Here is a 115,343-nt window from a genome sequence, read left to right as displayed (position 1 = left end):
AGTGTCGACGCTGCGGGCCGGCGAGGTGGCGGTGCTGGCGCTTCCCAACGCGGGCCGCGATGTGGACGAGGCGGCCGAGCGCCCGACCTTCACATGGAAGGGATGCTCGACGCGGGTGGTGGCACTGTCACACGGCGGCCTCGTGCTGTCGGACGAGACCACTGCTCCCGGCGGTGGCAGCCTGACGATCCCGCGCGGCACCGAGCGACTGGTCGTCGCGGCGCTGGGCGAGCACGTCCCACTCCCGTCGATGACCGGTTGGCACGCCGGAATGACGTTGTCCTACACGGGATTCGGCGTTGGCCTCGGAATTGGCGCGATCGTACAAGTCGAGGCGGCACCGCTGGTGCGCAAGCCTCAGCTGTTCCGCGCCGGCTACGTCGAGGCGGCTGAGCTCGTCGACGGCACGGCCACCGTCTCGACCCGGTTCGCCGCACCCGTCGACGTCGTGATCGTGGTGCTCGACGACCCGGCGGCCGACGCGGGCCGGCGGCTCATCGTCGGACTCGACGGCGCCCGGCAGGCTACCTCCGGCGGTGCAGCCGTCCCGCCAGTGACGCTGGCACTCGGAAACCGGGCCATGATGGCGTACCGCGTCGTGTCCGATGGCGGGGGGCGGGCCGAACCTCGGCCTATCACGGTGACAATCGCCAGCGGCGTGGGCTGGGCGTTGGCCGGGGTGGTCGGTGCGAACGGCGACGCGGCGGATGCGCTGTCGGACTTGGCGACTCGTGGCTTCGACGCAGTTCTTGGCGCCGCCTCGGGCGGTCGCGGCGAGGTGGAGCTGGGGTGGACCCCGGTGCCGGACGCGAGGCCCGTGCGCCGTATCAGGCGGGCAAGGAAGGCACAGCCATGATCCAGCGCGGGACGTTTGTGCTGCACAGCTTCGTGGCACCGCCGGTGACCGCGGGCCGCTACCAGCTGCACGGTGCAATCCCCATACCTGAACTGCCCGTTGAGGAACACGTCGCCGAACTCGTCGTCAGCTCGCCGCGTTACACCATGCCGCCCGACCAGATTCTGTCGACGTTCCCACCCGCGATGGCCGAGGGCGACTTCGGCAGCCGTCTGCCCCAGATCGTCCTCAAGCGACGCACGCTGCCATGGGAGCGCGACCCCGGCGGGCCGGCGCGGCAGGCCAATGATCCGCCGCGGCCGTGGCTCGCGCTCGTCGTGCTGGCCCAGGGCGAGGGCACGCTGTCAACCGACCCGTTGCCGTTCGGCCAGTGCGTCACACCGGGCACGACGCTGCCCGATCCGCAAGACGCCGACACTCCGACGGCGATGTGCCTCACGGTGACCGAGACCGTCGTCAACAAGGTGTTCCCGACGGTCGAGGACCTCCCGCTGTTGGTGCACGTGCGCGAGGTCGACATCCGCGACACCGAACTGGCAAGCGGTGACGACGACGGCTGGCTGGCCGTCGTACTGGCCAACCGGCTGCCGCTGGCCACCCCGCGCACCGATCCCGACACCGGCGAAACATATTCTGCCCCAGTCAGATACATCGCCTGCGTGGTAAACCTCGAGGGTCAGATCGATGTGCTGCCAACCGACGCCGAACTCGCCACCCAGGACCGCATCGACAACTTCGGTGCGGTTCAGGATGTCCGGTTCGCGGCCGCTGCCGCGCAGAGCACCGACCACGTCGTGATGGGCACCGGCCATCTCGTCGACGCAACAGCCGACGACGACCCCCCGCCGCTCGCGCTGCCGATCGCCGAGCAGGCCAAGCCCCCGCTCGGTACCGCGGCCCAGTGGGCCAACTTCAAGGCCGAGACGGCTTCGCCATCAGCGGTCAACCAGGACGCGGCCGCCACCGTGCGCCGCGACATGGCAGCTCCATGGACAGTGCCGTTCCACGAGTTCTTCCTCGAACCGGTCTACCGATTCCCCGTGCTTGCCCACTGGAGCTTCACCGCCACCAACGACGGCGACTTCCGCTCGCTGGCCCAGGCGCTCGATGTCGGGCTGCTCGGCACCCAGTACGGGTCGGTGTACGGCGTGGATCCCGACGGCGACCCGGACCGCAAGGTGGAACACCCGAACGCGCCCCGCCCAGACGACCCGCCACGTCCCGCGCCTCCGGAGGTGACCGAGACGGGCCACGTCGCGCTGCCGCAAACCACCCGGCGGGGCGACACCACGACGGCGTGGTACCGAGGGCCCTTCGGCCCGCTTCCGACCGACCGTGACCCCGCCGACAGCCCGCTGCCCGCGGTCAGTGACCAACTTCGGGTATTGACGCCCGACGGCCGCGAGGACGTCAGCCTGGCCGCCGCTTTCGAGATCGGCCGACTCCTCGGGCTGTCGCAACCCGCGCTTGTGCGCGCCCTACTGGCATGGCGGTCCGAGCAATTCGGGGCGGCGCGGCTGAACAAGTTGGCCGACGATGTGACCGGCCCGACCGGCAGCCCGGTCGGTGGCGACCGGCTGGATCAGCGCTTTGGGCGCCTCGTCGGACTTGCGCTGTTGAGCCAGACCGCCGAAGACACCCGCGCGGTCGTCGGGCCTAGGCGCCCGCTGGCCGACGCGGGGCGGCCCATCGGAATCGACGGCCCCCTCGAACGAGTTGTGGCCGCGGGCCTGAACCTCAACCTCACCGAGCTGAGGAAGTCCGCGAGGCAGATCGGCATGGCCGCGGCGCTGGCTCAGACCGATGTGCCCTTGGCCCGGCCCGACGGTCCGCTCGACCCGGCCACCACCGCCGGGCTGCGCGCCGCCCTCGACGCCGAGATCGAGCGCGTGGCGCAGGCCGCCGCGCCGACACCCGTCGTCGGGCTCGCAGGGGGCGCAAGACGGGCCGGGCGTGACGCGCTCGACGAATTGCTCGACCGACTCGACACCGGAGGCAACAGATGAAGCTCACGGCCATCAGCGCCGCCGAGGCGGTGCAGCTGCAGTTCTCCGCTGCCATCGCCGGTGCGATCGCCGGACTCACCGAAGACGACCCGGACGACGGCGCCCACGTGGTGCCCGGCGCCATTCGCCGGGCACTGGCCGAGCTTCGGCTGCTGCACAGCGTGCCGTTCAACTACCTCGTCGCCGACGCGTCGCTGCTACCGCGCGAGTCGGTCCGCTTCTTCTACATCGACCGCAACTGGACCGACGCCCTGATCGCAGGCGTGTTGAGCATCGGCACCTTCACCACCGCCGAACGTGCCCAACTGGAAGCCCTTCGTGAGGTGATCCGTGATGAGGTCGACGAGGCCGAGCGCACCATCCGCATGCCCAAGGACGAGGCGCGGCTGTCCGCAGCCGGCGGCGCGGTCAGCGGCTTCCTGCTGCGCTCCAAGCTGGTGTCGGGCTGGCCGGGACTGCACGTGCGCGGCTACGCCGTCGACCGCCAGGCCGACGACGACATCCTCCCCGAGTCGGACCCCGACCGGCTCAAGGTCCTCCGCATGGAGCGGCTCGCGCCTGCTGTGCTGCTTGTCCTCTTCGACGGTGTCCCCGCCGTTGTGCACGTCGAAGAACCAAGGCAGGGAATACAATTCGGCGCGCTGCGCCCACCGGCCGAACCGCTGTCGACTCGGCGCACGGTGCCGCTGCGCGATGCGGCCACCGGCGACGACCTGCCCAATCAGTCCGTCGATGTGCCGTTCCGCAGGGGAAGCGCAGGCGTGATCCATCTGCGCAAGCTGCGCAACCGCATCGCCGCCAAACCGGCCACGCACGTCGGTGGCAACACCGGAATGTCTGTGGACGCCAACGAATTCGCGCTGGAGATGCTTCGCTTCCCGTACCGGCAGGTGTTCGGTGATCCGGCCAACGAGCCCGGGCATGCGCTGGCCGACGTGTTCCGTCCGCGGCTGGCCTTCGGTGAGCTCGAGGACCGCTTCAGGGACGTGATCCAATGAGCCCGATCGACGCCAAGCTTGTCTTCGACTCGCGCTGGACAGCCGTCACGATGCTCGACGTCGACGCGGCCACCGTCGCAACATGGGACGACCGTCTGGTCCGCGACGTCCGCCTTCTCGTGCCTGTCGACGTGCAGGCGCTCGTCGTCACCCAAGACAGCGAACCGATGGTCACGCTGCCGTCGGCACTCAACGATCCCAGCGGAGAAGGGCCCGGCTTCCCGCCGCCGTTCGACGCGGGAGCACGCAGGGCGCCCGGCGTCCACCTGCACTGGGCGATGCCCGACGCGCTGCTGCGCGGACGACTCGCCGAGGGCACCGACCGCAACCGCCTGGCACTGCCCGCGCTGCCCGACCGCTGGGTGGTGCTGCGTCTGCTGGCGCTGCCGGACTCCGAGACCGTCCATGTGCGGGGCTGGGTGCTCGAAGCCGACCGGGCGGCGCGCGTCGACCTGGCGACGTGGCCGGACAGCTCGCCCGGCGCGCCGGTGGCAGGCGCCGCCGTGCCCGCCGACCAGCTCACCGGGACGGCCGGCGGCGCCGCGACATGGTCGGCTACCTACGACTCGGTGCTCAACCGATTCGGCTTCCACGACCCGCTCGACGACCTCGCGCAGGTGGCCCCCCAGGGTCTGGCGGGCGACGGCGCCACCTACCTCGTCGCGGGGTGGTGGTCGCAGACTGTGCTCGACCCGCTCGACACCGCCCGCGACGCGGGCAGCCTCGATGCGCTGCTGCACGGGCTCGGCTGGAGTGCGGTGGCGCCGTGGGTGTTTGCGCCATCCGATCAGCGCATCCGCGACACGAGGGCCAAGCTGCGCCTGTCGGTCAACCTGCCATCGGCCACCATATTCGCGACCAACCGAATGCCCACACCGATACCGCGCGTCGCCGAGCACGCCGTCAGCCCGCTGGCCGAGGCCGTCCAGACGGAGCTGGTCCGGGCGGGCGATTCGGTGCTGACCGCCAAGCCGTGGTGGCCGCACGCCACCCTGCTGCACGGCAGCGTCTACGGAGTCCCCGTGGAGACGGGCCCCGACGATGGCCCTGACAACCGGCCTGCCCCCGATGACGTGCGCATGGCGCTCGGCTTCTCCGATGACGACGTGCTCGCCGCCCTGACCGGGCCTGCGCTCGGCCCCGCCGACGACGACGGCCGTCGCGCCACCGAACGGTTGCTGGCCGCATTCACCAGCCACACCCTCCGCGATCTCACCCAGCCCAACGGGGTGGCAGCCGCCGAAGACCACGAACATTCCATCGCGTTCGGGTCGTATCCCGGCGGCAATCGCGGCGACGACAGGCTTGTCACCGGGCGCAGCGGCGCCGCGCTCAAGCTCGGCCGCGGTGCACGCCAGGCCGCCCGTCGGGCCGCGACCGGATCCGTCTTCACCGTCCCGTCGGTCCGGCTCTCCCAACTCTTCGTCGACCGGCACGCGCTCATCACGTCGGTCGGCGTGCGAGACGCGGTGAGCGACGCCGACGGCGCAAGCGACCCGCCGGTCGACACCGAACCGCGGACCGTTCCGCGGCCGGCGCCGGTATTCCACTTCCCCCTCGATCCGCTCGTCGCCGTGCAGGGCGGCGGGCGCAGTCTGCGCCACGGCGGCGACGGCAGGTTCTCCCCCGACGGGCTCTTGTGGTGCCGCTGGCCACACCAGATGATCCGGCAACTGAAAGGCGTGGTGCGGGGCAGCGACGTGCTCCCGACGCTGGGGAACGGCTCGCTGCCGCCCGAAGTGCTCGGCCTCGCACAAGAGGCTGTCCTGCATTCGCCCTACACACGGCGCTGGCTCGCCGACCGCGGTTCCAAGCGGACCGGCTTGCGCGCCAACGCCGTTGCGGCCCGGTTGGACGCGGAAGCGGTGTTGCGCTTCGGAAGTACCGCCACCTACGACGCGGCCACGTCGGTATTCGTCGAAGAGGCCGATGCGATCGTCGATCGCCACGACATCGCCGATCAACTGTGGCGGCACTCCCTGTTCATCGGCGTCGACCCATCGCCCGTCGGGGTCACGGCATGGTCGCAGCCGTGGACACCGACGTGGCTGGAGTGGGAAGCCACCGCCGAGGTCGCCGTCACCCTCGACGATTGGCAACTCGACGCCGCCGACTACGAACCCGTCGACGGGGCGGCGCCAGCGACGAGGACCCGTACGTTCGTCGGCCGGACGCTGCTGACCGCTGGCGCCGCGGACACTCTGGCGTCGGCGGTGCGCGACTTCCTTGCCGCCGAGGACGCCATGGAGAAATCGACCGGCGGGATGGGCGAAGTCCCCGACGATGTCGAAAGCGGACTGGCCGCGGTGGCCGCCGCCGTCGAGAACCTCGACGTGCTGACGGCGGCGCTCGACGGCATCCGGATGCAACTCCTCGGTGTCGGCCCGCAAGTAAGCGCCGACGGCCTGATGCGTGAGCGCGACGGCGGCGGCTCCCTGGTGCCGCCTGCGCCCATCGGGGCGCCACTTCCGCTCGCCTCAGGAACCATCCGGGTGGAGAAGGCCAGGCTGCTCGACATCTACGGTCGCACCCTCGACGTGCCCGCCGCGCCGACCGCCGAGACGGCCACCCGCGTCGGCGCAGGGGAGCCCGGTTTGATGCGGATTCGGCCGCGCCTGCCCCGGCCGGCGCGCTGGATGTTCCGCCTGGTCGAAGCGGGCGGCGCCGATGATCCGCTGGAAGCCCGCGTCGATCAGGTCGACCCGTCGGGGACCGTCAACCCGGTGGCCGGCTTCGTCTTGCCCGACCATCTCGACGAGTCGCTCGAGGTGTTCGACGCCGCGGGCGCACCGGTGGGCGAACTGTTCCACGAAGCCGTCGGCAACCGCGTCGTGTGGGAGATGGCCCCCGGCCGGCCTGGACCGCCCGACTCAGGCCCGCTGTTCGGCCTCACGGGCGGGGCGCTGCGAATGGGCCGGTTCGCCACCGGCCTACTGGCCGCCGACGTGGCCGCGCGTGCGGCGGGCCAGCCGGCCGAGTCGGCGCTGACCGCCGCGCTGCGGGCCATCGATACCACGCTGTGGACCGTCGACACGTTCGCGGCGTTGGGCAGTGAGCACATCGCCGGATTGGTCGGCAGGCCGTTGGCCCTGGTGCGTGCTCGGCTGTGGCTGGACCTGCGGCCGGAAACCGACCTCGACCTCTCGGATCCGCAGCGGGCGGCCGAACGGACCGCGGCCGAGCGCGCCTTGGCGGCTGAAGCGTTCGCCGTCCGTCTCGGCGAACTGACCCGCACCGACGACGGTCTGATCGGTTTCTTCGTCGGCGACGACTTCACCCGCCTGCACGTCGTCGACAAGGTGGTCGCCGCGCTGGCCGCGCCTGCAGGCCCGGAGCCCTATGCCGGTGATGCGCCGGTGCCCATCGACCACGACTATGTCCTCGCCGAGGACACGTTGCGCCTGCACTACGGCCAGCGACTCGATCTGATGCTGCTGATGCATCCGGGTGGCCAGGTCAATCTGACGTCCGGTGTGCTTCCCCGCAAGGCGCTTGCACTCGCGCGCGAGTGGGTGGCGCCGGGGCTGGCCCGGCTGTCGCCGTCGCTGCGGACCGGCCCGGTCCTGCTCGACACCGATCAGGTCCGGCTGCCGAAACCGTCGGCGTTCGGCACCGACCAGGTGTTTACCCGGCGCAGCAGTCCGGGCACCTGGCAGGACGACCCGATACTGGCCGCGACGCAGGCGGCGTTGCTGCCCGACGAGCCCGCCCATGTGCAGGACGGCTACATCCGGGTGGGGCCGGGGCAGGCGCCGACATCGGAGCCGGGGCAATGACATCCACCTACGGCTGGCCAGGGCGCAACGCCGGCGGCAGGCGCGATGGCCGCGGTGCGCGGCGCAGATGGAATGCCGCTCGCGGCCTCGGCCAACCCGCGATGCTGTTCCGCGCCGCAGCGGCCGCACCGGGCGGAGCGGGTGGAGCCGCCGACATATGGTTTCCCGTCGGCCCCCACACCGTCCTGTCAAGCGACGAATTCGGCACGCCGCGTGTGACAGGCCGGGTCCGAGACGTCCAGGTGGAGCCGAAAGCTGGGCAACGCGCGTACGCCGCTTCGGCAACCGGTGGCATCTGGTACACCGACGATCGCGGCGCGACCTGGCGGCCGCTCGGCGGCTTCCGGTCAGCCGACCCCGCAGCGAGGGACACGTTCGCCAGCCCCAACGCGTTGGGATGCTTGTTGGTGCGGTGGGGCGTCACGGCAGGGGCGGACGACCCCACCAAGGATGAGGTCTGGGTGGGCACCGGCGAGGGCGGTGGCTTCACCGACGGGATGCCGGGCGACCAGCTCGTGGGCATTGGTGTGCTGCACGGCACCGACCCCACCAGCAAGCCCGTCGCGGATCCGGCGTTCGTCGTCGAGGCGACGAACCTGTTGGGAGCGACCGTCTCTCGGGTGGTAGCGCAGCCGGGCGCCGCCGGTCTGGTGGCGGCGACCAGCAAGGGATTGTTCGCTCGGCCGGCAGGCGCAGGACCACACGTCTCGTGGGATGCCGTCGCCGGCTTCCCGAAGAACGGCAAGAGCGCGGCGCCGTGCGTCGATGCCGTGTGGACACAGCCCGCGGGCGGGCAGCCCGGCCGCTTGTGGGTGGCCATCCGCAGGACGAACAACGACATAGAACTGCATGTTCGAATCGACGGGACCAACGTGTTCACCCAGGTGCCGCTTCCGAACGGTGCAGGCAACCCGAACCCGCATACGACCATGGCGTTGACGGCGTCGCCCACGGGCGACGTGGTGTGGGCGCTCGGGTCCGCCGCCGCGGGAGTGGGCGCCCTGCCGCCGTCGTCGAGGCTGTGGCGCATCGACACCACCACTGCGCCCGTAACGCTGGCCTTGGTGCGCAACGGCCCCACCCTGTGGAACACAGCCGACATCAGTTCCTCGAAAATCGCTGTGGCCGTTGACCCTTCCGCACCGAACCGCATTGCGCTCGCTGGTACGACCTTCCCCAACACCGCCGCCGCCTCGCTGTACCTTGACGCCGTCACGGCCTTGCCTGCCGGGAACTTCGCCTACCCCGCGGCCGCCGCCTACGTCGGCCGGGAGGTGCACGCCGATGTGTTGGCGATCCGGTTCACCGACGACGGGCAGTCGGTGTGGGTGGCTTGTGACGGTGGGGTATTCGTGTCTACCGCCGCAGGTGCGGCGGGAAGCTTCACCCCACGCAACACCGGATTGGTGGTGACCGAAGCCGGATTCGTGGCCGGCCATCCCAGCAACGACGTGGCCCTCGTACTCGGCGCCCAGGACAACGCGACCCAGCGCAGGATCGGCGAGACCGTATGGGGCTGGGAGCAGGGCGGCGACGGCGGAGGTGTTGCTTTCGACCAGGTTCAGACCGAGCGCTACATCGCCCAGTACTCGGACGCCGACTGGAGCAACGGTAAGACCCCGCCGGGCCAGCCGGTGCCGGCGGCAGCCAGGGCGACAGAGGACAGTTCCGCCTCGTTCTACTCGTTGCCCGCGACCATCGTGAACGGCGCAGTCAACCAGTTGGCCGTAGGCACCGACCGCGTCTGGTACAGCGAGAACTGGGGAACCGGCTGGGTCACGCTGCCGACGAATACCGACCCGCTGGCCGGGCAGCGGCCGACCCCGCCGACGGGTGCGGGTAATTTCGCGCAGGACGTTGTCCCCGGCGGTAGCGGGGCCATCCGGATTCTTCGCTGGGCCACGCCGAATCGCCTCTGGGTGCTGTGCTCCCGCGGCCTGCATCGGTTGGACCGCGTTGCAGGCGCCTGGCAGCCCCGCGTCGACATATCGCTGAAGGACGTGTTCCACCCGAGCAAGTCGACCGATGTCAGCTCCAGCGACAAATGCAACGACCTCGCGGTGCACGACCCGGCGCGCGGTGCGCACGGCTCGGTATACCTCGCGCTGACCGGTGACCTGTCCGCCGAGGGCGACGAACAGCTGTGGTGGTTCGACGGCGCAGGGAAATGGCACCGCACCGGACTGCGCAGATCCACGACCGCGGCCGCTGTCGCCGTCGCCGTCGAGCCCGCGCACCCCGAAACGGTGTACGTGGGCACCACGATCGGCGTGTTCCGCTCGACGCTGACCTTCAACGGCAACGACCCCGTGTGGACGCCGTTCACCCGCCTCGACAATGGCCTGCCCGACGTCGCGGTGCAGGACCTCGCCATCTACTCCAACGGTCCGGTCCGGCTGTTGCGGGCGGCCACCCAGGCGCGGGGCGTGTGGGAGCTCGACCTCACCGGCCCAGTGGCCGACCGCACATACCTGCGCGTGCACCCTTACGACAGCCGACGCACGCTGCCGACGTCGCTGGTCGCACCGTTCGAACCCCGCATTCCCGATCCTGCGCATCCGCCGGCGACCGTGCCGACCACCTATCCATGGCATGCCAGCCCCGATGTGCGGGTGCATCCGAAATTGGGTGCGATGGCCGCGCCCGGCACCTTGCCGTGGACCCGTGCGACCAATCTCTCACCCGCGGGCGACCCCGTGCGGTTCTGGCGGTTGTGGCGTTTCCAAGTGGCGCTTCGCAATGTCGACCGGCGATCGCGGCCGACCGGCACGTGGGACCGCTACTTCGACACCGTTGTTCAGGCGAACGGAGGACCCGTCGTCGGCGGCAACCCCAGGCTCACCGCAGGCGTCTGGACCACCATTGTCACCGGCGCCAACCTCGCCCGCCAGCCGTGGGACACCGCGGCGCCGACCGAGGCTGACCTCCTCGAGTATGTGCCGCCGGCGCCGACCGTGGCGGGCGACAATCAGCCGAGCGTCGATGTCCTTCGTGGGCAGGTCACCGTGCATGTTCTGTTGCACAACAGGGGATTTCCCGATCAGGCCGGCGGTGACGTACAGGCCACCCTGCTGTGGCGGCGGGTGACCGGTTGGCTGGGCAAGCCGTCGACGACATGGCTGCCTGCCAACGTCGGCTGGGCGGCAGGCATTACCAACCTGCTGACGAACGGAGCGGCCCCAGCGCTCGCCGGCGGGTGGCGACTGGCGGATCAGGCCACCCCACGACGGTCACTCACTGGCGACCTCAGCGCAGGCGCCCCCCGGTCGGTCAGTTTCGATGTCAACCTCGGCGGCGCTGGCGTCCCCGCCGGCTCACTCATCATGTTGGTGGCCGTAGTGCACACTCCGCGTGACCCCGCCGCGCTGGCCGAGGCACCACTGCGGCAGCTCACTCTCGGCGATCACCACGTCGCCGTCCGCAGCGTGCGGGTGCGGTGACCCGACACATAACGCTGCACTTATTCGCACCGGGCCCCGTCGACCCAGCGCTCCGCTGGCCACGCTCTCGTCCACTCGTGGCGGCAGCTTGCTTGACGGTGACGTAAGCCGGTCCAAGAACGGGTATGCCGTCGAGCATGACGGTCATCGGCTTCCATTGTTCGCACGAGCAGATCAGCCCGGCCCAGCTGTTGAAGGACGTTCAACACGCGGAGGACGCCGGCTTCACGGCCGGGATGTCCTCGGATCATTTCAGCCCATGGAGCGAACGCCAGGGCGAATCGGGCTTCGCCTGGTCCTTCCTCGGCGCCGCTCTCGCGACGACAAGCATTCCGTTCGGCGTTGTCAATGCGCCGGGGCAGCGCTATCACCCGGCGATCATCGCTCAGGCCATCGCGACGCTGGCGCAGATGTTCCCTGGCCGGTTCTGGGCGGCGCTCGGATCAGGCGAGGCGTCCAACGAGCGGGTGACCGGAGACGTCTGGCCGCGCAAGGAGATTCGCGATCAACGCCTAGTCGAATGCGTTGACGTCATCCGGCGGCTGCTTGCCGGTGAGGAGGTCAGTCACGAGGGCCTCGTGCACGTCAACCGGGCTCGGTTGTGGACGCTGCCCGACACCGTCCCAGACCTCGTCGGCCCGGCCGTCACCCCGCAGACGGCGGCGCGTCACGCCGCATGGGCGGACGCGCTTGTCACCGTGAACCAGTCCAAGGAGACGCTGCAGGAGGTCCTTGATTCGTATCGAGGGGCCGGTGGTCGCGGGCCGGCCCGACTGCAGATCCACCTCAGCTGGGCGCCCACCGATGACGAAGCGCTGGCGATCGCCCACGACCAGTGGCGAAGCAACGTCTTCGCCCCACCCGCGTGCTGGGACGTCGAGACGGTGGAGACGTTCGACGTCATCAGCGAGGACGTCTCACCTGAACAAGTCAGGAAATCGGTGAACGTGTCGAGCGACCTGGGCCGACACGCCGCCTCGCTACACGAGTACGTCGACCAGGGCTGGGACGAGCTGTATCTGCACTTCGTCGGTCAGGAGCAGGCGGCCTTCATCGACGCCTTCGGCGAGCACGTGCTCCCCCAGCTGTCGCCGGCGGCCCCGCAGCGACAAGCGACGATGGCATGAGGCCGGCCGACACCGGCGACCTGTGGTGGAAGAACGCGGTCTTCTATTGCGCGGACATCGAGACGTTTTACGACTGGAACGGCGATGGCACGGGCGACATCCGCGGAATGACAGAACGCATCGAATACCTCTACGACCTCGGCGTGACCTGCCTGTGGCTGATGCCGTTCTATCCGACCGCCCGCAAGGACGACGGCTACGACATCACCGATTTCCTCGGCGTCGACCCGAGCCTCGGAACCCTTGGCGACTTCGTCGAACTTGTCCGCACGGCTCGGGCAAGTGGCATACGGGTGATCATCGACTTCGTCATGAACCACACGTCGGACCGGCACCCGTGGTTCAAGTCCGCGCGGCGCAGCAAGGAGGACCCGTACCGGGACTATTACGTGTGGAGCGCGACCAAGCCGAAGTCGAGCGCGAAGGACGTCGTCTTCCCCGACCAGGAGAACAGCATCTGGGAGCGTGACGCCAAGACGAACGAGTGGTACCTGCACCACTTCTACAAACATCAACCCGATCTCAACATCGAGAATCCCAAAGTGCAGGAAGAGATTTCACGCACACTCGGGTTCTGGCTGGAGCTCGGGGTGTCCGGTTTCAGGGTCGACGCCGTCCCTTTCCTTTTCGCCAAGGATGCGGTGCCGGGAAGCCCGGACATGTTCGACCCGAAGCAGTACCTCGGCGACGTCCGCAATTTCGTCACCCGCCGCGTCGGCGACGCCGTGCTGCTCGGCGAGGTGAATGTGCCCTACAAGGACCAGCTGGCGTTCTTCGGCGGCCCTGACGGCGACGGGCTCAACATGCAATTCGACTTCATCGGGATGCAGAACATCTACCTGTCGTTGGCCCGCGGCGACGCCCGCCCGATCGCCAAAGCCCTCAAGCAGCGACCGCGCCTCGACATGACGAGCCAGTGGGCCAACTTCGTGCGCAACCACGACGAACTGACTCTGGACAAGCTCACCGACGATGAGCGCCAAGAGGTTTTCGACGCGTTCGGTCCCGACAAGGACATGCAGCTCTACGGTCGTGGGCTGCGCCGACGACTGCCGTCCATGGTCGGTGGCGACGAACACCGGATGAAGATGGCCTACTCGCTGGCATTCTCGCTGCCGGGATCCCCGGTCCTCTTCTACGGCGAAGAGATCGGGATGGCCGAAAATCTCGACATCCCGGGCAGGTTGGCGGTGCGCTCGCCGATGCAGTGGACAGCCGGCCCCAACGGGGGTTTCTCGAAGGCGTCGAAGCGACAGCTCTGCCGTCCCGTGCCCGACGGCCTGTACGGACCGCAGCGGGTCAACGCGGCCGACCAGCGACGCGACCACGACTCCTTCTGGTGGTTCATGCGCGACCTCATCTACACCTACCGGTCGCAGCCCGAGATCGGATGGTCGACCGCCGAGGTGCTGAAGCAGTCCAACCGCGCGGTGCTGGCGCACGTGTGCCGGGAGGAGTCCGGCTGGGCCATGGTCGCACTGCACAATTTCGGTTCCGACGGTTGCATAGTGCCGATCGAGCTGGCGGACGCACCGCCTGGGTCCAAGCTTGTCGATCTGCTCGACGGCCTCTCAGAGCACGAGCTGGACGCAAACGGCGGGATCGAGCTGGACCTCGAGCCCTACGGCTACCGCTGGCTCCGACTACTGCGACCGCAGGACGACCCGATCATCTGACCCGATAAACTCAGAGCCCGCAGGCCTCCTTAGCTCAGTGGTAGAGCGTTCGCCTTGTAAGCGGAATGTCATCGGTTCAATCCCGATAGGAGGCTCCACTCCGTCGGCGGGCACTTGTCGGTGGCCGATCGTAGCGTCGGCTCATGAGACAGTGCCGCGGCTGCGGAACCGTACTTTCCAAACGCAGCCAGAAGCTATACTGCAGCAATGCCTGTCAGGCATCGGCTCGACGCAAGTCGAGTACGGATCGGTGGCTCGAATCCGGCTCAGCGTGTATCGCCACTTACCGCGGCCACTACGTTCGGCAATACCTCCTCGACGCTCAATCCGGCTGCTGCGCGATCTGCGGCGGAACCAGCGTCTGGTTGGACCTGCCCCTCGCGCTTGTCTTGGACCACATCGACGGGGACCCGACGAACAACCGGCGGGAGAACCTGCGGCTGGTTTGTCCCAACTGTGACTCGCAGCTTGCTACGTACAAGAGTCGGAACCGTGGGAAGGGGCGCCATTTCCGTCGACAGCGATACGCGAACGGCCAGTCGTACTGACGACGGTTCCTGGATCACTGAATCCCGCCGACGTCAGCGGGACGATACCGCATGCCACCACCAGAGCTGCGACGTCGCCGAGTTCACAAGGTAATTACCCACGTCCCGGTGCCGATTGGATCTGCGGCGGAGTCTTCGTGGTGGGCAGGCAATACCGTTCTGCTCACCAGTCGGATAGGAAACCCTTCCCTTTCACGACCGGAATCTACCTTCCCAGTAATTACGGAACCACGACTTGATCACGACTATTACCTGATGGCTACGTACTGGGAAGAACCGCAACCCAATTGACGGGCCGACGACTCGGTAGGAGCGACATTACGCATGAAAGGAATTGAGCAATGACACACTGTCGGTATTGCAACCGATTCCGTTTAGTGCGCGTATCTGGCTCTGGCCCATGGCTTTTGGATTGCGGCCACATATATCTGCCTCTGCACGGCGAGGCACAGCGGCGGACTGCCTACACCGCAGACGGCGATGTTGGGCGGGCAGTACGGGTCGACCTCGTTGACCCGAGCTGGATGGAAAAGGAGTAGCCGAAATGAACGTGGATCTGATGCAACAGTGCCGGAGGCGCCGGCATCGGAGCGCCCGCGGGAGCGCATGGCGCCCCGGGCCCTACCTGGACCCCCACCGCGAGGGGCGTGATCATCATCGAACCGCGGATGGGGCCGACGGCATCCGGCTGGAATCTGAGCAGCCTGCTGGCGAAAGGACGACCCAGCGACACTGGAAAGAAGGAATGACCTCATGATGCCACTCACAGCGGGCGCACAAATCGATGAACTGCGCCATCTTTTGCGCGAGTCGGAGCAGCGCCGCCATGTCGCCGAACTCAAACTCGCCGACCGCGAACGCCAACTCGGCACCGCACGCAAGACGATTGCTACCCAAGATCACCGTATTGGCAAAATGACTGCCGAACTCGCAGGGCTGCGGGGCAGGGCGACAGCGACCGTGCTCAACGCGTACGCGCTCGACTTCCCGCACTTATTCAAGAGCAACATCGAGCGCTGACGCGGCCGCTGGTTGTGCTCTGGTCCCGGGTTTGACTGTGCCGGGGGGATATCACGCTGCGCTTCGGTGCGTAGCGCTGTTCGTCGTTGCCCGACGGCAATTCGAATCGTTGGCTTCGCAGCTCAGCGAATCCCAATTGCTTACCAGACGGATAGAAAATCCTTCCCCTTCCGAAGCGGACTCTGGCTTCCCGGCGATTACAGAAGCACTCCCCGATCACGAAAATTTGCTCATGACTACGTACTGGGAAGAGACGACGCGCCTTCACTCTGACCTGAGCCGAGACACAGGCGCCGTCGGCGCCATGCCGGTCGCGCAGAAACCCCGCACGTTCCATAGCCACATACCGGGGCGCGACGACCTGAACCGGTCCGACCCGCGCCGCCACGTGCACCGTCCGGACCCGCGCCATGACTCTCATCGACCCGACCCGCGTCGGCACGACCAGCGCCTCGACCACCGTCGCACCAGCGCGATGTGGACCGGCGGCACCAGGGTTGCGCTCGAGCCGCTCACGGAACGGATAGCGCTGCTCGAGCCTGTCACGGAGCGGATGGCGCACAACGAGCGGCTCACGGAACGGATAGTCCGCAGCGATCAGCTCGCCGAACAGTCCGCCGAAGAGCATGCAGAAGGTCTGGTCGCCCCGCCGGCTGACAGCGAGGTCTACTCCTACTTCGGAGCGCAGATGCGATGGGTGCAGGTCCTGTTGATGGCCGCCTACGTGCTCGCGGGGTGGAGCCTGCTGCATTTCGCACTCGCGTCGATCACCGTTCTGTGGCCCATGCTGATCGTGCTTGGGCTCAACGTGATTGGCACCATACTGTCGTCGCTGACCAGCTTCAACACCAGGCGGGTGTCAGCGAAGACACACCGAGCGCTTGTCGAGGGCTGGGTTCCGTCAGGCCCTGTGCCGAGCATCGATGTCTTTCTGCCCACGTACGGAGAGGACGTGGCGGTTCTGCGCAACACCTACACGCATGTCAAGGCGATGGAGTGGGCGGGCAGGGTCGAGGTTCACGTTCTCGACGACGGCGATCGCGGCGAGGTCCGGGACCTGGCCGCACAATTCGGGTTCGACTACGTCGTGCGTCCGAATCGCGGGCACCTGAAGAAAGCCGGCAACCTTCAGTACGCGTTCGCTCGCACGTCGGGAGATCACATCGTGATTCTGGACGCTGACTTCTGCCCGCGGCCCGATTTCCTGCGGCACTTGGTGCCGTACATGGATGACCCGGCCGTCGGCATCGTGCAAAGCCCGCAGTGCTTCGACAGCGGCGAGAACCTGAACTGGATTCAGCGCACGGCGGGCTCGACCCAGGAGTTGTTCTACCGCTGGATCCTGCCGTCGAGGGACCGATTCAACGCTGCGATCTGCGTCGGCACCTGCGCGCTGTACCGACGCAAGGCCCTCGAAGCCACCGGCGGATTCGCGCAGATCGAGCACAGCGAAGACATTCACACCGGGCTGCATTTGATGCAGGCCGGCTTCCAGACCCGCTACGTACCCATCGTGGTCTCCCGCGGCTTGTGCCCAGGGGACATGGCGGGCTTCCTCAACCAGCAGTACCGGTGGTGCAACGGGTCGCTGGTCAAGCTGCACAACGCGAAGCTTGACGGATCCCGGGTGAAAATGACCCTGCGGCAACGGCTCTGCTTCTGGTCGGGCTTGTTCTATTACATCACCACCGCGGTCAACGTCCTCGCGCTCTACCTTCCCGGCTTGATCATGGCCGCGTTTTTCCCGAGCCAAGTCCAGCCCGCACAGTTTGTGCCCTTCCTCGCCGGACTGTGGGTGTATCTGGTGGTGATCCCGGTGGTGTCCAAGAGCCGCTGGCGGTTTGAGGTCCTGCGCCTGCAGATGGCCTATAGCTACGCCCATTTGATCGCGATCGTGCACAAACTGCGGGGCCGCTCAGCGGGATGGGTTCCCACCGGCGCGATGGATCGCCCCAATCCCCTTGCCCGCAGCATCAGCCGCTTGGGCGCCGTTGCGATCATGCTGTCGCTCGTGCCGTTCTGGGGCGTGGTCATCTACGACATCCACGCCTATGGGGTGCGCCAGTACTGGCTGATGGCGATGTTCGTGGGTCTCTACACGTATCTGGCCCTGCCGTTGCTTTTCGAGTTCGTCAAGATCCTCTGGCCATCCCTCGGTAAGTTCCTCGGGTCCCGGACAGACGGCGCTGCTGCACCGTCCAACAAAGCCGAGCCCGCACCAAGGCGGCGCAATCCACATCGGATCTCCGCCTACGAGGCGGTCTGCTACACACTGGCGCTGGTGCTGGCCGCAGCCGTGGCGTCTGGGTGGTTCGACCTGATGATCCCCTGGAGCTCCTGAGGTCTACGACCATGGCGTCCGCCGAACCGGACCCGCTGTGACAGAACAGGTTCAGTCGAAACTCTCGACCAACGGTGCTTGACGTCACCATGGCGGTCGAGCACTCGCTGCGGGCGGACCGCTTACCAGCGAGATAGAAAACTCTTCCCTTCGAGCAGTGGAATCTGACTTGCCGGCGATTACGGCCCGTACTACGAAACGCGACCATTTCCTCATGACTACGTACTGGGAAGAACCGACCGTGAGGTATCGGGAAGAACCGACCGTGAGGTATGGCCCGAAGCTGACGAGCGCGACGGCCCAGACCGAGAGGATGGCGCTGGCGCGGATGTCCCGGACCGCCGCTACCCCAGTACCAGCGCACCGCCCCGTAGACCAGCCTCCAACCACTGTCGTCGTCCCGACACCGCCGTCCAAAACCCGGGCCAAGGCCGAGACGAAGAAACCGGAAAATCATTTCTTCAACGATGTCGAAGGCCTGCGAGGCATCGCCGTCGCGCTGGTCGTGCTGTTTCACGCGGGTGTGCCGCACATGGCAGGCGGGTTTGTGGGCGTCGACGTGTTCTTCGTGATCTCGGGCTTCCTGATCACCGGCCTGCTGCTGCGTGAGTACGAGCGCAACGGGCGGGTCTCGTTCAGGGGCTTTTACGCGCGTCGCGCGCGCCGCATCATTCCCCCTGCGGCCGTGGCGATCGTGGCGACGTCGATCGCCGTTTGGTTCCTGATGCCGATGCTCTCGGTCTTCCGCCAGGCACTCGACCTGCTGGCCGCGGCGATGAACATCGCCAACTGGCGCTTCATCGCCGCGGGCAAGGACTACCTCGCCGGGGCGTCAGACGACAGCGTTGCCACGCACTTCTGGTCGCTTTCCATCGAGGAACAGTTCTACTTCGTCTGGCCCCTTCTTCTGGTCGCGTTGGCGGTGCTGGCCAGGCGTATGCGGTGGTCCATGCGCATGGTCGTCGGCTGGGGAATCGCCGTGGTCACCGCCGCTTCCTTATTCGCGTCGCTGCACTTTACGGCCAGCGACCCCACCCTGTCTTATATGGCGACCCACACGCGCGCATGGCAATTCGGCGTCGGCGCACTCGTCGCGGTGGTGGGGCCGCTGCTGACGGGCCTGATGATGAAGTTGCGCGTGCAGATAGCGATGTGGGTGCTCGGTTGGGCTGGACTGTCGGCGGTGCTGGTGACGACGGCGGCCTACGACCACACCACGCCGTATCCGGGCGTGGCCGCGTTGGTACCGACGCTCGGTGCCGCCGCGATCATTGTGGCCGGGCAGGTGGCCGCAAGCAGCAGGCCCGCGGTCGGATGGTTTCTCTCGGCGCGCCCGTTGCGGTGGCTCGGAAAGGTCTCCTACGGCTGGTATTTGTGGCACTGGCCCGCTCTGGTGCTGTTCAAGAGCTACACCCAGAACAACAGTTGGCCGACGCTGGTGGGCGTGACCATGGGGGCATTGGTGCTGGCGTGGATCTCCACCTCGCTGCTGGAACGCCCGATCATGTCCTCGAAGGAATTGAAGCGCAACCTGCAGGCCTCGCTGTCGGTCGGTTTCACGGGCACCATTGCGGCCGCCGCGGTGACGATGACCCTCGGAGTCCTGGCGGTCAACATGGCCAGCGGGGCGGCTTCGTCCAATCCGTCGGTGAGCTTCGAATCCGTTTTCGGCGCCGACACCGGCGCGACGTCGGGTCCGGTCACACCCAACCCGTTCAAGGCCTTCGATGACCGGCCCGACCGCGACGAGTGCCTGGTTCCGCTTGGCGAGCGCGCACAACCGGACACCTGCGTGGATGGCCCATCAGACGGCGTGCCAGCGGTGCTGTTCGGCGACAGCCACGCACAGCAGTGGCTGCCGGTGGTTGCGGCCATCGCGAAGGAAAACAACTGGCGGCTCAACCAATTCACCAAGGCGGCATGCCCGGTCGCCGCCCTACAACCCAGGGACGGCCGCACAGACCCATTCACCAAATCGGACTGCCTCGGCTGGCGCGAGGACAGCGTCAACGCGATCATCGCGCTGAAACCCAAGTACATCGTGATCAGCTCGCTGTCCACGTACGTGCCCGACTACCAGGAGTTCAAGACCGCCTGGGATCAAACGCTGAGCCGACTGCGGACGACCGGCGCGAAGATCATCTACTTGCGGGATACGCCGTACCCGAACAAGAACATGCCCGAATGCATCTCCGGCGCCACCGACGACTGGTCCGCGTGCGACTTCGACCTGAACAACACCCCCCGGACCGAACCCATTGTCACCGACCAGGTTCGGGGCCAGAACCTCGACATCCCGGTGCTCGACCTCAACGCATACCTGTGCGAGGACAACAAGTGCCGCGCGGTGCGCAACGGCACGTTGCTCTACCGCGACGACTCCCACCTGACAGCAACCGCGGTCAAGGCGTTGCTGCCGGCTGTCCAAGCGCAGATTCGTGAGAAGGCAATCGACCTGAGCGGCCGCTGACGTCGGCGAGGCGACACCTCGGCCGTCCCGTAGGGTGTCTTTGCCGGACACATCACGGCCAGGAGGTGTCGTTGCCCAGCGGACAGGCGGCGAGGGTGTCGCGTCGCAGCCTGCTCGCAACAATCCCCCTGGCGGCATTCAGCATGATGGCCGCAGGCGGATGCCAAAGGACCGAACCAAGCCAACCGAGCCAACCGAGCCAACCTCGCCCATCACGCCAATTCGGGCTGGCGGCAACCGGTCTCGACGATGCAACGGTGCAGCGGTCACAGGCAGCCGCGCAGCAATTGGGCAAGCGACTTGACGTGTTGACCGTCTACGAGGCTTTCGTCTGGGAGAATTCGCTGCCCACCATGTTTCTGGAGGCCGCTGCGGCAACCGGCTGTACCCCGGAGTTGACGTGGGAACCGTGGGATCCCCGCGCGGGCAAGCACCAGGCGGCTTACACCGCCGGACAGATCGCGGGTGGTCGATACGACACCTATGTGCGCGCCTGGGCCGAGCAGGCGGCCTCCTACGACAAGCCGTTCCGGCTTCGGTTCGCACACGAAATGAACGGCGACTGGTACCCATGGGCGGTGGGATCACCTGGCGGTTCGGCGCAGGATTACGTCGCGGCCTACCGCAGAGTACGCGGCATTTTCGACGACGCGGGTGCCAAGCGCGTTGAGTGGGTGTGGTGCCCGAACGTCATCGTCAACGGCGATGCCGAGGCGATCTCACGGTGCTACCCCGGCGACAATTTCGTCGACATCGTCGGCGTCGACGGCTACAACTTCGGCGACCGGCCAGGCCATCAATGGACCCAGCCGGCTGAGCTTTTCGGCACCACGTTGCCCCTTGTCACCCAACTCGCGCCGGGAAAACCGGTGTGGATCAACGAGGTCGGCTGCGGCGACCAAGGCGGCGACAAGTCCCGCTGGATCTCCGATTTCATCAGCTGGCTTGCCAGCACCGACGTCCGCGGCCTGATCTGGTTCGAGGTCGACGGCAACCCGGATGCGCCCGACTGGCGGCTCACGACTTCGGCCGCAACCACGGCTGCGGCCACGGCCGCACTGGCGTCCTGGTAGCGCGGCTGTTCGGCGGTCAGCAGTTGCCGACGGCGGGGACGCCGGCGAAGCGATCGGCGATCCATTGGCCCAACAGCGCGCCGGGATCCAGCCTGTGCCCTTGCCCTTCCATGCGGATCCGCAAAATGCTGTCGCCGTGGGCACAGGCCCGGCCCATGGCGACCTCGGTCCATTCCGGGGGAACGGTCTGGTCGGATCCGCCGTAGATCGCCAGCAGTGGGATTTTGGTCGGCTGTTGTGGCAGCGCATAGGAGGTGAGCCGCTCTCGCAGCCGGTCGGCCGCCTCCGCCGATGACGGCTTGGCGTCGGAGCCAGTGAACTTACTCGCCAAGGCCTCCTTGCCCGCCGAAGCCGGCGGCAGGCAGGCAAGCAACGTCTTTTCGTCGTCGCGTAGAACGCCGTGCAGGTAATCGTTCGGATCGATGGACTTGTCGACCGCGGCGAGACCCTCGATCACATTCGGGTACAAATACGTCTGGTCGGCGGTCAATGTCGAGGATTCGGCCCGCTGCACCAGTCCAGACATGTCGAGCGTGGGGACCAACGCCGCGGCGCCGAGCAGATCGGTGCCCTGCCCGTAGGCCGCAAAATATTCGGCGGCCGCCCAGGCGGTCTCGCCGCCCTGCGACGATCCCAAGGCCACCCAGCGCGACGACAGCTGCGGCACCACCGTGCGGGCGGCTCGCACCGCGTCGATGAGGTTGAACGCGGCCGACTTTGGCTCCAGGTAGGCATGTGATGTCGCCGCGTCCTGGCTTGACCCGGCGGGCTTGCCCAGTCCCGCGTAGTCGGTGTATGCCACCGCGTAGCCGAGCTTGAGCTGTATCGCCACCGAAGTGATGTCGCCGAGCAGGCGGGAATCCGCGGTTGGCCCACAGTCGGGGGTCACCCCAACGGTTCCATGGGCGTAGCCGATGACAGGCCATCCTCCGGGCGGTGGGTCGCCCGGCGGCGTGAATACCGCGCCGGACACCACGGCGGGCGAACCAGTGATGCCGGATATCGATCGGTACACCATCGTGTGTGCCGTTGAGCCGGCAGGCAGCTCGCTGAAATCGAACGGCGTCTGGTCCGATGAGCTCGTCACGGTGCCACGGGCGGCCAAGTCACCGGTGGCGATGGTCGGCATCTGTCGGGAGTAGTTCAGTTCCTCCGGCCCTGTGTTGGAGGGGGTGGCGGGTTGCGACGCGCCGCACGCGGCGAGCAGCATGCACGCAAGTGCGCCGCTCAGCCGCCGCATGAACCTCGAGACCATGTATGTGCCCCCTTATTCCTTGAGCACGAGGATGGCATAGGCGAAGGTCATTAGAGGGTTTTCCAAGCGCTTGCATTCTGCCCACGCCGGGTTGCTTACCCGGCGGATAGGAAACCCTTCTCTTTCAGAAGTGGAATCTGGCTTCGCAACGATTACCGAACCGCCATTTGATCACGACCATTGCTCTCATGACTACGTACTGGGAAGAACCACAATCCATCTGGTACGCATCGGGGCTCGCCGAGGTGCTGGCTGGCCCGGCAGCGCAGGAGGCGGCCGGGGATTCGATCGTTCAATTCAATCGCAGTGGCCGGGCCCACCCGGCCGGCTCCGTGCCGGCTTCACCCAACGCACTAAGCCATGCGAACCAACGGCGATTGGACCGATGGGGCTACGTCGTCGTCCCAGACGTCGGCAACCTGGCGGCCGCAGAGGAACTCGTCCGCTCCGTGGGTGACCTGATCCCGCAATACAACGGCCACCTCGTTCACGAGGTGACCTACCGGCCGGGAAATGACCACAAGGCGTATTCGCAAAGCGCGAACACGATCTTGGCCCATACCGAGGCGCCTGGATGGCATCCCAGCCCCGCCTACCTAGCGCTGTTCTGTCACCGCCAGGCTCGCTGCGGCGGAGGCCACACCGATCTGCTGGACGTGCGGAAATTGGTCGGGGCGCTCGACGCCGACGAGATCGGCCTGATGACCGATGCCGAGTTGGATTTCCCGGGACCGAACGGAGGCGTCCGTAGCACGATGCTGAGCACCGACGCCGCCGGCGATACGGTCGCCCGCTTCAGCTACAACCTGCTGACCACCTCCGACTACGACCCCGCCCTCGACGCCGATGTCGAACACTCTGGGTTGCCGCTCGGCGAGCCCGGCCGCCGGCTGGCACGCCGTGTCAGCGACCTCTTTCGAGACCTGCGCACCAGCGTCCTGATCCCCGACGGCGCGCTACTGATCTGGGACAACCAGCGGATGCTGCACGCGCGGTCGGAATACGCCGATCGCTCTCGTCACCTGACCCGGTTCTTTTGCAGCGACTGGAGGCGGGCATGACCAACAACGACATTTCACTGCGGACGGACGCCGACGGTCTGGTGCACCTACCGGGACTGCCGTCCTTCGACCCGACCGACATTGCCGAGAACGCGGTCATCAGCCGCCTTGCCGGCAACTGGCGACGGCGCGCCACGGTCAAGCGCGACGAGCCCGACCTTGACGCGCTCTTCGATGCCGACCGAGCCGACTATCCCGAGCGGATCATTCCGTTCCGTGACCACCCCACCTGGCAGGCGTTGCCGGACGAGCTGCGCTCCCGTCTGCTCAGCTGGGCCTGGATCGCCTACAACCGGCATACGGTGCTCGCCGAGCAGCGCGTCGCCAACCCGGCGTTCGCGCTCGTGATGGAGGGCGAATTTCCCGGCCTCGGTGAACATGACATGGAGATCGCACTTGCTCAGGCGATGGTCGACGAGCAGTACCACAGCCTGATGCACATCAGTGCGAGCGCGTTGACGAGGCGGAAGCGCAAGCATGCCTTCCCCGACAGAGTCTTACCCGATTCACACACGGCCAGAACGCATCAGCTACTGCGCGCGCAATGGACCGAACGCTGGCAGCGCAGCCTGACCACGTTGGCCTTCGCGACGGTCTCTGAGATCTCGATCAACGCGTATCTCGACCTGCTTGCCGATGATCCCGACATCCAGGTCGTGAATTCCACGACCGCCAGGCTGCACAACCGGGACGAGTATTGCCACGCGTCGATCTCCGACGAGATGGCGAAGCTCGTCTACGACGTGCTTGACGCCGACAAGCGCCGCTTCTTCCTTGACATGCTCGTCGCGGGCCTCGATGCGTTCGTCGCGACCGACTACGCGTCGTGGACTGCCATCCTTGCGGCCGAACAAGTCCCCGGCGCCGACCGGATGATCGCTGACGTCCAGGCCGACAAGTCCAGCTCGCGTCTGGTCCGCGACTACACCGGCCTGCATTCACTGATGTCCGAAATGGACGTCCTCGGTGAGGTCGACTTCGACTGGGGACTTGCGGAGGTGAAGAAATGACCTTGCCTGCCAACGGCGACCGTGCGGCCCTTGCTCCGAAGTCGGTGAGTGGCGACCGGCTCTGCCGTCTCGTCGGCGAGCGCACCGGCGACACCGATCTCGCCCACGATGCGCGCGTGGTGTCTCAGGTGCTGCCCTTCAAGGTCAGCAGCTATGTGGTCGACGAGCTGATCGACTGGGACCTGGCGCCCAACGACCCGATCTACCGGCTGACCTTCCCACACCGCGACATGCTCGATATCGAGCACTTCGAATTGGTCGAGGAGGCCGTGCTGGCCGGCGACAAGGAGGGCATCCGGCAGGCCGTCACCAAGGTGCAATACGCGCTGAATCCCCACCCCAGTAACCAGCTGAGCATGAACGTTCCTCAGGACGAGGAGCTCGACGCCTGGGGCTTGCAGCATAAATATCCGGAGACGCTTCTTGTGTTCCCGCGTCAGGGGCAGACCTGCCACAGCTACTGCGGCTACTGCTTCCGCTGGGCGCAATTCGTGGAGCGGCCGGAGCTGAAGCAGGCGGTGCCCGCGCCGGAGACGATGACCAACTACATCAGCCGTCACCCGGAGATCACCGACGTCCTCCTGACCGGCGGCGACCCCCTGGTCATGCGCACCGATCTGCTGGCCAGTTACCTTGAGCCGCTGCTCGAGCCAGGCCGGGAGCACGTCGAGACGATCCGGATCGGAACGAAGGCCCTCTCGTTCTGGCCGTACCGGCTGCTGGCCGGACCGGAGGCGGACAGCCTGCTTCGGTTGCTCGAGCGGCTAACCGCAGCAGGCAAGCACGTCGCGATGATGCTGCACCTGTCGCACCCGACGGAGTTGAAGACCGACGCGGTCAAGGCGGCGCTGTCGCGGCTCGCGTCGACCGGTGCCGTGTTACGGGCTCAGGCCCCGGTGGTGCGGCATGTCAACGACGACCCGCACACGTGGGCGGAGCTATGGCAGGCCGAAGTCCGCAATGGCGTCGTGCCCTACTACATGTTCGTCGAACGCGACACCGGTGCGCGGCGGTACTACGGCATGCCGCTCGCCACAGCGACGGAAATCTATCGCGGTGCCCTGCAACGGGTTTCCGGTCTCGGGCGGACCGCCAGGGGTCCGGTGATGTCCGCGACGCCCGGCAAGGTTGCCATCGACGGCGTGGTCGAACTGGACCGTGGGCCCGCATTCGCGTTGCGCATGCTGCAGGCGCGCCGACCCGAAATGGTCGGCAGGCCGTTCTTCGCCGCCTATGACCCGCACGCCCAGTGGTGGGACGAGCTTCGCCCATATGGCACCCGTGACCGCGAATTCTTCGGCGCGGACGTCGAAGTGGATGCCCGGTGAAGGTCATCGCGCATGAGATCAGCTTGACTCAGCGTCATCTCTGGCGGTCAACCAGAGAGGCAATCCCGGTCCAGCACGCGCTGATCGTCGAACTGGACCAAGACGGCGTGAGCGGGTTCGGCGAAGCGTCTGCGTTCATGACCGACCACTACAACTCCGACCTGGAACAGCTGCACAGCGATCTTCGTCGGGTAGCTCCACTGTTGGCAAAACTACGCCCGGACAACCCGTTTGACGTGTGGGAGGTGCTCGCGGCCCAACTGCCCGGCTCGCCGTTCGCGCTCGCCGCCATCGATGCTGCCGTGCATGATCTGCGAGCACGACTGCTCGGCGTGCCGATGTGGCGGGCCCTCGGACTCGACGCGCCGGAGGGCCTTCGATCGAGCTTCAGCATCGGCCTCGACGAGCCGTCGGTGATGGTGGGCAAGCTGTGTGAGCGACTGGGGTGGTCGGCGTACAAGGTCAAGCTCGCCGATCCCGGCGACCTCACTGTGCTGCGGCAGCTCCGTCGTCATACCGACGCGCCGTTCTACGTTGACGGCAACTGCGGCTGGGAACTGTCCAAGGTGCTTGCAGCGCTGGCCGAGATGCAGGCGCTCGGGGTGTCGCTGATCGAGCAGCCCTTTCCGCGATCAGCCTGGGAGCACGCCCGAATCCTGAAGCACCGCAGTCTCATCCCGGTAATCGCCGACGAGAGCATCACCTCGGCGGCCGACCTGAACGCCTGCACCGAGGCGTTCAACGGCATCAACGTCAAACCCATGAAGGCCGGAGGAATCACGCCTTCCCTTGCACTGCTGCGCGCGGCTCGTCAGCGCGGTCTGATCACGATGCTCGGCTGCATGCCCGAGTCCGCAGCGGGTGTCTCCGCCACCGCTCACCTCGGTGCCCTAGCCGACCACCTGGACGTCGATGTTGTTGACCTGCTGGCGGTGAACACCGGAGATGGGTTGACGCTCGACAGCCGGGGCGGGATCACCGTGCCCGACCGGCCGGGCTCAGGTTACGTCCCGGACCCAGCCGCGCTGGGCTGGCGGGTGCGACCAGTAGACGCCGCCGACGTGTGGCCCATTCGCCACCAGGTGTTGCGCCCAGATCAGCCCGCCGAGCTGTGCTCGTACCCAGAGGATGTTCGACCCGGCTCCCGGCATTTTGCCGCGCTGCACAAGGGTCGTCGGGTCGGCGCGGCCTCGGTGTACCACGAGGATCCGCCTGCCGAATTCGCCGTCCCAGGCCTGAAACAGGGCCGCGGCTGGCGGCTCCGTGGCATGGCCACCGTCGACGAGGTACGTGGCACCGGTGCTGGCAGTGCCCTGCTGCGCACTGCGCTCACCCACGCCGTTGTCGCCGGCGCCCAAGGGGTCTGGTGCAACGCGCGCACCTCCGCTGCGGGCTTCTACCACAGACACGGGTTCCACACCGTTGGTGGGCAATTCGAGATGCCCGGCATTGGACCGCATTGCTTCATGTACCGGAGTGCACGCTGACCATGGGCCCGCGCTGCGCGTAGGCGATCGCTTCCTCGATCGGGCGTCATCTTCAGATTCGTGACCTGTAGTTCCCCCGTCGCGCCAACGGCAACCGCTGCAACTCCGGGGCACGGGCAACCGTCATGTGCCGGCCCAATCGGATTGGGCTTACCACGCGGATAGGAAACCCTTTCCCTTTCAGTAGTGGAATCTGGCTTCCCGACGATTACGGATCCACCCATTTATCGCGACTATTCCTTTCATGACTTCGTACTTTCCACTGCAGCAAGAGGTTCCGGTCGTCGGAGAACACGAGGCTCGATCGCTGTCCCGGGTCGCGCTCACCAAGGCTGGATTGCCCGCGGCTGACGCCAAGTTGGTGGCCGACGCGCTCGTGGACACCTCGTTGCGCGGTATCGACACCCATGGCTTGCGGTTGCTGCCGCAGTATCTGGACGAGCTCGCGACCGGCGTCGCCAATGCGAAAGCCCGTATCCGCGTGATCCAAGACCGCGGCGCGGGACTGCTGATAGACGCCGACGGCGCGCTCGGCGTTCTCGCGGGGTTGGCTGCCGCCCGGACCGCCGCGGAACGCGCCCGGCAGTTCGGGGTCGCAGCCGTGGGTGTCCGCAACTCCAACCACTTCGGTGCGGCCTCGGTCTACACCCGGCGGCTCGCCCGCGACGGTCTGGTCGGCTTAGCGGTCACTTCGGCAGCATCGCGGGTAGCCCCGTACGGCGGCGTCGAGCCATTGTTCGGCACCAACCCGATCAGCGTGGCTGCGGGCGGCGAGGGCGACGAGTTCGCCCTCGACATGGCCACCAGCCAGGTCTGCTTCGGTGAGATCAAGCACCGCCGGGCCCAGCGGCAACCGCTGGACAGCGGCTGGGTGACCGACGCCGACGGGCGACCGACGGCGGAACCCGACGAGGCGTACGCGCTGTCGCCACTCGGTGGATACAAGGGACAGGGCCTGGCCATGGCGGTCACCCTGCTCGCAGGCGTACTGACCGGGGCGCCGCTGGACTGGCAGCTTTCTCAGGTCGGTGAGGGCACGCCCGGGCAGGGACGCGGGGTTGGTCATCTTCTGCTCGCCCTGGATCCGCACGCCTTCACCGGCCAGCAGAATTTCAGCGCCGGGCTGGCTGATTTGTTGGGCACCGTGCGCGCGGCCACGCCGGCGAATCGCAGTCAACCGGTACTGGCTCCCGGCGACCCGCAACGCGCACACGAACACGAGCGGTGGCAGCGGGGTATCCCGCTGGACGCCAAGACAGCTGACGTCCTCACCGCACTGGCCGCAAGTCTCCGCGTGGCTGGTCCAACGGCTGCGGTCGTCCCGGATGAGGAGATCGCGTCGTGATTCTCGTGCTAATCAGTCCCCGGAACGCCGGTTTGCCCTTCGCGCAATGGCTTTCGGAGGAGAGCGGTCGGCTGGTGGCGGTCACTGCGGCTGGTGTCGGGGTCGGCGACGGGTTCGCCGAGGTCGTCACTGTCGCCGACTACACCGACGACGACGCGGTGCTCGACGCCGCAAGGGCGGCCGCCAAGCGGCACCGGCCCCGGGCGATCCTGGCTCTTGCCGAAATCGACGTCGCCCGAGCCGCTGTGCTCCGTGGCGAGCTCAACCTGCCCGGACTTGGCACCGTCGCCGCGACCGTTTACCGCGACAAGGTGCCGATGAAGCTGTTCGCACGGGCGGCCGGGATTCGGGTGCCCGACTTCGCGCCGGCGACGAACGCCGACGAGATCGCGGACTTCATGGCCTCCCATCCCGGGCGGGTCGTGGTCAAGCCACGCGGTGGTTCCGGTTCCACCGGCGTATATGTTCTCGATGCCCCGGAACAGGCTGCCGACCTCGCCGGCGTCGTATCGACCGAGCCGTACGAAGTCGAGGAGTTCGTCGAAGGTGTTCTTCATCATGTCGACGCGTTCCGAGTCGACGGGGTCCCGGTTGCGGCGGTCGCGTCGCGGTACACCGGCCAGGGATGCCTCGAACATTGGACCGACGCCCCCTTCGGCTCCCGCACCCTTGATACCGCTGACCCGCTGACCGATCGCCTAGTGCAGGAGACCTGGCGACTCGTGGACGCGCTGCCCTCGCCGCCCACCGTCTGCGTGCACGCCGAGTTTTTCGTCACCGCCAACGGCGAGATCGTGCTGTGCGAGGTCGCCGCCCGCATCGCCGGTGGCCCGATACCGAAGATGCTCCGTCAGGTTCTGGGAATCGACCCGCGAGAGCTGTGGTCGCGGGTGGAGTGCGGGTTGCCGACCGACCTCGACACGGTGCGCCGGCGAGTACGGACCGCCCCCCATGCGGCCTTCTACGGGGTTCCCCCCAGACGAGGCCGGGTATTGCGCCTTCCCGAAAAGCCGCCCGGGGTAACCGATTTCACCCTGCACACGCATGTCGGCGACGAATGGGGCGACGAGCGCTATGAGCGTCGCAAGTCCGCGGACTTCCTGGCCAGCTGGGTGATCACCGACACCGACGGTGTCGCGCTGGGTGAGAAGCTGCATCTGTCCGCCGCGTTGGTGAGCACCGGCTTCGGCTGGGAGCTCGTTGAGCATGGCGGTGGCGTGCGATGACCTACTCCAGTCATCTGTTGCCGCCCAACGCACGTCCATCATCGCAAGACTTCGGCGGCCTGGCCGATCCGGACATCATCTGGGAGGACGAGCGTTGGTGCAGGTTCACCGAACGGACGAACCTGCACGAGGTGCGTTACCTCGAAGTGCGCGAAGACGACAAGGCCGTTGCGCTCGCACCGCTGCTGATAACTGCGAAGCCTGGCGGCCTGCTCTTCTACGATCCGCCCAGACTGGCCGGAACCGCGGGCGCATTGGCGGAGCCCGAGCTGCTCGACCCATCCGACCAACAGCGCTGGGCCGAGCTGACGGCGACCCTGCCAGATCCGGACCAGTATCCGTCGCTGGCGCTCGCCACTTTCGGTAACCACCACGGCGTGGCGCACGCTCATGATCGAACCGGCGACCAGCGCCGCGCGCTCATGGCCGCGCTCCCTGAACTGCTGCTGCAGGCCGCCGCTGAGCTGAGTTGCCGCAGCGTCGCAATGCTGTATGTCGGCGAACCGGAGGCCGCGGACATCGACCAGTCCGCAGCTCGCGTCGGATACGCGGCCACTCTGCTTGGCGCCGAGGGCGTGCTCGAATTACCCGACACGACTTGGGAGGGCTACCTGGCCGGCCTCAGCAAGCGTCGCCGGTACCAAGTGAAAAAGGAGCTGCGAAGTTATGCGGCGGCGGGGTGGAGCACCGTGGTTCGTACCGGTCCCGATGCGATCAACGACGACTTGGTAGAGCTGCAGGTCGCCCACCGGGCCAAGTATGGGCTGCCGGGCGGCGAGGACCGCGTTCGCAGCGACTTGAACGCCGTACGCGACGAATTGGGCGAGAGCTGCGTCGTGTTGAGCGCCGAGCGGGACGGCCGCATCGATAGCTTCGTCCTGTACCTGCGCACCCGCGACGCGCTGTTTGCCCGGACGGGCGGCACTGCTCCAGACGCGAGGGGCTGCTACTTCGCGGTCGATTATCACGAGACGGCTCGATGGGCGGTGGAACACCGAATACGACGAATCCACTACGGACTCGCCGCCTACGAGGCCAAGGTCACGCGAGGCTGCGAGCTGCGGCCTCGTTGGGGCTGGTTCGCGTTCCACGGCGCGCAGGCCGACACCTATCGCGAGGTGCTCGCGCTTCAGTCGCAAAGCATCGAGCGCCAGCTGGGCCTCGTGGGAGCCACCGCCACGCCCGTGCCGTCCCGAATCCCCTCAGTTACCAACACAATTGGAGCGCAGCAGTGAAACTGACACCAACCGACACCGTCTGGATGGACGGAGAGTTCGTCCCGTGGGATCAAGCACAGGTCCACGTGCTGACTCCCAGCCTGCACTACGGGTGGGGTGTCTACGAAGGCATCCGGGCTTATCCGACCGCAGATGGTCCGGCCGTCTTCCGACTGCGAGACCATCTGAAGCGGCTGCACGACTCGGCGAGGGTCTACCTCATGGATCCCGGCTGGACGGTCGACGAGCTCACCGAGGCTTCGCTCGAACTGATGCACCGCACCGGTCTGGAGTCGGGCTATCTGCGTCCCATCGTCTATCTCGGCTATGGCGCGATGGGCGTCGCCCCCGCGCTGGACAGTGCGCGGGTGGCCATCGCGGCCTGGCCCTGGGGGTCATATCTCGGCGAGAAGGCGGACCAGGAGGGGTGCCGACTCGTCGTAAGTAGCTGGCAACGCAACGGGATTCACTCGGTCCCCCCGCTCGCCAAGGCGACCGGCGCATACGTCAACTCGGCGCTCGCCAAGCTCGCTGCTACCCGCGCCGGCTACGACGACGCCCTGATGCTCACCCCGACCGGGCACGTGTCCGAAGCCTCCGCCGCCAACATCTTCGCGGTCCGCGATGGGAAGTTGATCACACCGCCGATCAGCGACAACATCCTGGCGGGTGTCACCAGGGACACCGTCATCACGCTGGCCCGAGACCTGGGCTACGCGGTCCACGAGCAGAGCCTGACCCGCAGCGAGCTGTACGTCGCCGACGAGGCGTTCCTCACCGGAACCGCGGCCGAGATCATCCCGGTTGCCTCAGTTGACGACCGTCCAACGGCAGCGGCCGGCTGCGGACCGATCACCGCACACCTGCGCGATGCATTCAACGATGTAGTCCGCGGGCGCAACCCCGCCTACCGACATTGGCTCGAATACGTTGGGCATTCAGGCATCAACTCAGCCACTCCCCTGTCGCCCGCCCCGGCCGCGGCGGCGCCGGCCGCCGACGGCATGGCGATCCTGGAGGACGTTGTCGCACAGCTGGCCGATGCCGCCGTAGCGTTGTTCGACGACAACCGTCCCGCTGCCGTCGCCCGGCGCGAGGAGGCCGCCGACCGGGCTGTGGACCTGATCGCTGCGCGGGCCTGGCAGGCCCTCCCGGGCCCTTCGCACGGCCCCGCCTTGAGGGCGGCCGCACGGTCTGCCGCCTACGTGGTCGCCGCGGACGCCGTCCTGGCGGGCGGGCAGGACGGCACCGGGCTGGACACGTTCGCCCTTACCGAGGACGCGCTCGTAATGCTCACCCTTCCTGAGCATTTCGACGCCGTTGTCGATCGAGCCAAGGAGCTGCTCGGCGCGACGCCAGAAGGGCGGCTCTCAGCCGCCTGGCGGATCGTGAACGACGGGCTGCAGACGCTGGACACCACGCGTCACGAGTGGGTCGGAGCCGACCCCGCGACCGTGGCCGCCGCGGGATGGGTGCTGGTCGACCGGATAGGCCGGCTGCTCATTGCGGCCGCGCTGGTGGCGCAGGCCGCAAAGGGCGGACCGGCAGCCACCACGGAGCTGTTGGTCAATGCCGCACGTCGCTACGCGTGGAACCACCTTCGCCGCCCCGCACCCGAGGCAGCAACCGCTATCCACGTGCGACGGTCCGCCGACTTGATACGAGCGATAGGGCATGCGCCCCAGGAGGTTCCACAGTGAACGGCGTGATCAGGCGGCTGGGTGTGATGCTGCTCCCCAGCAGCCACGCCGGCCGCACACTCGCGATCGGTGCAGGCATCGACTCGTTGGGCACGGGAATGTTCTTCGCCTCCTTCGCCCTCTATTTCGTTGGTGTCGTCGGCATCGCCGCGGCGCAGGTCGCCCTGGCGACCGCTCTTGCCGGAGCTGTCGCCCTGCTCGCGCCGGTACCGCTCGGCCGGTTGGCTGACCGGCTGGGGACGGGACGTTTCTACGTCGCCCTCCTGCTGCTGCGCGGTCTCGGTTACGGCTGCTTCGCGTTCGTCTCCGACTTCAAGGGCTTCCTCGTGCTCACCGTATTGCTCACCGCCGCCGACCGGTCGAGCTCACCGATCCAGCAGGCCGTTGTGACGGCGTTGATCGGAGGCCAAGACCGCACCAAGACGATGGCCTCCATCCGGGCCATCCGGAACGTGGGCCTGACGGTCGGCTTCCTCCTCGCCGCCGCCGCCTTCGCCACGGCTGAGCCATCCGTGTTCACGGTGGTCTTCGTGGGTAACGGACTCTCCTTCGTCGTGGTCGCAGCCACGGTGCGGCACGTGCTGTCAAAGGCGGGCCCGGTCGGCGAGCGCACCACACCCGTACCGGCGGCGCCAGCCACTGCGGGAGTCCGATCCCCATTCCGCGATCGGTGGTTCATGGTCTTCACCGTCGGCAATGGCGTCCTGTCTCTCTACGACACCGTGCTGATCGTTCTGCTGCCGATTTGGGTCATCGAGCACACCGCGGTACCGGTTGCGTTGGTGCCGGTCTTGATGGCGGTCAACACGGTGCTGACCGTGCTGCTTCAGGTCTACGTCGCCAGGTTCGCCGCCGGGCCGCGCGCGGCGATCCGGCTGCTGGTGCTTTCCGGCGCGTTGATGGCGATCTGCTGTGGATTCTTCGCGGTGGGCCAGGCGGCGTCGGCCACCGTTGCGGTCTTCGCGATACTGGTTGCGGTCGTGGCGCTTTCGGTCGCCGAGAACCTCCAAGAGGTGGCGGCCTGGGAGCTGTCCGCGGAACTGTCGCCTGAGGGCGCCCGCGCCCGCTATCTCGGTGCGTTCAGCCTGGGTTTCAGCGGGCAGAAGGTCATCGGCCCTGGCCTGCTGGTCGTGGTGCTGATGCCCACCGGCATGATCGCCTGGCCGATACTGGCCGGAGCCTTCGGGACCGCCGCCCTGGTGTCGCGAACAGCGGCGCGCCGCTGTCTGACCGAGCGGCAGAGCACCGCCGTTACCCGTTGTCCTCCCAACCCCCAACCAACCGAGGTGAATTCATGACCGAGCATGTTCTCGTCGTCGGCAGTGGCCGCGACCTTCCCGCCCGCGTCCGGCGGGCAATTCCCGGCACCAAGACATCGGTGATCTGCCGTCTGGAATTCGTCGCCAAGCTCCGAGAGCTGACCGAGCACACCCGGGTCATCGCGGTGCGACACGACGCCCCCGACGAGGAGTGGATTGCACTGGCCAGGGCCGCACACGAGCTAGATCCGTTCACCCGGATCGCCACCTTCGGCGAGACCGACCAGGACCGCTGTGCCGTGATCGGGGAGGCGCTCGGCACCACCACCCACTCGCCGCAGACCGTAGAGCTGGTGCACGACAAGCATGCGATGCGGGCCAGACTTCGCGAAACCGGTGTCGACACAACGGCTTCGGCGGTAGTGGCTGACCTGGCCGCCTTGAAGGCCTTCGTCTGTGATCACGGATTCCCGTGTGTGGTCAAGCCGGTAGCCGGCTCAGGAAGTGCCGGCGTTGCGGTGGTCAGGCGTGACAGCGAGTTGGCTTCGGCGTTCGAGCGGGCCAGCGGTCGGTACGACGGCGTGCCGCATGCCGGGGTGCTGATCGAGCAGTTCCACGAAGGCCCTCAGTTCAGTGTCGAAGCGTTCTCTGAGCTCGGCGAGCACCAGGTCGTCTCCATCACCCGAAAGTTCTCCGATCCGACCACCTTCGTCGAGCTCGGGCACGTGGCCTCAGCAGACCTCACCTCGAATCAGCAGGAGGACGTCGGCGCCTACGTGGAACGGGTGCTCGAGGCCCTTGATGTGGAATTCGGCGCCACTCACACCGAAATCGTCATGACCGCCGCTGGTCCGCGGGTGATCGAAACCCATGTACGGATGGGCGGTGACGAGATTCCGGCCCTGACCTTTGAAGCCACCGGTGTCGACCTCGCCGAGTTCGTCGTGAGGCAGACGGTGGGCGAGAAGGTACTCCCCGACCTCCGCGCGGTGCTGGCGGAGGACCGGCCCTCCCGCCGCTCGGCTATCTGGTTTGTCGCCGCGCCGGCCGCCGGTGTGGTCGCAGATGTCAGCGGCCTCGACGAGGCCCGTAACGCCGCGGGAGTCACCGAGGTCGAACTGCTGATCCGACCGGGCAGCACGATCGGCGCCCTTGAGTCCTCGGACTCGCGCATCGCATATGTACGTGCCGTAGGTGATACGGCCGATGAGGCCGTAGCCGCCGCTCGGAAAGCCGCGGCGCAGCTCGAGTTCCAGTTGCGGGTGCGCGCGGTGAGCGAGCAGACGGTGTGACCCGCACCGAGATCGGGTGAGATTGCAGTAGCGCGCTACTGCGGCCGTCGCAGCCCACGCGAATCACCATCAATAGCGTGACACCGGTACTGCAGCTCGAAGGCGTCGGCAAGACGTATCAGCGGGGCGACGAGCAGTTACGCGTGCTCGTCGACTTCGACTTCACGTTGGATGCAGGCGAATTCGTCGTGGTGACCGGGCCGTCTGGGGCGGGCAAATCGACCCTGCTGCATGTCGCGGGCGGGTTGGACGCGCCGGACAGCGGCACCGTGGCGGTGACCGGCCAGGACGTGTGGTCGATGAGTGCGGGTGCGCGTGCGGCGTTCCGGCGGCGAAACCTCGGATTCGTCTTCCAGTTCTTCAATCTGGTGCCGACGCTGACCGCGGTGCAGAACGTGTCATTGCCGCTGGTGCTCGACGGTGTGTCTGCCCGGTACGCCGATGCGCGCGCCGAGGAGCTACTGCAACGCGTCGGGCTCGGCGACCGAGCGGCCCACCTGCCCGCCGAACTGTCGGGCGGCCAGATGCAGCGGGTGGCGGTGGCGCGCGCGCTGGTGGCCCGGCCGTCCATCGTTCTCGCCGACGAACCGACCGGAAACCTGGACAGCCATTCGTCGGCCGAGGTCCTGCGTCTGCTGCGGTCGCTGTCAGACGAAGACGGTGCGGCGGTCGTCATGGTGACCCACGATGCGGTCGCGGCGCGGTACGGGTCTCGCGAGCTCCACCTTGTCGACGGGCGGGCGAGCGCTGTCGACGACGCCGCCCCAATCGGCGACCGGTGATGCACACGTTGCGCGCTGGATTGGTGTCGTTCCGACGCATCCACCTCGCCGCGTTGATCGCCGACTGGCGCCGGACGCTGCTCAGCGTGATCGGCGTCGCGATCGGGGTGACGGTGGTCCTCGGCACATTGATACTCAAAGCCGAGCTGTCCCGGCCGTTCGACGCATTCGGCCCATCGCTGACCCATGCCGCCGACGCCGGTGTGGTGGAGGTGAAGCCCAACGTGAGCGGCCGACTGCCGATCGAGACGGTCACCCGACTACGCGAGAAAGTGACGGGGGCGCAGGCGGTCATCCCGATCGTCGCCAGATTGACACCGGTCGATGTCGCAGGCGGCACTGGACCATCGCCCACCCAGCTCCGCCCGCCCGCAGGCTTCTTTCTGCTCGGCGGCTCGTGCCAGATCGAGCTTCTGGTCGGTTCGTTCGACTGCGAACAGCGCGCCCGCGACGTCAAGCCCGCAAACGGTCCCGGCGTGCCGCTGCTGATGCCCGCGCCCATCGCCCAGCGACATGGCGTATCGCTCGGCGACGAACTGCGGCTCCCCGGCCTGCCGCCAGGTTCGATGCACCTCGGATGGACGTTCCCGGAGTTCGACCGCGTCGAGGGGATCAACGACGGCTACGTGCTGATAGCACCGTCGACGGACGTCGCCGCGTCGCTGCTCTCGTCCCCCGGTTACGTCAGCGCCGCGTTTGTTCTTCCGAGAAAGGGCGCCGACGTCACAGCCGACGTCGATCGCGTCGTCGCAGGCATCGCAACAGCCGGCCCGCCAAAGCCGAACCTTCCTGTCGTATTCGCCAACAGCACACAGAGTCTCAACCTCGTCGCGCTGGCCGGCATCATCGTCGGCATCCTGATCGCCGTGAACACCGTGCTGCTGGCCGTCGAGGACCGGCGTGCGGTGATGGGAACCATCGGCGCCATCGGCGCCAAACCGGTCGGCCTGTTCGGCGGAATGCTCGGCGAAGGCGCGGTGGTGGGCTTGCTCGGTGGATTGCTTGGCGTGCCAAGCGGATTCCTGCTCGGCGAGTATCTGGTGGACAAGTTCGGACGATCCATGTTGGCCGGGTCGGGTGGCACCATCGCGGCGCACTTCACACTCGGCTTGATCCCGATAGGGGCCGCCGCGGGCATCGTCTGCGGAATCCTCGCGATGTTCGGGCCTGCCGCAAGGTTGGTCCGGGACGGGCCGTTGGCATCGATGGCCAGCATCGGCGGGGTGCAGCGCGCCAGGACGATCCCGACGTGGCCGCTGATCGTGGGGGCAGCGTTGCTGGTCGCTGCCGTCGTGCTGCTGTCGATTTTCGAGCACGGGTCGCTGCCGCTGAGCACGGGCATCAACGGCTTGACGGTGGCGCTGTTCGGCGTGGTGCTGGTGACGGCATGGATCGCCCCGCGTGCCGCCGGGCTGTCGAGCGGGCTGCTGACAAGAGTGCGGCCGGCCGTCGGGCGGCTGCTGGGTGCCGATATTCGGCGCTACACGCTGCTGTTCGCTCTGTCCGCCGCGCTACTCGCAGAGAGCACCAGCCTCGCCATCGGCTCCAACAGCATGCAACTTCTCGGCACCGAACAAGTCGCCGCGCAAAAGGCCGAGCGACTGCCCGCCGCGTTGCTGATCACCCCGCAGGCAGTGCTGGATCAACGAGACGGCCGGATTTCCGAGGCCGCTTACGAGTTGGTCGCCACCGCCGCAGGCGGGCGGAGCATGTCGTCGCGATGGCAGTCGACGATCTCGTCGGGCACATCGTCGCGACAAGTCGTCGGCGTCACGCCGGGCGACTGGTACAGCCAGGCTCTCTACGAGCCGACCGACGTCGGTAACAGGTTCTGGCAGGGTCTGCGCGACGGCGAAGTCGGCCTGACCGAGATCGCGGCCAGTCGGCTCGGCGTCGCGCCCGGCGATACCGTCGAGCTGCCGACGGTCGCAGGCCCGAAGCGGTACCGGGTGGCTGGGATCTTCCGTCCGCAGATGATCAACGACGCCGCACTGGGTGACATCGTGCTGGTCTCGGAACGATTGGCACGCATCGACTGGGCGGCCGTGCGCGATCAGGTCGCGGTGGCCTATCCGTCCCCTGCCGACGCGACCGCCCACCGCAGCGATTTCCTTAACCTCGGCGCCGGACTGTTCTCCTACGACAACGAGCAGTGGCGTTCGGTGGCCAGCACCGGGATCACCCGGTTCTTGCAGCCGATCACGTTCGCGGGGTACGTAGTGATGGCGGCGGCAGGTCTGAGCGTGCTGAACGTCTTCCTGCTTGGACTTGTGCAACGCAGGCGGGAACGAGCGGCGTTACGGGCGATCGGGGTGACTTCCCGGCAGGAGCAGGCCGTCATCATCGCCAACGCCGGCCTGCTCGGCCTGCTCGTCGCCGGTCTCGCTGCGCTCGGAGGCGTGGGGCTGACGTATCTCTGGTCACTGGGCTCACCGGTGTTCTACGGCACCAAGATCGAATGGGGTGTGCAGCCGCAGGCGCTACGAACCGGGGTGGCGGGCGTGTTCATACTGGTGCTTGCCGCCGCGGTGTACCCGGTGATCCATTCGCGACGGCTCGAGACTGTCGAGATACTCCGAACCAGCTGACGCCATCAGGCGTGAATCTCACGGTGCAACCGCGGAATGTCGTCGCCCTGGTTCCGAAACCGGTGCAGGTGTTCTTGAACCGCGGCGCTGGACATAGCCTGGATTTCCCTGGGCGGCAATGCCATCTGGAAGACCAGCCCGTGACCGTCTGCCCCGTCCATCAGCACGCCAAGGCCCGCAACGGGCAACTTCATCAATAGCGTGCAGTAGGACGTGAAGGTGTCTTCGAACCGGATGCGGTAGACCCCGAAACCGCCGACATTCGTAATGAGCGGGTTCCACCGGGCGGGATCGAAAGCGGTGGATACACACCACGCCGCCCGCCACGCACCGGCATCATCCAGGAACTGTTGGTTGATGCGCATGTCGCAGTGTTCGTCGGCGAAGTGGTCCACGGTGTGCCGGATGCGCTCGGCAATCGTGCCTGCCGCCTCCCCGCGTCGCAGGTAGATGTTCAGTGTCGTGATGATATTGCCGACGAGCATCGGGTCGAGGCCACAGCGACCGCGCACATTCACGGCGATCGCGAGGGTACGACCGTCGACCGCGGGGTCGGCGTTCATCAGCGCTTCGGAAAGATGCGCGCACACAACGTCGTTCGCGGACAACCACATCCGACTTCCGTAGGCGTCGCGCATACGGGCGATCTCGTCATCGGCGAAGTAGAGGCTCAGTGTTCGCTGCTTGCGCGCGCCCCTTGCCAGGTACAGCGCGCTGCGTGCGAGTTCTGCGGCGCCGAGGCAACGCACCCCCGGCTCCCGCGCACCATCGGCAGGGAGGCGCTCGTCGAGGTAGGCGACGCGGTCCTCGACGAGCAACGGTGCACCGATCGGCAGGCCCGCGGCGGCGGCGGCCCACGCGTTCATGAAGATCATCAACGTCTGCATATCGCCGATCACGTGGTGCCACGAGAACCCGATTGCGGTCGCATCGTGACCAAGATGCGTGACACGTACCTTGCACAGCGGGCCGAGCCCCCAACGAGCCGCGGCGCCGTTCACCGCGTCGACGAGCCAGCCACCACTGTCTTGCGTCGTCGATCGGATCGCGTCGTCGAGCGTGCGGTCGGACGAAACACACGTGAACGGCACGCCTTGACCCTCACAGCGAATTCGCATCCTGCCGTGGTGGTCGGTGACCATTCGCCCCGCGAAGATCGGAAGACTCGTGAGAGCGTGCGCAAATGCGCGGGCGAGCGCCGCCGTTTCGAGACGGCGCTCGAAGAAGAAGACGAAATGGATCGCCAGGTTGGCGACAATGGCATCGCCCGCATTGCAACGGATTTCGAGTTTCGATGCGCCTAAGGGCTTGATCAGCTGGGTCGACACAATGGACTATCTTCTGCGGTTCACTACTAGGCGGCCGCCGAGTTTCGGGGTGTGGGAGATTCCCCGGAAGTGCGATTTCTCGTCGGCGGCGGCATCGGTCTGGATGTGGAAGTTCTGCAGCACCGTCCGTAGCACGATATCGATCTCCGCGATCGCGAACTCGGCACCGATGCACCGCCGTGCCCCGCCGCCGAACGGCAGCCATGCTGCGGGCGGCCTGGTGCCGCGAAAGCGATGCGGATCGAACCGTTCGGGGTGGGGAAAGATCTCCGGATTCTCGTGAAGATCGGCGATGCGGACGAGCACGGCGCGATCCTGCGGAATCCGCCACCCGCCGAGGTCGAATTCCGGCGCGCAGACCCGACGGCCCGCCACGTCGATGACGGTGCGTACTCGCAGCAACTCCACAACGGTGGCCCGACGGAAGTCGCTGCCCCCCTCGTCGACCTCCCTGACGAGTTCGGCCAGCACGTCGGGGTGGCGCCGCAACCGCTCGAAGGCCCAGCCCAGTGCAGACGCCGTGGTCTCGTGGCCCGCGCCGATCAGGGTCAGCAGTTCGTCGCAGATATCCAGCGGAGCCATCCCGGTGCGGACCAACAAGGCCAGAATGTCGGTCCGCTCGCCGAGAGCCGAATCGGCACCGGCGCGAGCGATCAGCGCGCATACGATTCCGTCGAATGCCTTGCGGAACTCGTCCAGCCTGCCCCACGGGCTGCGGCGGCGAAGCCTGGACGGCGGCGCAGGCACGAACGCCACGAGCTGTCCGAGCCTCATATAGGGCGGGACGATCGCGCGTAGTTCCTCGAGTTCGGCTCCATCGGCGCCGAAGATGGTCAGCAGGATCACGTTCAAAGTGATCCTGTTCATCGGTTCGAGAATCCGGAATTCTTCACCCTCAGGCCAATTCGCGCTTTCCCGCATCGTCTCGGCCACGATGACCTTCTCGTAGCTCTCGAGGCGCTGACCATGAAATGCCGGCGCCAGCAGCCGACGCCGCGCTCGATGCCGACTGCCGTCAAGCCCGAACATCGACCCGGGCCCGAACCAGTTGCTCAGATTCGGCGCCACATTGTGCAGCTGTTCGGCGCTCGCGGTGCACACCGCCCTCACCAGGATCGGGTCGGAAACCACAACGCATCGACCGAAGAACGGGACGTTGATGTCGAAGATGCGACCGTGCCGCTTGATCCAATTCCGCATTGCCCTACGGCGGCATGCGGCGAATTCGACGCCCTGAACGAGCTTGGGTGCGCGCACACGCGGTGGGCTCGACCAGTCGCGCGTCGGTGTTGCGCACGGATTGGCCACGGCGGTAATCGTCACCCGCGTGCGGGGCGACCGTCTCGGTAGTCGACTACTGCAATCTCGACCGGTGTCGGTCCGGCAGTACCTAAGACGGCGCTCGGCCCGCCACCGGTGAGGGTGGCGGGCCGAGGAAACCAGTGTCGGCTAGTTCTTGAATGCGTCCTTGATCTTCTCGCCTGCATCCTTCAAGCTCGACTTCGCCTGGTCGACCTTGCCCTCGTTCTCGGTGCTCTTGTCGCCGGTCGCCTTGCCGGTGGCCTCTTTGGCCTTGCCGCCAAGGTCGTCGATCTTGTTGCTGGCCTTGTCTCCTAAGCCCATGATGCGTTCCCTTCGTAGTCCGGGTACGACTCGTGAGTCGAGCCTTCACGGGGGATACCTCGAGCAGGCCATCCCAAACTCGGGCATGGCTGTGAAATGGCCCATCCGCCCCGTTTGGGGGCCTTGGCCATGGCCAGGAGCGAGCCGGCTACGGGCTGGAGCTGATGGTCGACCGAGGAACCGGCTGCGGCCCTTCTGCCTGCTGCTCCTCGGCCAACCCGATGCAGGCACCGCTGTCGTGGCCGGTGCACGGGACGCCGTCGATCTCAGGGATGTCGGGATTGGCGGCGTTCGTGGTGAACCCGTCGTTGTCGGGCGAGTTGGGCACGAGCATCGGGACGCAGGACGTGGTGTAGACGTCCTCCTCCTCGCCGCCGGTGCACGCCGCCAGCGGGGACACCACCGCACCCGGCATTGCCGTCACAGCCACCAATGGAGCGCCGACAACCGCCAGCGCCAGCACCGCGGCAGGGAAAAGCCGTCGAGCCGGGACCGAATAGTTCACCATGGGCACGAGTCCTCATTTCTGTGTCGCCAAGCACTTGGTACTTGCTGTGAGCATTCTGCCTTGTCGGGGCCCGCTGGGCGGCGATGTGCTCAAGAGGCCGAATAGTCGACATAGCGGTTGCGAGCCCGCCCGGTTCTGGGTGAGGATGAAGATGGCTGGTGTGGGGTTGGCAAGCCGTGGTACGCAGTGGTTTTGAATCAGGCGGTGCTGGGTAGGCACCGTTGCGCGGTGCGCGATGTGGCCCCGCCAGACGTCAGGAAAGCACTAAAGAGGCGGTGGACCGAGTTGATCGTCATCAATCGTTTGTTCGCAGCAACGGGACTCATCGCGGCCGCGCTGCTGAGCCCGCTGATCTCAACTCCAATTGCGTCGGCGGCGCCGTGCCCCGACGTCGAGCTGGTGTTCGCACGCGGCACCTTCGAGCCACCCGGTGTCGGTGGCACCGGGGAGGCGTTCGTCGATTCCCTGCGCTCGAAGCTGGGGAGTAAATCTCTTGAGGTCTATCCGGTGGAGTACCCAGCGTCGCTGGATTTCCAGACGGCGGCTGACGGTGTCATCGACGCGAGCAACCGGGTCCAGGCGGTGGCCGCGGAATGCCCGAAAACCAAGATCGTGCTCGGCGGCTTCTCCCAGGGAGCGGCGGTAGCCGGATATCTCACCGCGGACTCCGTCCCCGTCGGCTTCGCGATGCCCGCCGGCCTCACCGGGCCGATGCCTCCCGAAGTGGCCGACCACGTCGCTGCGGTGGCGCTGTTCGGAAAGCCGTCGAGCGGGTTCCTGCAGATGATCGCCAACACCGCGCCGCCGATCACGGTCGGACATCTCTACGCGGCCAAGACGGCGGACCTGTGCATTCCCGAGGACCCGATCTGCTCACCGGGCGGCGGCGACACCAATGCGCACAACCTCTATCCGGCCGACGGCCTGACAGACCAGGCCGCAGAGTTCGTCGTGCAGAAGATCTCGTCGAGCACACCGGCAACCACAGAGAACGCTAGGTAGGGCTGCCGACGGGCAATCGCTCCAGGCGAATGTCTACAGGAAGTGGCGGGTCGATCTGCCGACCAGGTAGCCCTGCGGGAACGACTTCTCGATCACCTGGCACTGGTTGTTCTGCAAACACTCCAGTTCCATGACCACGCCGCCGCCGGGGATCGGCCTGGCTTCAAGGACCTTGTAATGCTGACATCCGCCATCTGCGTCGTAGATCGGATCACCGCAACGGACGCTTTCGATCGGCACTCGGTGCGCGTCATCGGGAGATAAAGACATATCGACGAGGGTAGGCCCCTGGCCCGGCGTGATGGCAGATTTCGCGCGCAATGATCCACCCAAGCCTGCCGCCATGGCCGCCATCGTCGGCGATGCGTCCGACGCGGCCCGCGGCCTGCAGACCGTTGTCGAGGCGAAAACTGCTCAGCCCCTGTGGATTTGACTCGACACGGTTTCGACACGCGCCCGACAGGCGCATACTCGGCTGATGGCCAAGCACAAACTGTTTTGCATACCAGGGACGTGGGAAGCGGTGGCGGCGGCGAATGGCAATCCCGGCGGAATCACTCCCGGCGCCGAGATCGGGATGCTTCGCGGCATCACCGACTTTTTGAACCGCAGCGTGTTCGACGTCGTCTACGTGAACTACCCGGCGAGCTTCGGTCCCATCCCCGGTGGCGGAGAGGATCTGCTGGCGGCTCTGGGCAATCCGTCCTACCTGAAGTCACGCGATATGGGCATCGCCGAGGTGAAACGGCTGATCGGCGAACATCAGGGCTCGTTCGGGCTGCTGGGCTACAGCCAGGGCGGCGCGGTGGCCTCTCTTGTCGGCCGTGAGCTGGTGTCTGGATCGTTGACGCCGCGACAACGCGACTGCCGGTGGATTCATGCGATCGCCTCACCGCATCGCGGCAGAGGCCGCACCTTCCATCTCGGCAACCAGTTGGCCTACGAGGGGATCTCCGGCGACAACATCGTCAACACCGGCACCATCGACTGGTTCGACTACTGCCTGCCCGGCGACATCTACGGCAATGCCGATATCCGCGGCACCTACCTGAAGCAGGGCTACGACCTGGTGACACCGTTGTCGCTGATGGACCCATTCGCGATGATCGCCCAGATCGCGGAGAACCTCGCACACTGGCTGGAGTCCGGCGAGCTGGGGCCATTGAGCATCTTCCGGGCTGTGAAGACCGGCTTCGACCTCGGCTTCTTCCTGCGTGACAACCCGCACGACAAGTACGGCGTCTGGGACATCATCCCGGGATGGACGGCACTGCGGCACTCCACCAACCACCTGAACTTCTGGGGGCCGCGCATTCCGGCCACGATCGATGTCTAGGCGGCCGCGATGATGCGGATCGGGTTCATCGGCCTTGGCAAGATGGGGTCGGCCATGGCCGCGAACCTCATCAAGGCGGGCCACGATGTCACCGTCTACAACCGGACGCGGGTCAAGGTCGACGCGCTGGCCGCCGAGGGCGCGACGCCCGCCGGCTCGGTCGCCGAGGCCTGCGGCGGGGACGTCGTGGTGTCGATGCTGGCCAACGACGACGCCGTCGCCGGGGTGACCTTCGGTGAGGGCGGCATCGTGGCCTCGCTCGCCAAGGGTGCCACCCACGTGTCCTCCTCGACCATCAGCGTGTCGCTGTCGGAACGGATGACCGCCGCGCACGCCGATGCGGGCCAGCAGTTCGTCGCTGCACCGGTGTTCGGCAGGCCGCAAGCAGCTCAGGCGGCCAAGCTGTTCGTCGTTGCCGCGGGTGAACCCGCGACCCTTGAATCGATGTCGGCGGCGTTCGACGCCATCGGCCAACGCACGTTCGTGGTGTCCGAAGAGCCGAAAACCGCCAACCTGGTCAAGCTGAGCGGCAACTTCCTGATCACATCGGTGATCGAGTCGCTGGGCGAGGCGATGGCGCTGGTCGGCAAGGCCGGGGTCGATAAGCACCAATACCTCGACATCCTCACCTCGACGCTGTTCGGCGCCCCGATCTACAAGACGTACGGCGCGCTGATCGCAGGTGAGCAGTTCGAGCCTGCCGGATTCGCCGCGTCACTCGGACAGAAGGACATCCGCCTCGTATTGGCCGCCGCCGAGGAACTGCGGGTGCCGATGCCGGTAGCGAGCCTGATCCGTGACCGCTTCCTGACGCTGCTGGCCCGCGGCGGCGCCGACCTCGACTGGTCGGCGATCGGCGCGTTGGCCGCTTGGGAGGCCGGTGCCGCCGATCCGACCGGCAGCTAGCTCGATACGACACCGCGCAGGCCGTCTGCCCCGAATAAGGGCTCGAGCATCGATGAGTAATCCGGCCCGCGACGCACCAGCAGGCCGCCATCGACGTTGATGATTTGACCCGTGACGTAGCTGGACGCCTCGCTGAGCAGGAAGACCGCCGCGTTGGCGATGTCGGTGACCTCACCTGGGCGGGGCAGCGGCGTGCAGGCTGCGTAGTCGGCGCGCAGTTCCGGCGAATCCAGCACCGGCGCAACGAGTTCGGTCCTGATGAGGCCGGGCCGGATGCAATTGACCCGCACCCAGGACGGCCCTAGCTCGTCGGCGGCGAGCTGCATCAGGTGGTCGATGCCCGCCTTGGACACCCCGTAGGCGCCGAACCACCGGTGCGTGTTGCTCGCCGCGATCGACGAGATCCCGATGAAGGATCCGCCACCGCCACGGACCATCTCGCGCGCCGCGTGCTTGAGGACGTACATGGTGCCGTTGATGTTCAGGTCGACGGTGCGCCGCCACGCCTCGGAGTCGATCTGCGTGACGGGGCCGATCGTCTCGCTGCCACCTGCGCAGTGCACGACCCCGTGCAGCGTGCCAGTCCACGCGGTGGCCGCCTCGACGATCCGGCTCACTTCGTCTTCGTTGGTGACGTCGGCGGGTTCGTAGCGCACCTCGCCGCCACCGGCGGCCACGGCCTTGATTTCCTCGGCGGCGGCCGCCAGCCTGTCGGCGTTGCGGCCGACGATCATCACCTTCGCACCCGCCGCGGCGGCCGACGCGGCGACTCCCTTGCCGATTCCGCTGCCACCGCCGGTGACCAGGACCGTCTTCTCCACCAACGAGAGCTGCACCGTTACCCCTTCGACAAACTGAAACAGGTTCTAGTTATAGAACCACGCACGTCAAGGGGTGTCGCGACGCGACGGCGTCGGCGCGCCGAGCGTGCGCCAATCCGGGACGTCGGGCGGCAGGCCGATGGGATACCTGTTCTCGTTGGCCGCCGCCCAATGGGCGTGACCGAGCTCGTGAATGTGAAACGCGTGCCGAAGTGCCTCGGTGAATCCCATCGCATCGGCTGCTGCGTTGACCGAATCCTTCACAAGGAGGGCCGCCATCGTGGGCCTCTCGGCGATGCGACGCGCGAACTCGACGGTCTTGTCCTCCAGCTCTGCGCGCGGAAAGACCTTCGACACCATGCCGAGGCGGTAAGCCTCGTCGGCGTCGATCGAATCTCCGGTCAGCAGAAGCTCTTTGGCCTTGCGCGCACCGAATTCCCATGGGTGCGCGTAGTACTCGACGCCCGGCATACCCATCCGCACCGCGACGACATCGCTGAACTTCGCGTCGTCGGCGGCGACGATCAAGTCGCACGCCCAGATCAGCATCAGGCCCGCCGAGATGGTGTTGCCCTGCACCTGCGCGATGGTGATCTTGCGCAGGTCCCGCCACCTGCGGGTGTTCTCGAAGAAGTAATGCCATTCCTGCAGATACGTTCTCTCCGCGACGCCGCTCTTGGTCGACCCGTGCGAGCGGAACGTCGGGTGCTGATCGGGGCCTGGCTTGCGCTCCAGCAGCGCCGCCTCCGAACCCAGGTCGTGGCCCGCGGAGAAGTTCTTCCCGCGCCCGGCCAGGATCACCACCCGCACGGTGTCATCGGCCTCGGCCTGGCCGAACGCCTCATCCAGTTGGACGAGCAGTGTGCGCGATTGCGCATTCTGGGCCTCAGGCCGGTTCAGCCAAATGCGCGCGATGCGCCCCTCGTCCAAGGTTTCGTACGTGACCTGCATGGCCGGCTCCTGCGGAACCGATTCGGCGTTGGTCAGGTCCGGACTGGCCACGTGCACACCTCGTTACGTTCAATGCGTCAGATGTAATGCACATTACTTCCACGGCCGACGGGCCCGACCGCCGGGATCTCGGCCGCGTCGAGCCGCAGGCACCGATATCCGTCCAGCCGTGCCACAGCAACCTGACAGACACCTCACAGAGATGGCAGGGGCGGCGGGCATTTACTGGATATCAGCAGGTGCTTTCCATTGAGCGAGGGTACGCTTGCGCTAGCAGATGCCCACTCCTGCTACAACTTCGGATGAGGCATAGGCAGGGAACCGGACGACTGCGGTCAGCTGGCTGACAGCGAGTCCCCGCTCCCTAGAAGACACAGCCAGCAAACTAGAGAAAGCGTGACGATGGCGACCTTCCAGCTTCCAACTCGACGACTGCTCCTTGCGGGGGGATTCGCTGTCGCGATCGCTGCCGCTCCAGCAGTCGCAATGTTCGCCGTTCCGACGAGCGGCAGCTCGGCGCCGTCGGTCTCGGCATGTTCGGGCGGCGAGACAGAAGACCAGTTCACCAATATCTGCGTGCCCGATATCGTGCCCAATTCGCCCGCCTTCTCCAGCACCGCACCTGTCGGCGGCCTTCCCGAGATCAATGGCATCCCGTGCACCGGACACAATTCCGGTGAGTGCATCGGGCTTGGCGAGGAAGAGAACGCTGCGGGTCCCATCGCGGTCCCGCATTCGGAGGTCAGCTCCAGCCCGTAGCGGGCGCATCGATGGGCGCAGCCGCCTGACCGGCGGCGCAACCACCCAACCGGAAGGGCCGGACACGGTTTTCGTGTCCGGCCCTTCCGCGTTGACGCCTATAGTTTGTCCGCTTGGCCTGCGCAAATCGATTGGCAATATTGACAGGAAACTTTGCGAACGCATGCAGATTGCGCCCAGTTTCCATACAATCGCCCCGACGAGAATTGTCAGGAGATCTACAGAAAGCGTGACGATGGCGACCATGAAGTTCCCAGCACGACGACTGATCATTGCCGGTGGATTCGCCGTCGCAGTAGCGGCAGCGCCTGCGATCGCCTTCGTCGCGATGCCCACACCCGCTGCCAGCCCGCTCGCCCAGTGCCCGGGTGGCGAGGAGCACGACCTCTACACCTCCCTGTGCGTTCCGCATCTGGTGCCCAACGCCGGACAGCCGTATTCGGCAATCGCAGGCAACCCTGATCTGGCGGCGGTGAACATTCCCGGCGGTGGCGGGTCCATTCCCTGCACCGGCCACAACTCCGGGCAGTGCATCGGCCTGGCAGAGGAGCAGCAGGTGCCCGTGGTGACACCGGAGTCGTCGGTGGGCAGCAGCCCGACGGTCACCGGATCCACCGGAACCATCGGCTAGGACAGGGCGGGACACCCGCAATCCCCCGGCCCACCTATATGGTGGTGTGATGGCTACAAAATCTGATCCCGCCGAGCTCGGCGACGTCGAACCGCTAGCCGACAGCACCGCCAGCCAGGCCCGGCGCGTTGTCGCGGCTTATGCGACCGATGCTGACGAATGCCGGGTCTTCCTGTCGATGCTCGGCATCGGACCGGCGAAACTCGAGGCGTAGGTGAGTCCGGGGAGCGGCCACGAAGGCGGCCCCGGCAACTCTGACTTCGTCGTCGTCGCCAATCGGCTGCCGATCGACATGGAACGGTTGCCCGACGGCACGACGCAGTGGAAGCGCAGTCCCGGCGGGCTGGTGACTGCCCTCGAGCCGTTGCTGCGCCGCCGCAAGGGTGCGTGGATCGGCTGGCCGGGCGTTCCGGACAGTGACGAAGATCCGATCGACGAGGAGGATCTTCGGCTCTGGCCGGTGCGGTTGTCGGCAGAAGACGTCGCGCTGTACTACGAGGGCTTCTCCAACGCCACGCTGTGGCCGCTCTACCACGACGTCATCGTCAAGCCGATCTACCACCGCGAGTGGTGGGACCGATACGTGGAGGTGAACCGACGGTTCGCCGAAGCCACCTCGCGCGCCGCCGCCGAAGGCGCGACGATTTGGGTTCAGGACTACCAACTCCAGCTGGTTCCCAAGATGCTCCGGATGCTGCGTCCCGATCTCACCATCGGGTTCTTCCTTCACATTCCGTTTCCACCGGTGGAGCTGTACATGCAGATGCCGTGGCGGACGGAGATCATCGAAGGACTCCTCGGCGCGGACCTGGTCGGCTTCCACCTGCCTGGCGGCGCACAGAACTTCCTGATTCTGTCCCGACGCCTGGTGGGCGCCAACACCTCACGCGCGTCGATCGGAGTGCGGTCACGTTTCGGTGAGGTCCATGTCGGCTTCCGCACAGTCAAGGTCGGCGCGTTTCCCATCTCGATCGACTCGGGTGCACTCGACGCCAAGGCCAAGGAGAGAGGTGTCCGCCAGCGTGCCCGTGAGATCCGCAGCGAGCTCGGCAACCCGCGGAAAATTCTGCTCGGCGTCGACCGGCTCGACTACACCAAGGGGATCGACGTTCGGCTCAAGGCGTTTTCGGAGTTGCTGAAGGAAGACCGAATCAAACGCGACGACACCGTGCTCGTGCAGCTCGCGACGCCGAGCCGCGAGCGCGTCGAAAGCTATATCGAGATGCGCGAGGACATCGAACGCCAGGTCGGCCATATCAACGGCGAATTCGGTGAGGTCGGCCATCCGCTCGTGCACTACATCCACCGGCCAGTCCCCCGCGACGAATTGATCGCCTTCTTCAAGGCGGCCGACGTCATGCTGGTCACACCGCTGCGGGACGGCATGAACCTGGTGGCCAAGGAGTACGTCGCATGCCGCAGCGATCTCGGCGGCGCCCTCGTGCTCAGCGAATTCACCGGAGCCGCAGCGGAACTGCGCCAGGCATACCTGACAAACCCGCACCACCTCGACGGCGTCAAGGACGCGATCGAGGAAGCGCTGAATCAGGAACCCGAAGAGGGCAGACGCCGGATGCGCGCCCTGCGCAGGCAGGTCCTCGCCCACGACGTCGACCGTTGGGCGCGATCGTTCCTCGACGCGCTGGCGTCGACACGGACGGGCGAGGACGTCAGATCGGGGTGATGTAGTTGATCAGCCACTGGCCGTCGACCTTGACGTAGTCCACCTTAAGTCGACTGCCGTCGTAAACGGGCTGTTTGGACTTGTCGGTCACCGTGCGGTTCAGGTACACCATCACCGAGCCAGAATTCCGCTGTGCGGCAAGCACTCCCACGCCGACGGTATTGGCCTGGCTGACCAATTGGCGCTCCCGCGCCTGCGGGATGATGTCCTTGTTCGCGCGGTCCTTGAACTCCTGGCGATAGCTCGGTGTCAGCAACGGATAGATGTCGTTGAGGCTCCGCTCGACCGTCTGATAGTCGTAGCCGAACACCTTGGGGATCTGCTCGGAGGCTTTGTCGGCGAGAATGGCGCGCGCATCGTTCTCACCCTGGATCTCGACCCCGGTCCAGTAGTACCGACCACCGATAGCGGCCAGCGCGACGAAGCCGCACGCCAGCAGAACGGACAGCGCGCCAACCAATTTCGCGACCCGCGACGACATCAGTTGCCCCCGTCGGGGTACTTGAGGTCATAGAAGGACATGTGTCCATTGTCGTCCTCCGCCACGGTGACCCGTAGGCGATATGGCTTGGACGGCGCGTTGTTTCCGTCCAGGTCGGTGACCGTGACCCGAACCGCCACCAGGACGTCGGCCCGGTCGGCGACCTTGTCGAGCTTCTCCAGTGCAGCGCCGTTGACGACGGCCTCCGCGCTGGCGTTGGTGTCACGGAACAACAGCTTGAGGTTCTCGGTGTTCTGACCCTGGCTCATCATGTCGCGCAGAGGTCCGCTGGTGTTGTTGACGAACCGGTCGACGTCCTCGTCGATCGTCTGCTGGGTGTAGCTGAACATGTTCACCACGAACTGCGACGCGGTGTCGACGAAGAGCTGGTTCCGCGCTAACTCGGCTTCCTCGCCGCGTTGGTGCTTGGCCGTCAGAAAGACGGCCACCCCAACAGCGACCAGCAACACCAGCGTCGTCGCCAAGGACACAAGGGCCGCCAACGCCCGGTGGGGTTGCCTGCGCGGCGGCGGCCCCTCCGGCCTGGACAGCCGAACCTTGACCGGCTTGGGCGCCTCGACAGGAGCGCCCGTCGAGTGGGGGTCCCTCCCTCCCGAAGGGGAGGGGGAGGTCGCCGCACCGCCGGAAGGGCCGGCCGCCCGCGACGCACGGCGCCGTCCCGGCGGCTTCGGCGATGGTTGCGTCGAAGCCGTCTCTTCGCTCATCTACGCCTGCCTCGGAGCCAACATCAGATCAACCCAGTTTTCCGCGGGGGCCAGTTTGTCAGCTCCACCCGCGAATACGCCAGTTCCCCCGGCTGGGTCGACGAACTTCCCGTTCTGGTCATAGCTAGCGCTCGCCACCGGCGCCGCCTCGGCGGGCAGCGGTGGCACGTCGGAGGGTGGTGGCGCGTCCGCGGGCGGTTGCCCTGGCAGCGGCAACGGCTCACCCGCGGGCGCGGGGGGTGGCGGGCGTCCGTATGGCGGCACCGCCTGGTCCGGCGGTGCGTAGAACGGGAACGGCGAAGGGAGCGGACCGGGCTCGTTGGGCGGCACAGGCAGCGGGTACGGCCCGTGCGGTGCAGGACCTGGTCCTGGCGCAACACCCGGCGGCAGCTGCACCGCCGGTGGGCCGGGATCCGGGTCAACCTGCGGCGGGATGAACGGAAACTTGTTCTGCGGCAGAATCATCCGTGGATCGGTGATCGGCTCGCCGTATGGAACCGGCGGCCCACGCCATGGATTGCTGCCAAGCGGCACATAGCCCTTCGGGTCCCGGCAGAGCTGGATGGTGGGCGCCCTCTTGCCGGGGAACTCCTGGCATGGATAGTTGCGTGCGCCGCGGACCACCGACGGGTCGTTCTGCGCGGTCTTGCAGTACAGGTCGGGCGGAATGTCGCGCAGCGTGGTGTCGGCGGGCGAACGGATCAGCGACGGCGGGATGAATCCCGTCGTGCAGGGCGGCGGATCCTGCAGGTGGATCTTGAAGTCCAGCTTGCCGCCCTCGTCGGCGGGCACACCGCCTGCGACGGTTCCCAACGCGGCCATCAGCGCGGGGAAGATCACCAGCGCCTGTTCCAGCGACTTGCTGTAGATCACGCCGATCCGGCCGAAGTTGGCCAGGTTGGCGGCCAGCACGGGGAAGGACGGCCGGATACCGCTGAAGGTCTCGTTCGCCGCCTGGGTTGCGCCAGGAACTGTCTGCAGCGTCGACCGCAACTGCGGGTCGGCGTTTGCGACCTGCTCGGTGAGCCGGGCCAGCCCCTCTGACAACGACTTTATGTCGTCGCCGCCACGGATCTGTGCGTCGAGGAAGGGACCGGCCTGATCGATCAGCGAAGAGACCTGCCCGTAGTTGGCGTTCGCCTCGTCGACCAGCAGCCGCGAAGACTCGATCAGCCGCGCCAATTCGGGGCCGGATCCATTGAATGCCTTGAACGTTTCCCGCAACAGATCCTTGATTCGGGTGTCGCCGACGCTGGCAATCAGCCTGTCAGATTCCTCGAGCAGGCCGGCGATGTCCTGACCGATGGCCGTGCGGTCCTGACCGATGCTCGCGCCGTTGCGCAGCTGCGCCGAGGACGGGTTCTCCGGCGGCACCAGGTCGATGTACTGCTCACCGACAGCGGAAACGCTCTTCACGGTCGCGGTGACGTTGTCGGGCACCGGGGTTCCACTGTTGAGCCGCATGTGGGCGACGATGCCGTCGTTGGTCAACCCGACCGATTCCACCCGGCCGACCGTCACGCCGCGGTATGTAACGTTCGCGTTCTGGTAGATGCCGCCACCCGCAACGAAATTCGCGTCCACCTTGTAGGCGCCGATGCCAACCGCGGCGGGCAGGTGCAGATAGAAGATCGCTATCGCGCCCACGGTGAGCACCGTGACGATCGCGAAGATCGACAGCTGTAGCTTGGTCAGCCGGTCCAGCATCAGGGCCCCTCGTCGTGCTGGGTCGCGCTACCAGGGGGGATCTTGAACGGATCGGCCGCCTGGCCCGACAAGTTGGCAAGCGCACCGGTGAGGAAGTCGGGCGGATTGATGATCTCGCTCATGTGGGCCATGTTGGTGTCCAGCCCCCACGAGGTGGTGAACACCGACTCGCCGAGGCGGCGCAACGTCAGGTCGAACGTGGTGTACACGTTCAAGTAGTCGCCGCGCACCGCTCGCCGCAGGTACTTGTAGTGGAATGGGAAGGTCGGCAGGAACTCCAGGTCCTTGATCAGGTAGTCGACGTTGTCGTTCAGCGACTTGATGACCGGGAACAGGTCCTTGAAGTCGGCGGCGAAATCGTCCTTGGTCTTCTGCAGGATGTTGCTGGCGATTCCGGCGAAACGCTGAAGCGCTGCGAATGCGTCGACGATGTTGCCGCGGTTCTTGTTCAGCACGTCCAGCGCGGCGGGCAGCGTGTCAAGGGTGCGCCCGAGGCTGTCCTTGCTGCGCGCCAGGATCCCGGAGAACCGGTTCAGCCCTTCTGCCGCTGCGATGATGTCACCCGTCTGCCGATCGAGCGACGCCGTCAGCTCCGCCAGCCGCGGCACCAGATCGGTGAAACTGCCCTGCCGGCCCGCGACGGCGTTATAGGCCTCGTCGGTGATGTCCTGCAGCGCACCGAGATTGCCCTTGTTCACCACGACGCCCAGCGATGAAAGCACTTCCTCTGTTGTCGGGTAACGCCCGGTACGGTCAAGCGGAATCTGTGAGCCTTCTTTGAGCTGACCGACTCCCTTCCCGTCCACCGGCGGGGCGAGGTCGATGTGCTGGGAGCCCAGCAGCGAGGTCTGCGCAACCTTGGCTATCGCGTTCTCCGGCAGGTTGACGTTCTCGTCCAACGACAGCTGCACAGCCGCATAGAAGGTGCCGTCCTGACGCTGGATCGCTTCGATGCCCGACACACTTCCGACGGTGACGTCGTCGACCATCACCGGCGAGTTCTGTGGCAGCGTCGCGACGTCGGGAAGCGCAACCGTGATCTTGTACGAACCCGAACCATGCCCGGCCGTACCCGGCATGTTGATCGAGTTCAGCCCGCCGAACGAACAACCCGCGAGCAGCGTGGCGCCGGCCGAGATCGCCACCGTCTGCTTGGCGGCACGGGATGTCAAGGCGTGCAACAGGTTGCGCATCACCCACCTCCCTCGGCCGGAAGCGGGCCTGCGGCCGGCGGCGCAGCCGGTGCATTCGGGTCGGCAGGTCCAGGCGCGGGCGCCGGAGCCGCCTCTGGCCCACCAGCGTGTGACGTCGACTGTTCCGGCGGCACCATCAGTGAACTCAGGTCGGTTGCGGCCGAGGGGCTCGGCACCGTCACTCCTGGCGCGGGCTGCCACTGCAGATAAGGCACCGGCGTCTCGGCCTTCGCCTCGGTTTGCGGTGTGTCGTAGATGATCTGGCCCTTGTAGGCGGTGATGCTGTTGATCGGGTGGAACAGCAGCGGCGGGAAATTCATAGTGATGCGGCGTAGCACCGGACCCATGCGTTGCCGACAGAGTTCGGCGCGCTTGTAGTTGTCGGTCGACGTACCGGCGTCGAAAACACCACCGCAGATGAACTGGACCGGGTTGCCGAAGTTCGGCAGCGTCAACAGGCCGCCGACGGTGCCCTGCGCCGGGTTGTAGATGTTGTAGAAGTTCGCAAGGCCGTTCGGCGTGATATGCAGGATCTGTTCGATGTCGTCGCTGTGCTCGGTGAGGATGCTGGTGAAATCGGTCAGCTTGTTCACCTGGCCGATCAATGCGTCGTTGCTCTCGTTGAGGAAGCCCTTCACATCGCCGAGAGCCTGGTTCAGGGTGCCGAGCGTGTTGTCGAGATCCGTTGTGCTGTCGGCCAGCACCTGTGAGACGGATGCGACGTGGCCGGTGAACTGGACGATCTGTTCATTGCTGTTGGACAGGGCGTTGATCAACACCTGCAGATTGCGGATGGTGCCGAACAGATCGGTTCGTGAGTCACCCAGCCTGCCCGCTGTCTGCGAAAGCTCCCGCAGCGCCTCCCGGAACGAGTCGCCGTTTCCGTCGAAGGTGTCGGCGGCCTGGTTGACGAACGAACTCAGCGGACCCTGCATGCCTCCCTGCTGCGGGCCGAGCTCCCGGCTCAGCGCCGACAATTGCTCCTTGACCTCGTCCCATTCGACCGGCACCGCGGTGCGGTCAAGCCCGATGCTGGCGCCGTCGGACAGTACAGGCCCGCCGGTATAGGCCGGAGCCAGCTGAACGAAGCGGGCGGACACCAGGTTCGGCGAGATGACGAGCGCCTTCGCATCGGCGGGCACCTTCACCCCGTCGTGCAGGGTCATGGTGACTTTGACGTCGCTCGCGCGCGGTTCGATCGAGTCGATCTTTCCCACCGGCACACCGACGATGCGGACATCGTCGCCCGGATAAAGGCCAACCGTTGACGTGAAGTAGCCGACGACCTTGGGCCCGGTTCGCGACGGCCACACCAGGTAGACGCCGACTGCCAGCACAGCGACCAGCACGGCGGCCAGCGCAATCCGCAGCCAACGGCTGCGGTCCGGGGACGAATTCGCGTAGGTCATGGTGACTTCGGCCTGATGATCAGTCGCTCGGAGATGTAACCCTTGAGCATGTCGGAGAGGCTGTCGGGCAGCTTGCCCGGCTGGAAATACGTGTCGAACAAGACTTCTGCGATCGGCGCGGGCGGCAGACCGTACAGGTTGATCTGGAAGCCGGGTCCCGAGCCGACGACCTCACCGAGCGCCGTCGCATACGGTGGCAGCCGCTTGAGCGCCTCGCCGATGTGCTCGCGGCGTTCGAGAAGGTTGTCCAGTACCAGGTTCAGCTTCTCCAGCGCGGGCTTGAACTCCTTGCGATTATCGGCGACAAAGCCCGAAAGCTGTTGGGACACATCGTCGATTCCCGCGATGAGGTTGCTCAGCGCCTGGCGGCGCTCGTCAAGTGCGGCGAACAGCAGGTTGCCGTCGAGAACCAACTGGTTCACCTGGCCCGCACGCTGAGCCAGCGTGTCCGAAACCTTCTTGGCGTGCACCAGAAGCTGTTCCAGCGCCTCGTCGCGCTTGTTGATGCTGCGCGACAGCGCCGTGACGCCGTCGAGCGCATTGCGCAGCTGTGGCGTCGAGTCGCGAAGAGAGTCGGTAAGCGTCTGCAGCGCCTGTTCGAAGCGCGGCTTGTCCAACTCGCTGGCGTTCTGGCCGAGGTCCTGCAGCGCGGTGTTGAGCGTGTAGGGAGTCGTGGTGCGGCCCACCGGGATAACGGTGGAATGCCCGCCGCCGCGGGGCGTTACCGCCAGCGACTTCTCCCCGAGCACGGTGTCGGTCTTGATGGCGACCAGAGACTGGTCGCCGACCTTGACGTCACGGTTCACGGTGAAGGTCACCTTCGCCGTATCGCCTGCGAGCGCCACTCCCGTCACCTTGCCCACGTTGATGCCCGACACGTTGACATCGCTGCCCGGCGTGATGCCGCCCGCGTCGGTGAAATACGCCTCAAACGGCTTTCCCTGCGGCCAGAATGGCAGGCTGGTGTAGCCGAACGACACCAGCACAAGGCATGCCACCAGGATGATCCCGAATATGCCTGTGCGCAACGGGTTTCCGTCGTCGGGCCTAGCCATCCTCCGAGCACCTCCCCTTTGACGGATCCGGTGGCCCACCGAATGGAACGAGAATGTCGCTGCCCGCGGGTCCGTTGATCTTCAACCGCGTCGAGCAGTAGAAGATATTGAAGAACGATCCGTATGCACCAAGTGCGTTGAGCCGCAGATAGTTTTCGGCAAGCGGCTCGATCACCTTGTTGATGTCCGCCTTGCGCACGTCCATCCGGTCTGCCATCGGCCGGACGTTCTCGATCACACCCTGGATCGGTCGACGTGACTGCACCAGCATGTCGGTCAGGTCGTTTTCGGCGGACGCCAGCGGCGGGATGGCACCGGCGATGGGATCGCGATTCTGGGCCAGGCCGGTGAGCAGCTTCTGGAGCTGGTCCACGCTGGCGTCGAACTGTGCGCCCTTCTCGTCGACGGTGCCGAGCACGGTGTTGAGGTTGGTGATCACGTCGCCGATGAGCTGGTCGCGCGCCGCGAGGTTCTGGGTGAAGGCGCCGGTGGTCGACAGGAGGTTGGACAGCGCGCCGCCCTGGCCCTGCAACAACTCCATGACGGCGCTGCTGACCTCGTTGATCTTGGCGCCGTCGAGGCCCTTGAGGACCGGCTTCAGCCCGCCGAGCAGGGCGTCCAGATCGAGGGCGGGCTGCGTGTTCTCCCTCGGGATGGTGCTTCCCGGCGGGATCTTGCGCAATTCGCCCGGCCCTGCGGTGATCTCGAGATAGCGGTCACCGACGAGGTTCTCGTAACGGACGGCCGCGCGGGTGGATGTGTAGAGCTGATAGCGCTTGTCGACCTCGAAGGCGACATCGACGGTGTTGTCCGGGTTCAGCTTCACGGCGCCGACCGACCCCACCGGGACACCCGCGATGCGCACGTCCTGTCCGGCCTTGAGCCGGGCTGCGTCGGTGAACGTCGCGTGGTACTTGCTCTCCGACGCGAACCGGAATTCACCGAACACCACCACCAACATCGCCGCGACCAGAAGCATCGCGACGGTGAAGAGGCCGACGTTGAGTGGGACCCGATCACGCCTCATCAGTACTCGTCCCTTTCCGCGAAGGCGCCGTTGAAAAGGAACTGTGCGGTCGACGGTGCATCGAACTGCAATTCGGTGTTCGGCTGGTACGGGACATATGCGTTATCGGTGACCAGGAATGGCGACTTATACCAGCTTCCGCCCAGCTGCTTGGTCGGAATATTGGGCAGTCCACGGCAATTGGGGCCGCCGGAGGCGTTCACGATCGGCAGGCTCTCCGGGTAGGTGTACGCGGGCGAGCCGGGCAGGAAGTTGGAGGACACGAACAGGCCTGGCCGGGTGCCGCCGATGATCGGGGCGAAGAAGTCCACGGCCTGGCCCGTGCCCACCAGGATGCAGCCGAACTCGGGCGAGTAGTCGCCTGCCACCTTCAACGGCGCCCGCAGCCGGTTGACGGCGGCAATGTAGTCGTTCTCCGCCGGTTCGAGGGTGGCCGTGCCGTTGTTGGCAAGGCCGGTTGCCGCCAGCAGTGTCGCGTTCAGGTTGTCCTGCTCGTCGACGATGGTGTCGCTGATGGCAGGCACGTTGTCGAGGATACGAGCCAGGTCCGGGCCCGCGTCGCCGTAGATGTTGGCAACTTCGGCGGTCTTCTGGAAATCCTGCTGAAGCGTCGGAAGCTTCGGATTCAATTGCTGCAGATAGTAGTTCAGCCCGGCGACGAGGGCGCCGAGATCGTCTCCGTGACCACGAAGGCCTTCCGCGAGTGCGCTGAGCGTTCCGTTCAGGTGCACCGGGTCGATCTTTTGCAGCACGTCGGTCAACGTCTGGAAGAGGGTGTTGACCTCGAGCTGCACGGCGGCGGCCTGCACCTGGGCGCCGGGCCGCAGCGATGTGCCCGAAGGCTTCTCGGGCGGAACGAACTCAACCGACTTGGCGCCGAAAACCGTTGTGCTGGCGATGCGAACCACCGCGTTGGACGGGATGAACCGCAACTCGTTGCTGTCGATCGCGAGCGTCAACTTCGCCTGATCTCCCGCATACTCGATCGAGTTGACCTCGCCGATCTGGATTCCGCGGTACTTCACCTTGGCGTCGCGGTCCATGACAAGCCCGGCTCTCGGCGAGGTGACGGTGACCGTGTCCGTCGACGTGAATGCCGCCGTGTAGGCAAGGTAGGTAAACACGACGGCGGCGACGAGCAGAGCCCCGAGGATCGCGGCAGCGATCCGCACGTGGCTGCGCTTGGCGTCTCCGTCCGACATCATCCCCACCTATCCGGAGAGGTTGAAGTTACCGGACGCGCCGTAGACGGCGAGTGAGATGAACAGGGTAATGGTGACCACCACGATCAGCGACGTGCGGACGGCCTGACCGACCGCGATGCCGACGCCGACCGGGCCGCCGGACGCGTTGTAGCCGTAATAGGTGTGCACCAGCATCACCGCTATCGACATGACGATGGCCTGCAGAAACGACCACAAGAGGTCGGTGGGCACCAGGAAAGTGTTGAAGTAATGGTCGTAAAGGCCTGCCGACTGGTCGTTGATGAAGACGGTGGTGAACCGCGCAGCGAAGAACGCCGCCAAAACCGACAGCGAGTACAGCGGAATGATCGCGACCATGCCTGCCATCAACCGGGTGGAAACGAGGTACGACACCGAGTGCACGGCCATGGCTTCCACGGCGTCGATTTCCTCGGCAACCCGCATCGCGCCAAGCTGTGCGGTGGTGCCTGCGCCGATGGTGGCCGCCAGCGCGATGCCCGCGATGACCGGCGCGACGATGCGCACATTCAAGAAGGCCGACAGGAAACCGGTCAGCGCCTCGATGCCGATGTTTCCCAGCGACGAGTAGCCCTGTACGGCGATGACGCCGCCGGATGCCAGCGTCAGGAACGCGGCAACGCCGACCGTGCCGCCGATCATCACCAGCGCACCGGTGCCCATCGTCATTTCGGCGATGTTCCGGATCGTCTCCTTGCGGTAGCGGGTCAGCGCGTTGGGGATGTAACGGAAGGTCTCGCCGTAGAACAGCGCCTGCTCGCCGACGGTGTCGACAGCCCGCGAAAACCCGCCGAGGAATCGGCGGAACCGCACAGTGACGTCGTAACTCACCGCACCAGCACTCTCACGCCGATCGCGGTCATGATGACGTTGATGACGAACAGACAGATGAAGGCGTAGACGACGGTTTCGTTGACGGCGGTGCCGACGCCCTTTGGCCCGCCCTGCACGGTCAGCCCGCGGTAGCAGCCGACCAGCCCGGCGACCACGCCGAACAGCAAAGCCTTCACCTCCGCGAGCACGAGCTCGCCGAGGCCGGTGAGCACTGTCAATCCGTTGATGAACGCGCCCGGGTTGACGCCCTGCAGGAACACCGAGAAGACATAGCCGCCGGAAAGGCCGATTGCGCAGACAAGCCCGTTCAGCAGGAGTGCGACGACCGTGGAGGCCAGCACGCGCGGTACGACCAGCCGCTGGATCGGGTCGATGCCAAGCACCCGCATCGCGTCGATCTCCTCGCGGATGGTGCGGGCGCCGAGGTCGGCGCAGATCGCGGTGGCACCGGCGCCGGCCACCACCAACACCGTCACCACCGGCCCGAGCTGGGTGATGGTGCCGAACGCCGTGCCCGCGCCGGACAGGTCGGCCGCGCCGATCTCACGCAGAAGGATGTTGAGCGTGAAGGCCACAAGAACGGTGAACGGAATGGCGACGAGCAGGGTCGGGATCAGCGAGACCCGCGCGATCATCCACGTCTGTTCGAGGAACTCACGGAATTGAAAGGGCCTGCGGAAGATCTTGACGAACGTGTCGATGGACATTTCGACGAACCCGCCCACGGCCCGCGCCGGGACCGCAAGCTGTTCGATCAACCTCGGCTCCGTTCTCGGGGGCGGGGGCTTTCACGAATTGTCCACCATGGCGAAGCTTCCAAAACTGCATGCCGTGGCGACTCTTCCACCCCTGCGTCGCGCGCAACTCTTAGTGAGCCGGATCATACTAACTAGAACGTGTTCGCAGTGTCAAAGGCCCCGGATTGAGACAATAATGCAGCTTATGTCCAGGTCAGGCAGTGTGTGACCCAGGTCATTCTAGAACCTGTTCTAGCTATTTTTCGACCGTGGCGCTCAGTGACCTCTTAGGAATTTCCCATCAGGTTCATGGCGGAGAATCCCCGCTCGAGCTCCCGGCCAGCAAAGAACTCGCGCAGCGTCGAACTCAGCTTCTCAGGCGCCCACGCGGAGCTGTCCGCGGTGAATTGCTGCTCGACGGTCGGTGCCGCGACCAGCGTCACCGTCGGCCCGTACACGATGAACACCTGGCCGCTGACGCCGTCTGACGCGGGCGATGCCAGGAACCGAACCAGCGAGACGACGTGCTCGGGCGAAAGGCTGTCGATCTCGCCTGCCGGGAGTTCTGGTGCATCACCGAACACGTCTGCCGTCATTGCGGTTCGTGCCCGCGGGGCGATCGCATTCGCCCGGACGCCGTAGCGCTCGAGCGCCCTCGCGGCCGTCAGCGTCAGTTGGATGATGCCGGCCTTCGCCGCGCCGTAGTTGGCCTGTCCGACGGGGCCGGTGAGGCCCGCCTCAGAAGACGTGTTGATGATCCGGCCGTAAACCGAACCGTCGCCCTCCTTGGCCTTGGCGCGCCAGTAGGTCGCGGCGTTGCGGGTCAGCAGAAAATGCCCGCGCAGGTGCACGGCGATGACGGAGTCCCAGTCCTCGTCGGACATGTTGAACAGCATCTTGTCGCGGGTGATGCCCGCGTTGTTGACGACGATGTGGAGCCCACCGAGACCTTCGGCAGTGGCGACGAGCTCGTCGGCGGTGGCGCGCTGACTGATGTCACCCTCGACCGCGATGGCCTTCGAGCCTGCCGCGGCGATCTCGTCGAAGACGTCTGAGGAGTCAAGGGCCGCGGCCATGTCGTTGACGACAATCGTGGCGCCCGAGCGGGCCAGACCGATCGCCTCGGCCCGGCCAAGGCCGGCCGCTGCGCCGGTCACCACCGCAACTCGGCCGGACAGATCGGTCAGGTCGTCCTGTTGTGCGCTCACTTAATGAATACCTCTAGTCCTTGCGAAGCAACGCGGCGCGCGGGCATTCTGCGATCGACTGCTCGGCCAGGTCCTCCTGGTCGGCGGCCACCGGGTCCTGCTTCACCACCGCGTAATCCTCGTCGTCGAGATCGAATAGGTCAGGCGCGATTCCCACGCAGACGGCGTTACCTTCACACCGATCGCGGTCGACTTCAACTCGCACGACAACCTCCTAGCATTGCGCTCCGACGGGCTGTTCCCGGGCAGCAACCACAATACGACCAGGTCGGCAGGCTACCGGCGGGAACCGTCGCTGGACCCTCAGACTAGAACGTGTTACAACCGGGGTGGCAGATTGGGTCTGCTTCTACCGTTGTTTGCGACGTTAAGGACGAGGCGATGCGGATCGGCTATACCCCCGAGCAAGAGGAGTTGCGCCGCGAACTGCGTGCCTACTTCACCAAGCTGATGACCCCCGAGCGCGCCGAGGCGCTCAGTTCCAGCGACGGGGAAATGGGACGCGGCACCGTCTACCGCGACACCGTCGCGCAAATGGGCCGCGACGGCTGGCTGACGCTGTCGTGGCCCAAGGAGTTCGGCGGTCAGGAGCGGCCACCGATGGACGGGCTGATCTTCAACGACGAGGCCTCGATCGCCAACGTGCCGGTCCCGTTCCTGACGATCAACAGCGTGGCGCCGACGATCATGGCGTTCGGCACCGACGAGCAGAAGAAGTTCTTCCTGCCCAAGATCGCCGCGGGCGAACTGCACTTCTCGATCGGCTATTCGGAGCCGGGAGCGGGCACTGACCTGGCCGCGCTACGCACCACCGCGGTGCGCGACGGCGACGATTACGTCATCAACGGCCAGAAGATGTGGACCAGCCTGATCGCCTACGCCGACTACGTCTGGCTGGCGGTGCGCACCAACCCGGAAGCCAAGAAGCACCGCGGCATCTCCATGCTGATCGTGCCGACAACCGCCGATGGCTTCTCGTGGACGCCGGTGCACACCATGTCGGGCGTCGACACCAGCGCGACCTACTACCAGGACGTCCGCGTGCCCGCGACCAGCCTGGTCGGTGAGGAGAACGCGGGCTGGAAGCTGGTCACCAACCAGCTCAATCATGAACGGGTAGCGCTGGTTTCGGCACAGCCAATCTTCTCGGCACTCGACGGGGTCCGCGACTGGGCGCAGAACACCAAGGACGCCCACGGCAGGCGGCTGATCGATTCAGAGTGGGTGCAGCTCAACCTCGCCCGCGTGCACGCCAAGGCCGAGGTGCTCAAGCTGATCAACTGGGAACTGGCCTCCACCGAGGACGCTCCGTCGCCCGCCGATGCGTCGGCGGCGAAGGTGTACGGAACCGAGTTGGCCACCGAGGCCTACCGTCTGCTGATGGAGGTGCTCGGCACCGCAGCGACGCTGCGCACCGACTCCCCCGGCGCGCTGCTGCGCGGCCGGATCGAGCGGATGCACCGGTCGTGCCTGATCCTCACGTTCGGCGGCGGCACCAATGAGATTCAGCGCGACATCATCGGCATGGTCGCGCTCGGCCTGCCCCGGGTGAACCGGTAGAGACGGAGAATTCAGCCATGGATTTCACGACCACGGAAGCGGCCGACGACCTCGGCGGTCTGACACACACCATCACCGAATCTGTGTGCACGCCCGATCGCCAGCGTGAGCTGGACAAGCTGGCCGAACGCTTCGACGACACCCTGTGGGCCAAGCTCAAGGACGCCGATATCCTGTCCACCACGGCACCGGAGTCGTTGGGCGGCGGGGGTTTCGGCGTGCTGGAGCAGGTCGCGGTGCTCGTCGCACTCGGCAGGCAGATGGCCGCGGTGCCCTACCTCGAGTCGGCGGTACTCGCCGCGGGTGCGCTGGCGAAGTTCGGCAGCGACGAGCTCCAAAACGCGTGGGCGGTGCCCGCGGTCAACGGCGACAAGATCGTCGCCATCGCTGTCGAGGGCGACATGGGTGAGGGTCCTGTCCAGGGAGCTGCCAACGGCGACGGCCATCGGCTCACCGGCACCCGCACCCAGGTGTTCTATGGACCGGTGGCCGACGCGTTCCTGGTACCCGCCGAAACCGACTCGGGCACAAAGGTTTTCCTGGTGGCGAAGGACGATGCAGGCGTTACGGTCACGTCGCTGGACACCACCGGCCACGGCAGTGTGGGCCACCTGGAGCTGCGGGGCGTCGAGCTCGGGGCCGACAGGGTCGTCGGGGGCAACGACGTCGTTTCGTGGCTGACCACGCACGCCACGTTGGGCCGCAGTGCATTTCAGCTCGGTGTTGTCGAGCGGGCGTTGGAGCTGACCGCGCAGTACGCGCGCGAACGCGAGCAGTTCGACCGGCCGATCGGCAGCTTCCAGGCGGTTTCGTCCCGGTTGGCCGACGGCTACATCGATATCAAGGCGCTGCGCCTGACCGTGACGCAGGCGGCGTGGCGCTTGTCGGAGGATCTACCCGCAGAGGTAGAGGTGAGCACCGCGGCGTTCTGGGCGGCCGAAGCGGGACATCGCGTGGCGCACACCGCGGTGCACGTGCACGGAGGCGTCGGCATCGACACCGACCATCCCGTCCATCGTTACTTCCTGGCGGCCAAGGAGACCGAGTTCGCGGTCGGCGGCGCCACCGGGCAGCTGCTGCGCATCGGTCGGGAACTGGCTGACACACCGGCTTGAACCCAGCAACAGGAAGCGAGCTTCCCACCGTAACGTCGCTGATCACACCGCTGATCGACGTCGACGATCGCGGTGTGCACTTCGAGGAGTCGTTCACCTCGTGGCGCGACCACATTCGGCAGGGTGCAGCGGTGGCCGCGGCCCTACGCGCGCGGATGGACCCCGGATTGCCGCCGCATGTCGGCGTGTTGTTGCAGAACACCCCGTTCTTCTCGTCGTTGCTCGTCGCTGCCGGCCTTACCGGGATCGTTCCGGTGGGCCTCAACCCCATCCGCCGCGGCGCCGCATTGGAGCGCGATGTCCAGCACGCGGATTGCCAAGTCGTTCTTGCCGATTCGGCGTCAGCGGCTGTAGTCGGTGATATCGAGCACATCGACGTGGACTCGCAGGAGTGGGCGGCCGAGGTCGCGGCGCACCACGATGTCCCGGTGACGGTACGCGCCGCCGAGCCGGCCGATACGTTCATGCTGATCTACACCTCGGGCACCAGCGGTGACCCCAAGGCGGTCATCTGCAGCCACGGCAAGGTCGCGATCGCGGGCGTGATGATGACCGAACGCTTCGGTCTCGGAGCCGACGACGTCTGCTATGTGTCGATGCCGCTCTTCCACTCGAACGCGGTGCTGGTCGGCTGGGCGGTGTCGCTGGCCTGTCAGGGCTCGATGGTGTTGCGGCGCAAGTTCTCTGCATCGCAGTTCCTGCCCGACGTCAGGCGCTACGGCGCGACCTACGCCAACTACGTCGGCAAGCCGCTGTCCTACGTGCTCGCGACGCCGGAGCGCCCCGACGACGGCGACAACCCGCTACGCGCGGTGTACGGGAACGAGGGGGCGGCCGCCGACGTCGACCGGTTCGCGCACAGGTTCAACACCCTTGTCGTCGACGGATTCGGCTCGACAGAGGGCGGAGTCGCGATCGGCAGGACGCCGGACACCCCGCCGGGCGCGTTGGGCCCGCTGCCGGAGGGCACCGAGATCGTCGACGTGGAAACCGGTGGGCCGTGTCCGCCAGGTGTCACGGGTGAGATCGTGAACACCGCGGGCGCCGGACGTTTCGAGGGCTACTATAACGACCCCGATGCCGATGCCGAACGCATGCGTGGTGGGGTCTACCACAGCGGCGACCTCGGATACCGCGACGAGAACGGCTACGTGTACTTCGCGGGCAGGCTGGGCGACTGGATGCGCGTCGACGGCGAGAACCTCGGCGCTGCGCCGATCGAGCGGGTGCTGCTGAGGCACCCAGACGTGATCGAGGTGGCCGTGTACGGGATACCGGCGCCCGATGTGGGCGATCAGGTGATGGCTGCCCTGCTGCTGGCGGATGGCGCCACCTTCGACGTCGAATCATTCCGCGAGTTCCTGACCGAGCAGCCCGACCTGGGGCCCAAACAATGGCCGGCACTCGTGCGGATCGCCACCGAACTGCCTCGGACCGAATCGTTCAAGGTCATCAAGCGCCAGCTGGCCGCACAGGGCACCGCCTGCGAAGACGCGGTCTGGCTCGTTCGGCGGTAACGTCGATTGAGTGGGTTACCGTGACTTCCCACCTCCGCCGCACCTGCGCGAGCTTGTCGAATGCGCGTGGGTGGTGGACGGACCCCCTGAGCCGGTCCGCGTTCTTCCCGATGGCTGCATGGATCTCATCAGGATGTCGGGCCGCATCGTCGTCGCCGGTCCTGACACCACCGCCTTCGTCAGCCCCCGCGGTCGAGAAGCGTTCGTCGGCTTGCGGTTTCGGCCGGGAGCCCTGCCTCGGCTGCTCGGCGTCCCGGCAGCTGAGCTGCGCAACGACCGCGTCCCACTTACCGACCTCGGCGTGAGGTGTGCGCGGGACAGCTCGCTGACCGAGCTGACCACCGCACTCGCCTCCGACGAGCCGGTGAAGGAGACGGCGCCCTGGTCACTTGGCCAACTGCGGCACATCACCGAGAGTCTCGAAAGCGGTACCGCCGTAGCCGAAGTGGCACAGCGAGCCGGTTGGTCGAGCCGCACGCTGCAGCGTCACTGCACCGCGGTGTACGGCTACGGGCCGGCGACCCTGCGCCGCATCTTGCGGTTCCGCCGTGCGGTTCGGCTGCTCGACGATGACATCCCGACGGCGGACGTGGCGGTCACGGCCGGCTATGCCGACCAGCCTCACCTGCACCGCGAAGTCCGTGGCCTCACCGGGATGTCGCTTGCGGCTCTGCGTCAGGGCAGCGGGCAGAACAGGTCGACCGATGTGCCGTCGGGATCGGTGACCGTCGCGTAGCGCTGACCCCATGGGGCATCGAAGGGCTTCAGCGCGCCGGAATGCCCTGCGGCCGTGAGCTTCTCGAAAAGCGCGTCGACGTCCGCCGGTTCGCTCACCTCGAACGCGATCGCCACCCGGCCCTGCTGCGTCGGCGGAGTCCACCCGGGGTGCATGCCCGCGATGATTTCTTCGTCGTCGAATGCCAGCCTGTTGCCACCAGGGAGCTCCGCCTCAACGTGCGGGCCTTCCGGTTCGGGAATGTCCAAACCCAGTAGCCGATAGAAGTCGAGCGCGCGCTGCAGGTCCTTGGTCGCGATCTCCACCACCGTCGATGTGACTCGAATGTCCATACCTGCAGGTTATGGCGGACGGCCAGGCGGCGTCGTGAACAAATCGGACACAATGCCAGCCTGCATGGCAAACTTATCCGAAATACGAATTTCGCTTGCGGAGATGACCCCCGGTGGCATTGAGTACATCTACTCACCCTGCCCAAGGGCAGTTTTCGACTACAGTCCCGTGAGAACCGGTGCCGAACAGTGTTTGCCATCGGTCTCAATGCCGATCATCTGACCGACAGGAGTTAACACAATGAAGATGTCGCCCCATGTCGCCGCCATCGCGGCTCCAAAAGCCATCGTCGGCGTTGCCGCCGTCGCCGCCGCCATCAGCCTGGTTCTCTCCGGCTGCGGCTCGGACACCAAGACCGAGGCCACGTCGTCGTCGAAGACCACCAGCAAGACGACGTCCAGCGCGACCGCCGCGCCGTCGAAGCAGAAGGTGGCCGAGCGTGACGAGGATGCCGCGGGACCGAACCCGACCATCATGAGCTACGTCCAAGAGAACAACATTCAAGAAACACAGGTCAACCGCGGTGATCCCGGTTCGCCGACCATCGACCTTCCGATCCCCGAGGGCTGGGAGCCCGCCGGTGAGGACACCCCGGAGTGGGCGTACGGCGCGATCACGTACACAGGCCCGGAGGCCGCGGAGTACAGCCCCAGCATCGTGGCGTTGCTTTCCAAGCTGACCGGAAATGTCGACCCCCAGAAGATCATCGACCTGGCTCCCGGCGAAATGAACAACCTGCCCGAATTCGAGGCGTGGAACGAGGGCGCCACCAGCACCCTCGGTGAATACCCCGCCTTCCAACTCGGCGGCACGTGGCAGAGCGAGGGCATGACCAAGATCACCGCGCAGAAGACGGTGGTGATCCCCGGCCAGGATGGCCTTTATGTCCTTCAGCTGAACGCCGACGGACTGGAAGACCAGGCCGATATCATCAGCGCGGCAACAGATGTGATCGACAACGAGACGACCATCTCGTTCTGAGACGACGACCCGACGCGGACATGTGAGCGGACCGCATACGGGCAATTCATAGGGGATCACCCGATATCTCTGCGGACTCATCGGGCGTAGCGTCCGGCAGATATCAACCACAGATGTGAGAGGTGGTCCACACATGGCAACGAGGAAATCGGCGGCGACGTGTGCGCTGGCAGCGATTTCGCTGATCTCCGCGGCGGTGACAGTCGCGCCGACGGCGTCGGCCCGCGAGTGCGTATGGCGGTTGGGCCCAGACCTCGTCCTGATCCAGGACAACGGCCTGAGGGTCGAGGGCAGCACTGACAACAACCATGTCGTCGGCACCGTCAGGTATGCCCATACGGGGGGCGACGACTGGACGACCGGAACGCTCGACGGTCCTGGCGGCTTGACCGGTGACGGAAGCACGTTCTCCATGAAAGTCAACTGGACGCAGGGGCCCGGCGCGGGCACATCCAGCAGCTATACGGGCCACATCGGAAACGACAAACGGATACTCGGCTCCACAACGAACAACCCGGGCGGTGTCCAAACCGGCTGGACGTCGCAGTACAGCGCGTTCTGCGACGAACCGCCGATCAAGGATCTCGAGGTGACTCCCGGCGAGCCACTTGGTACGCCCGCCGGCCCCGCTGACAACAAGCCTGCGACACCCAAGGCGCCAACTGAGGCGACCGTCATCGCGGATACGGACATCTACGACAAGCCCGACGGTAAGGGGCAGAGGATCGGCACCCTGTTCGTCGGCGAAACGCATCCGTTGATGGAGCCATGCAGGGACGACTGGTGCCGGGTCGGCCAAATCGAGCTCGGCGGCTTCGAGGGACTGCCCAACGGGACGGCCTGGGTCTACGCGAAAGGCTTTCTCACCTTCTCCTGACCGTCCTCAGTTCCCCCGAATGTCGTCGATGCGCCTGGTCGTCTCGGAAGTTCAGAGCCCGCTCATGAACTCCGCGAGCTCCTTCGGTCGCGAGAGAAACGGCGAGTGGCCGCCGGGGAATTCGATGACATCCGTCCTGAGGCGTTCACCGGCGATGATTCGAGACCACGGGGGGATTCACCATTTTGTCCTCGGCACAAACGATGTAGGACGTGCGGACTTCGGGAAACGCGGACGAAGGCGCTCGAAAGCTGACGCCGCCGTGTCGTCGTCGCAGTCGCCGAACATGTGAAATTTGGCCAACCGCTTGTCAATCCACGCCCGGCGACCTTCGGAGTCTCTACGTCCAAGGCCCGGGTGCTCGTCGCCTGGAATGTCGGCAATCGCGGTCGCCCCATGCACCAACGCGAATGTCGACATCGCCTAGCTCCGTCGGATGTCGTCCAGTCTGCGAGTGGCCTCTTCGAAACCCGTCACCAATTCGGCGATGATGTCGGCGACCGGCCGGATCTCGTTCATCCTGCCGACGATCTGGCCGACCGGCATGGCGACGGCCGTCGGATCCGACGACTCGCTCATGCGCTGATGCGCCTCGCTGACAAGGATGTTCTGCAGCGGCATCGGCAACGGCTCGGGCGCATCCGGCGCATCCCAGGCATCCGTCCACCGACTCTTGAGCAGCCGGGCGGGCTTACCGGTGTAGATGCGCCGACGCACGGTGTCCGCCGACGTCGCGCCGAGCAGCGCCTGCTGGATCACCGACGTGCCCGCATCGGTGCGCACGCCCAGGTCGTATTCGGCCGACGTCAAAAACGCCGACCCCATCCACACGCCCTGAGCGCCGAGCGCGAGCGCGGCCGCGACCTGCCGCCCGGTTCCGATGCCGCCCGCGGCGAGCACAGGGGCCCGACCATCAAGGGCGTCAACGATTTCCGGCCACAGCACCATCGAACCGATCTCACCGGTGTGGCCACCTGCCTCGTGGCCCTGCGCGACGACGATGTCGACACCGTTGTCGACGTGACGCAGCGCGTGTTTGGCACTGCCCGCCAGCGCCGCGACCGGAACACCGGCACCGTGGACCTGGTCGATGACATCCTTGGGCGGGGAACCGAGCGCGTTGGCGATCAACTTGATCGGATGCCGCAGCGCCACCTCGACGTGTGACCGGGCCACCGAATGCAGCCAGCCGAGCACGCCCGCGGAGCGCTCCTCGTCGTCTGGCAGCGGCGGCACCCCAAGATCGGCGAGCGTCTTGTCGACGAACTCGCGGTGCGCCTGCGGGATCAGCTTGCTGATGTCGGCGGACGTGCCTTCGGTGGGAATCTTGGCGGGCATGACGACGTCGACACCGTAGGGCATGCCGTCGGTGTTCGCGTCCATCCAGTTCAGTACGCGCTCGAGGTCGTCGGCATCGTTGAACCGGACGCAGCCGAGTACGCCAAGCCCACCGGCCTTGCTGACCGCGGCAGCCACCTTCTCCGATGGGGTGAAGACGAAGATCGGGTAGGTGATGCCGAAGCGGTCACACAAATCGGTGTGCATCAGGACGGCGCCCCGGCGTGTTTGGCGTGCGCGTCGTCGGCCGGACGCTCCTCGGTGGTGTCCTTGGCCCAGCGGTAGTCGGGCTTGCCTGCCGGAGTGCGGTGGATCTCGTCGACCCACCAAACCTTGCGCGGCACTTTGTAACCCGCGATCTCCTGCCGCACGAACGTGTCGAGCTCGGCCAGCGTCGGGTTGGTCCCGGGGCGGCGGTGCACCACCGCGGCGACACAGTTGCCGTAGCGCTCGTCCGGCACGCCGACCACAAGCGCATCGAAAACGTCGGGGTGGCCCTTGAGCGCGGCCTCGACTTCCTCGGGGTAGATCTTCTCGCCACCGCTGTTGATGGACTGCGACCCGCGGCCGAGCATCGTGACGCTGCCATCGGCGTCGACCTCTGCGTAATCGCCGGGGATCGCGTAGCGGACGCCGTTGAAGGTCTTGAAGGTCTCGGCGGTCTTCTTTTCGTCCTTGTAATAGCCGACCGGGATGTTGCCCTTCTTCGCGATCAGCCCGCGTACCCCGGAGCCGGGTTTGACCTCGTTGCCATCCTCGTCGAGAACGACCGTGCGATGGTCGATCGTCACGCGCGGCCCGCCGGTGTGCGACTGACCTTTTGCCACGATGCTGGTGCCCCCGAAGCCGGTTTCGGATGAGCCGATGGAATCGGTGATGATCCGGTCGGGCAGCAGTTCGAGGAACTTCTCCTTGATGCTCGTGGAGAACAACGCGGCGGTGCTCGCCAGCAGGAACAAGCTCGACAGGTCTGGTTGGTGGCCGGCGCCGTGAAGTTTGGTCAACGCGTCGAGCAACGGGCGGGCCATCGCATCTCCGGTGAAGAACAGCAGGTTCACCTTGTGCTTTTCGATCGTTCGCCACACGTCGTCGGCGTCGAATTCCGGTGCAAGCACGGTGGTTTGGCCGGAGAAGACCGACATCCAGGTGGCCGACTGGGTGGCACCGTGGATCATCGGCGGTATCGGGTAGCGGATCATCGGCGCATTCTCTGCGGCGGCCTTGGCCAGGTCGTGCTCGTCGGAGACGAATTCACCCGTGGCGAAGTCGGTGCCACCGAACAGCACCCGGTAGATGTCCTCGTGACGCCACATCACGCCCTTGGGGAAGCCGGTGGTGCCGCCGGTGTAGAGCAGGTAGATGTCGTCGGCGCTGCGCTCGCCGAAATCGCGTTCGGGCGACCCTTCCTCGAGCGCCGCATAGAACTCGACACCGCCGTAGCGTTGGTAGTCGTCGTCGCTGCCGTCTTCGACCGACAGGATTGTTCTGACGTTCGGCGTCTCGGGCAGCACGTTGGCGACCCGGTCGGCATACCGCCGTTCGTGCACCAACGCGACCATGTCGGAGTTCTCGAAAAGATATTTCAGTTCGCCCTCGACATAGCGGAAGTTGACGTTGACAAGGATGGCGCCCGCCTTGACGATGCCGAGCATCGCGATGACGATCTCGATGCGGTTGCGGCAGTACAGGCCGACCTTGTCGTCCTTCTTCACACCCTGGTCGATCAGGTAGTGCGCAAGGCGGTTGGCCTTCTCCTCCAGCTGCGCGTAGGTCAGCTGGTCGTCGCCGCAGATCAGGGCGACACGGTCTGGCACGGCGTCGATGGCGTGCTCGGCGAGGTCTGCGATGTTCAGGGCCACGGACACCAAACTAGAACGTGTTACATTTTTCTTCAAGCAGCACAGTGTGACAAGGTCTTTTTGTGGCATCGATGCAGGAAGGCGGACTTATCCGTGAGCGACGGAGAAAACCCGGAAAAAGGGCCCGACGCGCTCATTGAGCAGCGCGGACACACCCTGATCTTGACGCTCAACCGCCCGGAGGCGCGCAACGCGCTCTCCACCGAGATGCTCTCGATCATGGTCGAGGCCTGGGACCGCGTCGACAACGATCCCGAGATCAGGACCGCCATCCTGACCGGGGCTGGCGGCTACTTCTGCGCAGGAATGGACCTCAAGGCGGCGACGGCAAAGCCGCCTGGCGACTCGTTCAAGGACGGCAGCTACGACCCGTCACGCATCGACGCCCTTCTGAAGGGCCGGCGGCTGACCAAACCATTGATCGCGGCGGTTGAGGGACCCGCGATCGCCGGCGGCACCGAGATCCTGCAGGGCACCGATATCCGCATCGCGGGCGAGAGCGCCAAGTTCGGCATCTCCGAGGCCAAATGGAGCCTGTACCCGATGGGCGGCTCCGCGGTGCGGTTGGTCCGCCAGATTCCCTACACCGTGGCATGCGATCTGCTGCTGACCGGACGGCACATCACCGCTACCGAGGCCAAGGAGATGGGTCTGGTCGGATACGTCGTCCCCGACGGCTCGGCTCTGGCGAAGGCCCTCGAGATCGCCGAGGTGATCAACAACAACGGCCCGCTCGCCGTGCAGGCGATCCTGAAAACCATCCACGAGACCGAAGGCATGCACGAGAACGACGCGTTCAAGATCGACACCAAGATCGGCATCGAGGTGTTCCTTTCCGACGACGCCAAGGAAGGCCCGTTGGCGTTCAAGGAGAAGCGCGCGCCAAACTTCACGATGAAGTAGACGAAGTAGATGAAGTAGGCGCCGAGCGCGCTCTACCTCCTGAGCAATCCGGCCTCGTGATACCGACGATCCGTATTCACCTGCCACGGATCGGCGTCCTCGCCGAAGTATCGGGCGACGCTGTACATGGCACTCAACATCGCGTGGTCCTGGTTGTCGTAGCGGTGCATGCCGTTGCGCCCCATCGGGTGAAGGGAGGGGTAGGTTCGGCGCAGGAAATCACGAATTCGGGCAACGCCTCTTTCACTGGCGGGGTCCGAGATCGGATATGCGAATCGCGAGCGCACGACCATGACCCGCTCGACTGCGGAGCTGTCGATGCCGAGCGCGCGAAGGTCTTGTTCGACAACGCTTTTCAAGCGCTCGTCGTCGGCCGACCATAGTTCTCCGTCCTGGCCGACAAAGTACTCGAATCCCAGGTACGTGCCGTCCCAGCCGGCCGGCGAAAGTCCCGTCGACCACAGGCCGTAATTCTGAATTCGACCCACTTGAAGGCCTTTACCGGGCGTGTAGACCCAGTTGTAGGGAATGTCGTAGTGCTTCCGAAGGGCGACGGCCACCGTTATCAGCGAGCGGTGCCGCAGGGCCGCGGCCATTGCCCGAATGTGTTTCGGTGGCTCGGGCTCCAGGACGCCGACAAGCGACCGCAGCGGAATGCTGGAAAACACGGCATCTCCGGGCACGGTTTGGCCGCTCTGCAGCTCGACGGTCCAGGTTCCGCCGTCGAGCCGGGCCTTGACCACCGGCGAGTTGAGGGCGGGGACGACTCCGTCGTGCGCCAGCTTCGCCGCGGCGGCTTCCCAGAGTTGGCCGGGCCCGCGCACGGGGTATTGAAAGACGTCCTGGTCGGTTGAACCGTGCTCTGGTGGCACGCGCCAACTGATCGGCCTTATTCGCTGGTTCGCCCAATCACTCGTGATGTCGTCTGGGTCGGCCAGCCATGTCTTGCGGACATATCCGTCGAAAAACATGGTGTACCAATAGCGACCGAATTCGTTGGTGCCCCATTCGCGGAAGCTGGCCGAAGCGTCAACGGGGCGCATTCCGCGCCCAGCTCTGGCGCACAACAGGCTGCCGAGACCGTGCATTCCGCGCCGAAAACCCATTTGGGTCAATAGGTCGCGGCCGACGAGCGGGTACCGCACATATTGGTCTGAAACGAGCATGGCGGAGCGCCGACGGACGGAGATCCATTGGTCGGGCGGAAGCAGGGATTTCCAGAGGTCCAAAACCTCTTCATTTCTGGTGAAAAACCGGTGACCGCCGGGATCGACCCGCCAGTCACCGTTGCTCGGTGTGCGGGCCAGGCCGCCGACGTTGGCAGACGCCTCGAAGATGCGGGGCGTCACACCCCTTTTCGCCAGCCGGAGCGCGGCGGTCAGCCCCGCGGGACCGGCGCCGATGATCAACGGGTTTCTCTTCGACTCCATCACAAGCTACTGACCGCGTCGCTGCGGGAAGCGTCGATAGTCACCGACGAGTTCGTCTATGTGCCCCCCGGTGAGCTCGTTGAGCGGCGTCGTCAGAAAAACCAGCTGGGCGTACTGACTTTGCAGCGGCAAGAATCCACTGAGCAACGGCTCGGGCGACGTTCGGATCACCAGGTCGACGTCTCCGATATCGAATGCGGCGTTGATATCGCAGCCTTCTCGCTGCGCTTTCGAGAAGGCAGTACGTAGTTCGTCGCGCGCGTCGTACGCGGCGAGAATGTTGATTCGGAAATCGTCACCGCTCATTGCGGTTTCCGCACCGTGCGCAGCAGCGCGGTATCTCTCCGGGAGCAAGTTCCGATCGCCGTGCACGCGCACGCTGCACGTGGCGGGATCGAAATGAGCAGGAACCAACGTGGTGAGAAAATGGACCGAGGCCGTGTACACCGCGTTCAGCTCGGTGTCGTTCCGCGCCAGATTCGCGCGGCTCAGGTTGTACACCGAAACGGTCTGCACACTGTTGCGTTGCAGCGCAACGAGAATTTCAGCGACCTTCTCCGCGCCGCGCAGGTACGCGTCGGTCAGGGTGGTGCCATGCGCGTCGGCCCAACGCCGCATCCCGTCAGGAATCAAACCGACATGCGCTGGTTCATCGCTCACCCGGCAACCGACGATCAATCTTCCGCGCTCTTCAGCACCGCCAACACGGTCAGCGCCAAAATCTTCAGATCGAGGATCAACGACCAGTTCTCGATGTAGTAATTGTCGAACTCGGCCCGATCGGCGATCGAGGTCTGCCCTCGAAGTCCGTGCACTTGAGCCCAGCCGGTGATGCCCGCCTTCACCCTGTGCCTCTCGCCATAGCGCCGCACTCGCATTTCGAACAGGTCGACGAACTCGGGCCGCTCCGGCCGCGGACCGACCAGGGCCATGTCTCCGCGCAGCACGTTGAGCAGCTGAGGCAATTCGTCCAACGACGTCTTACGCATGAACTTGCCGACCCCAGTCCGCCGATCGTCTCCTTCCACGCCGCCGGGCGCCGCCCCCGCCTGCAATTCGAAGCCCGCCTTCGCACTGTCCAGAGGCCGCATGCTGCGGAACTTCAAGCAGTCGAAGACCACGCCGTCGCGCCCGATCCGCTGCTGCCGGAAGAAGACGGGGCCGGGGGAGCTGATCTTGACCAGGAGCGCGAGGCCTAGGAACAGGGGTGAGATGAGCAATAGCCCCAACCCGGCAATCGTCCGACCCAAGGCATGCTTGACCGCAAACTGCCAACCCTTGGGATCGACGTGGCAGAGCTCCATCAGAGGGATGCCGCCCAAGTGCTCGACCCTGGCGTGGGCGCCGACCGCGTCCATCAGCCGAGGCACCACCCGAACCCGCAGCCCGAGCTGCCGCGCCAGCTGGGCGGTATGCGCCAACTGCTCGTCAGGCAACGGCGTCGACGCGATGATGAGCTCCTCGGCGCGGGTGGCGCGCGCGGCGCTTTCAAGATCGTCGACGGATCCCAGGTAGGGCAGGTCGAGCAATTCCGCGTCTTGTGGCCGCACGTGATCCAGCACGCCTGCGGGCCACAGGCCGTAGTCGGGCACCTGACGCATCCGCGAGATGAGCTGATTCACGACAGGACCGGAGCCGACGATAAGCACAGGCGATCCGACATGGAACCGCCGCCGCAGGTAGCGGTTGATCATCGATCTGATCAGGCGGACCGCGGGTATCAGAATTGCCGCGCCGACCCATATGTGCAAGACCAACTCGCCGGGGCGGAGGTACGACTCGACCGTTTCGCCAGGGTCAGGGGGAGGCACGACCAGCAAAAGGACCATCAACGTCGCCAGAGCCGACAGGGCAATCGACGTCTCCACCGGCTCGAAGTCGTCGAGAAATCGGTGGTTCAGCCGTTCTCGGTACATCGTCCGGGTGGCCAGTATGGCGACGACGATCGGCACGAAAATCCACGACCACATGGCGAGCTCTCCGACCGCGTCCGAAAACCACTGCGCCAGCGCTACCGCGGCAGATGCGTACAGCACGTCGACCGCCACGGTGATCAGCGAATACACCGGGTCGGTGCGCACGCGCTCGACCCAGCGGGGTGGTGCTTCTCGAACGGGCTGCGTCGCGGCATTCGGTCCCGGCACGGCCGGGCGGGCACTGGGCGGGTGAACCGCCACGCCTGTGTGTAACTGCATGCGGCACGCCCCCGGACCCCTGTTACGGACTAACTCTCAGTATCGCTGGGGCGCCCGTTTAAATCGAAATGAGTCGGGTGTGAAAATTTGCCCAGCTTTCACGAAAATAACTATTTGCGATGATAGCTGAAGTTGCCGCGTTCTAGGTTGGATCGGGCTCAGGACCGAAAATCCGGTCAGCGGCGAGCGCCGCGAGATCGCTGAGCAATTGAACGTGTCCTGGGCCCCACAGTCGTGGCTTGGTGTCGAATACGCACAGCGTACCGATGGCGTTTTGGTTGTGATCGGTCAGAGGTATACCGAGGTAGGTGGCCACGATACCGCCGCGGACCAGCGGATGGTTCTTGAATACCGGGTCATTTCGCGCGTCTTCGAGAACAAGCGGCTTGCCGTTTGCCACGGCATATTGGCAGAAGGAATGCTCCAGCGGCATCTGTCTTTCCTGCACAGATAAATCGCCCAGCCCGACCACGCTCTTCAAGAATTGCCGGTCGACATCCACCAAGCACATCGCTGCGATCGGTGCATCCAGGGCGTCGGCGGCTGCCCGAGTGTTCCGATCGTAGATTTCCTCCGGAGGGGAATCCAGCAGCCCGGTGGCATACAGAGAACGCAGCCGGTCGGCGTCCGCCAACACCCCCGATACGCTGGGCATCGAAGTCTGGGCAAATACGCCGGATTCGGCGAGGTGGATCAGAATTTCCTTGACCAACGGGCCGTCGGCCTGCCTCTGGTCGGCCACCATCTGTGCTGCCACCGCGCGGGCCACGTAAATATCGACGTCCTCGCCGGCTTCGCTCGCTCGCTCCACGAGCCGGTGGTTGAGCCAATCGTCGAACGCTGGCAGCCCGCTGGTCATTCACCTACGGTATCCGAATTTCGCTGGAGCGAGCATAACCCGTGCACAAATACGGGTGGGCGATTAGCGACGTAGCCTGGAGTCACACCACGCAATCGGGGGCGGACATGACAGACGCGCGGACAAGAGCCCACCCAGTCGATCTACTGTTCGATGCTCGACATATCCGACGAAGCGGCATCGGTACCTACATCCGCACCCAACTTCCCCTTCTCGAGGAGGCGGCGGCTCGCCACGGTGTCTCACTGGCCGTGCTGGGAGACGCAGATACCCTCGCCGGGCTTCGGCCGAGCACTGGGGTGGTGCACGCATCTCCACCGTCGGCGCCGATGTACTCTCCCGCCGAACAGCTGGTCTGGCACCGTGCGTTCGCCGAGGCGCTACCCCGTGCGGTATGGCTGCCCCACTACACCAACCCGTTGGCCCGGTTGTTGCCCGGTAATCGCCGGATGCTCGTCTATGTCACCGTGCACGACGCCATCCATCTCCTGCCCCGCTGCGTCAGCGGACAGAATTGGGCAGGCCGCTCGTATGCGCGCGTGATGCTGGGTGCAGATGCCCGGGCATGTCGCCGAATCTTCACACCGTCGGAAGCGACCGCGGCGGCGTTGAAAGAGATCACGCGATCGGCACAGGTGATGGTGACGCCGATACCTGTGGATGAGATCTGGTATGAGCCTGCCGATCCGAGTCTGTCGCCGGTCAGCGGCCCCTTCCTGCTGTACATCGGAAACACCAAGCGCTACAAGAACTTACCGCTTCTGTTGGAAGCGTTCTCCGACATCTCCCACACCATCCCGCACAAGCTGGTGATCGCCGGAGGGGGCGCCTCGCTGCGGACGCTGGACGAACGGGTCCGCGGCCTCGCCGAGGACAACCGGCACCGGGTTCTGCTGATCGGGCAACTCGACTTCGCGGCCCTGCGTGCGCTTGTCGCGTCCGCGGACCTGCTGATCATGCCGTCCCTGCATGAAGGTGCCGGTTTGCCGCCGTTGGAGGCCATGGCATCGGGCACGGCGGTCTTGTCGTCAGACATCCCCGTCCTTCGGGAGACGTGCGGCGACGGTGCAGACTATTTCGACCCCCACGACCGTGCGGGATTGGCGAATGCGATGCGCGCGTACTGCGTTGACGACGCGGCGAGAACCGAGTTGGCGGCGCGAGGCCACGCTCATGTTGTCAGGCGTCAGCACGGGATTTGCGCGACCGCCGCAGCCGACGCGATATGTGCCGATCTCGATCTGGTCGGCAGCCGAACGAGATGATGTCGAGGCGCACGCTTGTGGCCCTCGCGCCTGTCGCGGTGGCCGCGGCCGTCTTGCTTGGCCGGCAGCGCGACGGGCGCATCGTCGTCGACGTCTCGAAGTTCGGCGCCAGGGGTGACGGGGTCACAGACGATTCGCAGGCGATTCAGGCCGCGGTCGGATTCCTGCGATCGAAGGACACGCTGTATTTTCCGCCAGGGATATATCGATTCGCGCAGCGGCACCCGACCGGAGCGGCGGCCATCGCGATCACCGGTGTCTCCGACGTCGAGATCGAGTTCGCCTCCGGTGCCGAGCTTTTCATGGACAACCTTGATCCGACCGCACACACCGGCACCAGTCACGGTCTTCTGGTTCGTGGACCGGCATCGCGAATCTCGTTGCGCAACGTGAGCATCCGGTGGGCGGCCGGTGCGAAGCGGTCGCTCGGCGACGGTATCAGGGTGGTCGGCTGTCCCGACGACGGCGACTCCCCGCCGGTCGGCTGGTCAGGGCCGCGGGCGCCCGTTGCCGGGATAAACCTGGCGGACTGTGTCGTTCGCGGCAGTCCGCAAGCCGGGGTGGTCATGTTTGGCGTGTCCGGCATCGACGTCGCTGGATTGCGGGTGGCCAACAGCCAGGCAGACGGACTACATTTCAACGCCTGCCGCAGAGCCAGGATCGACGACTACAGTGCCGTCGACACCGGCGACGACGGGATGGCGCTCGTGACATATTTCGCTCGCCGGTTCTCGTTCGACGATGCCGCGCATACGTTTTCGTTTCCCGTTCTCACCGACTGGTCCAACGCCGACTTCGCCATCAGCAACGTCAGCATCGTCGGCGGCAAGGCGAACGGCGTCCGTATCGCGGGAGCACATCGGGTCACCCTCACCGACCTCAGAGTCGCCGGGGTGCAATCCGGCTCGGCGGTGATGGTCGACTCCGCCGAACCGGGCTCGGACGTGGGCTGGAACTATGTGGCCAGCCGCGCCGTGCGCGCCGAAGGTGTCACTGCGGCCGACTGCGACACGGGTGTGCACCTCCTGGCCAGACCGGGAGCGTCCGGTGACGTGCGGTTCAGCGACTTCGACGTCAGCCTCGACGACACGAAGTTCGACGGTTGCCACAATTGGTCGGTCCGGGCGGAGTCACTGACCGATCACAAGGTGAGTGGCCTTCGGATACGAAACTGCGCCATCTCATCCGCGTCGACCGCAGGCGGCAACGGCGGGGTCGGGATCGCCAACGCAAACGGGATCTCTCTGCGCAACGTCTCGATTCGTCACGCGGAGCGGGTCGTCGCCCTCAGCGCCGTGAACACCGGCCAGCTCGCGGTCGAGCGCCTGAGCGTGACGATCGGCAAATCGGATCAGCAGGCGGTCAGCGCCCCACCGTGCCTGTCGCTCAACGGATCCGATCGCGTCATCACCGACGTCACCTTCCTGGAGATCACCCCGGCGCTCGGCGACGCCGCGATCAACTGTCGGTAGCCGGCGGACGTCTGGTGGCCAGGAAAGCACTTGCCGCCGTGAGCAGCAACAGGAACAAGACAATCCCGTAGATCAGGATCTGCACACGCCATACCTCCAGGAAGCAGTACGCCAATACGCCTGAGGACGCGGCGATGACTGGGCTGAAACTGAGCATGCGCGCGAAGGCGTAACCGGCGAACCCGTAGGCCAGGATGGTGTAAAGCCAGCCCCATGTCCCGTACACGGAGTAGGTGTCGGCGAACACGGAGTTGGTGAAGAAGTTACCTGCGAACGTCACCGAGTAGCCATACGTCGATGCCTGTTTCCAACTGTCGTCCTTGGCGACCTTGTTGAACTGCAGAAAGGTGGGCTGCACGGCGCTCAGCGATGTCGATGCGCCGCCTCGGTTCTCCCAGGCGCCACGGGCCACCGCATCCGACACTCCGAGGGAGATTTGCGCAGGGACGGCCAGGTACGCCCCTGTCTGGTACATGTTCATCGCAACCGGATTCGACACACCGGCTTCTCGGTAATAGTTCGCGTTGCGCACGTAGTTCAGTGCGGTGAGCACAGCGAACCCACTGAGCGCGATCAGCGTGATCGCGATCCACTTGCGTGTCTGCGATCGGCTGCCCGATTGGCGCGGGCCGCGGCTTCGCACCCAAGCGGCCAGATAAACCGCGCATGCCATCAGCAGTGCAAGCCGCGAGGCGATCACGGAGTTGGCGATCAACAGCAGCATCCCAACAGCCATGTACGGCCACCCGATGATTTTCTTGCGCCAGAGGTGCACGCCGATCGGCGCAGCAAGGATGGTGGCGTACCGCAGCGTCTGCACCCCGGCAAAGCCCGAGAGCGAATTGGAGAAATCGTTGGCGGTCTGTTCGCTTAGCGAATCGACGACGGCGGTGACACCGCCGACCTTCACGAACGAGTAGGCGACACCGACGGCGCCGGCAGCCAGCAGGATAAAGAAGTAACGCCGCTCGAACCAGACGGTGTTCGTGCGCTCGTTGCCGATCGCAGGGCGTGACCTGTGTGTGCCGAGCCAGAAACCGACCGTCGACACCATCACGATCGCGCAGTACCAAAGCAGGAGCAGCGCGATGCCCCGGCCGCTCACCGCGGCCGGGGCCGAAAAGCCGTTCAATGCCTCCGAACTGGTCTGGGCTTGGCCAAACTGTTGCCTGGCGGTCAACGCCCCCCACGCCAAGAATGACATCGCCACCGGCGCCAGAATCAAGACGCCGGGAGAGAACCACGCCGGGGCTTGAAAGGATGCTGCAGCGCTTCGCTGCGCGGATTGGACGCCGTTGTCGGTGAGCATGGCTAGCTGAACCGTTCGCGAAGCGGTCGAAGCCCGAAAGTCGCCGCATAGTCCGGCGCGTCATTGACCGCCGCGCGGTGGTAGATGAGGGCGGTGATCATCTCGGCAACGGCAAAGGCCAAGAAGATCGCGGTTGTGGTGTGCCAGACGAGAAGGAAGGCCACGCCGATCACCAGATAGATGAGTGTGCTGATGCCGCGAATCCAGAAAACGAGCACGGTTTGGCCCGCCTTGCGCAGCGCGGCGAACGGCACAGTCGACAACAACATGAAGCCCTTCCAGAGGAAGGCCAGCAACAGCGCCGCGACGCCGACACCGCTCCACGCCGGACCGAAAATCAGGCTTCCAAGGCCGCCAAGGGCAGCGATCAGGACCAGAGCCATCGCGGCGCCGAAGACCGCGACGAACGATACGAGTTCGCCCCGGTGTCCGTGAGCGAGCAATCGGTATCTGCCATACGCCAGAATCGGCTCCAACGCGCCTGCGACGGTGGAGATGACCCGAAAAGCGACCGAGGCTGCCGGTCCGATCATGACCAAGACCAGGGAGGTGATCGCGGGCTGAACGGCACCGACGACCGCCGTCTCCGCGGTGACCCAGCTCGACCTTCGAATATCTGGCGGAAACCCCATGGACGGCAGTGTCTTTCGCGGTTGATAACGGATGAGAACCGCGAGCAGAGCCCCTGTCGCCAGCACCCGCACGGCGTGCGGGTGGTGCTGATCAGCCATCCAGAGAGCGACCAAGCTGGCGGCGATCAACGCCGACGCCGCGAAGCCTTCGCGTTTCCAGTCGCCACTGACCACCCCGATCGACCTGGCCATCAACAGGCCGGTCATCACCCCGATGGAACTCGCCATCAGCACCGAGGACGGCGCGACGCCGGGTCCGATCATCAACAGCGCGCAAGAGGCAACGGTGAACAACACCACCCACAACGGCACGCCGAGCTCGCCGTCGGCGTCCGGGGTCGCCAGGCGCCCCTCGACGATGAAGGCGTTGAACAGTTGCGCGACATACACGCCGACGGCGAGCGCCAGTGCGAGAAACCCCTGGGTCTCGATGGGGGCGATACGCGCATAGATGGCAATGAACATTGCCGGGAAGACGTTCAGGGCGAGCCCGGCGACGACCTGTACCCCTGTGTGCAGATGCCTGGTGTCAGCCACAGCCACACCAGATCGCAGCTGGGAGGTCAATCATTTCGGCGGCTCGCGACCGCTTGCGCTACGACCTCGGCCATCTTGCGGCGGAAGACGTCGGGCGAGAACTGTTCTGCGTGCAACCGGATCTTGACGGGATCGAACTGGCGGCCGTCGAAGGAGACGAACTTCTGCGCGAGGTCACCCACCACCTCGGCGTCGCTGGCTCCGGCGACGAACGATCCGGTGAGGCCCTCGACGACACTGTCGAGAGCGCCGCCGACCCCGAGCGCGATCACCGGTGTGCCACATGCCATCGCCTCGACAGGTGTGATGCCGAAGTCTTCCTCGCCCGGCATCACCATCGCCTTCGCCCGCCGGTACAGGCTGCGGAACTCCTCATTCGACACCCGACCGACGAAGGTGATGTCACCGCCCGCAGCCAGCTTTTTGCATTTGGCGGCGTCTCGGCCGTCACCCGCGACCACCAGTTTCACACCGGACTCGACGGCCGCTCTGATGGCGATATCGGGGCGCTTGTAGGACACCAACCGTCCCGCGAGGAGGAAGTAGTCACCGCGCGGCGCCTCGGATACCTCCGGGGTGTAGAAGTCGATGTTCACCGGGGGGTGGACGATCTGTGACTCGCGATTCCAATGGCGCCTGATTCGCTGCGCCACCGCGGTGCTGTTGGCGACGATGGACGTGATCTCCTGGGCAGCGGCCAGCTCCGTCTTGATCGCCACCCGCGACAGCGCATCGAGTGCGAGGCGACCGGGCCACGACGTTGCCTCTTCGATTCGCATTTTCTCGTCCCAGGCCCATCTGGCCGGTGAATGCACGTAGACGATCGTGGGTACGGGTGTCGCGGCGTGGACGGCGGCCGCGGCGAAGGCGTGATGGCTGATGATCACGGCATCCGCCGATCCGAAGTCCCGGCGTCTCAACCAGGCCGGCACAAGCGGAAGCAACGGTGCGTAGCTGCGGTAGCCGACCGTGCGGTAGGCCGACGACAGCGGACCGGTTTGCACACGCCCGGCGAACGACGCGCTGACGCGTGGGTCGACGATGGGAATACTGATCGGCGCGTCCGGCCACTCCCGGGAGAGCTCGGCAACGACGTGCTCAGAACCCGCGACCTCGGTCAGTCGCTCGTGCACGATCGCGACCCTCACCGCGGACCCCGAACCTTTCTGAATCTCACGCCCCGACCGCGGCGATACGTGAACACCGCGACCACCGGGGCAGTACGGGATGTGGCCGCCGAACACAGCGCCAACGCCTCTGCGACGGTGTCGGCTTCGAGTCGGGCGACGAGCACGATGTCGGTGGCGGTGCCGATCACGTCGGGGGTCAGCACCGAGTCGCCGACGGCTCCGCCCGCGACGACTCGTGTCGTGGGCGGTTCGGCCGAGGTCGGCAAGCAATGTTGTCCCGCCGGGGTCGCCGCGGCCGCCCCCGGCTGACTTTGCGCCGCCGCGGTCTCCAGCAGCGATGCCACCACGGCGCTTCCCGATGACGACGAGGCGCCGATGACGAGGATCACGCGAGTCGGCCCGGCGGACGGACATTGCGCATAGAGGGTTGTTGCGAGCCGGTTCTGATCGTCTGCCCAGGCGTCGCGGGCAGGTATGTCGAGGTCAACGACGGGCAGCAGGACACCGTCGACATTTTCGGCCATGATTTTCGCCAACGACCCGCGGCCCGAGCGCCTGCGTCGAGCCAGCAGGACCGCCGCTACGCCCGAACCGCCCACCAGCGCGCCGAGAAAGACCCCGATGACCCACTGGTGGGAACTCGGATGGTTCGGAGTGGGCGGCTGCACGACGCTCAACGCGCCTGCCGCGGCCGCTTGGAGCTCGACGCTCTCGCGCGCTCGCTGGAGTTCCTGCATCCGCGTTGGGTCCGCCGCGTCGCGCTGCTGCCACTCGGACAACGTGGGCAGGATCGTCCGCAACTGTGCGTCGACGCGCTGCGCAAGCTCTTGCCCGTAGAGGTCGATGGCGGTCTGCACCGTTCTGATGGCCTCGTCGGATTCACCGCTGGCGCTGATGGTCACCACCGACGACTCGCCTGCCTGCGCAACGTTGAGTTTCGCCGGCTCGTCCATGGCCAACTTCCCGGCCACGGCCGCAGCGAATCCCTCGCCGGACATGAGGGCGATTTCCCCAGCGACGAATTTGGCTGTGTTGTCCTGGTTGTCGGGGGTGATCTGACTCGCCCCTGCAGCGAGTGCGGTGAGATCGGCCGGATCTTGGAGCCGCAGAAAAGCTGTCGCGGTGGTGTCGGTGGCCAACGCTGCGAATGCCAACCCGCCGATGAGCGCGCCCGCACAGAGCCCGATGACAGCGCCGATGAGCAGCTTCGTCATCACGAAGCGATTCTCGAGCGACGAGATCAGGGCAATCGCGGGCGCGGACACCCTCGACACGTTGGCAGACAACTCTGCGGCGCTCCGTCCTGACCTTTTGAGGTCAACAGTAGACTCGCCGGGCCGTTTGCCGCGCAAACGCTCGATTTTCGGTGTGCAGCGCCGGCATGGCCTCCAAGCGGCGCGCCCGCAATCGCCTAGACCCGTGGCGGCACCGCGCGGTTTACGCGTAGGGTTTGCCAGTAGGGGGGCGACGTCAGGATGTCATTCGGGCGCGCTCATTCGGGGCGGGAGCGACGGTGTCTCTTGTGAGGCGTTGCACGATCCGGCGAACCGTCACCACAACCGTCTGCCTGTTGATATCGGCGATGTTGGCGACTGCACCGGGCGCGGCCTACGCCGACCCGCTGAACTCCGACCCCGCGGCAGGCGCGGAGGTGACCTTGCCATGGCCGACGCTGGGGCTGCCCGAGGCGATCACGTTGGTGGGCGCCAACGCCAATCAGGACTTCACGGTTCCGGTGCCAACCGGGTTCACCGCGAGAAGGCTGCGCGGACTCATTCATGCCCCCGTCGACTTCGGTGCCGGCTTCGTGGAGATCAACGACGGCAGGGGCAGATTCCTGACAACGGTGGAGCTGCCTGCTGTGGCGCCGGACCAAGCCGTGGTGCCTTTCGACGTAGACATCTCAGCGGCACAGGTGAGCGCATCAGCCGTCGGACTGTCCTTCACAGTGCGCGAAGCCGGGCTCCCCCCGGAGCAACGGTGCGGCCTCGGCGAGCGGCTGGACATCAGCGATCTCTCCGTGGTGTTCGCCGGAGACGAACCCGCGCCAACGACGATTGCGGCTTTCTTTCCTCCTGTCCTGCAGCGGCTCACGATTTACGCACCTGTCGACGCCAACGGCGCCGAACAGCAGGCGGTACTCACGCTGGCATCGGCCGTCGCGCGCATGTACCGGCCGCAACCGACGGCGATCACGGTCGTCAATCAGCCGCGCGGTGCCACGCCCCCGCCTGCGCCTCAACTCACCCGCGCCATCGTGGTCGACAGCGGTGACGCTGGACTCAATGTCGTCAAGCCGGGCAAGGCCGATGTCTACCTCGCGTTGACCGGACGCGGCGACCAACTCAGCGATCAGGCGTCCCTTGTGGTCAACCGACTCCAGTCCTTGGCGCAGGTCCCGAACGCACGTGTCGACACGGCAGGCGCGGACCGTGACTCCCCCTCGGACGAGCTGAGCTTCGGCCAACTGAATCTCGATGGCAAAAGCCTGGTGTTGCGGACGTCCAATCTGACGGTGGGAGTCGACCGATCCGCGTTGGGGGCCGGGCGCGTCGACCACCTGCAAGCGCATCTTCTCGCCACCCATACGCCGGTCGCGTCCCTGGACTCCGCCAGCGTCACGGTCAGTGTGAACGGCCAGGCCGTGTACACGTCCCCGCTGAACGACAGTGGCCACGTCGATGCCGTGTTCGACGTACCCACCGAATTGCTGAAGCAGAGAATAAATTTCGAGTTCGACCTGACGTTCAGCCCGCGCCAGTTGTGCAGCCCGACAATTGCGCCGTTGACTTTCCAGCTCGACCCTCGGTCGACGTTGACGATGGGACGCGGTGGCCGGCCCCTTGGGGGGTTCAGCGCGGCGCCGTCCGAGTTCAGCCCGCAGTTCCTCGTCGCGCTCGACGGGACCAACCCCAACCAACTCGACTATGCGACCCGGGTGGTGGCGGACATCGCGCGACTGACCGATACAGCGTTGATGCCGCGCGTCGTCGACGTCAAGGCCGCGGCCGACAGCGGCACCGGCGCGGTGATCGTGGCGAACGCCACGACCCTCGGGCCGACGGCGATGCGCCCGCCGATTGGCGGGGAAAGCTCCGACGTCCGGGTCGACCTTGGCAAGGAACTACGCGCCGACATCAACAGCGGTTTGGGATCGATCCAGGTATTCGCCGACCAGCCTCGCAACCGCACGGTCGTCCTCGTCACGACCAGCGGAGCGTGGTCGCTCGTCGAGCCGCTCTTCGGTTTCATCGATCAGTTGCCAGAGGGCTGGTCCAGCCTCGACGGCGATGTTCTTGCCGCCGGCCCTGAGGGCACCGTGACCAACCTGTCGATCGCACCCGCCGACATCCCTTCGCCCTCAGCCGAACACGCGACCAACCGGCCAACCTTGCTGGCAATCGGTGCAGGATGCGTCGTGCTGGCCGCGCTCGGGTTGGGTGCAGCGCTTTGGTGGCGCCGCTCCCGCGGCACCGCGGTGTAGGCCGGCGAACGGATCGCTCGGCTACCGAGGGTCTCCGTGTTGGCCTGCGTCATTGTGTGGCCTGGTTGGCGTGAACGTCACCGGCATGCGCTCAAGTCCGCTGACGAAGTTGGCTGGGCGAAGCGGCAATTCGTCGTCGTTGGCCAGCCGCATGTCCGGCAACCGCTTCAGCAGCCGTTCCTGCATCAGCGAAAGCTCAAGGCGGGCCAGCTGATTGCCCAAGCAGAAATGGGTGCCGAAGCCGAATGCAAGATGGTTATTCGGGTAGCGGGTTATGTCGAAGCGCTCGGGCTCGTCGAACACCTTCTCGTCGAAGTTGGCGGACTCGAAGAGCAGGATCATCTTCTCGCCCTTCTTGAGTCGGGTGCCGTGGAACTCGGTGTCGGCGGTGACCGTGCGGGCCATGTTCTTCACAGGGGCGGTCCAGCGCAGCATCTCTTCGATCGCGTTGGCCAGCAGGTCCAGGTCGTTGGTCAGGCGCTGGTGCTGATCGGGGTGACGCAATAGCTGTCGGGTGCCACCCGACAGCGTGTGACGGGTGGTTTCGTCACCGCCGATCAGCAGCAGCAGCACCTCGGTGACGATCTGGTGGTCTTCGAGCTTCTCCCCTTCGACCTCGGCGTGCACCAGGACGCTGACCAGATCGTCGGTCGGCTCGGCTTTGCGCGCGGCGATCATGCCCATCATGTATTCGGTGTACGCCGCGAACGCGTCCATCGTGACCTGCATCTTCTCGGGATCCGCAGTGCTGCTCAACGCGCCGACCAGGTCGTCGGACCAGCGCAGGAACATCTCGCGCTCTTCGGGACGCACGCCGAGCATGTCGCCGATGACCGCCATCGGCAGCGGGGCGGCGATGTCCCAGACGAAGTCACACTCCCCGCGTTCGCACACCGCATCGATCAACGTGTCACACAAGGAAATGATGGATCCCTCAAGGTCTTTCACGCGCTTACGGGTGAAACCGGAGTTGACCAGCTTGCGCCGAAGCAGGTGCTGCGGGTCGTCCATCTCGATCATCATCTCGACGCCCGGTTGGTCGGGCCTGATGCCGCCGGCGTTGGAGAACAGCTCGGGATTGCGTTCTGCCTCGATCACGGCCGCGTACGTGGCGGCGGCGGCGAGCCCGTTGCGATCCCGGAACACCGGCTCGTTTTCGCGCATCCACTTGTAGACGGACCGGGAGTCGCCCGCGTAGAAGTCGCCGTCGGTCAGGTCAACGTCTGGTCTGGTAACTGTCATGCCTGCCTCCATCGGTTGATAAGGGAATCTAGACGACCCGTCAACCGGGCCATCTGCATTACCGTGATTCCGCATGGCCGCCAGCAGAGCTACCTTCGCCGTCGCCGCGCTCGCGGCCGGCGTCGCCCTCGTCGCATGCGGCGCCGACAAACCGCAAGCCTCCGATGCGTCGTCGCAGTCGAGCACGCCACCCGCCCCTGGCTCACCCATCGACGCGTGCAAGCTGCTCAGCAGCGACGACATCGCCAAGCTGCTCGGTAAGCCGGCCGACGGCAGGTCCATCGGCGGGAGCACCGATGCGCCCGCCTGCACCTGGGAGAACCGGGACACCTACGAGTCGGTCACCGTGGAGATCGGCAATCCCGGCACCGCGATCAACGGAACGCTTCCACCACCCGAGCCTGGCTTCCCCGAGGTCGGCACACCCGGCCCGGACGGCATGCGCTTCCTCGCCAGCGGCATGGTCGAATTCCCTGCCGGTGGTCGCTCGAACACGGTGCAGGTCGCAGTTCTCGCACTGATGGGCCAGGACGCCGACAACGCGGCCGTCGACCTGGCCCGCAAGATCGGCGCCCAACTGCCGCAGTAGCCGGTCTACAGTGACGGCATGTCCGAGTCCCAGCACACCATCGCAGGCACCGTGCTCACGATGCCGATCAGGGTCCGCAAAGCCGATGTGCACAGCGCGATGTTCACCGTCGACGCCGATGCCGCGCAGCGTCTCATCGACTACAGCGGGCTGCGAGCCTTCGAGCTTCGGCCGGGTCGTGCCGTGGTCAACCTTCTTCTGACCCGGTTCGTCGATTGTGACCTGGGCCAGTACAACGAGTTCTCGTTCTGCGTGATGGTGCAGCCGCCGGCATCGGACGTGCGCGGGCTGCGAGGGTTTGGCGCGGCAGGAACCTTCGTGCACCGGATGGCTGTCGACGGGGCATTCACGCTGGAGGCGGGCAGGCAGATCTGGGGCTATCCGAAGATCATGGCGGACTTCACCGTTCGGGACGGCAACCCGTTCTCCTTCGATGTCGACGCCGACGGTTCTCGCGTCGTCGAGATGGCGATCGGACGCGGGCTGCCGGTGCCGATGCCGTCGCGTCCGCAATCGCTGCTCACCTACACCAACCTCGACGGCACGACCCGCGAAACCGAAGCCGAGCAGGTCACCTCCGGCATGCACGCCCGCATCGGAGGAGCCGCCATCAGGCTGGGCGATCACCCGATCGCGAAGGAACTCGCGTCGCTCGGGCTGCCCAAGAAGGCGTTCGCCTGCATGTCGATCGCCAACGCCGACATGACCTTCGGCGACGCCAGGGAGATCGCCTAGACCAGCGCCGCGAGGTCGCGGATCTGCTCTGGCGAGCGGGCCCCGACCACCATCATCGTGACGCCCGCGGCCTCCCATGCCTTGATCTGCTCCTCGACGTAGGCGAGGTCGCCGACGATCGCGGAGTCGTCGACGAGCTCGTCGGGAATGATCTTGGCGGCCTCGTCCTTGCGGTCGGTCCGGAAGAGCTTGGTCACGTCGTCGACGACCTCGGCGTAGCCCATCCTGCGGTACACGTCGGCGTGGAAGTTGGTGTCCTCGGCGCCCATCCCACCCATGTAGAGCGCCAGGTGCGGCTTCATCAACTCCATGATCTCGGCACGATCATCGGTGACGACCACCTGCGCCGTCGCGCAGATCTCGAAGTCTTCACGGCTGCGACGCGCACCCGGCCGGGCGAATCCCTCGTCGAGCCACTCGTTGTACATGCCCGCGATGCGGGGCGAGTAGAAGATCGGCAGCCAGCCATCGCAGATCTCGGCCGCCAGCGCGACGTTCTTCGGGCCCTCCGCGCCCAGCATCACGGGGATGTCGGCACGCAGCGGATGGGTGATCGGCTTGAGGTTCTTGCCGAGCCCGGTGGTGCCGTCGCCGGTCAGCGGCAGCGGGTAGTGCGGCCCGTCGCTGTGCACGGGCGCCTCACGTGCCCAGACCTGCCGCAAAATGTCGATGTACTCGCGGGTGCGCGCCAGCGGTTTGGGGAATTTCGCCCCGTACCAGCCCTCCACCACCTGCGGCCCCGATACCCCGAGCCCCAGGATGTGCCGACCGCCGGACAGGTGATCCAGGGTCAGCGACGCCATCGCGCACGCGGTCGGGGTGCGTGCAGACAGCTGCACCACCGAGGTGCCAAGGCGCAGCCGGCTGGTCGCCGAACCCCACCAGGCCAGCGGTGTGAACGCGTCGCTGCCCCACGCCTCGGCGGTGAACACGGTGTCGAAGCCGGCCTCCTCGGCCACGGCGACCAGCTCAGGTGCGTTCGTTGGCGGCTGTGCACCCCAATATCCCAGTTGCAAACCGAGCTTCACTTAGACCGCCTTCCGACCCGTCCTTGAAACCATTCTTAGAACCTGTTCTACTCGATGCTGTGACCACCAGCCAAAGCAGCCCGGTGCAGATCGACACACATCAGCCGCCCCTTTCGGCGCCGCTGAGACTGTCCTTCGACTACACCCGTTCAGTGGGACCCGTCCTCAGCCAGTTCTTCACCGCCCTGCGCGGGCGACGCATCGTCGGCGTGCGTGGTTCGGATGGTCGAGTGCACGTTCCGCCTGCCGAGTACGACCCCGTCACTTACGACGAGCTGACCGAGATCGTACCGGTGGCCAGCGTCGGGACCGTGGTGTCTTGGACGTGGCAGCCCGAACCCCTCGAGGGTCAGCCGCTCGACCGGCCGTTCGCATGGGCGCTGGTCAAGCTCGACGGCGCCGACACCCCGATGCTTCATGCGGTCGATGCGGGCTCGTCTGCGGAGATCAGCACCGGTGCCCGCGTGCATGCGCACTGGGTTGACGACCCGGTCGGCGCGATCACCGACATCGCCTACTTCGCGCTCGGCGACGAGGCAGAGGAGGTGCCCGAGGAGACCGCCGACGAACGCGAGCCGGTGACCATGCTCGTCGTCCCAACCACGATCGAGATCCAGCACACGGCGTCAATTCCGGAAAGCGCGTTCCTGCGCGCGCTCGAGGAGGGCAAGCTGCTCGGCGCGCGCACCGGCAAAGAAGGCAAGGTGTACTTCCCGGCCAGGGAGGCCGACCCCGGGACGGGCCAACAGCTCGACGAGTTCGTCGAGCTGCCGGACAAGGGCACCGTGACGACGTTCGCGATCATCAACATCCCGTTCGCCGGCCAGCGCATCAAGCCGCCGTATGTCGCGGCCTACGTGCTGCTCGACGGCGCCGACATCCCGTTCCTGCATCTGGTCACCGAGATCGACGCAGCCGATGTGCGGATGGGCATGCGCGTCGAGGCGGTGTGGAAACCCCGCGAGGAGTGGGGCCTTGGCATCGACAACATTGATTACTTCCGGCCGACGGGTGAGCCCGACGCGGATTACGAAACCTACAAGCACCACCAGTAAGGAAATCCGTGACTGACGTAGCTGTAGTCGGGTTCGCGCATGCTCCGCATGTGCGCCGCACCGAAGGCACCACCAACGGCGTCGAAATGCTGATGCCATGCTTCGCCGAGCTGTACGCCGATCTGGGCATCAAGCAGACCGACATCGGGTTCTGGTGTTCTGGATCCTCGGATTACCTTGCCGGGCGGGCATTCTCGTTCCTGTCGGCGATCGATTCGATCGGAGCGGTCCCGCCGATCAACGAGTCGCACGTCGAGATGGACGCCGCGTGGGCGCTCTACGAGGCCTACATCAAGATCCTGACCGGCTCGGTGGACACCGCGCTCGTCTACGGCTTCGGCAAGTCAAGCGCCGGGGTGCTGCGTCGTGTGCTGGCGATGCAGACCGACCCGTACACGGTGGCCCCGCTGGTGCCCGACGCCGTGTCGACGGCGGGCCTGCAGGCCCGGTTCGGACTGGACTCGGGTAAGTGGACCGCCGAGCAGATGGCACAGGTGGCGCTGGACTCCTTCGCGGTCGCCGAGCGCACCGACTCGGAGAAGGCTCCAACTGCCTCAGACGAGGCTGAATGCATCTCCGAACTTCTCGCCAGGCCGTACTTCGCAGACCCGTTGCGCCGCCATGACATTGCGCCGATCACCGACGGCGCATCGGCGATCGTGCTGGCCGCGGGCGACCGCGCAAGGGAGCTGCGGGAGAACCCCGCGTGGATCACCGGGTTCGAGCACCGCATCGAGACACCGGTGCTCGGCGCCCGCGACCTGACCACGTCACCGTCGACGGCGGCGTCGGCCTCGGCAGCGACAGGTGGTGACACCGGGTCGATCGACGTGGCCGAGCTCTATGCCCCGTTCACCCATCAACAGCTGATCCTGAAAGAGGCCATCGGGCTGGGTGACGCCACGAAGATCAACCCGTCGGGTGGCGCGCTGGCCGCCAACCCGATGTTCTCGACCGGACTCGAGCGCATCGGATTCGCGGCCCGCCGCATCTTCGACGGCTCTGCGCAGCGGGTGCTGGCGCACGCCACCAGTGGGGCTGCGCTGCAACAGAATCTGGTCGCGGTCATGGAAGGCGGGAAATAGAAATGGCCGGTCAGCTTGCAGCCGTCCTGGGCACGGGGCAGACCAAGTACGTCGCCAAGCGCAAGGACGTCTCGATGAACGGCCTTGTGCGCGAGGCCATCGACAAGGCGCTCGCGGACTCGGGGTCGACGTTCGCCGACATCGACGCCGTCGTTGTCGGCAAGGCGCCGGACTTCTTCGAGGGCGTCATGATGCCCGAACTGTTCATGGCCGATGCGGTGGGCGCCACCGGCAAGCCGCTGATCCGGGTGCACACCGCGGGCTCGGTCGGCGGGTCGACCGCGATCGTCGCTGCCAGCCTGGTGCAGTCCGGCAAGTACAAGCGCGTGCTGACGATGGCCTGGGAGAAGCAGTCCGAGTCCAATGCGATGTGGGCGCTGTCGATTCCGGTGCCGTTCACCAAGCCGGTCGGTGCGGGCGCGGGTGGTTACTTCGCCCCTCACGTGCGGTCCTACATCCGGCGCTCGGGCGCGCCGACGCACATCGGCGCGATGGTGGCGGTCAAGGATCGGCTCAACGGTGCGAAGAACCCGCTGGCCCACCTGCACCAGCCCGACATCACGCTGGAGAAGGTGATGGAGTCCCAGATGCTGTGGGACCCGATCCGTTTCGACGAGACCTGCCCCTCGTCCGACGGCGCCTGCGCGCTGGTGCTCGGCAACGAGGAGATCGCGGATCGCCGCGTCGCCGACGGCCACCCCGTCGCGTGGATCCACGCCACCGCGTTGCGCACCGAACCGCTGGCCTTCTCGGGCCGTGACCAGGTGAACCCGCAGGCCGGTCGCGATGCCTCGGCGGCGCTGTGGCGCGACGCCGGAATCAGCTCACCGATCGACGAGATCGATGTCGCCGAGGTCTACGTGCCGTTCTCGTGGTTCGAGCCGATGTGGCTGGAGAACCTCGGCTTCGCCCCTGAGGGCGAGGGCTGGAAGCTCACCGAAGCCGGCGAGACGGCGATCGGTGGCCGCATCCCGTTCAACCCGTCCGGCGGCGTACTGTCAAGCAATCCCATCGGCGCATCGGGCATGATCCGGTTCGCCGAGGCGGCCATCCAGGTGATGGGCAAGGCGGGCGATCACCAGGTGGCAGGAGCCCGCAAGGCCCTCGGGCATGCCTATGGCGGAGGCTCGCAGTATTACTCGATGTGGGTGGTGGGAGCGGACAAGCCATGACGAGCAAGATGCAATACACCTGCGCGGTGCCGATGTGCCCGATCGACCAGCTGGTCGAGCTGTCGAAGACGGTCGAGGAGGCCGGATTCGACAACATCGCGCTACCCGACTCGATCTTCTACATGGAGAAGCAGGCGGCGGACTATCCGTACACACCAGACGGCTCGCGGATGTGGGACGAGAACACCCCGTGGGTGGACCCGCTGATCGCCGCTGGCGCGATGGGCGCCGTTACGTCGACGCTGCGGTTCTACACCAACGTGATGAAGCTCGGCTCACGCAACCCGCTGTTGATGGCTCGCCAGGTCGGGTCGGTGGCGAACCTGACCAACAACCGCTTCGGCTTCGGTGTCGGAATCGGTTGGGCGCCGGAGGAATTCGAATGGTGCGGCCAACCGTACGGCAAGCGCGGCAAGCGCGTCGACGAGATGATCGAGGTGATCAAGCTCGTCCTGAGCGGCGGCATGGTCGAGTTTCACGGTGAGTTCTACGACTTCGACAAGTTGCAGATGAGTCCCGCCCCCACCGAGCCGGTGCCGTTCTACGTCGGCGGCCACACCGACGTGGCGTTGAAGCGGGCGGCCCGCGTCGGCGACGGCTGGACCAGCGCGATGCTGACCGGAGCCGAGCTCACCGACATCATCGCCAAGCTCAAGAAGCTGCTTGCCGAGAACGGCCGCGCCGATGACCCGTTCGAGTATCAGGCCGTCTGCATCGACAAGTTCGGTGTCGACGGCCACCGCGAACTGGCCGAGGCAGGCGTCACCGACAACATCGTCATGCCGTGGGTCTTCGACGGCCTCGGCTTCGACGCCCCGTTGGACAAGAAGCAGGATTCGGTGAAGCGCTTCGCAGAGACCTACATCCACTCCGGATGGCAGGAGTGAGCGACTCACCCGTACACCTCGCGGGCAAGCGCTCGCGCGAGGCGGCGGTGGCCCGTGACAAAGAAGCCTGGCTGGCGGTGTTCGCCGACGACGCGGTCGTCGAAGATCCGATCGGGCCGTCACACTTCGACCCGGAAGGCAAGGGGCACAGGGGTAAAGAGGCGATCGCGAAGTTCTACGACATGGCGATCGCCCCTAGCGAGCTGACGTTCAACTTCGAGAAGACCTACCAATGCGGCGACGAGGAAGCCAATGTCGGCAATATCGTCATCCGGTCGAGTGGGTACGAGGTCGTCGCCGAGGGGGTGTTCACCTACCGGGTGAACGACGAGGGCAAGATCATCGCGTTGCGCGCCTACTGGGAGCTCGACGCCGCCACCAAGAGTGCCCGCAAGATCTAACGCGAGAACCGATCGGCCGCCAGCGGTGTGTCGGCGTACAAACACTCACGCTCGCGCTGAGGCGGGGTGGGTTCACGCGACACACCTGAGCGCTCCGTTCAGGCGCCAGGTCGTGTTGTCGTCAACCGCCCCCGCTTCTCGGATGTCGTCACGCTCGCCCTTCGTAATCGTGCCGTCGGGATTGATATCGCCGTAGTAGTGCGAAGCGTGGCCGTTGCCCCAGGCGACTTTGAAATCGACGGCGAGTCCCCTAATGCCGCCGATGACGGTCCCGGAAATTCTTCCCGAGCCGTCAGCCTTCGCGGCCGTAGGGTAGCCGATCAGCTCCTGTTTGCTCGCAGATGTCTGCAGTGTCCAACCGTCACTCTGGGTGAGTGAGATCTCACCGGGGATGAACTCGAACTTGGGGCAGGCTGAGGCCGGGTTGGGCCTTGTCCGAACTTCGCGCCACTCCGACTTGCCCCAGCAGGTCCCTCCGTCGTACGGGAAGATGGAGCCGGTGCAGCCCTGCACCTGCACGTGATAGAGAGTGTCCGGCTGCAGGCCTTCGAATTTGTAGTAGCCCCAGTTGCCTGAGCTCTTGTGCTCCCTCGTGACTAACTCGCCGCCGGGGCGGTTGAGCCAAACATAAAACTTGGCGTGTCAAAACCGGCATGTGGCCCTTGCGCTTTCCAGCCCCACTCCAAATCCACCCAATCGGTACCAGAACCGACTGCGACGATCGGAGGTGTCGGCTTTTCCTGCGGATTATCCAGCTCTCCGACTTTATTTCCGTCTGCAGCTGCGGTGAGGTTCTTTTCCGGCGCGCATGCCTCGTCTTCGTCCTCAGTGTTGAATACTGCGCACACCTTGACCCGGTGGGTCGAGCCGGCGGCCAAGGAGCAGAACTCCTTGGTGAACTGGACAGCATCCGGGATTGTTACGGGATCTTGCCCATCAAGCGACACCGTGTAGTAAGCGACACCTGACGAAGAGTGCTGCCAGGCAACGACGAGGCACCCTGGCAAGGTGCTGTTGTTCTGAATGTTGACCGGCGGCTCGAACTCCTCCGCCGCGGCGGTTCCAACGCCGGCGAACATTAGAGCAGTGACGCCGGCAGCCGCTGCCAGCCTTTTGGCGACCTTCGTCGTCGGTGTGTGAAACATGACGCCCTCCTGGGCTCGTCCCGATCGGTCGGCCTACCACAGGCCGCTGTGAGTTTTCTGTCGGCGACGTTAGCGGGGCGATGGTCCCCGACGAATCAGGTATTTCCCTATGTCACGGGCTGGATAACAGCCGAGGGTTTCCACCTATTCAGTAAAAGCTCACCGGCTGCACAGCAAACCTCCCGGTAGTCGTTACTCTCATCTGTGCTGGTCAGCGGCGGTCGAACTCGCCCGTGAACGGGGCTTTGCTGACCGAGGCGGGCAATCGTAGGGAAACACCCGATTCTTCACAGGCGCCCTCCGCCGCGGGAATGCTCATCGTTCCCGCCAGCGCGGAGGCTAACCCGCCGGTGCTGCCACTTGCACCGCGCTGCAGCCAGTACCAGTTCATCGGGGATTACGCCTGAGACAGGACGACGGTTGGAATGTCGAGTTCAGAGCGAACGGACCAGGCACCGCGAACATACCGGTTGCCACGACGAGCCCGAGCGGCGAAACCCCACCGAGGGACGGCCTACCGCATCGCGATCCCCGGCCGCTGGGTTGAGATTGACATTAAGTGGGTCAACGGTTTCAAGAGCTCCAACTTCGGAAGCTCGATCGAAGACGACGGCTTCGTGCGCTCGGGGTCGGGGTGCCTTATCGCAAACAAGGGCGATGCCGAGCCGCGTCGATACAACCGACGCTCGCACCACGGCGCCAACCATCCGCACATCCTGTCGGTGCTGGGGCAGACGAAAGCCAACGGCGTCAAGGACATTGCGGTGAACTCCCAGCTGGAGGCCTACCTCATCTAGGGTCGCGAGTCGGACCCGGCTCGGTGATCTCGCGCAACCCGTCCATATAGCGCCTGCTGAGATCCTGATACGCCGCGGGGTTGGAGTCCACCCAAATCTGCGCGCCGGTGCCGGCGACGGGACCCCTGACCTTGGCAGGCACCCCGGCCGCGACGACTTCGTCGGGGATCTTCGTGCCGCCGACCACCAGTGAATGGGCCGCTATCAGGCTGCGCGAGCCGATCACGGCGCCGTCGAGCACCGTCGAATGGTTGGCGATAACCGCCTCGGCGCCGATGTGCACGCCGTGGATCACGCAGCCGTGGGCCACCGTCGCGCCGGGTCCGACGTCGACTGGAATGCCCGGTGGGGCGTGCAAGACGCAGCAGTCCTGCACGTTGGCACCCCTGCGGACGATGATGGGGGCGAAGTCGCCGCGGAGTACCGCGTTGAACCACACCGAGGCGTCCGCCTCCACGCGAACGTCGCCGACCAGCGTCGCAGTGGGTGCGATGAAGGCTCCCGGGTCGACCGTCGGCGAGCGGCCCTCGAACGTGAACAACGGCATCGTCTAGATATACCGCAGGTAGATGCCGTTTACCTTGCGCGCCGAACGGGAAAAACTGTAACGTGTTCTAGTTAGAGAGCGAGGACAGGAGGCGCGAAGTGACGGCTGACACAGGCATGAGCGGCATTCGCGAAATCGACACCGGTGCACTGCCGGACCGGTACGCACGCGGTTGGCACTGCCTCGGCCCGGTGAAGGACTACCTCGACGGCAAGCCACACGGCATCGAGATCTTCGGCACCATGCTGGTGGTCTTCGCCGACTCGCAGGGCGAGTTGAAGGTGCTCGACGGCTACTGCAGGCACATGGGCGGCAACCTGTCGCAGGGCACCATCAAGGGTGACGAGGTGGCCTGCCCGTTCCACGACTGGCGCTGGGGCGGCGACGGGAAGTGCAAGCTTGTGCCGTACGCCAAGCGCACGCCGCGGCTGGCCCGCACCCGCGCCTGGTCCACCGACGTGCGCGGCGGGCTGCTGTTCGTCTGGCACGACCATGAAGGCAATCCGCCCCAACCCGAGGTGCGGGTACCAGATATCCCGGAGTTCGCCGACGACGGGTGGACCGACTGGCGCTGGAACTCGATGCTCATCGAGGGCTCCAACTGCCGCGAGATCATCGACAACGTCACCGACATGGCGCACTTCTTCTACATCCACTTCGGGCTGCCGACGCACTTCAAGAACGTCTTCGAGGGCCATATCGCGTCGCAGTACCTGCACAACGTCGGGCGTCCGGACGTGAATGACCTCGGCACCTCCTACGGTGAGGCACATCTGGACTCCGAGGCCAGCTACTTCGGGCCGTCGTTCATGATCAACTGGCTGCACAACAACTACGCCGGCTTCAAGGCCGAGTCGATCCTGATCAACTGCCACTACCCGGTCAGCCAGGACTCGTTCGTGCTGCAGTGGGGCGTCATCGTCGAAAAGCCAAAGGGCCTCGACGAGCAGACCACCGAGAAGCTGGCCCGGGTGTTCACCGAAGGCGTCAGCAAGGGATTCCTGCAGGACGTCGAGATCTGGAAGCACAAGACCCGCATCGACAATCCGCTGCTGGTCGAGGAGGACGGTGCCGTATACCAGATGCGGCGGTGGTACCAGCAGTTCTACGTCGACGTCGCCGACGTGACGCCCGACATGACGGACCGCTTCGAAATCGAGGTCGACACGACCGCCGCTAACGAGAAGTGGCACGTCGAGGTGGAAGAGAACCTCAAGGTGCAGGCCGAACAGGGCTCGTGACTCGCAACGACATACCAGACGTCGACCGGCTCGCCCGGTCGATGCTGGCACTGCACGGCGCGCATGACGACGATGACCACGCCAACGCCGCCGACGGCGAGTCGAACGGATCCTGGTCGAAGGCGCCGGATTTCGCATCGGACCCGGATCGTGCCGCCGCCGTTCGCGAGGCGACGCGGCGGGACCGGGAGCGCTACCTGAACTCGGGTCTGGTGTCTGTCGACTGCCGGTTCTGCCACGTATCGGTCAGCGTCAAGAAGCTTGGCCCGGCGCACACATCGGTGCAGTGGAACTCCGACGCGAGCCAGCGTTGTGCGTTCTTCGCCGAGGTGCGCAAGTCCGGCGGCGAGCCGGCCCGCGCCCGCTCCTGCCCGAAGCTGGCCGACAGCATCAAACACGCTGTGGCCGAGGGTGTCCTGGAGGAAGCGTCGAGCGCCCCGTCGCCGGGCGACGGCTAGTTTTCCAGCGCGAGCAGACGCAAAAGTACCCCGACGCGCCGTATTAAGGGTGATTTTGCGTCTGCTCGCGACAGGAGAGGGACGCTACAGCCCCTTGAAGCGATCCTTGACGGCCTCGGCGGTCAGTCCGTAATCCTCGAGAGCATAGGTGTGCTTGGGCGCACGCGGGCCCTGCTTGCTCTCTTCGTCGCTCGCCTCCATGGCGGCGCGCGCCTCGTCGGTCATCTCGATGCCGAAGTGCCGGTAGATCCCCTCGACGGTGCGGATCGGGTCCTTGATCAACTCGAAGTAGTCCATGTCGTAGAACTGCGCCGAATCATGTTTGGCCCGTTCGGCGGTGAACAACTCGAGGCCGCGCGACCACGTCTCCATCGCGTCCTGCCCGATCAGTTCGCCGGTGAAGCTGTTGGACCAGCCCTCGGTGGTGTGCTGGGCCAGCGAGCACATCGACGCCATGATCGTCTCCACCGGTCGGTGGCACTGCACCACCAGCGCGTCAGGGTAGGCGGCCATCAAAGCCTTGAGCGCGAACAGGTGACTGGGGTTCTTCAACACCCAGCGCTTCTCGGGCTCGTTCAGCCCGATCAGCTGAAGGTTCTTCCGGTGCCGCTCATACGGTTTGATCCAATCCCGACCCGCCAGCCACTGCGAGTACGTCGGCAGGTGCGCCAGCGTCTCGTACGACACCGAGTGCAGTGACTGGCGCAACAGCTGCCAGCATTCCTCGACCTCGTCGGCCGTCATGAAATGCAGTCCGGTGTAATCCGGGTTCTCGTTGTGCGCCTGTGTGAACCGGGCATCGAGTTCACGGAAAACCGGGTTGTCCGACCAGGTTTCGCGCGGTGGGCGCGGCTGCGGGAACTCGGCGAGCCACAGCTCCAGGCCCTGGTGGCGCGGGTCGGCACTCATCAACCGGTGCAGGGCCGTGGTTCCCGTGCGCGGCAGACCGGTGACGAAGATCGGCCGCTCGATACCCACGTCCGCGTGCTGCGGGTACTGCTTCCACGCCGCCTCGGACATCAGCCGCGCGACCAGCGCGTTGCGCACGAAGAAGCGGTTCATCTTGCTACCGATCTCGGTGAGGTCGGCGTCGCGCCGGTAGGACTCGAGCAGAACGCCCAGGGCCTCGCGATAATCGTCGTCGTCGGAGCCGAAGTCGTCGAGCCCACACGCCTTGGTCGCCGAGGCGTGCAGGTCCTCCACGCTGCCGGGGTCGGTGCGAGTGGGGTTCATGCCTTGAATTCTCCGCAGTTCACGTCCAGGGCCTGGCCGGTGATGCCGCTGGACAGGTCGCTGGCCATGAAGAGGATCGCCGACGCCACCTCGTCTTCGGTCGGCAGCCGCTTGAGGTCGCTGTTGACCGCGGCCGCGTTGTAGATCTCGTCGACGGTCGTGCCGTACTTGCCTGCCTGGTGCTCGAAATAACCCTGCAGCGTGCCACCCCAGATATATCCGGGCAGAACGGAGTTCACGCGTATACCCTGCGGCCCGAGCTCACTTGCAAGCGATTGCGACATCGCAAGCAGCGCGGACTTGGCCATCTTGTACGCGCCCTGCTTGGGATCGGAGTGACGGACCACCATCGAGTTCACATTGACGACCGAACCCTTCGCTTCGGTCAACGCGGGGGTGAAGCCCTGAATCAATCGCAGCGCCCCGAGCACGGTCAGCTCGAAGGTGTCCCGGATGTGGTCGAACGTGGTGTTGGCGAGGGGCTTCATCGACGGGACGCGAAACGCATTGTTGATCAGCACGTCAACCTTGCCGTACGCGCTGAGCGACTCGGCGATGAGATTGTCGACCTGAGCCTCGTCGGTGATGTCGGTGCCGACCGTCACCGCGCGGCGGCCGATGTCGGTGATCTGTTTGGCGACGTCGTCGAGGCGCTCGACGGTCCTGGCCGCCAGCACCAGATCCGCGCCCGCCTGCGCGCATCGGCGCGCAAGCGTGGTGCCCAGTGCCGGACCGACACCGCTGATGACGACCACCTTGTCTTTGAGCATCACCCAACCATCCTGTCGCCAATTTGCTTCTGACGCAGCGCGATCCGCGCGCGCCAATCCTCGTCAGATATCTTGTTCGACTCGTAGTACGGCAACGCGGCCGCCACCTTGTCGATGTCGAGCAACTCGACGGTGGGACCGTCCGCCTCGGTGAGCTCACGCGACAGCCGCTGCCAGCGGAACTGCAGGTAGCCCTTGCGGTGGCCAAGCGTCTCGACCCAGTTCGTGACGCCCGGGTTGGTGTCGGAAACCACGATCCGGATATTTCCGTCCGGATCTGCTTGCGCCTGAGTGCCGTTCAGCGACGTCTGATGGTTGATGTAGTCCAGCGAGATGTACCAGAGGCTGCCGAGCTGGAATCCGAGATACGGCGCATCGGTGACCGGCAGCGTGATGACAAGGGCCTGATCGGGATTCAGCTCGAAGTGTCCGACGGACGAGTACTGGGTGGCCAGCCCTCCCGGGGTGAGGCGCGGCGCCACCATCGTGTTCACCGGCAGCGTGTCGTAGAACCACTGCGGGAACTGCAGCCAGGTCTTCACCCGTTGCACGAGTTGCTTTCCGGCGACCGCGTACCGCTTCTCGATCATCGCCTTCGTCAGCGGCGGCGGCGCGGTGCCTGCGGTGTCGGTCCTGGCGATGCTGATGAAGCCGCGCCGTGCGGACCAGTCGTTGTACACCTCGCGGACCAGCAGCTGCGACGGGCTGTTCGGCGTCACTCGCCACTCGAAGGTGCCGTCGGCCGCGATGTCGAGCTCGCGGTCGTCGAACGCCGCCTGACTGACCGGCACGTTGTCATCGGTGTACTCGCCGCCGAGCATCTGGAAGCTCAGATCGGTGGTGGTGCCGCGAGTTCCGGTGACGACGTATTCGTGGCCGGGCTGGACGCGGGTGCCGAAGTAGAGGGTATCGGGGTTGTCGAGGGCCATTTTGGTGAACGGGCCGGTACCCGACTGCATGAACGGGTGGTCGCGGTCGTAGTCGAAAGCCAGGTGGGTGCAGCCGGCGATGCAGCCGGCCAGGTACTGCAGACCTTCGTTCAGATCGGCCTCGGATTCGATGAACGGAGCTGCGGCGACCAATCGCTCGGCCTCGGCGATCGCATCGGTGAGTGGCTGGGAGTACACCCCTAGAAACTAGAACGTGTTCTCATTCACGTCAACGGCCGGCTGCGATCCATCGTTCGATATTTGGAACGCAGCGGTACATTTCTGACATGTCGATCCCAGAATCGTCCGGCCGGGCGTCGCCGCCAACCGGACGTGTGGTCGCCGTTCTCGAATTCCTCGCCAGCCACCCACACGACCGCTTCGGCGTGTCGGAGCTCGCGCGCCGTCTCGGCCTGAGCAAGCCGACCTGCCTCGGCATCGTCACCACGCTGACCGACTCCGATTACCTGGTGCGCGACCCGGGGGACAAGACCTATCGACTGGGTCCTGCGCTGATCGCCCTTGGGCACACCGCACAGGAGTCGCTGCGGGTGGACCCGGCCGCGCGGGCGGAGTTGCGCAGGCTGTCGGCCATCGCGGGTACCACCGCTGCGCTGTCTGCGGTAGTTGACGACCGCATCACCGTGCTGGAACTCGTCGGCCCGCCGGGCGCCCACGTCGGTGTCCGCGTCGGGCAGAGTTATCCGTTCGCCCCGCCGGTCGGACTGATGTTCGTGCTGTGGGACGACGTTGCGTTGCGCGACTGGCTGGCCAGGGAGCCCACGATCCCGCTGCGCACCGATGGCGAGCGAATGGATCGCGTCGTCGCCGAATGCCGTCACACCGGATACCTCGTCGAGCGCCTCACGCCCGGCGGACGACGGCTCTACGCGCTGATGTCGGGGATGTCGAACAGGCTGCCCGACGAACTACAGGCACTGCTCGGCGAGCTCATCGCCGACATCGGCGAGCGAGTTCACCTACGAAGTGAGCACGTATCCAAAGGGCAGCGCCGCCCCGCCCGATTCGATATCAGCGTGATCTCGGCGCCGGTGTTCGACCACCATCAGCGCCAGGCGATGGTGGTGTCGCTACAGATCGGCCGGGCGCTTACCGACGCGGAGATCGTCAAGCTCGCCCGCGCGTTGACGGCAACGGCCGATGTGCTCACCAGCCGGCTCGGCGGAACGAAGCCGGCGTTCGATCCTTAGAGGTCTGCGAGCACCGTGAGCGCGTCGGTCGGCGACACCTGCATTCCACACCGGTCCTTGAACGCGGCGAGGGGCGCCTGGATGGCGCGAATCTCGTCTGCCTGATCAGGGTGTGCATTGGTGTAGTCCTCGAACTGCCCGGCCGCGATGAAGGCCGGCTGGCGGGTGGCGTCTATCAGCGCCTGGTTGGCGTCGGGATGAGCCGCGAAATATGTCGACAGCTGGGTCGTGACCGTACTGATGGTCGATGCCAGGGTTGCGGCGGTGCAGTCATCGGTCGCGGCGGGAGCGGGCGCAGGCGCGTCGTCCGGATCTGCGCCGGCCAGCGGACTGGCCAGGATGGCGCAGGCGCCGCCTGCGGCGAGTACTCCGAATACGGTCCGCCGGACACGCGTCACCGCTGGGATCATGATTGCTCCTTTGTTCGGGCCACTGAATGCAAGTTCGCCGGCGCGCAAGTAGGCGTTACCAATGTGGCAGGCGCGAACGGGTGAGTAAACACTCATCGCGCCGGCAAAAGAATGCCGACGCGATGAGCGGTGTCAGTACACAGCGGTTAGCCGAGCGTTTACACGCCCTGCAGGGCCTCCGAGATCGGCGTTGGCCGGACCACGATGCCGCACTGGCTTACCAGGTCGACTGCGGGCTGGTTGATTGCCTTCAGTTCGCTCTCAACCTGCGGGTTCTTGGCGAAATAGGCGCGGTACTGCACCTGAGCCTCTGTCATGGGCTGCTTCGCGATCTCCGTCAGGTCCTCGTTGGTCTCGGGATGGGCCGCCAGGTACGTGCTCATCTCGGCCGACACCGTGCTCGAGGTGTTGGCGGCACCGCTGAACGTGCAGTTATCTGGCGTCATAGGGGTTACCGGCTCCGCGTTGGCGGTCGGCATAATCATCGCCGCAGATGCGACGCCACCAAGCAGGCCGCCGGCCAGAACGCCGTACAGGCCGCGACGGACGGTCGTTGCGGACAAATTCATCAGATCACTCCTTCAGCGTGCGACTAGTTGCCACACGTCCAAGAGGCTTCACCGAATGACCCAGCCCTAAACGACCTCGAGCCGGGGGCGAGCGTCGATGCGCACCGTCGTGCCTGGGCAGCGGGTGATTACGAGCGGGGGGAAAAAGTTGCTTAACCGGACTAGATACCCCGAAGCGATTCGCGAACCGGACGACTCTGTTACCAAAGTGATAGCAGTGAATATTGTTATTTGTGTCAACTAAGAGAAAGCTGTGATCTTGATCGCGTTCGCCCAGTCGATGGAGTGCCCATGTCCGGAGTACGTGCGGTATTTGCTTCGCTCGCATTCGTAGGCATTGCCGCCGCCATCGCCGTCACCTGTTCGATCACCCCACTCGCGGTTGCCGCGGATGCAACGATCGAAGCCGAGTCGATGAAGGTCACACCCGCATCCGGCGCCAGCACTGTTCGCGACTCCACCGCTTCCGGCGGCGTGGCACTCGTCCTTAAAGCGGCGGCGACCGCATCGATCACGGTCGCACTGCCTGCCTCCGCCAGTGTCGTCGTCCGTGCGAAGGGGCAGCAATGCAATGGGGCGCCGACCATGAATCTCTTGGTGGATGGTAAGGCGATATCTACCGTGAAAGTCTCTTCGTCGTCGTGGGCCGCCTACACGACACCGACGACTATCGCGGCTGGATCGCACACGATCGGGGTTGCCTTCACAAATCCGTACAGGTTCTTCTGCACGCGGTCGCTTTCACTGGACCGGGTGACCATCGTGGCATCCGCCCCTTCCACGACGACCACAAGCGCGCCGACCACCACCTCGCCGCCGACGACCACAACAGCGCCACCCTCGGGCGACACCACCGCGTGGCTCCAATCCAAGTTCGATGCGCTTCGGTCCGGCGATACCCTCACCTTGGCTCCAGGAACCTACCAACACAGCGGGGTTCTCAAGCTGCGCAGCGCAGGCGTGCGAATCGACGGCGGCGGCGCCACGCTGCAGGCGACCAACGATGCGACCTCTTCTGTGCAGATCCTTGCCGACAACGTCGCAGTTTCCAATCTGAACCTGACCGCGCCGTTGACCGGAACACGCTACGACGCCGCCGATCAACAAAGGCTGTTCATACAGGGCAACGGAGTGTCGATTAGCGACGTCTCCATCACCGGCTCGGCCGCGGCGGGTGTACTGATCTATGGCGCAAGCAATTTCACGCTCACCCGGGTGACAGTGCGCAACACCCGCGCTGACGGTATTCACATGACGAACGGTGCCAACAACGGCAAGGTCATCAACGCCGTTACCCAGGCAACGGGTGACGACGGGGTCGCCGTTGTCTCCTACGGCACAGAGCCCATCTGCCACGACATTGTCATCGAATCACCGCGCGTAAACGGGACCACCAATGGGCGCGGCATCACCGTCGTCGGCGGACAGAACATCTCCTACCGAAACATCGCGGTATCCCAATCCAATGCGGCGGCGGTCTACATCGCCGCCGAGGGTAGTCCGTGGAATACCAACTCGGTGAGCAACGTCGACGTCACAGGCGGAACGGTGACCGGCGCCAACACCAACACCCAAGTAGTACACGGAGCGGTTCTCGTCTACTCCGGGAGCGCCAATAGGAGCGTCACCGGCGTCACCATCTCGGGCCTGACCATTTCGAATACACCCACATCGGCGTACCGCAACGTCGGGATCGTGGTGGACGCCGGGTCGGTCAACAGAATCGCGTTCAACAACATCGCGTTGCAAAATACGCAAGCCGTGCCGTTCGCGAAGACGTCTAACGTGGCCGCGGGCAGCTACACCACGTCGGGGTGGACGCTGAACGGCGCGCCGATCACCGTGAATTAGTTCAGCGGGCTACCGTCTCGCCGCTTTCTTGTTCGCGTTTGATTTCTAGTGCGATGTCGATGAGTTGGTCTTCTTGGCCGCCGATGAGTTTGCGTTGCCCGGCGCGGTGCAGCAGCTGGTGGGCGGGCACGCCGTAGCGTTCGGATTGGCGGATGGCGTGTTTGAGGAAGCTGGAGTACACCCCCGAATAGCCCATGATCAGCGCGTTGCGGTCGAGCAGGCATTCGGCGGGCATCGCAGGAGCCACCACCTCCTCAGCGGCATCGGCGATATCGAAGAAATCGATGCCGGTCTTGACGCCGATCTTGTCGAACACCCCGATCAACGCCTCCACCGGCGCGTTGCCCGCACCCGCACCGAACCGCCGACACGACCCGTCGATCTGCTTGGCGCCCGCCCGCACCGCCTCAATACTGTTGGCGACTCCGAGGCCGAGGTTCTCGTGGCCGTGAAAACCGACCTGGGCGTCGTCACCGAGCTCGGCCACCAACGCAGCCACCCGGTCGGCCACCCCCTCCAACACCAGCGCACCCGCCGAGTCGACGACGTACACGCACTGACACCCGGCGTCGGCCATGATGCGGGCCTGGGCGGCCAGCTTCTCCGGGGAAATCGTGTGGCTCATCATCAAAAAGCCCACCGTCTCCAGGCCCAGCTCACGGGCCAACCCGAAATGCTGGATCGACACATCGGCCTCGGTGCAATGGGTGGCGATCCGACAAATCGAGCCGCCATTGTTCTGCGCCTCCTTGATGTCCTCCTTGGTGCCCACCCCCGGCAACATCAAAAACGCGATCTTGGACTCTTTGGCCGTCTCGGCCGCCAGCTTGATCAACTCCTGCTCAGGAGTCTTGGAAAAGCCGTAATTGAAACTCGACCCGCCCAACCCGTCACCGTGAGTGACCTCGATCACCGGAACACCTGCGGCGTCCAGCGCCGCGACGATCGCGCCGACTTCGTCCTTGGTGAACTGATGCCGTTTGTGGTGCGACCCGTCGCGCAACGACGTGTCCGTCATCCGGATGTCCCACATCGGGTTGAAATACACCTCATCTGTACTCATGCCTGGCCTCCTCCAGCCGCAGCCGACAGCGACTCCTTGGCGATCTCCTCGCCAACCTTGGTCGCCGCGGCGGTCATGATGTCCAAGTTCCCCGCATACGGCGGCAGATAATCCCCCGCACCCTCCACCTCAACGAACGTGGTCACCACGTGATTGCCGCCATTGACCACCGACGGCTCATCGAACTGCGGCTCGTTGAGCAGCCGGTAGCCGGGCACGTAGGTCTGCACCTCGGCGACCACATCGCGGATCGACTGGGCGATCGCGTCGTGGTCGGCGTCTTCGGGGATCGCGCAGAAGATGGTGTCGCGCATGATCATCGGTGGATCCGCCGGATTCAAAATGATGATCGCTTTGCCGCGCTTCGCGCCACCGATCGTCTCCACACCCCTGCTGGTGGTCTTGGTGAACTCGTCGATGTTGGCCCGCGTCCCCGGGCCCGCCGACACCGACGACACACTGGCCACGATCTCGGCGTAGGGCACCTCCACTACCCGCGACACCGCATACACCATCGGAATGGTCGCCTGCCCACCACAGGTCACCATGTTCACGTTCGGCGCATCCAGATGCGCCCGCAAATTCGCCGGCGGGATCACGCCGGGCCCGACGGCGGCCGGCGTCAAATCAATCGCCCGAATACCCGCCTCGGCGTACCTGGGTGCGGCGTCGCGGTGGACGTATGCGCTGGTCGCCTCGAACAACAGGTCCGGCTTCTCATCCAAACCCAACAACCAGTCGGCACCCTGCGCACTGGTCTCCAACCCCAACTTGCGCGCCCGCGCCAGACCCTCACTCTCCGGATCGATACCCACCATCCACCGCGGCTCCAACCAGTCCGAGCGCAACAGTTTGTAGAGAAGGTCGGTGCTGATGTTGCCGGATCCGACGATAGCGACGGATGCCTTGCGGGGCATGTGTGCTCCTTACTCGAACGAAAGGTGGACCGATCCCAGCCCGTCGAAGTCGGCGACGAAATCGTCGCCCGGGTTCGCGTCGAACGCCTTGGTGCACGACCCTGGCAGCACGATATCTCCAGCCTTCAGCCGAACGCCGAAGCTGTCCACCTTGCGGGCCAGCCATGCCACGGCCGTCACCGGATTTCCCAGCACCGCGTCGCTGCGGCCCTTGGCGACGACCTCGCCGTTGCGGGTCAGCACCGCATCGATGCTCTGGATGTCGATGTCTTTGGGCGACACCCGCGCCTGGCCGAGTACCCAGCCTGCCGATGAGGCGTTGTCGGCGATGGTGTCGCACAGCTTGATCTTCCAGTCCCTGATACGGGTGTCGATCAACTCGATCGCCGGCGCGAACGCGGCGGTGGCAGCGAGCACGTCGTCCTCGGTGCAGCCCTCCCCCGGCAGGTCGTCGGCCAGCACGAAACCGACTTCGACCTCGACCCGCGGGTAGAGATACCTGCCCGCGGGCACCGGTCGGTCCTCGAACACAGCCATCTCGTCGAGCAGGTGCCCGTAGTCCGGCTCGTCGACGCCCATCATCTCCTGCATCGCCTTGCTCGACAGCCCCACTTTGTGACCGATCACCTTGGCGCCCTCGGCGACCCGCTGCCGGATGTTGATCAGCTGGATCTCGTAGGCGTCGACGACGTCGATATCGGGGTTGGCCGTGGTCAGCGGGGCGATGGGGACGCGGCTGCGTTCGGCCTCCGCCAGGGCGGCGGCCAGCTCGTCACGAACGTCGGCGGTGAGCATCCTTGCTACTTCCCCTCGTAATCCGCTCGTGTCTTCCGACCGGGCCAGTTGTTCCCGAGCGGGGCAATTCTATAACGTGTTCTACATGACAGGACAGGAGTGCGACGTCGTCGTGGTCGGGAGCGGCGCCGCAGGCATGGTCGCTGCCCTCACCGCCGCCCATCAGGGCCTTTCCACATTAGTCGTAGAAAAGGCCGCGCACTACGGCGGATCCACGGCGCGGTCGGGCGGTGGGGTGTGGATCCCGAACAACGAAGTCCTCAAACGCGAGGGCGTCTCAGATACGGCTGAGGCGGCGCGCACCTATCTGCACGGCATCATCGGCGACGTCGTCCCGGCCGAACGCATCGACACCTATCTCGACCGGGGCCCAGAGATGCTGTCCTTTGTGCTGAAGCACACCCCGCTGAAGATGTGCTGGGTGCCGGGTTACTCCGATTACTACCCGGAGTCCGCAGGCGGCAGGTCCGGCGGTCGGTCGATCGAGCCCAAACCGTTCAACGCCAAGAAACTAGGCGCCGACGAGGCGGGTCTCGAGCCCCCGTACGGCAAGGTCCCGCTCAATGTCGTTGTGATGCAGCAGGACTACGTGCGGCTCAACATGCTCAAGCGTCATCCGCGCGGGGTGCTGCGCAGCCTGAAGGTCGGCGCCCGCACCATGTGGGCCAAGGCGACGGGCAAGAACCTCGTCGGCATGGGGCGCGCGCTGATCGCGCCGTTGCGGATCGGCCTGCAGAAGGCCGGTGTTCCGGTTCGGCTGAACACGGCGTTCACCGATCTGTATGTCGAGGACGGTGTCGTGCGCGGTATCTACGTCCGCGACACCAACGCTCCCGAATCGGCGGAGCCCGAACTGATCCGGGCCCGCCGCGGCGTGATCCTCGGCTCGGGAGGGTTCGAGCACAACGAGCAGATGAGGGTGAAGTACCAGCGAGCCCCGATCACCACCGAGTGGACGGTCGGCGCCAAGGCCAACACCGGTGACGGAATCATCGCGGGCGAAAAGCTCGGCGCCGCGCTGGACATCATGGAGGACGCCTGGTGGGGCCCGACGGTGCCGCTGGTCGGCGCACCCTGGTTCGCGCTTTCGGAGCGCAACTCGCCGGGCTCGATCATCGTGAACATGTCGGGCCAGCGGTTCATGAACGAGTCCATGCCGTACGTCGAGGCGTGCCACCACATGTACGGCGGCGAGTACGGTCAAGGCCCGGGACCCGGCGAGAACATCCCGGCGTGGCTGATCTTCGACCAGCAATACCGCGACCGCTACATCTTTGCGGGACTTCAACCAGGGCAGCGCATTCCGAAGAAGTGGCTGGAGTCCGGCGTGATCGTGACGGCCGACTCGATCGATGAACTGGCCGCCAAGGCGGGGCTGCCGGCGCAAGCCCTTGGCGCGACGGTGGAGCGGTTCAACGGCTTCGCGCGCGCTGGCACCGACGAGGACTTCCACCGCGGCGAGAGTGCCTACGACCGCTATTACGGCGATCCGACCAACAAGCCCAACCCCAACCTCGGCGAGATCAGCCATGGGCCGTTCTATGCGGCCAAGATGGTGCCGGGCGACCTTGGGACCAAGGGCGGCATCGTCACCGACGTGCATGGCCGCGCGCTGCGCGACGACGGCTCGGTGATCGACGGTCTCTATGCCGCGGGCAATGTCAGCGCTCCGGTGATGGGCCACACGTATCCGGGACCCGGCGGCACGATCGGCCCGGCGATGGCGTTCGGCTATCTCGCGGCGCTGCACATCGCGGGAGCCGCCCAGCCGGCGACGTCGAACCCGGGGCAGGGCTGACATGCCGATCAACCTCGACGAGGCACTGGGCGCGCAGCTCGACCCGGTCGAGTTCTCCTGGACCAGTAGCGATATTCAGCTCTACCATCTAGGTCTCGGCGCGGGCCAGGATCCGATGGACAAGCGCGAGCTGCGCTACCTCGTCGACGACACACCCCAGGTGCTGCCGACATTCGGCAATGTGGCAGCGAGTTTTCACGACACCAAGCCGCCGACGGTGCAGTTCCCAGGGATCGACATCGAGCTGAGCAAGGTGCTGCACGCCAGCGAGGCGGTGTCGGTGCCCGCGCCGATCCCGCCGTCTGGTACCGCCCGCGCGGTCACCAGGTTCACCGACATCTGGGACAAGGGCAAGGCCGCGGTGATCTGGTCGCAGACTTCGGTCACCACGCCCGACGGCACACCGTTGTGGACGCAGAAGCGATCCATCTTCGCCCGCGGTGAAGGCGGATTCGGCGGCGAGCGCGGGCCGTCGACGTCATCGGAGCCGCCGGAGCGGGCGCCCGACTTCGAGCTGTCCATTGCGGTATCGCCTCAGCAGGCGCTGCTCTACCGGATGTGCGGGGACCGTAACCCGCTGCACTCCGATCCCGAATTCGCCGCGGCCGCAGGCTTTCCCAGGCCGATCCTGCACGGGCTGTGCACCTACGGCATGACGTGCAAGGCGATGGTGGACGCGCTGCTGGACGGTGATGTTTCGCGCGTGGGCAGCTACGGCGCCCGGTTCGCGGGCGTGGTGTTTCCCGGGGAGACGCTAAAAGCGAGCGTCTGGAAAGATGGCGACGGGTTCCGCGCCGTCGTCACCGCCCCCGAGCGCGACGATGCCGTCGCGCTGGCCGGTGTGGAGCTGATTCCAGACGTGAGTTAGGGCTTCGTCAAGGCGTAGTAGGCGTAGCGCGAGTCCAGCCGATTCTGTGGCACCAAGGTGACGAGTCGCGGCTTTAGTCCACACTCTTGCGCCGACAACCAGAATTCGTCGATCCCAAAAGTGGTCATGTTCGCGAGGTTTCGCCGATAGTCACGCCCGAGACCTCGCGTACGCCACCCGTTGTGGTATTTGACCTGAATCACAGCGACGCCGTTAGGAGTGAGGAGCTGTTCTGCGATCCTCAGGATGCGCAGCGCTTCCGGATGCCCCGCCGTGAGCTCCATGACGTAGAAACAGAGGAACGTGTCACACGTCCCGCCAAGCCCGGCGACCGACTCCTCTGGGTTCTCGATGTCTATGACAAGGGACTCGGTAGCCGTGTCACACACCGCCGCGATCTGCCGGACGCACTCTTCGACGCTGCCCGCCGACACATCGGCGGCAATGAATTTCCTGGCGCTCGGAGCGAATGCAACGGCGTTTGCTCCGCCTCCGCATCCCCACTCAATCACGACTCCGGGTTCCGCCGGCTTGTCGAGGGCGTTCGCAAAGAGCCGGAACATGTCGAGATGCTCTTGCCCGATCTGCTCCCAGAGATCGGCGTCAAGTCCGCCACGCCAGTGCGAGTTCGACAGCCAGTGCGGGTCGGAGTCAGCCGTCCAATAGCTTCGGGCGTCGTGCAGTCTGCGGGACAGCCGCTGGCGACCGATGCCGACATGGGCGGCCCCTTTGCCCAGCTTGCGTAGTCCTCGATTCGTCATCGAAGTTGTCCCATCATCCGCTGATCCGCGTTTGCCGATCCACACATACGGGGGTTAGTCTAGCGAAGGTATTCAGATTAGCTACCACTGGGTTTTACTGGTCAGAAGGCCGATCTTTTGATCGCTGGTTAATTTGATGGCTATCGGGACGATGGAGGAGTCAGATGGTGAGCCCTGCGGTCGCGTTCAGCCATTCGAACCGGCTCCAGGCCAGGCTGCACGAGCTGGTGCCCGGCGGCGCGCATACCTACGCCCGCGGCGCCGACCAGTATCCGGTCGACATGGCTCCGATTCTCGACCGTGGCAAAGGTGCGCGGGTCTGGGACGTCGACGGCAACGAGTTCATCGAGTACGGGATGGGGTTACGGTCCGTTGTGCTCGGCCACGGCTATGAGCCTGTGGTCACGGCCGTGCAGGCAGCCATTGCCGACGGCGTCAACTTCACAAGACCCACCCGGCTCGAACTGGCGGCCGCCGAGGACTTCCTGCACCTTGTGCCCGGTGCCGACATGGTGAAGTTCGCCAAGAACGGCTCAGACGTCACCACCGCCGCGATACGCCTCGCGCGGGCGGCAACCGGGCGGGACAAGATTGCGATCTGCACACACCCCTTCTTCTCCGTTGACGACTGGTTCATCGCGACCACCGAGATGGCGAACGGAATTCCCGATTCGGTCCGCCGGCAGACAATGCGGTTTGAATACAACGACTTGGAATCCCTTGCAACGCTTTTCGCGGCCGAGCCCGATTCCATCGCTGCAGTGATACTCGAACCGGCAACTGCAACCGCCGAACCTGCGGACGGATTCCTCGAAGGAGTACGGGCGCTGTGCGACGCACATGGCGCGGTGTTGATCTTCGACGAGATCATCACCGGATTCAGGTGGTCGGTGCACGGCGCCCAAAGCATTTACGGAGTGACACCGGACCTGTCGTGCTGGGGCAAGGCCATCGGAAACGGGTTTCCCATCTCAGCGTTGGCAGGCCGTCGCGATCTGATGGAACTGGGCGGCTTGAACACCGACCGCGACAGGGTCTTCCTACTGTCGACGACATTCGGCGCCGAGACAACCGGACTGGCAGCATTCCGCGCTGTCGTGCAGGCGTTTGCGCGAGAGGATCCGATCGCCACGATGGAGAAGTCGGGCCAACGGCTTGCCGAAGAGGTGAACGACGTCAGTCGCGAGCTCGGCATCGATGAGCACTTCGAGGTTCTCGGCCGCCCGTCTTGTCTCGTGTTCGCGACCAGAGACCCGGAACACAAACCTTCACAACTGTTCCGGACCCTTTTTCTGCAGGAGATGCTTCGAGTCGGAGTACTCGGCCAATCATTCGTCATCTCCGCAGCACACACTGCCGACGATGTCGATCAGACCGTTGACGGAGTACGGCAGGCGCTACACGTGTACCGGCAGGCGCTGGAGGCCGGCGGGGTGGACGGGTTGATAAGCGGGGCTCCCGTCGCGCCCGCGATCAGGCGATACGCCCAGCCGCGCAGACTCGGTCCGTAGCTTCGTCCACAACCAGCTGCATGTGTGCCCTGAAGTTCGCCCGCGAGAAGCGCTCCGCCCACCGTCGGATCTCTGCGCGGTCGTAATCTGATGGCGCGAAAGAGTCTATGGCGGAGGCGAATCCGTCAATGACGGCCTCGTCATCTCCCGGTGTGACCAGCTCGCCGGAGAGCCCGGGCACAACCGAATCCACTGCGCCGCCCTCGCCGAGTGCGATGACGGGCGTTCCCGTGGCCATCGACTCCACAGGAACGATTCCGAAGTCCTCGACGCCCGGCATCAGAAGAGCGCGAGCCCTTCGATGCAGGTTCACCAGCTCGTCATGCGGGACGCGGCCCAGGAACGTGGTCCTTGGCCCGGCGATCTCACGACACTGCTTCATCGCCCTTCCGTCGCCGGCAACCACGAGTTCCACCCCGGCCTTGTTCGCTGCCGCGATTGCGAGATCTGGTCGCTTGTAGGGCACCAGCCTGCCCGCGAGCAGGTAGAAATTCTCGCGCGTCACTGAGGGGTCCGGGGCAAAGCCGACAGTGTCGACCGGTGGATGCACGACGACCGCTTCTCGGTCCCACCACTGCGAAATCCGTTGTGCCACAGCGGTTGAATTCGCGACGATAGTGCGAAGTTTCGGGGCGGCAGCGATCTCGCCTTTCCGTGCCAGCCGGGCCAGGCCGCCAAGCACTGCGGCACCCACCCGCCCGCCCGCCTCCTGTG

At 65.7% G+C, this 115,343-nt stretch carries 102 protein-coding genes and 1 tRNA gene (1 of these 103 running past the window's edge); 57 read left to right on the top strand and 46 right to left on the bottom strand.

The genetic code is table 11. The features are described from left to right. The 13 genes from D6M19_RS14920 to D6M19_RS14860 all read left to right on the top strand — a co-directional run. Nucleotides 1-856 carry the final stretch of a DUF6603 domain-containing protein gene (locus D6M19_RS14920; protein WP_123026001.1) on the top strand. 8,963 nt of this gene lie to the left of the window's left edge, so only the last 856 of its 9,819 coding nucleotides appear in the window; the start codon falls outside the window, past its left edge; the stop codon is at nt 854-856. After that, nucleotides 790-2,862, top strand: a complete 2,073-nt coding sequence (locus D6M19_RS14915; RefSeq protein ID WP_123026000.1) for a hypothetical protein — start codon at nt 790-792, stop codon at nt 2,860-2,862. The genes D6M19_RS14920 and D6M19_RS14915 overlap by 67 nt, the downstream gene beginning before the upstream one ends. Next, a complete protein-coding gene (locus tag D6M19_RS14910; RefSeq protein WP_123025999.1) occupies nt 2,859-3,860 on the top strand; it encodes a hypothetical protein in 1,002 nt (333 codons plus the stop codon). The genes D6M19_RS14915 and D6M19_RS14910 overlap by 4 nt, the downstream gene beginning before the upstream one ends. After that, the gene (locus D6M19_RS14905) at nt 3,857-7,636 is read left to right on the top strand and encodes a hypothetical protein (RefSeq protein WP_123025998.1); all 3,780 of its coding nucleotides are present in this window, start codon (nt 3,857-3,859) and stop codon (nt 7,634-7,636) included. The genes D6M19_RS14910 and D6M19_RS14905 overlap by 4 nt, the downstream gene beginning before the upstream one ends. After that, nucleotides 7,633-11,076 (top strand): hypothetical protein, encoded by a 3,444-nt coding sequence (locus tag D6M19_RS14900; RefSeq protein WP_123025997.1) that lies wholly within the window; start codon nt 7,633-7,635, stop codon nt 11,074-11,076. Before D6M19_RS14905 ends, D6M19_RS14900 begins: the two co-directional genes overlap by 4 nt. 137 nt (nt 11,077-11,213) lie before the next feature. Beyond that, nucleotides 11,214-12,203 (top strand): TIGR03885 family FMN-dependent LLM class oxidoreductase, encoded by a 990-nt coding sequence (locus D6M19_RS14895; protein WP_123026096.1) that lies wholly within the window; start codon nt 11,214-11,216, stop codon nt 12,201-12,203. Next, a complete protein-coding gene (locus D6M19_RS14890; protein WP_123025996.1) occupies nt 12,200-13,879 on the top strand; it encodes an alpha-amylase family protein in 1,680 nt (559 codons plus the stop codon). The genes D6M19_RS14895 and D6M19_RS14890 overlap by 4 nt, the downstream gene beginning before the upstream one ends. 23 nt (nt 13,880-13,902) lie before the next feature. Further along, nucleotides 13,903-13,977 (top strand) — tRNA-Thr (locus tag D6M19_RS14885). 45 nt (nt 13,978-14,022) lie between these two features. Then, a complete protein-coding gene (locus tag D6M19_RS14880; protein ID WP_123025995.1) occupies nt 14,023-14,427 on the top strand; it encodes an HNH endonuclease in 405 nt (134 codons plus the stop codon). Between the two features lie 753 nt (nt 14,428-15,180). After that, nucleotides 15,181-15,447: a hypothetical protein gene (locus tag D6M19_RS14875; RefSeq protein WP_123025994.1), complete on the top strand. Its 267-nt coding sequence runs from the start codon at nt 15,181-15,183 to the stop codon at nt 15,445-15,447. Between the two features lie 232 nt (nt 15,448-15,679). After that, nucleotides 15,680-17,788 carry a glycosyltransferase family 2 protein gene (locus tag D6M19_RS14870; RefSeq protein ID WP_234834868.1) on the top strand — a complete coding sequence of 703 codons (2,109 nt, stop codon included), beginning with the start codon at nt 15,680-15,682 and terminating at the stop codon, nt 17,786-17,788. Nucleotides 17,789-18,002: 214 nt separating this feature from the next. Beyond that, on the top strand, nt 18,003-20,258 hold the full coding sequence (locus D6M19_RS14865; protein WP_234834867.1) for an acyltransferase family protein: 2,256 nt from the start codon (nt 18,003-18,005) through the stop codon (nt 20,256-20,258). Between the two features lie 257 nt (nt 20,259-20,515). Then, a complete protein-coding gene (locus D6M19_RS14860) occupies nt 20,516-21,331 on the top strand; it encodes a glycoside hydrolase family 26 protein (protein ID WP_164478493.1) in 816 nt (271 codons plus the stop codon). Between the two features lie 16 nt (nt 21,332-21,347). Here the strand turns inward: D6M19_RS14860 and D6M19_RS14855 are convergent, their stop codons facing one another. Continuing rightward, entirely contained in the window at nt 21,348-22,586 is a 1,239-nt protein-coding gene (locus tag D6M19_RS14855) for a lipase family protein (protein ID WP_234834866.1), read from the bottom strand. A gap of 188 nt (nt 22,587-22,774) precedes the next feature. Between D6M19_RS14855 and D6M19_RS14850 the strand changes: the two genes are divergently transcribed. From D6M19_RS14850 to D6M19_RS14795, 12 genes are all read left to right on the top strand, one after another. Continuing rightward, complete coding sequence (locus tag D6M19_RS14850) at nt 22,775-23,647, top strand: TauD/TfdA family dioxygenase (protein ID WP_123025992.1); 873 nt, start codon at nt 22,775-22,777, stop codon at nt 23,645-23,647. Next, complete coding sequence (locus D6M19_RS14845) at nt 23,644-24,657, top strand: AurF N-oxygenase family protein (RefSeq protein WP_123026092.1); 1,014 nt, start codon at nt 23,644-23,646, stop codon at nt 24,655-24,657. Before D6M19_RS14850 ends, D6M19_RS14845 begins: the two co-directional genes overlap by 4 nt. After that, nucleotides 24,654-25,985: a KamA family radical SAM protein gene (locus D6M19_RS14840; protein ID WP_123025991.1), complete on the top strand. Its 1,332-nt coding sequence runs from the start codon at nt 24,654-24,656 to the stop codon at nt 25,983-25,985. Before D6M19_RS14845 ends, D6M19_RS14840 begins: the two co-directional genes overlap by 4 nt. After that, nucleotides 25,982-27,472, top strand: a complete 1,491-nt coding sequence (locus tag D6M19_RS14835; protein ID WP_123025990.1) for a GNAT family N-acetyltransferase — start codon at nt 25,982-25,984, stop codon at nt 27,470-27,472. The genes D6M19_RS14840 and D6M19_RS14835 overlap by 4 nt, the downstream gene beginning before the upstream one ends. A gap of 244 nt (nt 27,473-27,716) precedes the next feature. Beyond that, on the top strand, nt 27,717-28,817 hold the full coding sequence (locus tag D6M19_RS14830; protein ID WP_123025989.1) for an Ldh family oxidoreductase: 1,101 nt from the start codon (nt 27,717-27,719) through the stop codon (nt 28,815-28,817). Nucleotides 28,818-28,891: 74 nt separating this feature from the next. Then, a complete protein-coding gene (locus D6M19_RS14825; RefSeq protein ID WP_234834865.1) occupies nt 28,892-30,043 on the top strand; it encodes an ATP-grasp domain-containing protein in 1,152 nt (383 codons plus the stop codon). Beyond that, nucleotides 30,040-31,278, top strand: coding sequence for a GNAT family N-acetyltransferase (locus D6M19_RS14820; RefSeq protein WP_123025987.1), 1,239 nt, complete (start codon nt 30,040-30,042; stop codon nt 31,276-31,278). The genes D6M19_RS14825 and D6M19_RS14820 overlap by 4 nt, the downstream gene beginning before the upstream one ends. Continuing rightward, nucleotides 31,275-32,960 carry a branched-chain amino acid transaminase gene (locus D6M19_RS34800; RefSeq protein WP_234834864.1) on the top strand — a complete coding sequence of 562 codons (1,686 nt, stop codon included), beginning with the start codon at nt 31,275-31,277 and terminating at the stop codon, nt 32,958-32,960. Before D6M19_RS14820 ends, D6M19_RS34800 begins: the two co-directional genes overlap by 4 nt. A 5-nt stretch (nt 32,961-32,965) precedes the next feature. Then, nucleotides 32,966-34,258 (top strand): MFS transporter, encoded by a 1,293-nt coding sequence (locus tag D6M19_RS14810; protein ID WP_234834863.1) that lies wholly within the window; start codon nt 32,966-32,968, stop codon nt 34,256-34,258. Further along, entirely contained in the window at nt 34,255-35,511 is a 1,257-nt protein-coding gene (locus D6M19_RS14805; RefSeq protein ID WP_123025985.1) for an ATP-grasp domain-containing protein, read from the top strand. Before D6M19_RS14810 ends, D6M19_RS14805 begins: the two co-directional genes overlap by 4 nt. A 77-nt stretch (nt 35,512-35,588) precedes the next feature. Then, a complete protein-coding gene (locus D6M19_RS14800; protein ID WP_123025984.1) occupies nt 35,589-36,293 on the top strand; it encodes an ABC transporter ATP-binding protein in 705 nt (234 codons plus the stop codon). A 23-nt stretch (nt 36,294-36,316) separates the two neighbouring features. Next, entirely contained in the window at nt 36,317-38,881 is a 2,565-nt protein-coding gene (locus D6M19_RS14795; RefSeq protein WP_234834862.1) for an FtsX-like permease family protein, read from the top strand. Between the two features lie 5 nt (nt 38,882-38,886). Here the strand turns inward: D6M19_RS14795 and D6M19_RS14790 are convergent, their stop codons facing one another. The 4 genes from D6M19_RS14790 to D6M19_RS14775 form a co-directional block, all read right to left on the bottom strand. Beyond that, nucleotides 38,887-40,209, bottom strand: coding sequence for an acyltransferase (locus tag D6M19_RS14790; RefSeq protein WP_164478492.1), 1,323 nt, complete (start codon nt 40,207-40,209; stop codon nt 38,887-38,889). A 6-nt stretch (nt 40,210-40,215) separates the two neighbouring features. Continuing rightward, a complete protein-coding gene (locus D6M19_RS14785) occupies nt 40,216-41,532 on the bottom strand; it encodes a cytochrome P450 (protein ID WP_407665346.1) in 1,317 nt (438 codons plus the stop codon). Between the two features lie 126 nt (nt 41,533-41,658). Further along, nucleotides 41,659-41,832, bottom strand: a complete 174-nt coding sequence (locus D6M19_RS14780) for a CsbD family protein (RefSeq protein WP_123025980.1) — start codon at nt 41,830-41,832, stop codon at nt 41,659-41,661. Nucleotides 41,833-41,980: 148 nt separating this feature from the next. Next, the gene (locus D6M19_RS14775; RefSeq protein WP_123025979.1) at nt 41,981-42,340 is read right to left on the bottom strand and encodes an intersectin-EH binding protein Ibp1; all 360 of its coding nucleotides are present in this window, start codon (nt 42,338-42,340) and stop codon (nt 41,981-41,983) included. A gap of 285 nt (nt 42,341-42,625) precedes the next feature. On the opposite strand from D6M19_RS14775, the gene D6M19_RS14770 reads away from it, so the two are divergent. Then, on the top strand, nt 42,626-43,342 hold the full coding sequence (locus D6M19_RS14770; RefSeq protein ID WP_123026091.1) for a cutinase family protein: 717 nt from the start codon (nt 42,626-42,628) through the stop codon (nt 43,340-43,342). A 33-nt stretch (nt 43,343-43,375) separates the two neighbouring features. On the opposite strand, the gene D6M19_RS14765 is transcribed toward D6M19_RS14770, so the two are convergent. Beyond that, nucleotides 43,376-43,687, bottom strand: coding sequence for a hypothetical protein (locus tag D6M19_RS14765; protein WP_234834860.1), 312 nt, complete (start codon nt 43,685-43,687; stop codon nt 43,376-43,378). Nucleotides 43,688-43,820: 133 nt separating this feature from the next. On the opposite strand from D6M19_RS14765, the gene D6M19_RS14760 reads away from it, so the two are divergent. Together D6M19_RS14760 and D6M19_RS14755 are read left to right on the top strand one after the other, a co-directional pair. Beyond that, nucleotides 43,821-44,678, top strand: coding sequence for a putative serine hydrolase (locus tag D6M19_RS14760; RefSeq protein WP_123025977.1), 858 nt, complete (start codon nt 43,821-43,823; stop codon nt 44,676-44,678). Between the two features lie 12 nt (nt 44,679-44,690). Then, nucleotides 44,691-45,584 (top strand): NAD(P)-dependent oxidoreductase, encoded by an 894-nt coding sequence (locus tag D6M19_RS14755; protein ID WP_123026090.1) that lies wholly within the window; start codon nt 44,691-44,693, stop codon nt 45,582-45,584. Here the strand turns inward: D6M19_RS14755 and D6M19_RS14750 are convergent. Both D6M19_RS14750 and D6M19_RS14745 read right to left on the bottom strand, forming a co-directional pair. Then, nucleotides 45,581-46,420, bottom strand: coding sequence for an SDR family oxidoreductase (locus tag D6M19_RS14750; RefSeq protein WP_123025976.1), 840 nt, complete (start codon nt 46,418-46,420; stop codon nt 45,581-45,583). The two genes, D6M19_RS14755 and D6M19_RS14750, sit on opposite strands and share 4 nt — an antisense overlap. 51 nt (nt 46,421-46,471) lie before the next feature. Further along, a complete protein-coding gene (locus D6M19_RS14745) occupies nt 46,472-47,356 on the bottom strand; it encodes an enoyl-CoA hydratase (RefSeq protein WP_123026089.1) in 885 nt (294 codons plus the stop codon). Between the two features lie 486 nt (nt 47,357-47,842). On the opposite strand from D6M19_RS14745, the gene D6M19_RS14740 reads away from it, so the two are divergent. The 4 genes from D6M19_RS14740 (at nt 47,843) to D6M19_RS14725 (ending at nt 50,430) form a co-directional block, all read left to right on the top strand. Further along, nucleotides 47,843-48,115: an intersectin-EH binding protein Ibp1 gene (locus D6M19_RS14740; RefSeq protein ID WP_327389797.1), complete on the top strand. Its 273-nt coding sequence runs from the start codon at nt 47,843-47,845 to the stop codon at nt 48,113-48,115. 235 nt (nt 48,116-48,350) lie between these two features. Then, on the top strand, nt 48,351-48,746 hold the full coding sequence (locus tag D6M19_RS14735) for an intersectin-EH binding protein Ibp1 (protein WP_123025974.1): 396 nt from the start codon (nt 48,351-48,353) through the stop codon (nt 48,744-48,746). Between the two features lie 49 nt (nt 48,747-48,795). Continuing rightward, the gene (locus tag D6M19_RS14730) at nt 48,796-48,960 is read left to right on the top strand and encodes a hypothetical protein (protein WP_123025973.1); all 165 of its coding nucleotides are present in this window, start codon (nt 48,796-48,798) and stop codon (nt 48,958-48,960) included. After that, on the top strand, nt 48,961-50,430 hold the full coding sequence (locus D6M19_RS14725; RefSeq protein WP_123025972.1) for an alpha,alpha-trehalose-phosphate synthase (UDP-forming): 1,470 nt from the start codon (nt 48,961-48,963) through the stop codon (nt 50,428-50,430). It abuts the gene before it with no gap. On the opposite strand, the gene D6M19_RS14720 is transcribed toward D6M19_RS14725, so the two are convergent. The 12 genes from D6M19_RS14720 to D6M19_RS14665 form a co-directional block, all read right to left on the bottom strand. Then, complete coding sequence (locus tag D6M19_RS14720) at nt 50,417-50,911, bottom strand: mammalian cell entry protein (protein ID WP_123025971.1); 495 nt, start codon at nt 50,909-50,911, stop codon at nt 50,417-50,419. The two genes, D6M19_RS14725 and D6M19_RS14720, sit on opposite strands and share 14 nt — an antisense overlap. Beyond that, the gene (locus D6M19_RS14715) at nt 50,911-51,636 is read right to left on the bottom strand and encodes an Rv1363c family protein (protein ID WP_123025970.1); all 726 of its coding nucleotides are present in this window, start codon (nt 51,634-51,636) and stop codon (nt 50,911-50,913) included. The genes D6M19_RS14720 and D6M19_RS14715 overlap by 1 nt, the downstream gene beginning before the upstream one ends. Then, entirely contained in the window at nt 51,637-53,343 is a 1,707-nt protein-coding gene (locus D6M19_RS14710; protein ID WP_123025969.1) for a virulence factor Mce family protein, read from the bottom strand. It lies immediately after the preceding gene. Continuing rightward, the gene (locus D6M19_RS14705) at nt 53,343-54,536 is read right to left on the bottom strand and encodes an MCE family protein (protein ID WP_123025968.1); all 1,194 of its coding nucleotides are present in this window, start codon (nt 54,534-54,536) and stop codon (nt 53,343-53,345) included. Before D6M19_RS14705 ends, D6M19_RS14710 begins: the two co-directional genes overlap by 1 nt. After that, entirely contained in the window at nt 54,536-55,945 is a 1,410-nt protein-coding gene (locus tag D6M19_RS14700; protein WP_123025967.1) for an MCE family protein, read from the bottom strand. The genes D6M19_RS14705 and D6M19_RS14700 overlap by 1 nt, the downstream gene beginning before the upstream one ends. After that, nucleotides 55,942-57,000, bottom strand: coding sequence for a virulence factor Mce family protein (locus tag D6M19_RS14695; protein WP_123025966.1), 1,059 nt, complete (start codon nt 56,998-57,000; stop codon nt 55,942-55,944). The genes D6M19_RS14700 and D6M19_RS14695 overlap by 4 nt, the downstream gene beginning before the upstream one ends. Further along, nucleotides 56,993-58,027, bottom strand: coding sequence for an MCE family protein (locus D6M19_RS14690; protein WP_123025965.1), 1,035 nt, complete (start codon nt 58,025-58,027; stop codon nt 56,993-56,995). The genes D6M19_RS14695 and D6M19_RS14690 overlap by 8 nt, the downstream gene beginning before the upstream one ends. Beyond that, entirely contained in the window at nt 58,027-59,229 is a 1,203-nt protein-coding gene (locus D6M19_RS14685; protein WP_123026088.1) for an MCE family protein, read from the bottom strand. Before D6M19_RS14685 ends, D6M19_RS14690 begins: the two co-directional genes overlap by 1 nt. A 9-nt stretch (nt 59,230-59,238) precedes the next feature. Next, nucleotides 59,239-60,081: an MlaE family ABC transporter permease gene (locus D6M19_RS14680; RefSeq protein ID WP_123025964.1), complete on the bottom strand. Its 843-nt coding sequence runs from the start codon at nt 60,079-60,081 to the stop codon at nt 59,239-59,241. Then, nucleotides 60,078-60,842, bottom strand: a complete 765-nt coding sequence (locus D6M19_RS14675; RefSeq protein ID WP_123025963.1) for an MlaE family ABC transporter permease — start codon at nt 60,840-60,842, stop codon at nt 60,078-60,080. The genes D6M19_RS14680 and D6M19_RS14675 overlap by 4 nt, the downstream gene beginning before the upstream one ends. Nucleotides 60,843-61,108: 266 nt before the next feature. Continuing rightward, a complete protein-coding gene (locus D6M19_RS14670; RefSeq protein ID WP_123025962.1) occupies nt 61,109-62,029 on the bottom strand; it encodes a 3-oxoacyl-ACP reductase in 921 nt (306 codons plus the stop codon). A gap of 13 nt (nt 62,030-62,042) precedes the next feature. Then, complete coding sequence (locus D6M19_RS14665; protein ID WP_067077361.1) at nt 62,043-62,234, bottom strand: ferredoxin; 192 nt, start codon at nt 62,232-62,234, stop codon at nt 62,043-62,045. Nucleotides 62,235-62,410: 176 nt separating this feature from the next. On the opposite strand from D6M19_RS14665, the gene D6M19_RS14660 reads away from it, so the two are divergent. The 4 genes from D6M19_RS14660 to D6M19_RS14645 are packed head-to-tail and all read left to right on the top strand — an operon-like array spanning nt 62,411 to nt 66,957. After that, a complete protein-coding gene (locus D6M19_RS14660; RefSeq protein ID WP_123025961.1) occupies nt 62,411-63,589 on the top strand; it encodes an acyl-CoA dehydrogenase family protein in 1,179 nt (392 codons plus the stop codon). Nucleotides 63,590-63,606: 17 nt separating this feature from the next. After that, complete coding sequence (locus tag D6M19_RS14655; RefSeq protein WP_123025960.1) at nt 63,607-64,704, top strand: acyl-CoA dehydrogenase family protein; 1,098 nt, start codon at nt 63,607-63,609, stop codon at nt 64,702-64,704. After that, the gene (gene fadD17, locus D6M19_RS14650) at nt 64,701-66,221 is read left to right on the top strand and encodes a long-chain-fatty-acid--CoA ligase FadD17 (RefSeq protein ID WP_123025959.1); all 1,521 of its coding nucleotides are present in this window, start codon (nt 64,701-64,703) and stop codon (nt 66,219-66,221) included. Before D6M19_RS14655 ends, fadD17 begins: the two co-directional genes overlap by 4 nt. 10 nt (nt 66,222-66,231) lie before the next feature. After that, nucleotides 66,232-66,957, top strand: coding sequence for a helix-turn-helix domain-containing protein (locus D6M19_RS14645; protein ID WP_123025958.1), 726 nt, complete (start codon nt 66,232-66,234; stop codon nt 66,955-66,957). Here the strand turns inward: D6M19_RS14645 and D6M19_RS14640 are convergent. Further along, nucleotides 66,897-67,289, bottom strand: a complete 393-nt coding sequence (locus tag D6M19_RS14640) for a VOC family protein (protein ID WP_123025957.1) — start codon at nt 67,287-67,289, stop codon at nt 66,897-66,899. The two genes, D6M19_RS14645 and D6M19_RS14640, sit on opposite strands and share 61 nt — an antisense overlap. 241 nt (nt 67,290-67,530) lie before the next feature. On the opposite strand from D6M19_RS14640, the gene D6M19_RS14635 reads away from it, so the two are divergent. Beyond that, complete coding sequence (locus D6M19_RS14635) at nt 67,531-68,271, top strand: envelope biogenesis lipoprotein LpqN (RefSeq protein ID WP_407665345.1); 741 nt, start codon at nt 67,531-67,533, stop codon at nt 68,269-68,271. Nucleotides 68,272-68,404: 133 nt separating this feature from the next. Further along, nucleotides 68,405-69,148, top strand: coding sequence for a hypothetical protein (locus D6M19_RS14630; RefSeq protein ID WP_123025956.1), 744 nt, complete (start codon nt 68,405-68,407; stop codon nt 69,146-69,148). Between the two features lie 423 nt (nt 69,149-69,571). Here D6M19_RS14630 and D6M19_RS14625 read toward each other — a convergent pair whose 3' ends face one another. Both D6M19_RS14625 and D6M19_RS14620 read right to left on the bottom strand, forming a co-directional pair. Further along, nucleotides 69,572-70,693 (bottom strand): NAD(P)H-dependent flavin oxidoreductase, encoded by a 1,122-nt coding sequence (locus tag D6M19_RS14625; protein ID WP_123025955.1) that lies wholly within the window; start codon nt 70,691-70,693, stop codon nt 69,572-69,574. Further along, nucleotides 70,693-72,351 carry a medium/long-chain-fatty-acid--CoA/3-oxocholest-4-en-26-oate--CoA ligase gene (locus D6M19_RS14620; protein ID WP_123025954.1) on the bottom strand — a complete coding sequence of 553 codons (1,659 nt, stop codon included), beginning with the start codon at nt 72,349-72,351 and terminating at the stop codon, nt 70,693-70,695. The genes D6M19_RS14625 and D6M19_RS14620 overlap by 1 nt, the downstream gene beginning before the upstream one ends. 87 nt (nt 72,352-72,438) lie before the next feature. Here D6M19_RS14620 and D6M19_RS14615 point away from each other — a divergent pair, with 87 nt between their 5' ends. Further along, the gene (locus D6M19_RS14615; RefSeq protein WP_123025953.1) at nt 72,439-73,248 is read left to right on the top strand and encodes a crotonase/enoyl-CoA hydratase family protein; all 810 of its coding nucleotides are present in this window, start codon (nt 72,439-72,441) and stop codon (nt 73,246-73,248) included. Between the two features lie 32 nt (nt 73,249-73,280). Here the strand turns inward: D6M19_RS14615 and D6M19_RS14610 are convergent, their stop codons facing one another. The 4 genes from D6M19_RS14610 to D6M19_RS14595 all read right to left on the bottom strand — a co-directional run bounded on the left by D6M19_RS14610 (nt 73,281) and on the right by D6M19_RS14595 (nt 77,732). After that, a complete protein-coding gene (locus D6M19_RS14610) occupies nt 73,281-74,678 on the bottom strand; it encodes an NAD(P)/FAD-dependent oxidoreductase (protein ID WP_123025952.1) in 1,398 nt (465 codons plus the stop codon). A gap of 6 nt (nt 74,679-74,684) precedes the next feature. Next, nucleotides 74,685-75,296, bottom strand: coding sequence for an undecaprenyl diphosphate synthase family protein (locus D6M19_RS14605; protein ID WP_123026086.1), 612 nt, complete (start codon nt 75,294-75,296; stop codon nt 74,685-74,687). A gap of 56 nt (nt 75,297-75,352) precedes the next feature. Continuing rightward, entirely contained in the window at nt 75,353-76,873 is a 1,521-nt protein-coding gene (locus tag D6M19_RS14600; RefSeq protein ID WP_123025951.1) for a sugar transferase, read from the bottom strand. Nucleotides 76,874-77,015: 142 nt separating this feature from the next. Further along, nucleotides 77,016-77,732, bottom strand: a complete 717-nt coding sequence (locus tag D6M19_RS14595) for a GAF domain-containing protein (protein WP_206428531.1) — start codon at nt 77,730-77,732, stop codon at nt 77,016-77,018. 107 nt (nt 77,733-77,839) lie between these two features. Between D6M19_RS14595 and D6M19_RS14590 the strand changes: the two genes are divergently transcribed. Together D6M19_RS14590 and D6M19_RS14585 are read left to right on the top strand one after the other, a co-directional pair. Next, nucleotides 77,840-78,997 (top strand): glycosyltransferase family 4 protein, encoded by a 1,158-nt coding sequence (locus tag D6M19_RS14590; RefSeq protein ID WP_123025950.1) that lies wholly within the window; start codon nt 77,840-77,842, stop codon nt 78,995-78,997. Between the two features lie 17 nt (nt 78,998-79,014). Beyond that, nucleotides 79,015-80,469, top strand: a complete 1,455-nt coding sequence (locus D6M19_RS14585) for a glycosyl hydrolase family 28-related protein (RefSeq protein WP_234834859.1) — start codon at nt 79,015-79,017, stop codon at nt 80,467-80,469. Here D6M19_RS14585 and D6M19_RS14580 read toward each other — a convergent pair. The 4 genes from D6M19_RS14580 to D6M19_RS14565 all read right to left on the bottom strand — a co-directional run bounded on the left by D6M19_RS14580 (nt 80,456) and on the right by D6M19_RS14565 (nt 85,342). Continuing rightward, nucleotides 80,456-81,673 carry an O-antigen polymerase gene (locus D6M19_RS14580; protein WP_234834873.1) on the bottom strand — a complete coding sequence of 406 codons (1,218 nt, stop codon included), beginning with the start codon at nt 81,671-81,673 and terminating at the stop codon, nt 80,456-80,458. The two genes, D6M19_RS14585 and D6M19_RS14580, sit on opposite strands and share 14 nt — an antisense overlap. Nucleotides 81,674-81,780: 107 nt before the next feature. Further along, on the bottom strand, nt 81,781-82,947 hold the full coding sequence (locus D6M19_RS14575; protein WP_123025947.1) for a hypothetical protein: 1,167 nt from the start codon (nt 82,945-82,947) through the stop codon (nt 81,781-81,783). 26 nt (nt 82,948-82,973) lie between these two features. After that, nucleotides 82,974-84,095, bottom strand: coding sequence for a glycosyltransferase (locus D6M19_RS14570; protein ID WP_123025946.1), 1,122 nt, complete (start codon nt 84,093-84,095; stop codon nt 82,974-82,976). After that, the gene (locus tag D6M19_RS14565; RefSeq protein ID WP_123025945.1) at nt 84,092-85,342 is read right to left on the bottom strand and encodes a hypothetical protein; all 1,251 of its coding nucleotides are present in this window, start codon (nt 85,340-85,342) and stop codon (nt 84,092-84,094) included. Before D6M19_RS14565 ends, D6M19_RS14570 begins: the two co-directional genes overlap by 4 nt. Nucleotides 85,343-85,599: 257 nt before the next feature. On the opposite strand from D6M19_RS14565, the gene D6M19_RS14560 reads away from it, so the two are divergent. Beyond that, nucleotides 85,600-87,561: a cellulose biosynthesis cyclic di-GMP-binding regulatory protein BcsB gene (locus D6M19_RS14560; RefSeq protein WP_234834858.1), complete on the top strand. Its 1,962-nt coding sequence runs from the start codon at nt 85,600-85,602 to the stop codon at nt 87,559-87,561. Between the two features lie 21 nt (nt 87,562-87,582). On the opposite strand, the gene D6M19_RS14555 is transcribed toward D6M19_RS14560, so the two are convergent. Beyond that, nucleotides 87,583-88,803, bottom strand: a complete 1,221-nt coding sequence (locus D6M19_RS14555; RefSeq protein ID WP_123026084.1) for a cytochrome P450 — start codon at nt 88,801-88,803, stop codon at nt 87,583-87,585. A 73-nt stretch (nt 88,804-88,876) separates the two neighbouring features. Here D6M19_RS14555 and D6M19_RS14550 point away from each other — a divergent pair, with 73 nt between their 5' ends. Together D6M19_RS14550 and D6M19_RS14545 are read left to right on the top strand one after the other, a co-directional pair. Continuing rightward, nucleotides 88,877-89,392 carry a DUF3558 family protein gene (locus D6M19_RS14550; RefSeq protein WP_123025944.1) on the top strand — a complete coding sequence of 172 codons (516 nt, stop codon included), beginning with the start codon at nt 88,877-88,879 and terminating at the stop codon, nt 89,390-89,392. Between the two features lie 18 nt (nt 89,393-89,410). After that, the gene (locus D6M19_RS14545; RefSeq protein WP_123025943.1) at nt 89,411-90,127 is read left to right on the top strand and encodes an acetoacetate decarboxylase family protein; all 717 of its coding nucleotides are present in this window, start codon (nt 89,411-89,413) and stop codon (nt 90,125-90,127) included. Here D6M19_RS14545 and D6M19_RS14540 read toward each other — a convergent pair. Then, nucleotides 90,124-91,155, bottom strand: a complete 1,032-nt coding sequence (locus D6M19_RS14540; protein WP_123025942.1) for an LLM class F420-dependent oxidoreductase — start codon at nt 91,153-91,155, stop codon at nt 90,124-90,126. The genes D6M19_RS14545 and D6M19_RS14540 overlap by 4 nt on opposite strands. A 59-nt stretch (nt 91,156-91,214) precedes the next feature. Here D6M19_RS14540 and D6M19_RS14535 point away from each other — a divergent pair, with 59 nt between their 5' ends. Genes D6M19_RS14535 through D6M19_RS14515 form a run of 5 tightly spaced genes read left to right on the top strand, consistent with a single transcriptional unit; the run spans nt 91,215 to nt 95,755 of the window. Continuing rightward, nucleotides 91,215-92,210: a Zn-ribbon domain-containing OB-fold protein gene (locus tag D6M19_RS14535; protein ID WP_123025941.1), complete on the top strand. Its 996-nt coding sequence runs from the start codon at nt 91,215-91,217 to the stop codon at nt 92,208-92,210. Nucleotides 92,211-92,218: 8 nt separating this feature from the next. After that, nucleotides 92,219-93,295, top strand: a complete 1,077-nt coding sequence (locus D6M19_RS14530) for a thiolase family protein (RefSeq protein WP_123025940.1) — start codon at nt 92,219-92,221, stop codon at nt 93,293-93,295. Nucleotides 93,296-93,297: 2 nt separating this feature from the next. After that, entirely contained in the window at nt 93,298-94,467 is a 1,170-nt protein-coding gene (locus D6M19_RS14525) for a thiolase family protein (protein ID WP_123025939.1), read from the top strand. An 8-nt stretch (nt 94,468-94,475) separates the two neighbouring features. Then, on the top strand, nt 94,476-95,354 hold the full coding sequence (locus tag D6M19_RS14520; protein ID WP_123026083.1) for a TIGR03619 family F420-dependent LLM class oxidoreductase: 879 nt from the start codon (nt 94,476-94,478) through the stop codon (nt 95,352-95,354). Beyond that, entirely contained in the window at nt 95,351-95,755 is a 405-nt protein-coding gene (locus D6M19_RS14515; protein ID WP_123025938.1) for a nuclear transport factor 2 family protein, read from the top strand. The genes D6M19_RS14520 and D6M19_RS14515 overlap by 4 nt, the downstream gene beginning before the upstream one ends. A gap of 72 nt (nt 95,756-95,827) precedes the next feature. Here the strand turns inward: D6M19_RS14515 and D6M19_RS14510 are convergent, their stop codons facing one another. Beyond that, nucleotides 95,828-96,274 carry a hypothetical protein gene (locus tag D6M19_RS14510; RefSeq protein ID WP_123025937.1) on the bottom strand — a complete coding sequence of 149 codons (447 nt, stop codon included), beginning with the start codon at nt 96,272-96,274 and terminating at the stop codon, nt 95,828-95,830. Between the two features lie 77 nt (nt 96,275-96,351). Then, nucleotides 96,352-96,900 carry a hypothetical protein gene (locus D6M19_RS14505; protein ID WP_123025936.1) on the bottom strand — a complete coding sequence of 183 codons (549 nt, stop codon included), beginning with the start codon at nt 96,898-96,900 and terminating at the stop codon, nt 96,352-96,354. A gap of 470 nt (nt 96,901-97,370) precedes the next feature. Here D6M19_RS14505 and D6M19_RS35265 point away from each other — a divergent pair, with 470 nt between their 5' ends. Beyond that, on the top strand, nt 97,371-97,697 hold the full coding sequence (locus D6M19_RS35265) for a hypothetical protein (RefSeq protein ID WP_164478491.1): 327 nt from the start codon (nt 97,371-97,373) through the stop codon (nt 97,695-97,697). On the opposite strand, the gene D6M19_RS14490 is transcribed toward D6M19_RS35265, so the two are convergent. After that, on the bottom strand, nt 97,690-98,244 hold the full coding sequence (locus D6M19_RS14490; RefSeq protein ID WP_123025933.1) for a gamma carbonic anhydrase family protein: 555 nt from the start codon (nt 98,242-98,244) through the stop codon (nt 97,690-97,692). The two genes, D6M19_RS35265 and D6M19_RS14490, sit on opposite strands and share 8 nt — an antisense overlap. A 116-nt stretch (nt 98,245-98,360) precedes the next feature. Here D6M19_RS14490 and D6M19_RS14485 point away from each other — a divergent pair, with 116 nt between their 5' ends. Beyond that, nucleotides 98,361-99,485: a 3-ketosteroid-9-alpha-monooxygenase, oxygenase component gene (locus D6M19_RS14485; RefSeq protein ID WP_407665349.1), complete on the top strand. Its 1,125-nt coding sequence runs from the start codon at nt 98,361-98,363 to the stop codon at nt 99,483-99,485. Between the two features lie 41 nt (nt 99,486-99,526). Further along, entirely contained in the window at nt 99,527-99,943 is a 417-nt protein-coding gene (locus tag D6M19_RS14480; protein ID WP_206428534.1) for a hypothetical protein, read from the top strand. A gap of 84 nt (nt 99,944-100,027) precedes the next feature. On the opposite strand, the gene D6M19_RS14475 is transcribed toward D6M19_RS14480, so the two are convergent. The 3 genes from D6M19_RS14475 to D6M19_RS14465 are packed head-to-tail and all read right to left on the bottom strand — an operon-like array spanning nt 100,028 to nt 103,073. Beyond that, the gene (locus D6M19_RS14475) at nt 100,028-101,176 is read right to left on the bottom strand and encodes a sulfotransferase family protein (protein ID WP_123025930.1); all 1,149 of its coding nucleotides are present in this window, start codon (nt 101,174-101,176) and stop codon (nt 100,028-100,030) included. Beyond that, a complete protein-coding gene (locus tag D6M19_RS14470) occupies nt 101,173-101,946 on the bottom strand; it encodes an SDR family oxidoreductase (protein ID WP_123025929.1) in 774 nt (257 codons plus the stop codon). Before D6M19_RS14470 ends, D6M19_RS14475 begins: the two co-directional genes overlap by 4 nt. Further along, nucleotides 101,946-103,073 (bottom strand): hypothetical protein, encoded by a 1,128-nt coding sequence (locus D6M19_RS14465; protein ID WP_123025928.1) that lies wholly within the window; start codon nt 103,071-103,073, stop codon nt 101,946-101,948. Before D6M19_RS14465 ends, D6M19_RS14470 begins: the two co-directional genes overlap by 1 nt. Nucleotides 103,074-103,162: 89 nt before the next feature. Here D6M19_RS14465 and D6M19_RS14460 point away from each other — a divergent pair, with 89 nt between their 5' ends. Then, a complete protein-coding gene (locus tag D6M19_RS14460; protein WP_123025927.1) occupies nt 103,163-104,086 on the top strand; it encodes an IclR family transcriptional regulator in 924 nt (307 codons plus the stop codon). On the opposite strand, the gene D6M19_RS14455 is transcribed toward D6M19_RS14460, so the two are convergent. Both D6M19_RS14455 and D6M19_RS14450 read right to left on the bottom strand, forming a co-directional pair. Then, nucleotides 104,083-104,496 (bottom strand): hemophore-related protein, encoded by a 414-nt coding sequence (locus D6M19_RS14455; protein ID WP_123026082.1) that lies wholly within the window; start codon nt 104,494-104,496, stop codon nt 104,083-104,085. The genes D6M19_RS14460 and D6M19_RS14455 overlap by 4 nt on opposite strands. Before the next feature lie 158 nt (nt 104,497-104,654). Then, nucleotides 104,655-105,065 carry a heme-binding protein gene (locus tag D6M19_RS14450; protein WP_123025926.1) on the bottom strand — a complete coding sequence of 137 codons (411 nt, stop codon included), beginning with the start codon at nt 105,063-105,065 and terminating at the stop codon, nt 104,655-104,657. Nucleotides 105,066-105,356: 291 nt separating this feature from the next. Here D6M19_RS14450 and D6M19_RS14445 point away from each other — a divergent pair, with 291 nt between their 5' ends. Beyond that, nucleotides 105,357-106,916, top strand: a complete 1,560-nt coding sequence (locus tag D6M19_RS14445) for a carbohydrate-binding domain-containing protein (protein ID WP_123025925.1) — start codon at nt 105,357-105,359, stop codon at nt 106,914-106,916. 1 nt (nt 106,917) lies between these two features. Here the strand turns inward: D6M19_RS14445 and dmpG are convergent, their stop codons facing one another. From dmpG to D6M19_RS14430, 3 genes are read right to left on the bottom strand one after another with little or no spacing between them, the layout of a single operon-like run. Next, nucleotides 106,918-107,979, bottom strand: a complete 1,062-nt coding sequence (gene dmpG, locus D6M19_RS14440) for a 4-hydroxy-2-oxovalerate aldolase (RefSeq protein ID WP_123025924.1) — start codon at nt 107,977-107,979, stop codon at nt 106,918-106,920. Then, a complete protein-coding gene (locus D6M19_RS14435) occupies nt 107,976-108,896 on the bottom strand; it encodes an acetaldehyde dehydrogenase (acetylating) (protein WP_123025923.1) in 921 nt (306 codons plus the stop codon). Before D6M19_RS14435 ends, dmpG begins: the two co-directional genes overlap by 4 nt. 9 nt (nt 108,897-108,905) lie before the next feature. Further along, nucleotides 108,906-109,691, bottom strand: coding sequence for a 2-keto-4-pentenoate hydratase (locus tag D6M19_RS14430; RefSeq protein WP_123025922.1), 786 nt, complete (start codon nt 109,689-109,691; stop codon nt 108,906-108,908). A gap of 85 nt (nt 109,692-109,776) precedes the next feature. Between D6M19_RS14430 and kstD the strand changes: the two genes are divergently transcribed. Both kstD and D6M19_RS14420 read left to right on the top strand, forming a co-directional pair. Further along, entirely contained in the window at nt 109,777-111,489 is a 1,713-nt protein-coding gene (gene kstD / locus D6M19_RS14425; protein ID WP_123026081.1) for a 3-oxosteroid 1-dehydrogenase, read from the top strand. A gap of 1 nt (nt 111,490) precedes the next feature. Then, nucleotides 111,491-112,357, top strand: coding sequence for an enoyl-CoA hydratase ChsH3 (locus D6M19_RS14420; protein WP_123025921.1), 867 nt, complete (start codon nt 111,491-111,493; stop codon nt 112,355-112,357). Here the strand turns inward: D6M19_RS14420 and D6M19_RS14415 are convergent. Then, nucleotides 112,354-113,118: a class I SAM-dependent methyltransferase gene (locus tag D6M19_RS14415; RefSeq protein WP_123025920.1), complete on the bottom strand. Its 765-nt coding sequence runs from the start codon at nt 113,116-113,118 to the stop codon at nt 112,354-112,356. The genes D6M19_RS14420 and D6M19_RS14415 overlap by 4 nt on opposite strands. A gap of 167 nt (nt 113,119-113,285) precedes the next feature. Between D6M19_RS14415 and D6M19_RS14410 the strand changes: the two genes are divergently transcribed. Next, nucleotides 113,286-114,629, top strand: coding sequence for a glutamate-1-semialdehyde 2,1-aminomutase (locus D6M19_RS14410; RefSeq protein ID WP_234834857.1), 1,344 nt, complete (start codon nt 113,286-113,288; stop codon nt 114,627-114,629). On the opposite strand, the gene D6M19_RS14405 is transcribed toward D6M19_RS14410, so the two are convergent. After that, on the bottom strand, nt 114,592-115,343 hold a 752-nt coding region (locus D6M19_RS14405; protein ID WP_123025918.1), incomplete at its 5' end, for a glycosyltransferase. The two genes, D6M19_RS14410 and D6M19_RS14405, sit on opposite strands and share 38 nt — an antisense overlap.

This window comes from Mycolicibacterium stellerae (assembly GCF_003719305.1).
In the GTDB taxonomy this organism is placed as follows: Bacteria; Actinomycetota; Actinomycetes; order Mycobacteriales; family Mycobacteriaceae; genus Mycobacterium; species Mycobacterium stellerae.
The sequence above is the reverse complement of the archived record's forward strand: the minus strand, read 5'-3'. Positions and strand labels throughout refer to the sequence as shown.

Bases quoted from the DNA above. Each gene is read 5' to 3' on its own strand.
- D6M19_RS14710 (WP_123025969.1), bottom strand. From the start codon at position 53,343: ATGCTGGACCGGCTGACCAAGCTACAGCTGTCGATCTTCGCGATCGTC.
- dmpG (WP_123025924.1), bottom strand. From the start codon at position 107,979: ATGAGTACAGATGAGGTGTATTTCAACCCGATGTGGGACATCCGGATG.
- D6M19_RS14715 (WP_123025970.1), bottom strand. From the start codon at position 51,636: ATGAGCGAAGAGACGGCTTCGACGCAACCATCGCCGAAGCCGCCGGGA.
- D6M19_RS14775 (WP_123025979.1), bottom strand. From the start codon at position 42,340: ATGGTGAACTATTCGGTCCCGGCTCGACGGCTTTTCCCTGCCGCGGTG.
- D6M19_RS14745 (WP_123026089.1), bottom strand. From the start codon at position 47,356: ATGCAGGTCACGTACGAAACCTTGGACGAGGGGCGCATCGCGCGCATT.
- D6M19_RS14870 (WP_234834868.1), top strand. From the start codon at position 15,680: ATGACTACGTACTGGGAAGAGACGACGCGCCTTCACTCTGACCTGAGC.
- D6M19_RS14700 (WP_123025967.1), bottom strand. From the start codon at position 55,945: ATGACCTACGCGAATTCGTCCCCGGACCGCAGCCGTTGGCTGCGGATT.
- D6M19_RS14505 (WP_123025936.1), bottom strand. From the start codon at position 96,900: ATGTTTCACACACCGACGACGAAGGTCGCCAAAAGGCTGGCAGCGGCT.
- D6M19_RS14610 (WP_123025952.1), bottom strand. From the start codon at position 74,678: ATGGAGTCGAAGAGAAACCCGTTGATCATCGGCGCCGGTCCCGCGGGG.
- D6M19_RS14455 (WP_123026082.1), bottom strand. From the start codon at position 104,496: ATGATCCCAGCGGTGACGCGTGTCCGGCGGACCGTATTCGGAGTACTC.
- D6M19_RS14805 (WP_123025985.1), top strand. From the start codon at position 34,255: ATGACCGAGCATGTTCTCGTCGTCGGCAGTGGCCGCGACCTTCCCGCC.
- D6M19_RS14490 (WP_123025933.1), bottom strand. From the start codon at position 98,244: ATGCCGTTGTTCACGTTCGAGGGCCGCTCGCCGACGGTCGACCCGGGA.
- D6M19_RS14445 (WP_123025925.1), top strand. From the start codon at position 105,357: ATGTCCGGAGTACGTGCGGTATTTGCTTCGCTCGCATTCGTAGGCATT.
- D6M19_RS14820 (WP_123025987.1), top strand. From the start codon at position 30,040: ATGACCTACTCCAGTCATCTGTTGCCGCCCAACGCACGTCCATCATCG.
- D6M19_RS14695 (WP_123025966.1), bottom strand. From the start codon at position 57,000: ATGGCTAGGCCCGACGACGGAAACCCGTTGCGCACAGGCATATTCGGG.
- D6M19_RS14855 (WP_234834866.1), bottom strand. From the start codon at position 22,586: ATGGTCTCGAGGTTCATGCGGCGGCTGAGCGGCGCACTTGCGTGCATG.
- D6M19_RS14895 (WP_123026096.1), top strand. From the start codon at position 11,214: ATGACGGTCATCGGCTTCCATTGTTCGCACGAGCAGATCAGCCCGGCC.
- D6M19_RS14485 (WP_407665349.1), top strand. From the start codon at position 98,361: ATGAGCGGCATTCGCGAAATCGACACCGGTGCACTGCCGGACCGGTAC.
- D6M19_RS14830 (WP_123025989.1), top strand. From the start codon at position 27,717: ATGACTTCGTACTTTCCACTGCAGCAAGAGGTTCCGGTCGTCGGAGAA.
- D6M19_RS14720 (WP_123025971.1), bottom strand. From the start codon at position 50,911: ATGTCGTCGCGGGTCGCGAAATTGGTTGGCGCGCTGTCCGTTCTGCTG.
- D6M19_RS14735 (WP_123025974.1), top strand. From the start codon at position 48,351: ATGGCGACCATGAAGTTCCCAGCACGACGACTGATCATTGCCGGTGGA.
- D6M19_RS14475 (WP_123025930.1), bottom strand. From the start codon at position 101,176: ATGAACCCCACTCGCACCGACCCCGGCAGCGTGGAGGACCTGCACGCC.
- D6M19_RS14705 (WP_123025968.1), bottom strand. From the start codon at position 54,536: ATGCGCAACCTGTTGCACGCCTTGACATCCCGTGCCGCCAAGCAGACG.
- D6M19_RS14435 (WP_123025923.1), bottom strand. From the start codon at position 108,896: ATGCCCCGCAAGGCATCCGTCGCTATCGTCGGATCCGGCAACATCAGC.
- D6M19_RS14905 (WP_123025998.1), top strand. From the start codon at position 3,857: ATGAGCCCGATCGACGCCAAGCTTGTCTTCGACTCGCGCTGGACAGCC.
- D6M19_RS14660 (WP_123025961.1), top strand. From the start codon at position 62,411: ATGCGGATCGGCTATACCCCCGAGCAAGAGGAGTTGCGCCGCGAACTG.
- D6M19_RS14910 (WP_123025999.1), top strand. From the start codon at position 2,859: ATGAAGCTCACGGCCATCAGCGCCGCCGAGGCGGTGCAGCTGCAGTTC.
- D6M19_RS14840 (WP_123025991.1), top strand. From the start codon at position 24,654: ATGACCTTGCCTGCCAACGGCGACCGTGCGGCCCTTGCTCCGAAGTCG.
- D6M19_RS14430 (WP_123025922.1), bottom strand. From the start codon at position 109,691: ATGCTCACCGCCGACGTTCGTGACGAGCTGGCCGCCGCCCTGGCGGAG.
- D6M19_RS14690 (WP_123025965.1), bottom strand. From the start codon at position 58,027: ATGAGGCGTGATCGGGTCCCACTCAACGTCGGCCTCTTCACCGTCGCG.
- D6M19_RS14420 (WP_123025921.1), top strand. From the start codon at position 111,491: ATGCCGATCAACCTCGACGAGGCACTGGGCGCGCAGCTCGACCCGGTC.
- D6M19_RS14755 (WP_123026090.1), top strand. From the start codon at position 44,691: ATGCGGATCGGGTTCATCGGCCTTGGCAAGATGGGGTCGGCCATGGCC.
- D6M19_RS14730 (WP_123025973.1), top strand. From the start codon at position 48,796: ATGGCTACAAAATCTGATCCCGCCGAGCTCGGCGACGTCGAACCGCTA.
- D6M19_RS14780 (WP_123025980.1), bottom strand. From the start codon at position 41,832: ATGGGCTTAGGAGACAAGGCCAGCAACAAGATCGACGACCTTGGCGGC.
- D6M19_RS14640 (WP_123025957.1), bottom strand. From the start codon at position 67,289: ATGGACATTCGAGTCACATCGACGGTGGTGGAGATCGCGACCAAGGAC.
- D6M19_RS14900 (WP_123025997.1), top strand. From the start codon at position 7,633: ATGACATCCACCTACGGCTGGCCAGGGCGCAACGCCGGCGGCAGGCGC.
- D6M19_RS14845 (WP_123026092.1), top strand. From the start codon at position 23,644: ATGACCAACAACGACATTTCACTGCGGACGGACGCCGACGGTCTGGTG.
- D6M19_RS14470 (WP_123025929.1), bottom strand. From the start codon at position 101,946: ATGCTCAAAGACAAGGTGGTCGTCATCAGCGGTGTCGGTCCGGCACTG.
- D6M19_RS14875 (WP_123025994.1), top strand. From the start codon at position 15,181: ATGATGCCACTCACAGCGGGCGCACAAATCGATGAACTGCGCCATCTT.
- D6M19_RS14625 (WP_123025955.1), bottom strand. From the start codon at position 70,693: ATGCACACCGATTTGTGTGACCGCTTCGGCATCACCTACCCGATCTTC.
- D6M19_RS14525 (WP_123025939.1), top strand. From the start codon at position 93,298: ATGGCCGGTCAGCTTGCAGCCGTCCTGGGCACGGGGCAGACCAAGTAC.
- D6M19_RS14580 (WP_234834873.1), bottom strand. From the start codon at position 81,673: ATGTCATTCTTGGCGTGGGGGGCGTTGACCGCCAGGCAACAGTTTGGC.
- D6M19_RS14635 (WP_407665345.1), top strand. From the start codon at position 67,531: ATGAAGATGTCGCCCCATGTCGCCGCCATCGCGGCTCCAAAAGCCATC.
- D6M19_RS14655 (WP_123025960.1), top strand. From the start codon at position 63,607: ATGGATTTCACGACCACGGAAGCGGCCGACGACCTCGGCGGTCTGACA.
- D6M19_RS14880 (WP_123025995.1), top strand. From the start codon at position 14,023: ATGAGACAGTGCCGCGGCTGCGGAACCGTACTTTCCAAACGCAGCCAG.
- D6M19_RS14415 (WP_123025920.1), bottom strand. From the start codon at position 113,118: ATGACGAATCGAGGACTACGCAAGCTGGGCAAAGGGGCCGCCCATGTC.
- D6M19_RS14630 (WP_123025956.1), top strand. From the start codon at position 68,405: ATGGCAACGAGGAAATCGGCGGCGACGTGTGCGCTGGCAGCGATTTCG.
- D6M19_RS14450 (WP_123025926.1), bottom strand. From the start codon at position 105,065: ATGAATTTGTCCGCAACGACCGTCCGTCGCGGCCTGTACGGCGTTCTG.
- D6M19_RS14590 (WP_123025950.1), top strand. From the start codon at position 77,840: ATGACAGACGCGCGGACAAGAGCCCACCCAGTCGATCTACTGTTCGAT.
- D6M19_RS14760 (WP_123025977.1), top strand. From the start codon at position 43,821: ATGGCCAAGCACAAACTGTTTTGCATACCAGGGACGTGGGAAGCGGTG.
- D6M19_RS14520 (WP_123026083.1), top strand. From the start codon at position 94,476: ATGCAATACACCTGCGCGGTGCCGATGTGCCCGATCGACCAGCTGGTC.
- D6M19_RS14480 (WP_206428534.1), top strand. From the start codon at position 99,527: ATGCTGGCACTGCACGGCGCGCATGACGACGATGACCACGCCAACGCC.
- kstD (WP_123026081.1), top strand. From the start codon at position 109,777: ATGACAGGACAGGAGTGCGACGTCGTCGTGGTCGGGAGCGGCGCCGCA.
- D6M19_RS14460 (WP_123025927.1), top strand. From the start codon at position 103,163: ATGTCGATCCCAGAATCGTCCGGCCGGGCGTCGCCGCCAACCGGACGT.
- D6M19_RS14550 (WP_123025944.1), top strand. From the start codon at position 88,877: ATGGCCGCCAGCAGAGCTACCTTCGCCGTCGCCGCGCTCGCGGCCGGC.
- D6M19_RS14890 (WP_123025996.1), top strand. From the start codon at position 12,200: ATGAGGCCGGCCGACACCGGCGACCTGTGGTGGAAGAACGCGGTCTTC.
- D6M19_RS14865 (WP_234834867.1), top strand. From the start codon at position 18,003: ATGACTACGTACTGGGAAGAACCGACCGTGAGGTATCGGGAAGAACCG.
- D6M19_RS14740 (WP_327389797.1), top strand. From the start codon at position 47,843: ATGTTCGCCGTTCCGACGAGCGGCAGCTCGGCGCCGTCGGTCTCGGCA.
- D6M19_RS14595 (WP_206428531.1), bottom strand. From the start codon at position 77,732: ATGACCAGCGGGCTGCCAGCGTTCGACGATTGGCTCAACCACCGGCTC.
- D6M19_RS14850 (WP_123025992.1), top strand. From the start codon at position 22,775: ATGACTACGTACTGGGAAGAACCACAATCCATCTGGTACGCATCGGGG.
- D6M19_RS14545 (WP_123025943.1), top strand. From the start codon at position 89,411: ATGTCCGAGTCCCAGCACACCATCGCAGGCACCGTGCTCACGATGCCG.
- D6M19_RS14605 (WP_123026086.1), bottom strand. From the start codon at position 75,296: ATGCGGCGTTGGGCCGACGCGCATGGCACCACCCTGACCGACGCGTAC.
- D6M19_RS14600 (WP_123025951.1), bottom strand. From the start codon at position 76,873: ATGCAGTTACACACAGGCGTGGCGGTTCACCCGCCCAGTGCCCGCCCG.
- D6M19_RS14555 (WP_123026084.1), bottom strand. From the start codon at position 88,803: ATGACAGTTACCAGACCAGACGTTGACCTGACCGACGGCGACTTCTAC.
- D6M19_RS14685 (WP_123026088.1), bottom strand. From the start codon at position 59,229: ATGTCGGACGGAGACGCCAAGCGCAGCCACGTGCGGATCGCTGCCGCG.
- D6M19_RS14765 (WP_234834860.1), bottom strand. From the start codon at position 43,687: ATGGCGGCAGGCTTGGGTGGATCATTGCGCGCGAAATCTGCCATCACG.